General features: G+C 70.7%; 89 protein-coding genes, 2 tRNA genes and 10 pseudogenes. 47 read left to right on the top strand and 54 right to left on the bottom strand.

What is annotated here, in order from left to right:
* Positions 1-43: 43 nt before the first annotated feature.
* From ACNNMR_RS14745 to ACNNMR_RS14695, 11 genes and pseudogenes are all read left to right on the top strand, one after another.
* Positions 44-589, top strand: coding sequence for a DUF7178 family protein (locus tag ACNNMR_RS14745; RefSeq protein ID WP_420000367.1), 546 nt, complete (start codon positions 44-46; stop codon positions 587-589).
* A gap of 105 nt (positions 590-694) precedes the next feature.
* Positions 695-767 (top strand) — tRNA-Ile (locus ACNNMR_RS14740).
* 24 nt (positions 768-791) lie between these two features.
* A complete protein-coding gene (locus ACNNMR_RS14735) occupies positions 792-1199 on the top strand; it encodes a hypothetical protein (RefSeq protein WP_419995049.1) in 408 nt (135 codons plus the stop codon).
* Positions 1200-1449: 250 nt separating this feature from the next.
* Positions 1450-1890 (top strand): hypothetical protein, encoded by a 441-nt coding sequence (locus ACNNMR_RS14730; protein ID WP_419995048.1) that lies wholly within the window; start codon positions 1450-1452, stop codon positions 1888-1890.
* A complete protein-coding gene (locus ACNNMR_RS14725) occupies positions 1884-2237 on the top strand; it encodes a hypothetical protein (RefSeq protein WP_419995047.1) in 354 nt (117 codons plus the stop codon). The genes ACNNMR_RS14730 and ACNNMR_RS14725 overlap by 7 nt, the downstream gene beginning before the upstream one ends.
* 90 nt (positions 2238-2327) lie before the next feature.
* A complete protein-coding gene (locus ACNNMR_RS14720) occupies positions 2328-3458 on the top strand; it encodes a DUF932 domain-containing protein (RefSeq protein WP_419995046.1) in 1131 nt (376 codons plus the stop codon).
* A gap of 200 nt (positions 3459-3658) precedes the next feature.
* Positions 3659-4414: a transposase family protein gene (locus ACNNMR_RS14715; protein WP_419995016.1), complete on the top strand. Its 756-nt coding sequence runs from the start codon at positions 3659-3661 to the stop codon at positions 4412-4414.
* Between the two features lie 50 nt (positions 4415-4464).
* Positions 4465-5175 (top strand): annotated as a pseudogene (locus ACNNMR_RS14710) (IS5 family transposase); the annotation flags it as partial.
* Positions 5176-5195: 20 nt separating this feature from the next.
* Positions 5196-5858, top strand: a complete 663-nt coding sequence (locus ACNNMR_RS14705; RefSeq protein WP_419995045.1) for an SEC-C domain-containing protein — start codon at positions 5196-5198, stop codon at positions 5856-5858.
* A gap of 74 nt (positions 5859-5932) precedes the next feature.
* Positions 5933-7051: pseudogene (locus ACNNMR_RS14700) on the top strand (transposase).
* Positions 6958-7827: a trypsin-like serine peptidase gene (locus ACNNMR_RS14695; RefSeq protein ID WP_419995044.1), complete on the top strand. Its 870-nt coding sequence runs from the start codon at positions 6958-6960 to the stop codon at positions 7825-7827. The pseudogene ACNNMR_RS14700 and the gene ACNNMR_RS14695 overlap by 94 nt, the downstream one beginning before the upstream one ends.
* Positions 7828-9132: 1305 nt before the next feature.
* Here the strand turns inward: ACNNMR_RS14695 and ACNNMR_RS14690 are convergent.
* Both ACNNMR_RS14690 and ACNNMR_RS14685 read right to left on the bottom strand, forming a co-directional pair.
* Complete coding sequence (locus tag ACNNMR_RS14690) at positions 9133-9975, bottom strand: PrsW family glutamic-type intramembrane protease (RefSeq protein WP_419995043.1); 843 nt, start codon at positions 9973-9975, stop codon at positions 9133-9135.
* 136 nt (positions 9976-10111) lie between these two features.
* Positions 10112-10252: pseudogene (locus tag ACNNMR_RS14685) on the bottom strand (IS630 family transposase); the annotation flags it as partial.
* Between the two features lie 744 nt (positions 10253-10996).
* On the opposite strand from ACNNMR_RS14685, the gene ACNNMR_RS14680 reads away from it, so the two are divergent.
* The gene (locus ACNNMR_RS14680) at positions 10997-11731 is read left to right on the top strand and encodes a hypothetical protein (RefSeq protein WP_419995042.1); all 735 of its coding nucleotides are present in this window, start codon (positions 10997-10999) and stop codon (positions 11729-11731) included.
* Positions 11732-11931: 200 nt separating this feature from the next.
* On the opposite strand, the gene ACNNMR_RS14675 is transcribed toward ACNNMR_RS14680, so the two are convergent.
* Complete coding sequence (locus ACNNMR_RS14675) at positions 11932-18150, bottom strand: DNRLRE domain-containing protein (RefSeq protein WP_419995041.1); 6219 nt, start codon at positions 18148-18150, stop codon at positions 11932-11934.
* A gap of 376 nt (positions 18151-18526) precedes the next feature.
* Here ACNNMR_RS14675 and ACNNMR_RS14670 point away from each other — a divergent pair.
* Positions 18527-18876, top strand: a pseudogene (locus ACNNMR_RS14670) (IS21 family transposase); the annotation flags it as partial.
* A 94-nt stretch (positions 18877-18970) separates the two neighbouring features.
* Here the strand turns inward: ACNNMR_RS14670 and ACNNMR_RS14665 are convergent.
* Complete coding sequence (locus ACNNMR_RS14665; RefSeq protein ID WP_419995040.1) at positions 18971-19537, bottom strand: DUF6262 family protein; 567 nt, start codon at positions 19535-19537, stop codon at positions 18971-18973.
* Complete coding sequence (locus tag ACNNMR_RS14660) at positions 19534-19980, bottom strand: hypothetical protein (RefSeq protein WP_419995039.1); 447 nt, start codon at positions 19978-19980, stop codon at positions 19534-19536. Before ACNNMR_RS14660 ends, ACNNMR_RS14665 begins: the two co-directional genes overlap by 4 nt.
* A gap of 104 nt (positions 19981-20084) precedes the next feature.
* Here ACNNMR_RS14660 and ACNNMR_RS14655 point away from each other — a divergent pair, with 104 nt between their 5' ends.
* On the top strand, positions 20085-20417 hold the full coding sequence (locus ACNNMR_RS14655; RefSeq protein ID WP_420000366.1) for a transposase family protein: 333 nt from the start codon (positions 20085-20087) through the stop codon (positions 20415-20417).
* 228 nt (positions 20418-20645) lie between these two features.
* Here ACNNMR_RS14655 and ACNNMR_RS14650 read toward each other — a convergent pair whose 3' ends face one another.
* Together ACNNMR_RS14650 and ACNNMR_RS14645 are read right to left on the bottom strand one after the other, a co-directional pair.
* The gene (locus tag ACNNMR_RS14650) at positions 20646-21344 is read right to left on the bottom strand and encodes a class F sortase (protein ID WP_420000365.1); all 699 of its coding nucleotides are present in this window, start codon (positions 21342-21344) and stop codon (positions 20646-20648) included.
* Between the two features lie 190 nt (positions 21345-21534).
* Positions 21535-22011, bottom strand: coding sequence for a hypothetical protein (locus ACNNMR_RS14645; RefSeq protein WP_419995038.1), 477 nt, complete (start codon positions 22009-22011; stop codon positions 21535-21537).
* 460 nt (positions 22012-22471) lie between these two features.
* Here ACNNMR_RS14645 and ACNNMR_RS14640 point away from each other — a divergent pair, with 460 nt between their 5' ends.
* Both ACNNMR_RS14640 and ACNNMR_RS14635 read left to right on the top strand, forming a co-directional pair.
* Complete coding sequence (locus tag ACNNMR_RS14640) at positions 22472-22915, top strand: hypothetical protein (protein WP_419995037.1); 444 nt, start codon at positions 22472-22474, stop codon at positions 22913-22915.
* Between the two features lie 77 nt (positions 22916-22992).
* Positions 22993-23676, top strand: coding sequence for a class F sortase (locus tag ACNNMR_RS14635; RefSeq protein ID WP_419995036.1), 684 nt, complete (start codon positions 22993-22995; stop codon positions 23674-23676).
* Positions 23677-23993: 317 nt separating this feature from the next.
* Here the strand turns inward: ACNNMR_RS14635 and ACNNMR_RS14630 are convergent, their stop codons facing one another.
* Positions 23994-24296, bottom strand: coding sequence for a helix-turn-helix domain-containing protein (locus ACNNMR_RS14630; protein ID WP_419995035.1), 303 nt, complete (start codon positions 24294-24296; stop codon positions 23994-23996).
* A gap of 95 nt (positions 24297-24391) precedes the next feature.
* Here ACNNMR_RS14630 and ACNNMR_RS14625 point away from each other — a divergent pair.
* Positions 24392-24541, top strand: a pseudogene (locus tag ACNNMR_RS14625) (IS30 family transposase); the annotation flags it as partial.
* A gap of 250 nt (positions 24542-24791) precedes the next feature.
* The gene (locus ACNNMR_RS14620) at positions 24792-25733 is read left to right on the top strand and encodes a polysaccharide deacetylase family protein (RefSeq protein WP_419995034.1); all 942 of its coding nucleotides are present in this window, start codon (positions 24792-24794) and stop codon (positions 25731-25733) included.
* Between the two features lie 322 nt (positions 25734-26055).
* Here ACNNMR_RS14620 and ACNNMR_RS14615 read toward each other — a convergent pair whose 3' ends face one another.
* Both ACNNMR_RS14615 and ACNNMR_RS14610 read right to left on the bottom strand, forming a co-directional pair.
* The gene (locus ACNNMR_RS14615) at positions 26056-27195 is read right to left on the bottom strand and encodes an IS701 family transposase (RefSeq protein WP_419995033.1); all 1140 of its coding nucleotides are present in this window, start codon (positions 27193-27195) and stop codon (positions 26056-26058) included.
* A gap of 198 nt (positions 27196-27393) precedes the next feature.
* On the bottom strand, positions 27394-28515 hold the full coding sequence (locus ACNNMR_RS14610) for a hypothetical protein (protein WP_419995032.1): 1122 nt from the start codon (positions 28513-28515) through the stop codon (positions 27394-27396).
* 588 nt (positions 28516-29103) lie between these two features.
* On the opposite strand from ACNNMR_RS14610, the gene ACNNMR_RS14605 reads away from it, so the two are divergent.
* The gene (locus ACNNMR_RS14605; RefSeq protein WP_419995031.1) at positions 29104-30372 is read left to right on the top strand and encodes an SH3 domain-containing protein; all 1269 of its coding nucleotides are present in this window, start codon (positions 29104-29106) and stop codon (positions 30370-30372) included.
* 149 nt (positions 30373-30521) lie between these two features.
* On the opposite strand, the gene ACNNMR_RS14600 is transcribed toward ACNNMR_RS14605, so the two are convergent.
* On the bottom strand, positions 30522-31757 hold the full coding sequence (locus tag ACNNMR_RS14600) for an FUSC family protein (RefSeq protein ID WP_419995030.1): 1236 nt from the start codon (positions 31755-31757) through the stop codon (positions 30522-30524).
* Positions 31758-32189: 432 nt separating this feature from the next.
* Positions 32190-32417: a hypothetical protein gene (locus ACNNMR_RS14595; RefSeq protein WP_419995029.1), complete on the bottom strand. Its 228-nt coding sequence runs from the start codon at positions 32415-32417 to the stop codon at positions 32190-32192.
* A 77-nt stretch (positions 32418-32494) separates the two neighbouring features.
* On the opposite strand from ACNNMR_RS14595, the pseudogene ACNNMR_RS14590 reads away from it, so the two are divergent.
* Positions 32495-33872 (top strand): annotated as a pseudogene (locus ACNNMR_RS14590) (IS1380 family transposase).
* A 174-nt stretch (positions 33873-34046) separates the two neighbouring features.
* Positions 34047-35585, top strand: a complete 1539-nt coding sequence (locus tag ACNNMR_RS14585) for an ISL3 family transposase (RefSeq protein WP_419995028.1) — start codon at positions 34047-34049, stop codon at positions 35583-35585.
* A 161-nt stretch (positions 35586-35746) separates the two neighbouring features.
* On the opposite strand, the pseudogene ACNNMR_RS14580 reads toward ACNNMR_RS14585, so the two are convergent.
* From ACNNMR_RS14580 to ACNNMR_RS14565, 4 genes and pseudogenes are all read right to left on the bottom strand, one after another.
* Positions 35747-36712 (bottom strand): annotated as a pseudogene (locus ACNNMR_RS14580) (IS1380 family transposase); the annotation flags it as partial.
* 37 nt (positions 36713-36749) lie between these two features.
* Positions 36750-37292 (bottom strand): plasmid pRiA4b ORF-3 family protein, encoded by a 543-nt coding sequence (locus ACNNMR_RS14575; RefSeq protein ID WP_419995027.1) that lies wholly within the window; start codon positions 37290-37292, stop codon positions 36750-36752.
* Entirely contained in the window at positions 37282-38358 is a 1077-nt protein-coding gene (locus ACNNMR_RS14570; RefSeq protein ID WP_419995026.1) for an IS630 family transposase, read from the bottom strand. Before ACNNMR_RS14570 ends, ACNNMR_RS14575 begins: the two co-directional genes overlap by 11 nt.
* Complete coding sequence (locus ACNNMR_RS14565) at positions 38268-38759, bottom strand: hypothetical protein (protein WP_419995025.1); 492 nt, start codon at positions 38757-38759, stop codon at positions 38268-38270. Before ACNNMR_RS14565 ends, ACNNMR_RS14570 begins: the two co-directional genes overlap by 91 nt.
* 526 nt (positions 38760-39285) lie before the next feature.
* Between ACNNMR_RS14565 and ACNNMR_RS14560 the strand changes: the two genes are divergently transcribed.
* The gene (locus ACNNMR_RS14560) at positions 39286-40431 is read left to right on the top strand and encodes a hypothetical protein (protein ID WP_419995024.1); all 1146 of its coding nucleotides are present in this window, start codon (positions 39286-39288) and stop codon (positions 40429-40431) included.
* A 467-nt stretch (positions 40432-40898) separates the two neighbouring features.
* On the opposite strand, the pseudogene ACNNMR_RS14555 reads toward ACNNMR_RS14560, so the two are convergent.
* A pseudogene (locus ACNNMR_RS14555) lies at positions 40899-42274 on the bottom strand (IS1380 family transposase).
* Positions 42275-42460: 186 nt separating this feature from the next.
* On the opposite strand from ACNNMR_RS14555, the gene ACNNMR_RS14550 reads away from it, so the two are divergent.
* Positions 42461-43273: a uracil-DNA glycosylase family protein gene (locus ACNNMR_RS14550; RefSeq protein WP_419995023.1), complete on the top strand. Its 813-nt coding sequence runs from the start codon at positions 42461-42463 to the stop codon at positions 43271-43273.
* Positions 43274-43296: 23 nt separating this feature from the next.
* Here the strand turns inward: ACNNMR_RS14550 and ACNNMR_RS14545 are convergent, their stop codons facing one another.
* The 5 genes and pseudogenes from ACNNMR_RS14545 to ACNNMR_RS14525 all read right to left on the bottom strand — a co-directional run.
* Positions 43297-43620 carry an SH3 domain-containing protein gene (locus tag ACNNMR_RS14545; RefSeq protein ID WP_419995022.1) on the bottom strand — a complete coding sequence of 108 codons (324 nt, stop codon included), beginning with the start codon at positions 43618-43620 and terminating at the stop codon, positions 43297-43299.
* Positions 43621-43870: 250 nt separating this feature from the next.
* Positions 43871-44014, bottom strand: a complete 144-nt coding sequence (locus tag ACNNMR_RS14540; protein ID WP_419995021.1) for a hypothetical protein — start codon at positions 44012-44014, stop codon at positions 43871-43873.
* 404 nt (positions 44015-44418) lie between these two features.
* A pseudogene (locus ACNNMR_RS14535) lies at positions 44419-44870 on the bottom strand (hypothetical protein); the annotation flags it as partial.
* Positions 44871-44895: 25 nt separating this feature from the next.
* Complete coding sequence (locus ACNNMR_RS14530; RefSeq protein WP_419995020.1) at positions 44896-45396, bottom strand: NUDIX domain-containing protein; 501 nt, start codon at positions 45394-45396, stop codon at positions 44896-44898.
* A gap of 33 nt (positions 45397-45429) precedes the next feature.
* A pseudogene (locus ACNNMR_RS14525) lies at positions 45430-45951 on the bottom strand (tetratricopeptide repeat protein); the annotation flags it as partial.
* A gap of 216 nt (positions 45952-46167) precedes the next feature.
* On the opposite strand from ACNNMR_RS14525, the gene ACNNMR_RS14520 reads away from it, so the two are divergent.
* The 4 genes from ACNNMR_RS14520 to ACNNMR_RS14505 all read left to right on the top strand — a co-directional run bounded on the left by ACNNMR_RS14520 (position 46168) and on the right by ACNNMR_RS14505 (position 48530).
* Positions 46168-46398: a hypothetical protein gene (locus tag ACNNMR_RS14520; RefSeq protein ID WP_419995019.1), complete on the top strand. Its 231-nt coding sequence runs from the start codon at positions 46168-46170 to the stop codon at positions 46396-46398.
* Positions 46399-46407: 9 nt separating this feature from the next.
* A complete protein-coding gene (locus tag ACNNMR_RS14515) occupies positions 46408-46899 on the top strand; it encodes a hypothetical protein (protein ID WP_419995018.1) in 492 nt (163 codons plus the stop codon).
* 162 nt (positions 46900-47061) lie between these two features.
* A complete protein-coding gene (locus tag ACNNMR_RS14510) occupies positions 47062-48006 on the top strand; it encodes a transposase family protein (RefSeq protein ID WP_420000364.1) in 945 nt (314 codons plus the stop codon).
* Positions 48007-48011: 5 nt separating this feature from the next.
* Positions 48012-48530 (top strand): hypothetical protein, encoded by a 519-nt coding sequence (locus tag ACNNMR_RS14505; protein WP_419995017.1) that lies wholly within the window; start codon positions 48012-48014, stop codon positions 48528-48530.
* On the opposite strand, the gene ACNNMR_RS14500 is transcribed toward ACNNMR_RS14505, so the two are convergent.
* The 9 genes from ACNNMR_RS14500 to ACNNMR_RS14460 all read right to left on the bottom strand — a co-directional run bounded on the left by ACNNMR_RS14500 (position 48522) and on the right by ACNNMR_RS14460 (position 59309).
* On the bottom strand, positions 48522-49277 hold the full coding sequence (locus ACNNMR_RS14500; RefSeq protein WP_419995016.1) for a transposase family protein: 756 nt from the start codon (positions 49275-49277) through the stop codon (positions 48522-48524). The two genes, ACNNMR_RS14505 and ACNNMR_RS14500, sit on opposite strands and share 9 nt — an antisense overlap.
* A 184-nt stretch (positions 49278-49461) precedes the next feature.
* Positions 49462-50412, bottom strand: coding sequence for an NlpC/P60 family protein (locus tag ACNNMR_RS14495; protein WP_419995015.1), 951 nt, complete (start codon positions 50410-50412; stop codon positions 49462-49464).
* The gene (locus ACNNMR_RS14490; RefSeq protein WP_419995014.1) at positions 50397-51431 is read right to left on the bottom strand and encodes a replication-relaxation family protein; all 1035 of its coding nucleotides are present in this window, start codon (positions 51429-51431) and stop codon (positions 50397-50399) included. Before ACNNMR_RS14490 ends, ACNNMR_RS14495 begins: the two co-directional genes overlap by 16 nt.
* The gene (locus ACNNMR_RS14485; protein ID WP_419995013.1) at positions 51431-53977 is read right to left on the bottom strand and encodes a type IV secretory system conjugative DNA transfer family protein; all 2547 of its coding nucleotides are present in this window, start codon (positions 53975-53977) and stop codon (positions 51431-51433) included. The genes ACNNMR_RS14490 and ACNNMR_RS14485 overlap by 1 nt, the downstream gene beginning before the upstream one ends.
* Before the next feature lie 51 nt (positions 53978-54028).
* The gene (locus ACNNMR_RS14480) at positions 54029-55858 is read right to left on the bottom strand and encodes a VirB4 family type IV secretion system protein (protein WP_419995012.1); all 1830 of its coding nucleotides are present in this window, start codon (positions 55856-55858) and stop codon (positions 54029-54031) included.
* Between the two features lie 50 nt (positions 55859-55908).
* Positions 55909-57000, bottom strand: a complete 1092-nt coding sequence (locus tag ACNNMR_RS14475) for a PrgI family protein (protein ID WP_419995011.1) — start codon at positions 56998-57000, stop codon at positions 55909-55911.
* Between the two features lie 66 nt (positions 57001-57066).
* Complete coding sequence (locus ACNNMR_RS14470; protein WP_419995010.1) at positions 57067-58074, bottom strand: hypothetical protein; 1008 nt, start codon at positions 58072-58074, stop codon at positions 57067-57069.
* Complete coding sequence (locus ACNNMR_RS14465) at positions 58074-58370, bottom strand: pilin (protein ID WP_419995009.1); 297 nt, start codon at positions 58368-58370, stop codon at positions 58074-58076. Before ACNNMR_RS14465 ends, ACNNMR_RS14470 begins: the two co-directional genes overlap by 1 nt.
* A gap of 186 nt (positions 58371-58556) precedes the next feature.
* A complete protein-coding gene (locus tag ACNNMR_RS14460) occupies positions 58557-59309 on the bottom strand; it encodes a hypothetical protein (RefSeq protein ID WP_419995008.1) in 753 nt (250 codons plus the stop codon).
* A gap of 421 nt (positions 59310-59730) precedes the next feature.
* On the opposite strand from ACNNMR_RS14460, the gene ACNNMR_RS14455 reads away from it, so the two are divergent.
* Positions 59731-60432, top strand: coding sequence for a hypothetical protein (locus ACNNMR_RS14455; RefSeq protein WP_419995007.1), 702 nt, complete (start codon positions 59731-59733; stop codon positions 60430-60432).
* 145 nt (positions 60433-60577) lie between these two features.
* On the top strand, positions 60578-62506 hold the full coding sequence (locus tag ACNNMR_RS14450) for a recombinase family protein (RefSeq protein ID WP_420000363.1): 1929 nt from the start codon (positions 60578-60580) through the stop codon (positions 62504-62506).
* Here ACNNMR_RS14450 and ACNNMR_RS14445 read toward each other — a convergent pair.
* Positions 62465-62540: transfer RNA gene (locus tag ACNNMR_RS14445), tRNA-Arg, on the bottom strand. The two genes, ACNNMR_RS14450 and ACNNMR_RS14445, sit on opposite strands and share 42 nt — an antisense overlap.
* A 397-nt stretch (positions 62541-62937) precedes the next feature.
* Between ACNNMR_RS14445 and ACNNMR_RS14440 the strand changes: the two genes are divergently transcribed.
* From ACNNMR_RS14440 to ACNNMR_RS14410, 7 genes are all read left to right on the top strand, one after another.
* The gene (locus tag ACNNMR_RS14440; protein ID WP_419995006.1) at positions 62938-64629 is read left to right on the top strand and encodes a dynamin family protein; all 1692 of its coding nucleotides are present in this window, start codon (positions 62938-62940) and stop codon (positions 64627-64629) included.
* Between the two features lie 274 nt (positions 64630-64903).
* On the top strand, positions 64904-67009 hold the full coding sequence (locus tag ACNNMR_RS14435) for a GTPase (protein WP_420000362.1): 2106 nt from the start codon (positions 64904-64906) through the stop codon (positions 67007-67009).
* A 127-nt stretch (positions 67010-67136) separates the two neighbouring features.
* Positions 67137-67733 carry a single-stranded DNA-binding protein gene (locus ACNNMR_RS14430; RefSeq protein ID WP_419995005.1) on the top strand — a complete coding sequence of 199 codons (597 nt, stop codon included), beginning with the start codon at positions 67137-67139 and terminating at the stop codon, positions 67731-67733.
* 287 nt (positions 67734-68020) lie between these two features.
* Positions 68021-69463 carry a Cys-Gln thioester bond-forming surface protein gene (locus ACNNMR_RS14425; RefSeq protein ID WP_419995004.1) on the top strand — a complete coding sequence of 481 codons (1443 nt, stop codon included), beginning with the start codon at positions 68021-68023 and terminating at the stop codon, positions 69461-69463.
* Between the two features lie 256 nt (positions 69464-69719).
* Positions 69720-71384 (top strand): energy-dependent translational throttle protein EttA, encoded by a 1665-nt coding sequence (gene ettA / locus ACNNMR_RS14420; protein WP_419995003.1) that lies wholly within the window; start codon positions 69720-69722, stop codon positions 71382-71384.
* Between the two features lie 7 nt (positions 71385-71391).
* Positions 71392-71805: an acyl-CoA thioesterase gene (locus tag ACNNMR_RS14415; RefSeq protein WP_419995002.1), complete on the top strand. Its 414-nt coding sequence runs from the start codon at positions 71392-71394 to the stop codon at positions 71803-71805.
* Positions 71802-72506, top strand: a complete 705-nt coding sequence (locus ACNNMR_RS14410) for a hypothetical protein (protein WP_419995001.1) — start codon at positions 71802-71804, stop codon at positions 72504-72506. Before ACNNMR_RS14415 ends, ACNNMR_RS14410 begins: the two co-directional genes overlap by 4 nt.
* 116 nt (positions 72507-72622) lie before the next feature.
* On the opposite strand, the gene ACNNMR_RS14405 is transcribed toward ACNNMR_RS14410, so the two are convergent.
* Genes ACNNMR_RS14405 through ACNNMR_RS14380 form a run of 6 tightly spaced genes read right to left on the bottom strand, consistent with a single transcriptional unit; the run spans position 72623 to position 82161 of the window.
* Positions 72623-73588, bottom strand: coding sequence for an ABC transporter ATP-binding protein (locus ACNNMR_RS14405; protein WP_419995000.1), 966 nt, complete (start codon positions 73586-73588; stop codon positions 72623-72625).
* A gap of 48 nt (positions 73589-73636) precedes the next feature.
* Entirely contained in the window at positions 73637-76525 is a 2889-nt protein-coding gene (locus tag ACNNMR_RS14400) for a hypothetical protein (RefSeq protein WP_419994999.1), read from the bottom strand.
* A gap of 2 nt (positions 76526-76527) precedes the next feature.
* Positions 76528-79875 carry an FtsX-like permease family protein gene (locus ACNNMR_RS14395; protein WP_419994998.1) on the bottom strand — a complete coding sequence of 1116 codons (3348 nt, stop codon included), beginning with the start codon at positions 79873-79875 and terminating at the stop codon, positions 76528-76530.
* 29 nt (positions 79876-79904) lie between these two features.
* Positions 79905-80318, bottom strand: a complete 414-nt coding sequence (locus tag ACNNMR_RS14390) for a globin (RefSeq protein ID WP_419994997.1) — start codon at positions 80316-80318, stop codon at positions 79905-79907.
* Positions 80319-80350: 32 nt separating this feature from the next.
* Complete coding sequence (locus ACNNMR_RS14385; RefSeq protein WP_419994996.1) at positions 80351-81439, bottom strand: ABC transporter permease; 1089 nt, start codon at positions 81437-81439, stop codon at positions 80351-80353.
* Positions 81436-82161, bottom strand: a complete 726-nt coding sequence (locus ACNNMR_RS14380; protein WP_419994995.1) for an ABC transporter ATP-binding protein — start codon at positions 82159-82161, stop codon at positions 81436-81438. The genes ACNNMR_RS14385 and ACNNMR_RS14380 overlap by 4 nt, the downstream gene beginning before the upstream one ends.
* A 97-nt stretch (positions 82162-82258) precedes the next feature.
* Between ACNNMR_RS14380 and ACNNMR_RS14375 the strand changes: the two genes are divergently transcribed.
* Positions 82259-83227 carry a methyltransferase domain-containing protein gene (locus ACNNMR_RS14375; RefSeq protein WP_419994994.1) on the top strand — a complete coding sequence of 323 codons (969 nt, stop codon included), beginning with the start codon at positions 82259-82261 and terminating at the stop codon, positions 83225-83227.
* Positions 83228-83368: 141 nt separating this feature from the next.
* On the opposite strand, the gene ACNNMR_RS14370 is transcribed toward ACNNMR_RS14375, so the two are convergent.
* The 8 genes from ACNNMR_RS14370 to ACNNMR_RS14335 form a co-directional block, all read right to left on the bottom strand.
* Positions 83369-84547, bottom strand: coding sequence for an FHA domain-containing protein (locus ACNNMR_RS14370; protein WP_419994993.1), 1179 nt, complete (start codon positions 84545-84547; stop codon positions 83369-83371).
* Positions 84548-84594: 47 nt separating this feature from the next.
* Positions 84595-85953 (bottom strand): vWA domain-containing protein, encoded by a 1359-nt coding sequence (locus tag ACNNMR_RS14365; protein WP_419994992.1) that lies wholly within the window; start codon positions 85951-85953, stop codon positions 84595-84597.
* Positions 85954-86013: 60 nt separating this feature from the next.
* A complete protein-coding gene (locus ACNNMR_RS14360) occupies positions 86014-87744 on the bottom strand; it encodes a PP2C family serine/threonine-protein phosphatase (protein ID WP_419994991.1) in 1731 nt (576 codons plus the stop codon).
* 13 nt (positions 87745-87757) lie between these two features.
* Positions 87758-90370 (bottom strand): tetratricopeptide repeat protein, encoded by a 2613-nt coding sequence (locus ACNNMR_RS14355; RefSeq protein ID WP_419994990.1) that lies wholly within the window; start codon positions 90368-90370, stop codon positions 87758-87760.
* 2 nt (positions 90371-90372) lie between these two features.
* On the bottom strand, positions 90373-91692 hold the full coding sequence (locus tag ACNNMR_RS14350) for a hypothetical protein (protein WP_419994989.1): 1320 nt from the start codon (positions 91690-91692) through the stop codon (positions 90373-90375).
* Positions 91693-91740: 48 nt separating this feature from the next.
* Positions 91741-92727 (bottom strand): glutamate ABC transporter substrate-binding protein, encoded by a 987-nt coding sequence (locus tag ACNNMR_RS14345; protein ID WP_419994988.1) that lies wholly within the window; start codon positions 92725-92727, stop codon positions 91741-91743.
* Between the two features lie 26 nt (positions 92728-92753).
* Positions 92754-94256 carry a hypothetical protein gene (locus ACNNMR_RS14340; RefSeq protein ID WP_419994987.1) on the bottom strand — a complete coding sequence of 501 codons (1503 nt, stop codon included), beginning with the start codon at positions 94254-94256 and terminating at the stop codon, positions 92754-92756.
* 178 nt (positions 94257-94434) lie between these two features.
* Complete coding sequence (locus tag ACNNMR_RS14335; RefSeq protein ID WP_419994986.1) at positions 94435-94812, bottom strand: ArsR/SmtB family transcription factor; 378 nt, start codon at positions 94810-94812, stop codon at positions 94435-94437.
* A 135-nt stretch (positions 94813-94947) separates the two neighbouring features.
* Between ACNNMR_RS14335 and ACNNMR_RS14330 the strand changes: the two genes are divergently transcribed.
* From ACNNMR_RS14330 to ACNNMR_RS14295, 8 genes are all read left to right on the top strand, one after another.
* A complete protein-coding gene (locus tag ACNNMR_RS14330; RefSeq protein WP_419994985.1) occupies positions 94948-96222 on the top strand; it encodes an MFS transporter in 1275 nt (424 codons plus the stop codon).
* 54 nt (positions 96223-96276) lie between these two features.
* Positions 96277-96975, top strand: coding sequence for a class I SAM-dependent DNA methyltransferase (locus tag ACNNMR_RS14325; protein WP_419994984.1), 699 nt, complete (start codon positions 96277-96279; stop codon positions 96973-96975).
* Between the two features lie 146 nt (positions 96976-97121).
* Positions 97122-98408 (top strand): ROK family transcriptional regulator, encoded by a 1287-nt coding sequence (locus tag ACNNMR_RS14320; protein WP_419994983.1) that lies wholly within the window; start codon positions 97122-97124, stop codon positions 98406-98408.
* Positions 98409-98503: 95 nt separating this feature from the next.
* Positions 98504-99835: an ABC transporter substrate-binding protein gene (locus ACNNMR_RS14315; RefSeq protein WP_419994982.1), complete on the top strand. Its 1332-nt coding sequence runs from the start codon at positions 98504-98506 to the stop codon at positions 99833-99835.
* Between the two features lie 2 nt (positions 99836-99837).
* On the top strand, positions 99838-100779 hold the full coding sequence (locus ACNNMR_RS14310) for a carbohydrate ABC transporter permease (RefSeq protein WP_419994981.1): 942 nt from the start codon (positions 99838-99840) through the stop codon (positions 100777-100779).
* Between the two features lie 6 nt (positions 100780-100785).
* Positions 100786-101682, top strand: a complete 897-nt coding sequence (locus tag ACNNMR_RS14305) for a carbohydrate ABC transporter permease (protein WP_419994980.1) — start codon at positions 100786-100788, stop codon at positions 101680-101682.
* A complete protein-coding gene (locus ACNNMR_RS14300) occupies positions 101679-102941 on the top strand; it encodes a 6-phospho-beta-glucosidase (protein ID WP_419994979.1) in 1263 nt (420 codons plus the stop codon). The genes ACNNMR_RS14305 and ACNNMR_RS14300 overlap by 4 nt, the downstream gene beginning before the upstream one ends.
* On the top strand, positions 102938-103939 hold the full coding sequence (locus tag ACNNMR_RS14295; RefSeq protein ID WP_420000361.1) for an N-acetylglucosamine kinase: 1002 nt from the start codon (positions 102938-102940) through the stop codon (positions 103937-103939). The genes ACNNMR_RS14300 and ACNNMR_RS14295 overlap by 4 nt, the downstream gene beginning before the upstream one ends.
* A gap of 34 nt (positions 103940-103973) precedes the next feature.
* Here the strand turns inward: ACNNMR_RS14295 and ACNNMR_RS14290 are convergent, their stop codons facing one another.
* From ACNNMR_RS14290 to ACNNMR_RS14275, 4 genes are all read right to left on the bottom strand, one after another.
* Positions 103974-104669, bottom strand: coding sequence for a DinB family protein (locus tag ACNNMR_RS14290; RefSeq protein ID WP_419994978.1), 696 nt, complete (start codon positions 104667-104669; stop codon positions 103974-103976).
* Between the two features lie 89 nt (positions 104670-104758).
* Positions 104759-105202 carry a nitroreductase family deazaflavin-dependent oxidoreductase gene (locus tag ACNNMR_RS14285; protein WP_419994977.1) on the bottom strand — a complete coding sequence of 148 codons (444 nt, stop codon included), beginning with the start codon at positions 105200-105202 and terminating at the stop codon, positions 104759-104761.
* A gap of 11 nt (positions 105203-105213) precedes the next feature.
* Entirely contained in the window at positions 105214-106008 is a 795-nt protein-coding gene (locus tag ACNNMR_RS14280) for an SDR family oxidoreductase (protein ID WP_419994976.1), read from the bottom strand.
* A gap of 88 nt (positions 106009-106096) precedes the next feature.
* A complete protein-coding gene (locus ACNNMR_RS14275) occupies positions 106097-107146 on the bottom strand; it encodes a mechanosensitive ion channel family protein (protein ID WP_419994975.1) in 1050 nt (349 codons plus the stop codon).
* A gap of 257 nt (positions 107147-107403) precedes the next feature.
* Between ACNNMR_RS14275 and ACNNMR_RS14270 the strand changes: the two genes are divergently transcribed.
* Positions 107404-107940, top strand: a complete 537-nt coding sequence (locus tag ACNNMR_RS14270) for an HNH endonuclease (RefSeq protein WP_419994974.1) — start codon at positions 107404-107406, stop codon at positions 107938-107940.
* 93 nt (positions 107941-108033) lie between these two features.
* On the opposite strand, the gene ACNNMR_RS14265 is transcribed toward ACNNMR_RS14270, so the two are convergent.
* The 4 genes from ACNNMR_RS14265 to ACNNMR_RS14250 all read right to left on the bottom strand — a co-directional run bounded on the left by ACNNMR_RS14265 (position 108034) and on the right by ACNNMR_RS14250 (position 114737).
* The gene (locus ACNNMR_RS14265; protein WP_419994973.1) at positions 108034-109404 is read right to left on the bottom strand and encodes an FtsX-like permease family protein; all 1371 of its coding nucleotides are present in this window, start codon (positions 109402-109404) and stop codon (positions 108034-108036) included.
* The gene (locus ACNNMR_RS14260) at positions 109401-110135 is read right to left on the bottom strand and encodes an ABC transporter ATP-binding protein (RefSeq protein ID WP_419994972.1); all 735 of its coding nucleotides are present in this window, start codon (positions 110133-110135) and stop codon (positions 109401-109403) included. The genes ACNNMR_RS14265 and ACNNMR_RS14260 overlap by 4 nt, the downstream gene beginning before the upstream one ends.
* Entirely contained in the window at positions 110132-110671 is a 540-nt protein-coding gene (locus tag ACNNMR_RS14255; protein WP_419994971.1) for a PadR family transcriptional regulator, read from the bottom strand. The genes ACNNMR_RS14260 and ACNNMR_RS14255 overlap by 4 nt, the downstream gene beginning before the upstream one ends.
* 88 nt (positions 110672-110759) lie before the next feature.
* Complete coding sequence (locus ACNNMR_RS14250; protein ID WP_419994970.1) at positions 110760-114737, bottom strand: beta-N-acetylglucosaminidase domain-containing protein; 3978 nt, start codon at positions 114735-114737, stop codon at positions 110760-110762.
* Between the two features lie 323 nt (positions 114738-115060).
* Between ACNNMR_RS14250 and ACNNMR_RS14245 the strand changes: the two genes are divergently transcribed.
* Entirely contained in the window at positions 115061-115297 is a 237-nt protein-coding gene (locus tag ACNNMR_RS14245) for a hypothetical protein (RefSeq protein ID WP_419994969.1), read from the top strand.
* The last annotated feature ends 46 nt before the right edge of the window (positions 115298-115343 follow it).

Here is a 115343-nt window from a genome sequence, read left to right as displayed (position 1 = left end):
TCTTCCGTTGCCTGTCAGAGGGGTGACGCGTGCAGACATCGAAATGATGGTGACCCGCATCATCGATGTGTGGAGTCGCGCCACATGCGATCTCCGTCAGCAGGGGCGCCAGTGGTACCCCCATGCAAACAAACTGGCTGCGGACCTGACCCACGGTGATGTCAGACGGGGAGCTGGCGTGATCGCCGCGCTGTCTCCCCAATGCCCATGGTCACGCAATGTCCAACTGGCCCGTGCCGCCTGCGCAGGCCAGAAGATCAGCAGCACTCGTGATCGTGCCTCCAAGGCCCAACGGATCCTTGCGGGCGAAGATCCGCATGAGGTCCTGCCGACAGGGATCAAGACGTGGCACTTCTTCCGGTGCATCGCGGATCCCGCCGACGACCGGTCGGTCGTAGTCGATCGACACGCGCACGACATAGCAATGGGTGCGCGCTACGGCAACGCTTCCCGCGGACTGGAATACCAGCCCAGGTACGACGCATTCGTTGCCGCCTACCGCTGCGCGGCACAGCGACTCGGCGTCCGCCCGTCCGTGCTCCAAGCGACGACCTGGCTCGTCTGGACGGAGCACGGATCTTCCCAATGAGCGCCGCGCCTAGTGGGCGTGACGACGTCTCCGCAGACGATCAAGACACGTGACCCGAGCCAGTCCTGGCCCACCGACTCACTTCTTGATCGTCTGCGGCCCTCCGCCTCCGTAGCTCAGTGGTTAGAGCACCGGCCTTATAAACCGGCGGCCGCGGGTTCGAATCCCGCCGGAGGCACTCCCGATCAAGGAGTTGAGGACCATGCAGCCTGCGAGCGCAGTCGAACTGGTCGAGCAAATGATCTACAAGCCCGGCTGGGAGTTCCACGCCCGTGAGTTCACGGATCGCTTCGAAGGCGCGATCTGCGTGGAGGTGCGCTACCCCACGTACAACAGCAACCGGGATGAGGCTGAGCGGGGCTACCAGACACCGATCACGGGCCAGTCTGCCTTCCCACTGGTGGTCGCCGACGGCACCATCGAAGACCTGTGCGGCACCATGCTCGATCTGATCTTGAAGATCGAGGAGCACGAGGCGCGGGAATTCCTGCGCCTCCGGCCCACCGACTGGGCTCCCTTCCACCCCCATCGCGTGGAGGGAATGCGGCGCTGGCTGACGCGTCGCCAGGCGCCCGACTTCAGCGGCGACCTGCTGTTCGGCATCGCATGAGGTGATCACGCGCCGTCCCTCTCGGTCCCAACTGGGCACCGCTCGTGCTTCTTCGGCGCCGGATCCGTTGCTCTTCACCTTCGGATCCGGCGCCTCTTGTACTGACGATCTACGTACGGAGCAACGCTATGTCCATTTCTCACCGCGCGGCTTTGCCTTCTGCCGGCCTGCTGCCCGGCAGCTTCCCCGGTGCGTTCGATCGGTATCTGGGGCCGACTGCTGCGTGCCCGTATCGGGATGGCGATCACTGATGGGCACGCGCGAGTACTTCCAGTTAGGGGCGTTCCTGTGGGACGTCACCCGAGCACACGAACTCGCCCGTGACCACCGCGTCGTATGGATCGACGCCCGACCGTGGTTCACCTGGCTGAACGATATCCAACTGAACGAGCAGCAGATTGGGCGAGCCGATCTCTCCCGCCCCCTGCTCGCAGTACGCCTCCGCGAGGTGCACGGCGGAACGGCGATCATCGATGGCTGGCACCGGGTCGCACGCTCCCAACGCGACGGCGTCAACGAGCTGCCTCTGGTGCTGCTCGACGAGGACGAGGAATACGAGGTCCGCGTCTTCGGCGGATCCAAGCATCCACCTCAGCGGGGTCCCTCCAGCGGACACCCGCCGCCCTCATCCGACGACACGCAGCCGTACGACCCCGGCCTGCCCGACCCCAGGAGGGCGCAATCGTGCTGAACTCCTCCTCCGCTACCTCAGCGATCTGCAACTTCTGCCTCTCCCAGCCCGCTGACTGGCTCTTCGTCAGCGCCTTCGGCTTCCTGCGCGTCCTCAAGACGGACGACGGAACCCCGCTGCTCCAGTCCGACGACGGCCGGTGGGCGGCCTGCCTGGAGTGCGCCCCGCTGATCGAGGACGGGAATGTTCCCGCCCTCACCGAGCGGGTGGTGGACGCCGTGATCACGCGCACCGGCCTGGTGCTGAGTATCAGGGACCGGGGCGCACTCGCCTCCCAGTACCAGCAGCACTTCTCCTCACTGCTAGCGCTCCCCATGACCCGACAACCGCTCCCCGGCCGCGCGTAGTGCGGCCGCCCGTCCCGGGCGCGCCCTCCGCTCGCCCGGGACGGGCCGATCCATGAATTCATCCCCTTCCACCTGTGAGGAGGACGACTGATGTCCAAGGAGACCTTGGAATGGCTGAACGCCAACACGCTGATCGGCTTCACCGAGCAGCGCGGAACGGCCTGGCACTACCGGGCCAGCCTGCAGGGACCCACACCCAACCACTACCCGGGCGCCATCCCCATCGAAGATGTCCGCCGGCGCCTGTTCGGCTGGCAGGCCACCCCCAGCCCGGTCTACGTCGAAGACCCCACCACCGGCGGGCTAGCACCGGCGCCGGGACGCACCGCCTATCTGCGCAGCGACACCGGTCACGTGATGGGCATCTTCGGCGACGGCTACCAGCCGCATGCCTACGAGGAGTGGCTGCTCGGCACCATCGGGCAGCTGCTGGACGACGAATTGTCCATCGGATCCGCCGGGCTGCTGCGCGGCGGAGCGGTCGCCTGGGTCTCCGTCGAAGTGCCGGAGACCATCACGACCCCGGAAGGAGTCGCCTTCCGCCCGCACCTATTCGGGGCTACGAGCTTCGACGGCTCCTTAGCGACCACGTACAAGCGGGCAGTCACCAACATCGTCTGCGACAACACCATGAGCGCCGGACTGGCCGAGGCCGGCCAGCAAATCAAGATCAAGCACTCCCGGCACTCCCAGCTGCGGCTGGCCGAAGCGCGTGAAGCCCTGCACATCGTCTACGAGGTCGCCGACGACTTCGCGGCCGAAGTGCAACGCCTCTGCCGGACCACGGTGACCGATCGGCAATGGACCGCCTTCCTGGACGCACACACACCGCGCCCCGCGGAACCCGGCCGCTCCCGCACGCTGGCCGAACGAAAGCGAGAAGTGCTGACGCGCCTGTGGAGTCACGACTCCCGCGTCGCGCCGTGGCAGAACACCGCCTACGGCGTCGTCCAGGCGGTCAACACCTACACCCACCACGAGCAGTCGGTCCGCGGTGCTGAGCGTGCCGAGCGCAACATGCTCCGGGCGGTCACCGGAGGCGTGGACGACCTGGACCACTCGACCCTGAACACGCTCGACTCCGTCCTCACCGGCGCTGCGCATGCCCCCGGCGTGAGTGCCGGGCCTGCGGTGAGCACCGCTACGAGCTCGGCTGCCGTGTCTGAGGGTCGGAGTAGAGCTGGTAGATCGCTTCTGCTGCCGCCGCCACACGATGGTTGATGTCCCCATGTGCCGGGGTCCTCCTCGATTTCCTCCAGGATGCTTTCCAGGGCCTTATGGGCCGGGTTTACGTGCGCTCGGGCAGTGAGCCCTTTCCAACCTGACGGCGTGGCCTGGCGGTTGGCGGGCTGTACGAACCGGCGAAGCTCCTGGTAGACGGGTTCACGACCAAGATCACCCGTGCCGACCAGGAGCTTCGTGTGCTTGTCTATCCATCGGCGATCGATCTGTCCAGTGCCCACCTGCGCCGCCTCGCGGGGCATCTCACGGTTCGCCGCCGCGAGATCGGCACCCGGTGGCGCCGTGTCACGCCGGGCCGTCAGGCTCTGCTGGTCCTGGCCCATCTGCGGTGCGGCGACACCTATGCCCAGCTCGCCGCCGGGTTCGGCATCGGGATCGCGACGGTCTACCGCTACGTCCGCGAGGCGATAGAGGTCCTGGCCGCGCTGGCTCCCAGCCTGGCCGAGGCGATGCGGACCGCGAGCCGCCTGGCCTTCGTGATCCTCGACGGGACGCTGCTGCCGATCGACCGGATCGCCGCCGACACCCCGTACTACTCCGGCAAACACAAGCGGCACGGCATGAACGTCCAGGTCCTCACCGATCCCTTCGGGCGGCTGCTGTGGGCCTCGCCCGCGCTGCCCGGCTCAACCCATGACCTGACCGCCGCCCGCACCCACGGCATCGTCGACGCGCTCGCCGAAGCCGGCCTCAAGTGCTGGGCCGACAAGGCGTACCAGGGCGCCGGCGGACCCGTCCGGGTGCCGTTTCGTGGCCGTCGCCTCAAGCGGTGGCAGCGTCAGCACAACAGCACACACGCCAAGATCCGCTGCCTCGGCGAGCAGGCCATGGCCACCCTCAAGGGCTGGCGCCTCCTGCGGAAGCTCCGGTGCAGCACGAACCGCATCACCAACTTCGTGAAGGCCATCCTCGTCCTTCACCACGCGTCAGTGTGAGGTTGGAAAAGGCTCCGTGTCTCGGCGGTGAGTTGGACGTTCGTCGGGGCATGGGGTCGTCGCCGTGGATTGTGTCGGATGAGCTTTGGGCGCGGATCGAGCCGCTGCTGCCGAAGCGGGAGCGCCGGTATCGCTACCCGGGGCGGAGGTCGGTGCCGGACCGGCGGGTGCTGTGCGGGATCTTGTTCGTGCTGTTCAACGACATCCCCTGGGAGCGCCTGCCGAAGGAGTTGGGCTTCGGCTCCGGGATGACCTGCTGGCGCCGGCTGCGGGACTGGAATGACGCCGGAGTGTGGCAGCAACTGCACGAGGTGCTGCTCGCGGAGCTCAACGCTGCCGCACGGCTGGACGTCACGGGCGGTGGTCGATGGCAGCCACATCCGGGCCATAAAAGGGGGAGCCACACCGGCCCGTCACCGGTCGACCGAGGCCGGACCGGATCCAAGCACCACCTGATCACCGACGGATACGGCACCCCGCTGGCGGTCATCCTCACCGGCGGCAACCGCAACGACGTCACCCAACTGCTGCCGCTACTGGATGCCATCCCGCCCGTCCGCGGCCGCGTCGGCCATCCCCGCCGCAAGCCGGACTCGCTGTTTGCCGACCGCGGCTACGACCACGACATCTACCGCGACCGGCTGCGCGATCGGAGCATCGTGCCGGCCATCGCCCGCCGCGGCACCCGGCATGGCAGCGGACTCGGCGTCTACCGCTGGGTGGTGGAGCGGAGTTTCGCCTGGCTGCACGGCTTCCGCCGCTGATGGGACCGGCGACGGCCATGAGCCTCGCCGCCGTCGAGGATCATCACGACCCCGGTGGCATCGAGATGCTCGTCATCGGCCGCCACCGAGTACGCCGCCTGCTCAAGCAGCCCCACGACGACGCCGACAACCTGGCTGACGAACTGCACAGCGACCGCCCCAGCCTGCTGAGCGGCCACGACACCCTCGACGACTTGCACGACCCGGCCCGCCACCAGTTGGCCGTGGGCGAAGACCCCGCCGCTCCCCAGGCCGAGATCGAACGGCTCGCAGGCGAGATCGACGCCCGCCGCCAAGCGGCATCACGGCCCCGCATGACCTGCGCGTTGTTCTGGCCCGAAGCCGAGTTCGCCCAACTGATCTCCCGCTGGCCCGCCGCAGCGGATGCCTACGGCACCGACCATCGCGACCACACCCGGCGCGTCGAGGGGATGCTGTCGAAGCTAGCCGACGACGGCGCGGTCCATCTCGGCGTCGCCCACGGCACGATGGCCGACATCGACGCCTACCTCAGCGGCGAGGACGCCTCCCCCGAGGACCGCAGCACCCGCGCCGCCTACGCAGCCGACCTCGCCGCCCGCGGCCAAGCCCACCCCTGGCCACCGCCCCGCAACAGCCCCTGCTGGTGCGGATCAGGCCGTAAATACAAGAAGTGCTGCGGCAACCCCGCCACCAGCTGACCCGCACCCAGCACCACAAAGATCCACTTCTCGACCTTCACGAAACTCGCGACAGAGCCAGAGAGCAGTGTCCATTGACATTCGTCATCGGCGTCGACACCATCCCAGGACTCACACCTACGCCGTGTGTCAACGGCGCCAACGGTGAGCACGTGGGCACGGAAGCATTCCCCAGCACCCACGCTGGTAGGGCTCGTGCAATCGGCTGGGCCGGACGCCGCACCGGCGGGGACCTCGGTGCTCTGTGGTGTCAACGGCTGTGGGTCGTCGAGGGCGTGGGCAGCTACGGGGCCCAGATCGCCCGCCAGACGGCACACGCCGGCTACCGCGTGGTCGAAGCCGCCAGAATGGGCCGCTCGGGCCGCCACGGTACGGTTGGCATATCCGACCCGATCGATGCCCGGCGCATCGCTACGGCTGTGCTTTCGCTCCCCGAGGAACAGCTGCGCACCCCGCGGATGGACAAGGGAATCCGGGCGGCAGACCACATCCTCCTCACCACCCGGAACGAGCTCACCGGCGAGCGGACCAGAGCCGTGAACGCCTTCGTGTGCATCACCGTCCTCGGCATCGGGGTCTGCTGCACGCCTACTCGGCGCCAAGCAGAGGCAATCGCCCGCTGGCGCGCCCCTGCGAGGAAGACCTTGCCGCCACCACGACCCGCACCGAAGCCGTCCGCCTCGCCAAGAGGATCCACACCCTTGACACCGAAATCACGGACAACACGAACCGGATAGGCGAGCTCGTCGACGCCAGCCCGGCCGCCGACCTCCCCCAGGAAACCGGGATCGGCCACGTCACCGCCGCCACCGTCCTGGTAACCTGGTCCCACCCAGGACGGTTCGCGACGAGGCCGCGTTCGCCGCCCTCGCCGGAGTGAGCCCCATCCCCGCCTCCTCTCCTCCGGCGACACCACCCGCCACCGGCTCAACCGCGGCGGCGACAGGCGTCTCAATCGTGCCCTGAACGTCATCGCAACGGTCCGAATGGTTCATCACCCCCAAACCGCGCCTACGCCGACCGGCGACGCACCGAAGGCAAGAAGTCGGCGGGAGGTGCCGCGATGGCGGATCCAGCCGCTCCCGCGTACCGTGAGATCATGCGAGCGCGACACCTCGTACCCTGCGCCTTCGCTCTGGCCCTCGCGGCCGGGCCGCCCGCAGGGTCGGCAGCCGCCGCTTCGGACGGCGTGACCCAGTTCTCCTTCAGCAGGGCGGACCGCAGCGACGCTCTGGCCTACTGGACACCGCAACGGATTGCCAAGGCCGATGCCGCGGCGGACGAAGGCCCGACCCCGCGCGGCCAACACGCCTGGAAGGGGCCGAAGATGAAGGCGATCGGCCGTCTCTTCTTCGTCAACGACAAGGGGGAGGACACCTGGTGCACCGCCACCTCCGTGCCCGCCCACAATCACTCCGTGGCACTGACCGCCGCACACTGCGCACAGGTCCCCGCCTCTCCCGGCAACCACCACATCTCCATGATCTTCGTTCCCGGCTACCATCAGAGCGCTCGCCCTTACGGGACCTATGCCGTTCGCGCCGTGGCCATGCCACGCTCCTGGGAGCAGGACGCGAAGACGGACGTCGCCGCGCTGGTACTTGATCCGCACCAGGGCCGCCGTCTCGCGGACGCGGTCGGCACGCAGAGGGTCGCCTTCCCCGGCAAACCCGCGGGCCGCGTAACAGTGTTCGGCTACCCGGACTCCCGCCCGCAACGCGGCGAGGGACTTCTGGCCTGCAGCGCCGTCGCGAAGGCCGGCCCCGAGCGTACCCAGTCCGCCGCCTGCGGAGTCGCCGGCGGCGCGAGTGGTGGACCCTGGCTGGCGCACTTCGACGCCCGGACCGGCAAGGGCACAGTGGCCGGGCTGACCAGTTTCGGTGACGCGGCCAAGAACAGCAGCAGCACCTCGGCGGAGCTCCTCGGGCCGCTGGCCAAGAGGGTGTACGAGCGTGCACAAGGACTGTGAAGCGAGCGCAAAGGCCGCCCGCCCATATCCCGTCGAAGCGCATGCCACCCACGATGCTCACACCTTGGCGTCCACCGCCGTGCCCGCACCGTTGCCGGCGCCGGTCAACTTCACACTCTGGGCGACCAGCCGGGGCAGATCGCACCGCTGGGCGAGCCGGACGGCCGGCACCAGCCCGCATGTGCGATGAGATCCGGATCATCGACCACGGCGAACACCGCCGCCGGGCTATGGGAGGATTTCACTTACGAGATGCCCTCTTACTCGGGTCTGACGGAAGCGTAGGAACTCCCATCATCCCAGCTCAGCGGGGTCACCTGTCGTGTTTCGCTATCCACAACCCGGCCGTCACACGGTGGATCGAGGTTGAGAGCAAGCTACTCGGAATATCGGGCTTTCCATTACTACGGTGCGTATCGTCTACGAACCGAGCCAGCCATCTCCTAAGACGCAATAGGCGCCCTCGCGGTGGCCACCGCCACCCTGAGCCCGTGAACACGCGCCCATCTTCCCACCGTCGCCGCGTCTCACTTGAGCCAGAACCGCCCGACAGCATCATCCAACTCCGACGCCCCTACCGCCATCGCGTCGGCTGCTTGCAGCGCGAAATCTCTCATCTCGGCGCACCCCACGCACTCGTCATCACCGTGAAACGGCCTGTCCAGCCAGTACATCCCACCGGGCAAAACGTTTCTGTCCAGGGCCGAACGCCCTGCTTCGAAGCTAGTCATACAACAGCCAACGACGCCACGGCCGTCACGTCACCACGGCGTCAACCACGGAGGCGCCGCCGCCCCACCCTCGCGCAGCGAGTCGCACACCCGAGCGACGTCAAATCGCATCAGACCGACATCGCCACAACCTCAACGTTCGAATTCTGACCGGAGGGCATGTCACGTGCCACTCGATGCTCCCTGGGCAGGCGCCGGTCGGTGTCGAGCCGGCGATCTGCTGCGGCTATGCGGAAGTCCGGTTCTCGCCGCGGTGCTTGCCCCGACACATGCCACCGCCCTACCCACGCGCTGCCGGGTGATGACAGCTTTGGTCTTCACGCCGCTGCCGAGGACGTGGACCCGGGCGCCACCGTGACCTACCGCATCGTCGTGCGCGATACCGGCACGACACGCAAGAGCAAGTACACCCCTGGTCCGACGACGTCGCCGATGCGATGGAGTCGGAGATACACAGCCTGGTGAAATCCTGACCTGGCTACCGACCAGGAAGCCACCCCAAGGCGCTCCCGGCGGACAGCGCGGTGGGCCAGCATCGGCATGTCACCGCTCCAGGGCTGACCGGGTCGAGCTACTACCGCATGCTCCGGGGCTCCGTGGTGGAGGCGGTGATATCGCTGCCCAGGGTGAGGCCGCGGGTGCCGAGCCGGAACAGGACGTAGCTGGCGACGGCGACGGCCAGGTAGCCCAGCAGCAGGATCGGCCTTTCGGCTTCGTAGACCAGCAGGCCGTCGTTGGCCGAGTGCAGCAGGGCGACCAGCACATACCCCCCGACAACGGATGGGGCGAGGGTGACCTTGCCCCGCTTCTGCCATCTGGTGAACGCCAGTGCGCACAGCAGGCCGGTCCAGGCCAGGTGACCGAACGGTTCGGTCAGGCCCCGCCCGATCAGGGTGAGCTCGGCGGAGGTGATGCCGTCGGCGAGTTCCGACTGGAGTCCGTAGTCCATCGACTCCAACACGGCGAAGCCCAGGGCGGTGGCGAAGCCCAGGGCAACGCCGGAGCGCACGGCCAGGTATCTGCCGGCGAGTGCGATCGCGAGTACCGGCACGAATTTAGCGAGCTCCTCGATGAAGCCGACCAGGAAGATTCTGGGGCCATCCGTGCTCTGGATGAATTCCTCGTCGAGAAATCCGCCGAGAGCCAGTGATGCTCCGCCGCCGAAGAGGAATGTGCCCAACAGGGCGGCGGGTGGGACGCTCGTGGCGAAGCCGGTCCTCGTATGAGTGGCCATGGCGAACGCCAACGGCGCCGCCGCAGCGCCGTAGAACAGAGCGGCGGGCACCACCGCCTCGTTGTCGGTGGTCAGCATGATGACGGCCATCAACACCGCCAGCGCCGTCATTGACAGCCACACCAGGAACCACGGCCGCTTGAAGAACCGAATGCGGTAACCGAATCCCTTACGCATCGCCATGACGGCGGTGTTCCCGGACCCGGGCATGCGGCAAACGGCTCGTTCGTCCGACCGGGTGAGCATGCCTCATCCTGGCTTCTGAGTATCTGAACGGAAGATCCCGATCACCGGTGCTAGAGATCTGTAACGGCTGAGGTTACGGCGGGGTGAAGTCCAGGCCGGTCTTGGCGAGGAAGCCCTCGATGAGGCCGGTGCGGTACTGCATCCGTTTGAGGGTGACCATCGCGTTCAGCTGGTCGATGCCGTGCTTGGCGAGGTTCGCGAGGGGCCGTTTGAGGTCCGCTCTTTACCGACTGGGTTGGCGTACGCATCGGCTCTTGCCAGGAAAGCCACGTCGCGCACGCGTCCGTTGCGGCGCGACGTCCGACCCCGCAACGTCGAGGGCGAGGCGCCACAGGAAGTCGTCGGGCTTAATCGGCGACCTGGACCGCTTCGGGAGCGCCGGTGCTGGCGCCGTCGCCGACACGCCTTCGACACGCGCGTCCATAGCCCGATTGCCGGGGTCGTTCCGCTAAGTTGTCTGGGTATGTTCCGATGTGCACAGCAAAGTGGGCACGTGTCGTGGCTCGGCAGGGGTCGACGATGACGGGTCCCGAGGCTCGTAGCGAGTGGCAGCATTCATCTATCCCGCCGTCGGGGCAAGGCCCGCGTAATGGATATGGGGTTGCCTCCCTCCTGCTGGGAGTCCTTAGTTGCGGTATTACTGCCAGCCCTGCCTATTTCTTCACCGGGCCAGTCGGCATGTTGCTTGGAATCCTTGCGGTTGCGCTGGGAGGTTATGGGTTCCGGCTCGGAATTCGCCGGCAAGCGAACAAGACCCTGGCTACTTGTGGCGTCGCGCTGGGGTTGCTCGCGGTTATCCTGTACGCGTCCAGATCCGGGATGCTTTCCTAACTCCACAGCGCCCGGCGCACAGCCCTACGAGCGGCCCCCTTGCCGCAGGGATCATTCAGCACGGGATATGCCGTGCGGCCGTCGCGCCCAGCGCCCAGGACCGCTCGACCCGACGAATGGGGGCGATGTGGATAAGCCCCACACCTTCCGGCGGTTCGCGGACGTGGCAGCAGCGGCCGCTACAGCACAGCCCTGTCGGCTAAGCAGGCCCGAAGCAGACCCGCGTTTTCATCCGTGGTGGCAGATCCGCTCGCTGATCGCCTCGTCCAGGCTGCTGCTGTTCATCGTGGCCGCCGCCTTGCTGGCCGCCGCCTTCCTGGCGGGGCAACGTCCATTTGCGGACGCGGAGGTAACGAGCCGCGGCAGCATCGACGCCGGCATCGGCGGCATCGCCGTGCTGATCGCTCTCTACGTTGCCCGGCACGTCGGACCTGCCCGGAGCCTTCACCGTGCGGCCATCGCGCCGTTGCGTGACGAGGTGCGCTATGTGCTGCTGTCGGACCCGCAGCGCCGGTACGCTCCTGCGCTGGTCCTGTTTCCCTTCTCCGGCGGTCCTGATGCGGTCGCCCTCGGTGTCATTCCGCTCCAGCGCCCCGTGCACGGCGGTCTCGGTCGCATCGCACCGGGGCTGCAGCGATGGACGAAACGGAGCTGCGATGGCCTGCCTGCACCGATCGGCACCGCCCAGTTGCATGGCGGCCCTCCGGCATCTCCGCTTGTCGTGCCCTGGATCGACGGGCAGCCGCTGTGGCCCGCCGGACCGATGATCACCCCTCGTCCCGGGCGCCCGCATGCACTGGCGTACTACCTCGACCGGCTGCTACTCGGCTCCCGCTCCTCAGGCGCCAAACGAACCACCTGACTCGAGCACCCCGGTGTGGAGGCGCCCGGCCCGCGGCATTCGGCGTGCATCCGGTGCATGGACGGCCGCCTGCGCCAGCTCCGGCCCGCTGCCGACCCTCCGCGCGGCCGTGCCGGTACGGGAAATCAAGTCGCGGGTTCGGCCGCTGCCCAGGTGAGCCGCGACGTGGCCTGCGTGGAGTTCCGCGTTGTGGCATCCCCCTATCCAGTCCAGTGATCCTTCCGGAAGGGTGAGGTGATCGTCTGGCAGCCGGTGCGGAAGCCGAGGATGTCATGGCACAAGGTCACCCGGTAGCGGTCTTGGTCGGCATGCTTCCAGCTCTCCTGGAGGCGGGTTTCCTTCTTCCCATTGTGGTAGCGGGTCTGGACGTTATAGGTGGTCCGCCTCTGCCAGCTCAGCTTCTCGACAGAGATGCCGTGCAGGTAATGGGAGATGATCCCGTTGACCCAGGACTGTACCCACTTCGGCGCGCTGTGCAGCATCGAGTTGTGCCATGCACCCGTCTTCGTCGTGGTCTTGATGGTCTTCCATTTCGTGGTTCGCCGGGAGGCGGTGGACTTTTGGTGCGCCTGGGTGATGCGGCTGGTGTGCGTGGTGTGTTTGCCGGTGGTCACGCGTTGGCCGACGGTCCTGCTGGTGTGGTGCGTTACGGAGGCGTGGGTGGTGGTGCGGCCGGAGCTGTGGGTCGCCTGTCGGCTGGAGCGTTGTGGGGCCAGTCCGGTCAGGTCCGATGCGTTGACGGGGTCTTGGTTGCTGTAGTCGTAGGCGTTTGCGGAGCCTCCGGAGAGGGGGTCTGGTTGCAGGAACCGCCCGAGGTCCGGGTCGTAGAGGCGGGCGCCCATGAGGAGGTTCCCGGTGGGCGTGTCGGCGGAGCGCTGGTGTGCGCCGAGCCAGCCGTACCGGCCCTGTGGCTGCTTTGTCCAGGGGGCTCCGAACTCGTCGAAGGCGCGCACGGTGGCATGCCCGTCGGCGTCGAGGCTGACGGTGGTGTCGCCGTGGAGGTCCGGCAGCTGCAGCTGGGTAGTGGTGCCGTTCGAGGTGGCGATCAGGTTTCCGGCGAGGTCGCGGATGTAGCGGGTGATGGCTCCGGTGGTCTTGTTCTCTGTCCAGGCCGGAGCATCGGTGTCACCGTCGAAGTGGTCGATGCCGATGGTGCCGGCGCCGTAGGTGTCGCCCTGCTTGGGTTCCGTGCTGGTGCTGCGGCGGCGTCCGGCGGGATCGAGTTGCCACTGGGTGCGCTGGGTGTTGGTCTGCTGGAGGCGCAGCGATCCGCCGGCGTAGTAGCCGTTGGTGACGTTGCCGGGCTGGTGTGTGATGTCGCCGAATTCGTCGTAGGTGTAGGCGGTGTCGCTGAGGCGGTCGGCGCTGTCGTAGCTGTGTTTGACCGTGGTGGGCGTGCCGCCTCCGCACTTGTCGTGCGGAGAGGTGCTGATGGCCTTGGTCTGGCGATTGCTGTTGCCGTCGTAGGTGTAGTCGTGCGCCGTGCAGACGGATTCTGCCGTGCCTGCGTGGCTGACGGTGCGAGTGAGGCGGCCGATAGTGTCGTACTCCGCACCCTGCCAGCCGGTTGCGGTGCTGAATCGCCCCACCGACTGGCCGTGGGCGCCGGGGAGAGTGCCTTCGGAGGTGACGGCCTGCTCGCCGCGTGAGTAGGTGCGACTGGTGGTGACGCCGGCCGGATCGAAGGTGTCGTGGGTGGAGACGCCGCCGGGCAGTGTCTGTTCGGTCAGGGCGCCGTCTTCGTCGTAGCGGCCGGTGATGGTGCCGACCTTGCTCTCGGCGAGCGACGTGGGGAGACCGCGCGGTTCCTTGTCGGTGTCGTAGGTGTAGGTGGTGGTCGAGGGCGCCCCGTCGGTGACCTTGGTGGGGCGGTCGAGGCGATCGTACTCGGTGGTGGCGGTGTTGCCGTCGCTGTCGGTGTAGGACACGACGCGGCCGAGGGTGTCGTAGGTGGTGTGCAGCGTCTTGTCCTCCGATGTGACGCCTGTGGCTCGGCCGGTGGTGGGGTCGTAGGTGTATTTCCGGGCTCCCAGGGGTTGGCCGATGCTGGAGGTGAGTGAGGCGGTTTGGATGCGGCCAGCCGGGTCGTAGTCGATGCTGGTGGTGCGGGTGGCGCCGTTGGCCGTCTCGGTGGTTTTGACCGTCATGCCGTAGCGGTCGTATTCGGTGCGCTGGTCGGGCAGCTGCCGGTTGTCGCCCGTATCCGCGGGTGCGGCGTGGTAGCTGCGGCAGGGCAGGTCGGCCCATTCGGGGCGGCCGCCGCACCGGCCGGAGCCGGTGGCGGTGTAGTAATCGGTGAGGACGGTTCCGGCGGTGCTGCCACCGGACTTCGGCAGGGTCGACTGGATCGGCTGGCCGGTCTCGTCGTAGCTAACCGTGTGGGTGATCGCCAGGCCCTTGGGGTCCTCGACGGTCTTGGTCACCAGGCCGGTTGCCCAGTCATAGCCGGTGCCGGTGGTGCGGGTCTCGGCCATCTGCTCGGGGTGGCCGGGCAGCTCCAGACCTTCGGACTGAGTGGTCGGCAGATCCTTCACCGTCGCCTCGACGGGCCGGCCCTCATCGAAGGTGCGGTGGGTCCAGTCCCGGGCTACAACTTGCTTGCTGCCCTGTGCGGCGACGTTGTTGTCAACGTCCTTGAAGTCGTGCTGCAGGGTGACCGCGTGGCGGGGTCCGCGGGTGTCCAGTTCGCGCAGGCCATCGGCGCTGTAGTGGCTGACGGTGGAGAGTTCGTCGGCCCGCTCCGCGGTGGTGGTGGACTGGGGATCCAGGCCCAGCTGCTTCAGCTGGTCGCGGTCGTTGTCGGTGGTGGCGAGCGCCAGCTTGCGGTTGCCGGCGGTCAGGGTGCGTACCAGGTTGCCGAAGCGGTCGTACTCGGCCGTGGTGATCGGGCCGCCGGGCTCGCGGGCGTTGACCTGCCGTCCGGAGGCGTCGATGTAGGCGATCGTGGCGCGCTTGTAGTCGTCCTTGCCCAGCTTGGTGCCGTCGTTGGAGGACGGTACGGCGTCAGGCGGGAAGATCGCGGTGGCGTCGGTGGGGGTGTCGTCCTGCCCCCAGGCGGCCACATCCGCCGAGGCCATCTGCGCCGGGGCGCCGGAACCTGACACCGGCACCTCGTAGGCCACGGAGGTGGTGGCGACCCCGTCGGTGTCGGACTTGGACCCGGATTTGAGTGCAGGACGCGAGACCTTCAGCAACATGCCATCCCCCGCGGGCGGGGCGTCGGTGGCCTTGCCGTAGGTCATTGTCCAGGGCTGCTCCCCGGGCGGTGTGATCTTGGTGACGCGGTGCGCGGCGTCGTAGGCGTAGGTGGTCTTCAGCCCGGGGCTGGTGCGTGGATCCGCGGCGCTGATCAGCTGCTTGTCGTGGTCGTAGGTGTAGGTGGTCTCCACCGTCGACGTGCTCTGGCTGTCGCCGGGTTTGGTGGCCCACAGCCGGATCTGGCTGACCTGGCCGAGCGCTTCCGTGTAGACGTACTCCAGCACCCGGCACCCGCGCGTCTGCGGTGACTTGGCGCAGACGGCAGCGTCGACTGCCGAGGTGGGGGCCACCAGGTACTTCGGCCGGGCCAGCGTCTGGCCGTTCCATGTGGTCGGCTCGTAGACCAGCCGAGTGGTGGAGTGCTTCGTCGGCAGCGCGCTCGAGGTCATGACCCAGGTGGGGGCCTTCGGATCGACCTTGGTGAACGTGCTCTTGGTGCCGTCAGTGTCGGTGAGGGTAAAGCCATCCGTCTCGCTGCCGGTCAGGGTCAGGTCCTCGGCGCCGACCTCGGGACGCCAGCCGTGGCTGGTGCGGGTGAAGTCGATGCCGTCGCCGTCGGCGAACATCACCTCGACCGACGACTTCGAGGTCTTGCGGACAGCGACATAGGCGGCGCCGGTCGCGTCCGCGGTGCCGCCGGCCGTCCAGCCAGGGCCGAAGACCTGCGCGAGGCCGAGCTCGGCGGCGGTGGTGTGGCTCCGGGAGATCGCAGTGCGCTGCACCGTCACCCCCCACTCCGACGCATCCGTATGGGTCATCGAGAAGGCGCCGGTGAGCAGGTTGACGTTGCCCGGGCCGACGCTCGGCTGCGGGGCAAAGCCGGCGTCGCGGTCGAAGACCATGCGGTGCGCGTCGGTATCGACGCTCTTGCCGCCGGTGAAGTGCGCCCGCACGCTCAGCGACCCGTCATCATCCACGGTGTCGGCAACGGTCCAGATCAGCGCCTGGGGTTTGCCGTCGTTGACTGGCACCGGCCAGGTGACCGCCTTGTTGTCGGCGGTGCGTACGTCCTTGGCGGGAATGGTCGTCCAGTCGTCGGTGGCAGCGCGCCGGTACTGATACGTCACGCCGGTGTGCGCGGGCTTGCCCTCCGCGGCGAGAACCACCCGGCGGGCGGAGCGCGCCCCCGAGGCTGGGCGGGTCAGGGCCGCGCCGGGCCCGGCGTAGAAGGGATACTCGACCGTCGGGGTGGGCTTGCCGGCCCGGTTCAAACCGCGCACGTACAGCGTGTGCTTGCCGGCCGAAACGGTGATCGGCACATGGGCAGTCACCTTCGGGCGGACGGTGTATTCGGTCCAGGAACCGTCGTCGATGCGGTAGGCGATGGTGTAGGTGTCGGAGTTGACGTTGAAGCTGCCGCCGTACTGGCCGTGATCGTCGCGTTTGCCGCCCCAGGCGCTCTTCGGGAAGTCGTGCGAGGACACGTGCGGGGTGGGAGCGGCGACGTTGTAGGTGGTGAAGCTGTAGTAGCCGGACCATCCCGACCAGTTGTGCCCGTCGTAAGCCCGCATGCGGAAGCGGTAGGTATGCCCGGTCTTGAGTGTGTCCTTGGGGACACTCCAACGGGCTTGCTGCCCGGAGGGCACCCCATCCTGCTCGTGCGTGGTGATCACGTGCGTGTGGCCGTGGCTGCCGGGCTCGGACACCTCGAAGGCCACCTTGGTCAGGGTGCCGGTGCCGGAGGTAACGGTGCCGGACAGCTCCGGGGTCAGGGTGGAGACGTACCGCTTGCCGACGGTGTCGTGGCCAGGGCTGGCGGACAAGTGGGTGGGCGGCTCCAGGCTCGGCGTCATGTTCACCGCCAGGGTCGGCGGGTGGTCGCCCTCGGCGGAGGAGAACCGTTTCCAGGTGTACTTGTCGCGCTCGTCCGTCGCCCGCAGCCCGATCCCGGCGGTCGCCGGTCCGTGGCCGGACCACTGCTTGACCAGCTCGGGGATCTTGATGCTGGTCCAGTCGGCCGGGCATCCCGTATCGCCGGAGACGGTGCTGCCCTTGGTCTCCATGCTGGTGGTGATCTTCTTGTTCCAGCGCGGCTGATGGGTCCACCGGGTGTGGTGGTCAGGCGCGCCGGTGTCCCAGATCTCCCATGCGCGCTTGCTGCACGACCAGGACCGGTAGTTGTACAGCTTCAACGTAGCGTCCGTAGTCTCCTTGCCGCGCAGGCTGGAGGTGTTGAAGGCGAGGAATGAGCGGGCGGCCTGGCCGGTGCCGTTGTTGCCGAGCTTGAGTTCCTTGTCGTTGGCCCGGTCGGAGGTGTAGCCCTGCTCCACGAACGTGTCCAGCGACGGGCGCAGGCTGATGCCCGGGTCGATGGTCACCGGGAACTTCGTGTCCCGATCGCGAACGTAGTCCTCATCCAGCCGGTAGCTGACGGTAGCGCGGTCGCCGTCGGCGGATACCTGCGAGTCGATGTCGAGCTTCGCAGTGTCGGTGGGGTCTTGCGAGTTCGGCTGCAGCTCGGCGTCCCACCCCGTTGGATGCTCCACCATCCCCAGCGTCTTGCCCTTGGCGGTGAGCAGCTGGCCGCCATCGCCCCGGTCTTTCAACTTCAGTCCGTCCACGTGCAGGGCGAGCTTCACCGTGCCCAGACTCTCCGCAGCCTTCTCGCTGCGGACGATCAGATAGTCCTCAAAACCAGTGCGGGTGGTCTCCACCACCAGATCCACCCCCGGTTTCACCGAACGGTAGGTGGCCTTCGTTCCCTTAAGACGTGGCTGCGGCAACGTTCCCGGCCACGTCAGCCGCACCTGCCGCTTGCCGTCTTTAAGCGACGCCAGCTCGCTATTGCCCTTGGTGTCCCTACCCGACAGCGCAAGGCCGCGCGGGTGCGCGGCCGGCCCGATCGACCCGTCAGCCTGTTTGGCCAAGGTCAGGTCGACATCCGTCCAGACGCCCTTGTGCCGGAAGCGCACCGGCCCGGTGGCCTGCTCCAGGCGCAGGTGGCCGTCCGGATACGCCCACATCGTCGCCGTCTCGGTCCGCTCGGACAGCACCTCGATACGGCGCTTCTGCAGCCGCGCCGTCAGCAACGCCGACGCCTCGTCCCGCGCAGTCGCCGGTCCCTTGGGGGCTTTCCGCGCCACCGAGGCCACCTGGGGCTTGTCCACGGTCACCGCGCCAGCGCCGCCGGCCACAAGAGCCGTATCGGCGGCCAGCAGCATCGCGCACACCATGGCCGCACCGGCCAGGCGCCGCTGCACCCAGTCGTACGGACGCCGCTTAACTCGGAACGCGGATGAGGGCATGGCAAAGCACTCCCAGCAGCACGAGTGAGCACATGAATGCTCCGGACATAAGAGCGGGATAAACAAACCCGGATCAATAGTTGCCCGTTGAAGCGACTACTGGAAAGGGCGCAGGGGCAGAGAATTCTTCACACCGGCGCATATCGGTACGCTTATACAACAAGCCGAATTCACTTCGGTGTTGGCCGTGCGGTGCACGACCGGGATCTCGGCCTCACATAGCATGAGCGTCAGTTGCGAAGAATCCGGCGATATCTACCGGAGTGGCACTAATAGATGCACATAGGTCGAGGAGGCCGCCTTCCTCGCACTCGGCCCGGCGCCGCATCCTGGCTCATCGAGGCCGTCCAGGCCGGCGTCCGGCGGATCACGGCGAAGACGGCCGAGGCCGTCTCACTGTCCAAGCTCTACGTCGAGGCCGAGGTCGACCGGGCCCTGGGCACCGCCGCGGTCACCGGCCGGTTCGCCGAGGCGGACCTGCTTTCCATCGTCGACTACCAGGCCACCCGCACCCAGACCGAACCCGTCCGCCGCAGCGAAACCCATACCCTGCAGCCCGGCACCTCCGCCTGGTCCGCACTCGGCCAGACCACCACCCCCGCCGCCTCCGTTTCCGAGTACGACGAAAGCGAGCCCGCCTGATGGCCGCCCCTCTTCGCACCGTACCCGGCTCGGGCGGCGACTCCCTAAAGCGGTGTGCGCCACAGTGACGCGCACCTGGTCCCTGCGGCGATCGCTATGCCTGGCCGTGCGGCTGCAGGTCCAGAAGCTGGGCTTCAAGATCGGCAGTTCGTTTGTCGGCGAAGCGCGGATTCGAGCGTGCGCCTTCCAGCCGCTCCTGGAGCGCTTGGTGATCGCGGGTGAGCCGGCGGACACGCTGCTTGAGGTTGGTGTTCTCGGTGACCAGGGCCTGGACGGACTCGCCGGGCACCATGCGGTCGAAGTCACGCAGGCGTCCCATCAACTCTCCGATGCGCTGCCGCTGGGTAAAGATCTCCTTCTGCGCCTGCGTGAGGGCCGTCTCGGCGTTGAGGGCCCGTTCCCGCCAGGTCGCTTCGATGTGTTCGTGCGTCTGCTGGGTGTGCTGATCGTGGCGGCTTTGGCTGTGCGCGATGGCGGCCTGGGCGCGGGCCCGGGCCTGGCTGTTCTCGTACAGGAAGGTCGCCGAGACACCGGCGCGGGCGGCGATGCCCCGCACGGTCAGTCGCCCGCGTTCCCGGCGGAGCTGGCTGATGGCCACATCGATACGGTCGAGCTTGGCTTCCGTCTGCCGCCGTCGGGCGGCGAGGGCGGCCGCCGTCATCGCTCGTCCTCCTCTCCCGTGTCGTCGACGTCGTCGGCCTGGGCGAGTTCCTGGGCACGGAACGCGGTGCTCCACACCCGCCCGAAGTAGTCCTGGGGCCGGCGCAGGTCCACGGCGAGGGCCTCGTCGAGCAGGCCGACGGCGGCGAGCGCCTTCTCCAGGCCGTCGATGGCGCGTGCGGTGGGCTCGAAGACCTGGTGGAGGTAGTCGGCGGTGGCGGTGTCCGGGGCGCGTTCCGCGAGCATGCGCCACTGCTCCCGCTTGCGGTGCCAGTAGACGAGGTCCGCGCCCGACAGCACGAAGTTGTCGCAGCTGTGGCAGTTCAGCTTCCAGGGACAGGCTTCGCCGTCGACCACCGGCTGGTAGGTGCAGAAGCCGCCCTCAGCCGGGGTGGAGCGGCGGGTCAGGTCGATCGCCAGAGCCTCGGCGACCTCACGGGACATCGGCTCGCTGCCGGAGAGCAGGATGCCGGGCTCGGGCGTTCCCGGGCCGGCGACCCAGATGGCATTCAGCGCGTCCTCCAGCCGCGGGTCGTTGTGGGCCAGGCATCCTCAAAGCGGTCACCGACGCCGACATCGAGACCACCGCCGACTCCGGCTACCAAGGCGCCGGCGGATGCGTCCGCACTCCGATCAAGCGACCGGCGGGAAAGGGCCACAACGGCTGGGGGAAGCAAGCGAACACCGCCCTGGCCAAGGTGCGCGCACCCGTGGAACGCGGCTTCGCCGCGCTCAAACGCTGGCGCGTACTCGACTGCGTCCGCATCAGCCCCAATCGGATCACCACGCTGCTGAACACGCTATTCGTCATCCAGCAGAAGCAGGCGTCACTCGCAGGGACGTGGATGAGATCTGCTCACTATGTCAAACCGGTCCGCTGACAACGCAACAGCGCGGTCCGGCGCCGGTCCGGGCGACTGTGCGCGCGGCGGTGCGGTCCGTGCCGGAACCGTGTCGAGGTGCCGGACTCACGAGCCGTACTTCTACGGACTGCACAAGTCCGGTCACAGACCGGCAAGAGCCGGGTCCCGGTCACGAGTACGCCGGAATCATCCAAGGGTCCGGATCGCCCTCGCAGCCAGGTCGGGGGCGAAATGCCCGGGACACGCCTACTTTCCCATCGACGACGCGCGCTGGGCCGGGACGTGGCCGCCGCCGGGCGTCGGTGGCCTGGGTGTCGACCTGAGCAGCGGGGCTGGAGTGTGTGGGGCGCTGCCGGGTGTGATCACTTTGGTCAGGTGGGCGTAGGCGATGGTGTTGGCGGAGTAGCCGCTGGTCTTGCTGTAGCTGCCGCCGCAGGTGATCAGGCGGAGTTCGGGGCGCTTGGCTTGTCCGTACACGCGCTTGGCCGGGAAGTCTTTCCGGTCGTGCTGCTCGACGGCGTGGACGGTGAAGACCGCAGTGCGACCGTCGGCGCGGGTGATGCGGACGGTGTTGCCCTTGTGCAGGGAGCCGAGGCTGTAGAAGACCGCGGGTCCCTTGCCGGTGTCGAGGTGGCCGGTGATCAGAGCGGTTCCTTTGCTTCCGGGGGTGATCCCGTCGCGGTACCAGCCGGCCAGGTTCGGCTTGTCACCGGGCGGCGTCGCCAGGGCGCCCGGTGCCCGCTGTCCAAGAGCCATCAGGGGGGCGTTCACGCTGATGGCAGGGATGATGATGCGCTTGGGCGCCGAGTGCGCCAGGGGGCGCACCGTCGGCGTGGGCGGGCGTAGCACATCTGCCGGCGCAGGGGTGGCGAAGGCAGGTAATGCCTCGTGTGCCGAGGGCCGGGGAGGCGCGGGCGGCGCGCTTTGACTGCTATCGGTCACCATCCAGCCGCCCGCAGCCAGCACCGTGGTCACCAGGACCCATCCCCTGAGTCGCGCGCGGGCGGTGCGGCCGGCCGGTAAGCGAAGCATGGGGATGAGCTCCTTACGTATCGAGGTGTCGCGGTGCTCCGGCCACCGTTGACCGGCGGCCGGAGCCGCGTCAGGCACGCGCGGCGTGGCGCAGTACGGGCGGTCAGCGCGCCAGGCCGGTGCCGCGCCGGCGCAGGAGGGCGGCTGCGCCCAGGCCGCTGGCTGCAACGAGCGTGATGCCACCGGCGAGCTGGACAGGGGTGTCGTCCTGGCCGCCGCCGAGGCCGGCGTGTACCGGCTTGTGAATGCCGCAGGCGTCGGCGACGTTCTTGGCGGCCGACTGAACGTCTTTCTCAAAACCCTTGATCTCAGCGGGCGTTGCTCCGCTTCCCTTGGCGAGCTTGAGGTCGTCCTTGGCGTCGTCCAGCACCATCTTTGCATCTGAGCAGGCAGGATTGTCGCCGGTCGGCACGGCCGAGGCGGCCTGAGCCATTGCTACCGGCAAGCCGAGCACTGCGCCGGCACAGGCAGCGGTCGCAAGGATACGAACAGAACGCATGAATGCCTCCATCATTGTGCGGCTACGGCGCAGGTACGCCGAAAAGAAGCGGTCGAGAAAACCACACACAGATAGGCTCATATGATTTATCGCTGAGCTTGTGCAGGCGCACTGTCCCGTCCCCGAAATTCGTTCAAATGGCGGAACCGGCCGGAGCCACCCCGACGTGCATCGATCTCTGCATCTCGTCTCGGTTCGCGATGAGCAGTTGATACGCCGCGCCCATCGCGCCATATGACTCCACTGCCTGGGGCTCATGTCGGCATTTTCGAGCATCTCCCTCGTCTCCTCGAGAGCACGCAGAGCCCGCTACGCCAGCCATTCAGCCGAATCTGCTCTCGGATCCCTCGTGTGGCGGTACAGCGCGGCGTTCACCAGGCGGCTCGCTGCAGCCTGCCGGGTCCGATTGAGCTTGATGGGCTGGGGAATGCTCTGCCCGGCATGCGGCCGCCGGCGGAGGCGGGTGTGCTCGTAGGGATGGTGGCGGCTTTCCATCGGTGCGGCACATCGGTGCCGCGGCCGCCGCCCGGAGGTATCCCTGATGAGATCGCTGAAGATAGCCACCGGCAGCTTCCTGGCGTCCACTGTTCTGCTGTTTGCTGCCCCGCTGGCTGCGGCCGCCGACAGCGAGTGTGACCCCGCCACCGCGGCGGCCATGCAGGCGCAGTCGGACTACCGGGCGGCGCTGGCCGACTACCAGCAGACCGTCGACAACGGTGGACATCCCGGTCAGGCCGAGCGCGACAACGTCGACCAGCTCAAGCACAAGGCCGACGCCGCCGCCTCCCACGCCCAACGCGTCTGCGGCGATCAGCCCACGGATCCCAGCGGCCAGAAGCCGAGCGGCCCGATGAACACCGGCGCCGGCTCCACCAGCCAGACCACAGACGCCACCACCTCCTACACCGTCCTCGGCGGCGGGGCCGCCGCCCTCGGTGCCACAGCACTCTGGATGCGCCGCCGCGCGGCACGCGCCGACAACTGACCCTTCCGCCCCACGGCCGGTACGCGCGATCAGGGCACTGATGCGCGCACCGGGGCCCCTCGCCTCAGGATGCCGCTATGAACGTCGCGCAACGCCGCCCTCACCCGGCGTCGCGGCGCGGCCAGCCGGCCCGTGGTCTCTCCTCGCTCACGCTCACGAGTGTGGCGCTGGTGCTGTTCTCGTTCGCCATGACCGAACAAGCCACGCCCGGCCCACCGCCGCAGCCCGATTCCGGACAGGCTTTCCAGCCGGGCCAGACACCCTCGACCCCCGCCGGACCCACTCTGCCCTCTGCCACCCCCACCCGGCTGAAGATCCCCACCATCGGCGTCAATGCCCCGCTGACCGGTTTGAGCCTGGAGAACGGCGGGCGATTGGCCGCACCACCCGAGGATGAGAGGAATCTCGTCGGCTGGTACGAAGACGGCATCACCCCCGGCTCCCGGGGCACCGCCATCGCCGCTGGGCACGTCGACATCCCCAGCGGGCCCGCCGTCTTCTACAACCTGGGCACACTCAACAAGGGCATGTACATCGACATCGACCGCGCCGATCACCGCACCGCGCGTTTCATCATCGACGCGATCGAGGTCTATCCCACCGACACCTTCCCCAGCACCAAGGTCTACGCCGACCGTCACCGCGCCGAACTACGCCTGATCACCTGCGGCGGCGGCTACGACACCACACACCACCGCTACCGCGGCAACGTCGTCGTCTACGCCCACCTGACTACCCAACCAACTGCCTTGCCGCACTGAACTCAGACCGCTCCACCCGACTCGCTCTCCATAGGCGCAGGGGCGGGGGCAAAGGTCACAACTCTACTGAGCATTAGTCCGTGTTGTCGTCGGGGTTGGTGGCCAGGCCGGTGCCGGTGAGGCAGTCGGTGATGGTGGTGGGCTGGTACTGGATCTGGCGCAGACCCCGGCGGACCGGAGTGACGAGATGGTCATAGTCGGTGAAGGCGATATATGCCAGGCTTGTGCGGCGGCCGACAGGTGGCCTCTGCTGCCGCCGTTTACCCCGATGACCGGGGTAGCACCTTTGCGGGACCAGGTGCGGGCGGTATGCGGCGTCAGCGAGAACCCGGCCTCGTCGGCGAAGACGGTCCAGGCCCCGAGCGCCGCCGCCCTCGTTCCACGGCCGGCCATGTCTCCTTCACCCACGTGGCGACCGCCTCGTCGTCGCGCTGAGTCGCCCGCCGGGATGGCACTTGCGGGGACCAGCCGTGGCGGTGCAGCAGCAGGCAGTCCCCCGGCCCGGTGTAGCTCTTGTGGAACATCCGCCCGATCAGGGTCTGGATTCGCGCCAGGGTCCACCGCTCGTCCGGCCAGCCGCGCACCCGCGCACCCAGCTCCAACGCCGCCTCCAGCTCCATCCCGCGCTCGTGGACGACCGAGCGGGACTGCTGCCGGGCCGCCGGCCTGGCGGAGGACTCAGCAAGTTTACCGGGCTCTGGTGGCGTAGCGGAAGGCGCAGCAGGCGGCGAAGCGCCCGAAGATCGCGAAGCTTGAGGGCAACGATGGGTTGCGTGAGTACGTGCAGGAACGGCTCGCTGGGAGCGTCCGCCGACCGGACGGCACGTCGACAGTAGTAGGCCTGAGCCGCCGGCATGGAAGGCGCTGAACAAGCCGCATCAGCAGGCCAGGCGGTTGGGCTGCGAGCCTCGTGATATTCACTCCTGTGGCTCCCCGCCGCAATGCTGTCCGGCCGGGCACGGGGCTTTCAATACCAGTGTGCAGGCCATCCGGATCGGTTGTGGATATCCCGCGTCGATCAACGGATCAATACCGTGAGCGGCGTACTTCCGGGGCGATGCGTCGCCGCTGAGCATGCATCTCCGCATACGAATCCAGCAGGTACCCGCCCGTCCTTGAGTGCACGCCAGGGCCTGCATGTCGTGACCGAGTCCCGCAACCGCTTTATGGGATATTTTGAATTAATGGAAGATGCGCGGGGGCTGGCCCTCCAGCCGGAAAATGATTCGTCACCGCAGCGGTTCACCAGCCGGCGCACGTTCCTGGGCGCCTCGCTCACGGTCGGTCTGGCCGGGGCCTTTCACCTCCTCGACGCCCACGACGCACACAGTCGCCGTACGCCGCGGCATGACACAGGAAGCGATGACGCCAAGGCCGCTGTCGGAGGACGCGTGGCCGTCGGCCGCCGCGGAGTTACCGTCAGGAACCTCGCACCGCTGGGAGCGCCGTGGATGCCGGTTGCGGTGCGCCGCCGAGCGCATAAGGCGCTGCGCGTGCAAGGCCGCAAGCTGGCCTTGACCTTCGACGACGGCCCGAACCACGAATTCACCCCCGAAGTGCTGAAGGTCCTGCGTCGCCATGACGTGCGCGCCACGTTCTTCGTCATCGGAGAAAACACCGCAAGTAGCCCGGACCTGCTCCGCGCGATCGTCGACGACGGTCATGTAATCGGCAACCACACCTGGTCTCACCCACGACTCGACTGGACTTCCTACCGCATCGGCTGCCGGGAACTAGAACGCACCAGCGAACTCATCGACAAGGTGCTCGGGTGGCCGCCGCGGTTGGCGCGGGCACCGTATGCGATGTGGACCCCGGCGACGCTTAAGAAGTGTGCCGCGCTGGGCATGGTGCCGTGGGAGTGGACTATCGACTCCATGGACTACAACACACCCGGCACCCGCAACATCATCGACAGCGTGCTGCTTTGTGCGCACCCCGGGGCGATTGTGCTCGCGCACGACGGTGGCGGAGACCGCAGCCAGACGGTGGCCGCGCTGGAGTACTACCTGCCACGGCTGCTCGACCGCGGATACACGATGGTCCAGCCGACCTGACTGCTGCCTCGACTCTCCAGCACCCCCCTCTGCACTGGCGTTGCGCATCCCTTCGACCGCCACGAAGACCTGCGGCGCGGCCTATCAGTGCGATGGTTCGTTGCGCTGTCCGGGATCGGAATCGGAGTAGTTGATGCCGTCGCCTAGTACTGCAGCCGCAGTTACGGGGGTCGGTGGTCGCGGCGACGGTAGTGGCTGAGGCGGGCTCGGTGTTGGTGGCGTCGGCGCCAGCGTGACCAGTGCAGGATGTGTCCGGCCTCGTGGCCGACGGTGTGGACGATCTTGGCCAGGAGGCGGCGGATTTCGTTCACGCTCAGTCTGATCAGGTCGCGGCTTGCTCCCCCTTTTCACCGCTGTCGGCCCGTAGGGCGGCCAGATGAGCGGCGGCTGCCATGGCCAGGGTGATGTGCCGATACCAGACTCGGTAGTGGCGGACCTGGTAGTGATCCAGGCCGGCCTCGTTCTTCGCGGCCTGGAAGCATTCCTCGCTCGCCCATCGGGCGCCTGCGGCCCGCACGATCTCCGCGTGCGTCGTCTCCAGCGGTGCGTGCACCAGGTAATACGCCCGCTCGCCGGTGGTGGGGTTGCGGCGGATCAGCAGTGAGACGGCGAAGCCGTCGGCCGCCTCGCGGTCCGGCAAGGGAACAACCGCCCAGGCGTACTCGCGCAGCCCGTGGGCGCCGTCGCCGGCCGAGCGCATCTCCCAGACCCGCTCGGGCAGGATCGCCACCAGGGTGCGGGCATTCTGCCCGCGCGGCCCCAGCCGGTGCCGGTAGCTGATGGCCAGCACATACGCCAGACGCCGGCTGGTCAGCCATGATCGCAGGGCCGGATTTTCGCCGTAGACCTCATCCCCGGCCACCCACCGAAACGGCACCTTCGCCTGCACCGCCCGCTCAAGCATCGCCATCGCCAGGGCGGGCTTGGTGGCGAACGCAACGTCCTGGTCGATCCGCGCATCCGCCCGCCGTGCGGGATCCTCCGTCCAGGAGGTCGGCAGATGCAACTCGCGGTCGATCAATGCCCGCCCGGCGGCCGAGGCGTAGGCGAGGAACACCCCCAGCTGACAGTTGTCGATCTTCCCGGTGGTGCCGGTGTACTGCCGCTGCACCCCCGCGGACCGGAGCCCCTTCTTGACGAACCCGGTCTCATCCACGATCAACACACCGTCGTCCGCGGCGAGATGCTCCAGCACCAGGGACCGGGCCTCGTCACGGACCGCGTCCTCGTCCCAGTCGGCCTGGTTCAGCAATCGCTGCATGCCATCGGGACACCGCTCACCGGCCTGCTCGGCCAACGTCCAGCCGTTCTTGCGCTCCAGCGCCGCCAGCAGCCCCCGCAGATACTCACCGGCCCGGCCACGCGGCTCCGACCTGCCGAAATACGGACCGATCCGGTCCTGCAGAACTTGCAGACCCGCCGCCCAGCCCCGCACCTCGTCAACCGTGACATCCCCACCCATGCCCAGCTCAACGAGGAGCCCGACCACCGGTCACAGCAACTGTGGCTGGAGTACTAGGCGTGGGCCACATCCGCGGGCCGGCGTTCGATGCACAGTAGTCGGGCTGCATCGCGGTGTCGTAGCAGAGGAGCCGCTCGACGTGGGGCCGGGACCAAACCACTGGTCCCGGCCCCACGCCTGGCGGTGGTGTTTCTCCGTTTAGTTGCTAACGGTGGCGGTCTTCTCGATGTCCATGTCCGCCGTGCCGACCTTCTGCTTCTTGTTGGGGTCCTTCGGCGTCTTGCACCTCGGGTTCGTGGTGCCGGGCGGGCAGTTCGAGTCCGTGGTCGACGTCTGCACGCCGTTGGACAGCACCCCGTTGCCGCCCTTGTTGCTGACCTGCAGCCCGTAGATGAACTCGACAGTGCCACCAGCCGGGATGTCACCGTCCCAGGTCAGCTTTGTGCCAGCGGGCTTGGGGTCGACGACTGTGCCCTTCTTCTGGAACGGCGGGCTGAGGAGGTTGGCGTCGTCGAGGACGTCCTTGAGCTCGTCTTCCCAGTGATACTTGGTCTTGGCCGCCTGCGTCGTGTTCTTCAGCGTGACCTTGTAGTACAGCTTGTCGCCGGGCTTGAGCGTCGCTCCGTCCGGGAGCGGCACGGTGGCCTTATCGTCCTTCCACGCGGTCTTCTCCACGTCCACGTCGGGCGTGACGACGGTGATCTTCTTGCTCGGGTCCGTGGTGCCGCACTTCTTGTCCGTGCTGCCGGGAGGGCAGTTGGTGTTGATCGCGGTGACCGTGTTCGGCATCTTGCCGTCCGCGCTGGGCGGGCCCGGGTACGGGTCCTTGATGCGGACCTGGTAGGTGAAGGTATAGACCTTGTTGGCTGGGACGGTGCCCTTCCACGAGATCTTCCTGCCCGCGGGATCGTAAGTGGGCAGGGGAGTTACGTCTGTGGCGCCGTCTTTGGCGGTGATTTGTCCGACCCAGTTGGCGTCGTCCAAGACGTCCTTAAGGTCGTCCGTCCACTCGTTCGGCTGGGCGGTCCCGCTCTTGTTCGTCACCTTGACTGTGTACTTGATGAGCTGGCCGGGCTTGACCTGCTGCGGTGCCGGCTGCGCCAGCGCCAGGGAGGAGTGGCCGGTGGCCGTGTCCGTGGCCACCGACACCTGCGAGGTGGTCCGATGACTGGCCTGCGAGTCCGCCGTGGCTCCCGCGGCGCCGGCCAGCTGGGTGGCAGCTGCCAGCATCGCGAGGGCGACGAGGGATGAGGGGCGCACAACTGAGCGCTTCCGGGGTGTCCAGGCGGTCAGCGTTGCTGCGGATCGTGTGGTGCTCATGGGCTTTGGTGGTCCTTTCCCGGCAGTCGGTGCCTGGCGACTGCGGTGAATTCGCGGATCTGCCCCCAGAGATAGGGCACGCCTGGGCGGTCGCTGGTATGGACATCGCACGATGCTTGAATGATCACTCATTCGCTTTACGGAACCCACTCCTGCGGCCGTATCCACGGGGTGCGCAGCCTGCCAGGCGAGAGTCGCAGGCCCCCGTCCTGGTTCGCCCATCCTTCCCTCCGGTGACTGCTGCCGAGACGTCAATGCGCGCCAGAAACCGCGACCGCCCAGCGGGCTGGGCGCTGGCAGCGGGGGCGTCATGCCGAAGATCCACGAGCCACATCTGCCACGGTTTCGAAAGGTCGCACGCGGTGAGGGTGAACTGTTCGACTTCTTGCCGTTGTTGGGCTTGTCCTACGGATGCTCCAGAAGGGCGGTTTTGCTGATCCCCCTGAAATTACGGGGCGTTGACGGCTCTGGCTGACTGTGGGCGTGCCATATTCCGGATGTGTGTTTTGCGGACCCCGAGCCGCCCGCATATTGCCGGTGCCTGGACGTAAAGGAACCCCTGCCATGCTAATCGCAAGAATTCCCCACGTGTCCACGGCGACTTCCGCACTCGCGGTCTCCCGCACCATCCGGGCACTGCCGTTGGCGCTGGTGCTCACCGCGCTGCCGCAGATGCACGCCGCCGCACTTCCGTCAGACATGTTGGGCGACGGCGTTCCGACGCGCTCCGCGGCCCAGGTGAAGTCCGTGCCGCCGGGCGGCACGGCGACCTACCGGATTGTGGTACGGAACACCGGCACTGCTCCCCAGACCGGCTACACCTGGTCCGACGACCTGACCGAGGTGTCCAAAGGGGCCGACGTCCTTCCCAACTCCCTCACCGCTGCGTCCGACAAGGGCGGCAACCCCAAGCCGCCGCGGCTCAACGGCCAGACACTGACCTGGACCGGGGATGTGCAGCCCGGCGAGACGATCACCTTCACCTACCAGGCCCGCATCAAGGACCCCTACCCCGCGGCCGCCGGATCGCAGCTGAACAACACCGTCGAGGGGCCCGATTCCAACTGTGCGACGGGCTCCGGTGCCGCGCGCTGCCATGAAGCGATCGCCATCGCGCCCCCGCAGGCGGATGCGAAGATCACCCTCGATGGGCCGGCGACCGCGGACGCGGGATCCACGCAGACCTGGACCGCCGTTGCGGTCAACAAGGGGCCCTCCCGGGCCGAGGCCGTGACGGTACGGGTGGACACGCCGGACGGCGTGACCCCCACCCGGGTCGAAAGCGAACCCGACGTACCGTGCACCATCCAGGACGGGCACGCAGACTGCACCGTGGGCACCCTGGAACGCGACACCACTACCCGTGCGGTGCCCGGCGGGAAGGTCACCGTCCGCGTGACCGGCACGATCGCCAAGAGCGTCAAGGATGGCACCGACCTGACGACCGCCGCCGACCTGGCCGAGACGACCACCGACCCCACCATGGCCGACCACCACGCCACGGTGCACACCAAGGTCCGCAACAAACCGGCCACTCCCGCACCGCCGCACCACCACGAGAACGGCAAGGTCGTCTCCCACACCACCTTGAACGTCCGCGGCAAGCCCAGCACGCACTCGCCGATCATCGACAAGCTTCCCCCCGGCAAGCTGATCGACATTGAGTGCAAGGCGTACGGCCAGAACATCGGCGGCAACCGCATCTGGTACAAGCTCAAGGGCAGGCCCGGCTGGGTGCCCGCCCGGTACGTCAAGAACCTCAAGCCGATCCCGTTCTGCCCCAACCCCAACCCCCTCCCGCAACACAAGCCCCACCACAAGCCGCATCACCAGAAGCCTCATGGACACGGCCACTAGCAGCCAGGACGGCTGTGTGGACTCGTCCGACCGTGTTTCGGGAAGACGCTGACGAGCGCGCTCCCGCCCCGCGTGAACTTGTACTGTCGCAGCACACTCCGCGGGCTGGATGAGTGAGTGCATCGATCACCTGCAGGTGATCGATGCACTCACCTCCGGCCACCCGAGCTGTGGGGCGCAGCCCCGGCCCATTCGGCATCATGGTCCGCCGAGACAATCCCAGAATGTGACCGGAACCCAGCCCCTCGGAGTAGGTGCCGGTCTGCTCCCCACGTCGCTTGGTTCGATGCCGCTGTGGTGTCCGCGGGCTGTGCCCCGGGATGCGGTTCCTGCCATACGGTCTCGCCGGCCAAGCCGTTCAGTATCCGCTCGAGCAGCATGAGGAGCCGCCCCTCGGGGGAGCGCGGGCTCAGCCCGCGGCGGCGCCGTTCCAAGGTGTGCACCAGGCGTTCCCATGAGCGGTGGGTGGCCGTCAGGTGGGGATGCGGCAGCCCGTTACTGCTCCCGGCTATGCACACTGCGGCCGACTCAAGCAGTCGAGCGAACCGGTGCCGGAATTCAGGAGAAGGCGCTCGGTCTGCGACCGCCGAGGACGACGTGGGTCGGGGATTGATGCTGTCCAGGAGCTTGATGAGCACGCCGGTGTCGTCGGCCACCTGCTGCAAGGTCGCGAGGATCTGCCGGTCGGCGGGCTCGCTGGGGTGGCGCCGCAGCAGCAGCCGGCGCAGGTTCAGGCGCAGGCTCTCGTGTGCCGCGTCTACGCTGGCTTGGGCAGCGCTGACGGCCTGCGCCAGCGCCGCACGCCAGTCGTCACCGAGCGCCTCCGGCGGCCATGTACCGTCCGCAGCCGTGCTGGCGGCAGCTCGCAGAATCCGGGCGAGTTCAGCGCGCAGCCGCTCCACGGCCGCCTCGGCGGTTTTCACGTGCACCGGCGGGAAGACCAGCAGGTTGAATACCACGCCTACGGCGACGCCGATGCCGACAGCCGTCAGGTGCGAGGTGAAGTCGGCGTCGAGGTGCTTGCGGCCGATGAGGAAGACCATGACGGCGGTAGCTGGCACATGGATGCCTCGATGGCCGAGCCAGCTGGCCCCGCCGGCCAGCGAGGACGCAAGCGTGACGATTGCCAGACCGGCCCATGCTGACGGGACAGTCAGGACCACGGGTACGGCGATGAGCACGCCGAGGGCGCTTCCGGCGGCGTACTGCACTCCGGCTGTGCAGGAGCGGTAGGCGGTGGGCTGGATGGTCAGCAGCGCGGCGACCGCGGCCGGGTACGGATGATGCTGGCCCAACAGCCACCGGCACAGCATCCACGTCAGCACCGCGACGGTTGCGGCCCGCAGGGCGACGCGGCAGCGGATGGCCGCGGGAGTGTGGACCACTTCACCCAGGCGGTCCGTGACCCGTGACAGTCAAGCTGGGCCGGAGATGCGGGCGAGGATTCGTGCAGTATGCATGGGACCGCCTCGACTTCATCGATTTATTCGCTTCTAGGGAAATTTAGTCATTTTCGAGGGAAATAGTCATACTACTCAGCGGTGCCGGGGGCGGCAAATCGTCGGTTATGCAGATGCGTGCTGGGCAACAAGTGATCGTCCGCGTACAAGTGAACGTGGCCCTGGCGAGATTTCCGTGAGGCTGCGGTGTGCGTTCCCGGATCCACCGGCTTGATTCCGGAGTGATCGTTTTGGGTTTGTCCTGGCGGTCGGCGGAGTGATTCGTCAGTTCAGGCAGGGAGTATCCGCTGGTCTGTCCAGCTCTTCCACGTGTTCTGGCGGTCTCGGGCCCTTGCGGGCAGGGCGGTTTGGGGATCTTCAGGCGGTGGGTGGTGGCGCGTGCACCAGGTCGAAGAGTTGGGTGAAGTCGTCGGTCCAGGGCCAGCGTTCGGGCAGCTGGAGGGTGAGGCGCCGGGCCGAACGGGCGAGGCGGGCCGGGACCTTGATCAGGTGGTCGCGGATGGTGGCGGTGGTGGCTGTGGCGTGGAAGGCGGACGCTAGCCTCGCGCTTTCATGTCGCGGCCTGTCCGGCTGGTGATCACACATGCAGAAAGTGCCCCTGACCAGCAAGAATGAGGATTGTCGAGGTCCTTGTTCCTGCCACCGTCGGAGGCACTTCCCAGGTGAAGAAGCGTATCGGGTCTTATCCGCGTGTCCGTGTTGAGGGCGGGGGTCGGTCGGTGGTGTCCCAGGCGGGCGGGGTGCTGTTGGTGGAGACGGTCCGCAAGACCGGCCTCGATCAGGCGGTTTCGGCGGCGCTGGCGCCGTGGCGGCGTCCGCGGGCGGTGCACGATCCGGGCAAGATCCTGCTGGATGTGGCTGTCGCGGTGGCGCTGGGCGGGGACTGCCTGGCCGATGTCGGCATGCTGCGGGCAGAGCCGGGAGTGTTCGGCCCCGTCGCCTCCGACCCGACGGTCTCCCGCCTGATCGACACCCTCGCCGCGGCCGGTCCGAAGCCCCTGACGGCGATACGGGCGGCTCGATCCGAGGTGCGCGAGCGGGTCTGGCGCCTGGCCAAAAAAGGCGGCCCCGGATGCTGGCGGGCAGGTGATCGTGGACATCGACGGGGTGCTGGTGCTGGCCCACTCCGACAAGCAAGAGGCCGCCGCGACCTGGAAGAAGACCTTCGGCCATCACCCGCTGATGGCGTTCGTCGACCACGGCGCCGATGGCTCAGGCGAGCCGGTCGCGGGCCTGCTGCGGCCCGGCAACGCCGGCTCCAACACCGCGAGCGATCACATCACCACCGCCCAACTGGCCCTGACCCAGCTGCCCAAACGCTATCGCCGCGGGCGCCGGACCCTGATCCGCACCGACTCCGGCGGCGGCACCCACGAGTTCGTCGCCTGGCTCGCCCAGCGCGGCCGCTGGCTGTCGTACTCCGTCGGCATGACCATCACCGACGCCATCCACCAGGCGGTCCTGGCCGTCCCGGCCCCGGCCTGGACCCCGGCCATCGAACCCGGCGGCGAGGTCCGTGACGGAGCCTGGGTCGCCGAGATCGGCGGCGACTGCCTCACCGGATGGCCGCAGGGCATGCGGCTGATCGTCCGCAAGGAACGGCCGCACCCCGGCGCCCAGCTGAGGATCACGGACGCCGACGGACTACGACTGACCTGCTTCGCCACCAACACCACCGGCACCCCGATCGCCGAGCTGGAGCTGCGTCACCGCCAGCGGGCCCGCGCCGAGGACCGTATCCGCGCCGCCCGCGCCACCGGCCTGCGCAACCTGCCCCTGCACAAGGTCACCCAGAACCAGATCTGGCTGGAGATAATCCAGCTCGCGTTGGAACTACTGGCCTGGATGCCGCTGCTCGCCCTGACCGGCACGGCCCGCCGCTGGGAGCCCCGCCGCCTGCGGCTGCGGCTGTTCTCCGCCGCCGCCCAACTGATCACCACCGGACGCCGCCGACACCTCAGATTCGCCCGCCACTGGCCCTGGACCGACGTGATCACAGCCGCGACCGAGCGACTCGACGCCCTCCCGAACCCTGGCTGACCAGCAACTACGCCCCGTCTCTACGTGACAGCGGCCATGGGAAGCGGTTCTGATCCACTTCTTGTGGTCCGGTGACGGAGCGTCACACGTAGCTGGCAGGATGGGTGTTCGTGTGATTTCAGTCTGTTGACGGTCTTCTCTCATCTCGCGCCGGTGGTGGTCGAGGAGGTCCTGGTGACCGACGACGCGGTGGCCCTCACGGCGCGGACGGTGACGAGGGAGGCGGCCTGCCCTGGGTGCGGTGTGGTCTCCGGCCGCGTTCACGGCGGCTACCGACGGCGCTTGGCGGACCTCGCGGCGGCTGGGCGGAAGGTCGTGATCGACCTGGCGGTGCGACGTTTCCGCTGTCCGGTCACTGAGTGCGGCCGCCGTACGTTCGTCGAGCAAGTGGACGGTCTCACCGAGCGGTTCGCGCGCCGTACCCCGCCTTTGCGCCGGGCCCTGGAGAAGATAGCCCTGGCGCTGGCAGGACGGCCGGCGGCCCGCCTCGCTGGCCACCTGTCGATCTCGGCCAGTGCGAACTCCCTGCTCAGGCTGGTGCGTAGACTGCCGGATAAGCGGGCTGCTGCGGCACCGCGGGTACTCGGTGTGGACGATTTTGCCCTGAAGAAAGGGCATGTCTACGGGACGATCATCTTGAACATGGAGACGGGCGAGCGCGTGGACGTGCTGCCCGACCGCACCGCGGAGACGCTCACCGCGTGGCTGCGTGAGCATCCAGGCGCCGAGTTCGTGTGCAGGGACCGGGCGAATGCGTATGCCGAGGCCGCACGCACCGCCTGCCCCGACGCGGTGCAGGTCGCAGACAGATTTCACCCCTGGATGAATCTGTGCGAGGCCGTCGAGAAGTGCGTCGTCGAGCACCGCAAGTGCCTGGCAGAGCCCGCCGGCGCGATGGTGCCGGAGGCGTCGGCCCTGCCGGAGATCGACGCGGCAGCGAGTACGCCACCGGCCGCGAAGGAGGGGCTACGCGTGATCAAGCGGCGCGAGCGGCACGCGGCTGTGCACGCCCTGTACGACAAGGGCGTACAGATCCAGGTGATAGCCGAAACGCTCGGTCTGGACCGCAAGACGGTACGCCGCTACGCACACGCCGCCACCTCCGAAGAGGCCGCCCTCGGTACTGGATCGCGAACCTACGGCCAGATCCACGCCTACACGCCGTACCTGTACCGGCGCTGGAACGAGGGCTGCACGGACGCGGCGCGACTGCACGCGGAGATCGCAGAGCGTGGCTTCCGCGGCAGCAAGCGGACCGTCCGCCGCCACCTGCAAGAGATCCGGGCCGGCGGGAAACCCGCACCGGACAAGCCCAAAGAGCTGACCGTACGGAAGGCGACCTGGCTGCTCACCAGCCGCCCCGACAAGATCAACGAGAGCAGTACCGTCAAGCTCAAGCATCTCCTCGCCCGCTGTCCCGAGCTGGAAGCGGTCGCCGAGTGCGTACGTGCCTTCGCCGAGATGATGACCGAGCGCCACGGCGAACAGCTCGGCCCGTGGTTGACCAGTGCGGAAGCCACCGGTCTGAAGCCCTTGCGCAGCCTGGCCCGCGGCCTACGGCAGGACTTCGACGCCGTCACCGCTGGCCTCACCCTGGAATGGAGCTCCGGCAGAGTCGAGGGCAACGTCAATAGGGTGAAGCGAATCAAAAGGGACGGGTACGGGCGGGCCGGATTCGACTTGCTGCGGCGTCAGGTACTCCTCGCGGACTGACTGCCGTGACGCTCCGTCACCGGATCACAAGAAGTGGATCAGAACCCGACTACACAGCCATTGACACTACGAGCCAACACCAACCCGGAGCCGTGGAAACCGGCGACCACCCGACGCGTCAGCCGGGTCGTTCGTATGCCCAAAAGCACAAATCTCCGCTCTCAACGAGCAAAGAGAGGCCAGCAGCAAACTGCCGACCCCTCACGCAAGATCGAGGCTAGGGCGCCGGCGGCGCGGGTCAGATTGTGTGTGAGTGCGGCCAGTGTGAGCCAGGCGGCGTTCGCCTGGAAGTGCCCGGAGGGGTCGTGGGCGAACGGGCCGTTCTTCAGGTCCGCGATCACCTGTTCCACGACTGCGTGCCGCCGGTGATCATGTTCGGCGTCGGTCAGGGAGAGCGGGGAGTCGGTGAACGCGGCGTGGTAGCGCCAGGTGTCGAACAGGCTGCCCTGCCCCTCGGGCACCGATCCCGGGTTGTGGCGCTTGACGCGGCGCACGATCAGACTGGCGGTGACCTGCTGCTTCTTCGGTTTCGACGTGAAGGCGGTGTAGGTGGTCTCGGCTATCTCGGCGTCCGAGATCCAGCACTGGCTTTCGTCGTCCCAGATCGCCTTCGGGTATTTGATCGCCTTCCAGGCGTCCTCGTCGATGCCGGCGATCGCCGTCTTGGTCGAGGCGTTCATCCGCACGGTGATCGAGAAGGCGGCGCCCAGGGCCCGGCAGGCGCCCACGACGTCGGCGCCGTAGAACGCGGAGTCGGCCCGCACCACCAGCAGCCCGCTCGCGCCGCACGCCTGCGCGGTGCGGATCGACTCGGTGACGAACGCGGCCGCACCCCGGGCGGAGTTGGACGGCCCCTTGCGCAGGCGGGTCGCGGCGATCACCGGGGCGGAAAGGGAAAAGGGCGAGACGATTCCGATCAGTGCGTTCAGCCCCTTGACCTTGCTGTATCCGTAACCGGCTCCCTGTTTGGCGTAACCGTACGTTTGGCGGATGGTGTCGTCGATGTCCACGTAGGCGACCTCGCCGGCGCCGGGCAGCAGCCCGGTGTGCGCGGCCAGTTCGGGCATCAACCGGCGGGCTACCGCGTGCAGTTGCTTCACGTGTCCGTGGCTGAAGGAGCGCAAGAAGCTGCCTAGTGCTGCGCCGCGGAAGTTCCGCCGATGGCTATCGGGCGGTCAGGAGCTTGTTGATGTCCTCGATGTTGAACTGGGTGGGGTCGAAGGCGCCGCCGACCCATTCCAGGAGTTCGTCGTGCTCTTCGTGTCCGGGGTCGGTGATGGCCTCGAGGAAGTTGGCGTAGCCCCACGGGCCGCCGCAGTCCTCGGGCGGGCAGGCCCGGCGGCCGGTCAGGCAGCGCGGATAGGCGGTGCCCGGCTCCTTGGGCAGGACCTTCTCCACCTCGATGCGGTGCCCCCAGTCGTCGCCGAAGTCGTAGGTGTAGCTGATTCTGTCCCCGGCGGCGGGTGCGACCGCGGAGAGCGGGACCTTGCGTTCATCCCGGTGGCCGAGCTCGCTGTCGCGGCGCCCGTAATCGCCGGCGGGGGTCTCGAAGACGTGCATGTGGTAGTTCTCCCAGCCCATCGCGATCTGGATGACCAGGTGCAGGCGGTCGAGGGTGAGGTAGGCCGGGACTTGCAGCCGTCGCCAGATCGGCGGGCGGATGTCGGCCAGGGTGACCTTGATCTGCAGGATGGAGTCAGCGGGCATGGCACGGTTCCTTCGCAGCGGCGGCGCTCTCATCCCCAGTCTGGCGGGGCCGGGCCTCGTAGTTCCAACGGAACGGGCGAGCGGTCTCGTTATGGATAACGGCAAGGTCGGTGACCTTCTCCAGCAGGTCGTCGCGGGAGGAGAAGTCCCCGTGGCGCAGGACGGCGCGGGCCAGGAGCGAGAAGAAGATCTCCACCTGGTTGAGCCAGGAGGCGTGCTTGGGCGTGTAGTGCGCCACGATCCGCGGGTGTTTCGCCAGCCAGGCCCGGGTGGCCTTGGAGGTGTGCGAGGAGCCGTTGTCCAGGACCAGATGGATCGTCAGCCCGGCTGGGACGCATCTGTCCAGCCGGGTCAGGAACCGGATGAAGTGCGCGGAGTCGTTGCGCGGCAGCTCCTCCACGACGACCTGCCCGGTGTGCACATCAAGTGCGGCGGTAACCGAGACGGTGCCGTGCCGGACGTACTCGAACTCCCGCCGGCGCACCCGCCCGCGGCCGGGCGGCCGGTCGGGATGCCTGCGGGAGCGGGCGGCCATCGCGGTCTTCTCGTCCACCGACACCACCACCGAGTCCGCCGGACGGTGGCGGTAGAGGGCGCACACCTCGGCCGCCTTGGCGAAGAACTGCGGGTCGGCGGGCCGGGTCAGCCAGCCCCGAACTCGGTGCGGCTTGACCTGGAGCGCGGCTAGGATCCGCCCGACCTGGGAGGCGGAGATGCCCGTGTCCGCCAGATGATCGGCAATCGGCCGGTGCGACCAGCCGTCAAAGGGGTGAGGCGGCGCGGCCGTGGCCGCCGCCACGATCCGCAGCCGCACTTGTGGCCCGTACACGGGCGGCCGACCCGAGCGGGGCCGATCCTCCAGCCCGGCCAGCCCCTCTCGGGCAAACCGGCCACGCCACCGCACCACCGTGGAGACATCCACCCGCACGATCTCCGCTATCCGCCAGGCCGGGCACCCTCCGGCGGCCAGCAGGACTATGCGAGCCCGACGGGCATCACGCTGCGAGGTGGTGTCCGCCCGTACGCGCGCCTCCAGCACACAACGATCATCAAGATCAAGCACCATGCACGGTCAACGAGCCGATGGCCATCGGCGAAACTTCCGCGGCGCAGCACTAGCGTGGACGGCGCCCGCACCCCGGCGAACAGCCGCGGCAGCCCGCCGTGCCGCAGCCGGTCCATGTCATCGATGCTGTCCGCCCCGGCGGCCATGCCGCCGACCAGCGACATCACCTTCGCCGCGGGGAAAGCCCCGGTGCCGTCCTTCGAGGCCGGTAGCCGGACGTGCGCGTCGATGAGTGCGGGCAGGCCGCACCGCTCGGCCAGCCGGACCACCGGCGCCAGCCCGCCGTAGGCGACCAGATTCGGGTCATCAAACCGTGCAGAGACCGCCGCTGCGGCATGGGAAGATTGCATCTCGGAAGTGCCCTCGTGGTTGTGCGTGATGGAAGCCTGAAGAACTCCCATCATCGCAGGTCACAGGGCACTTCCTCATTTCCGAAGAAGATGTCCACAGTCGTCAAGCCGGTGGATCCGGGCTCAGTAGTGCCAAGATCATAGATCGGGCTTCAGGGGCGCTACGAAACAGGGCACAGGTCACATACAGCTACTCCATATACACCAACCTGGGAAGCCTCCCGCGCTCACCCTGCTTATGGTCGGAATTCCTGATCAAAGCGGCGTGAGGAAGAGCATGCAAGCAGTGCAGCACCGGGGAAAGTGTGCGCGGGCGTGGGCGGCAGGGACAGCGGCAGTTCTGGCCGTCGGTCCGCTGGCCGTTCCGGGATGGGACGGGCAGGCCCACGCGGCTCAGAGCGGCGAGGAGCGGCAGCGGGCCTATTCGGCGTCGGGCAACTCGCAGACGTCGGCGGGCAAGGGAGAAGGCGGGCCGCGAAGCCCGGCACGTCCGAGGGGGATGGCTCAGGGGGATCTGGACTTCCCAGTCGTGGAATCGTTCAGGCAGGTAGGGAAGACAGACCTCAACATCTGGAAAATGAACGGCATCGGCAACGCTGCCCTTGTGGGAGGGTATCTTCACCTGACGGCAGGAGACAAAGGCAGGCAGGCTGGCTCAATCGGATCGACGCGGAGCTTCTCCTCGAAACTGGGAATTGTCGCCGAATTCGAGTACTCCTTCTTCTACGGAAAGACGTATGACGGCAAGTATGGGGACGGCATGTCGATGTACCTCTTCGATGGTAAGGAGCAGCCATCAGTCGGCGCGCCTGGAAGGACCCTCGGATACTCGTGCGCCCGGGAGGCTAATAAGACGTGCGCGCAGGGCAGCGATCCGGGCGTCCGCGGCGGGTACGTCGGCATCGGGTTCGACACCTTTGGAAATTTCTCCGGCCCGGAAGCCGGTGACGGGCCAGCTCCTGGCGCCAAGAAGAATACCGTGACGTTGCGCGGCGCCGGGAGCGAAAAGAATGGATTTCCTTTCCTGGCAAGAGCCGAAGTCGACGAATCGCTGCTGCGCGCCCCCGGGCGTCAGTTTCACCGGGCGCGAGTGTCGATTATCGATCAGAAATTGAGTCTGGAGATCATCGACTCACAAGGCAAGACCCACCAGGTCTTGACGAAAGTCGATCTGAAGAAACAGGGAGCGACACCCGACTCCCTGAAGATCGGATTTTCAGCCAGCACGGGAGCCGCCACGGAGGACCACGCCTTGCGCGACCTGAAGGTGACGCTGCCGGTGGACTTGACCATTGACAAGACAGGGTCGGCTCCGGCGGCTCCGGGGCAGCTGGTGTCTTACAGAATCAGCGTTGACAACAAGAAGGGGGTGAACCCCACTGAGCTGGCGCACGTCACCGACACCGTGCCATCCGACCTGACCGACGTCACCTTCACCTGCCAGGCGCAGACAGGCGGCAACTGCCTGTCAGGGTCTTCTGGTAGCGCACCAAACAATAAAATCAATGCCCCGGTCAAGCTCGACAAGGGCGGCGCAGTCGTCATCACCGTGACGGGAAGGGTCAAGTCGGACGCAATCGTCGGCCACACCATCGAGAACACCGCCGAGGTCACGCCGGAAAAGGAATCCGACATTAACCTTGCGGACAACACGAGCACCTCGAGGGTCCAGGTCAAGCAGGCGGAGTTGGAGCTGGAGAAGAACGCCACTGTCGCGCCATAACAGGGCAACGACACGACCGAATCCTCCCCAAATGGAAGGCCGTCCCACGCACAGGGTCGGCCTTCCATTTGGGAGAGACCCGCCATGGCGATCCGGAGTGGAAACCGTCAGAGGGGCGGGGCGTGAACCACCCCTCGACGAACTGGGGAAGGTTGCAATCGGCGCCGAACCCGATCTCGACAGGGTTCACGGGAGGCATGGCGCGTCATTCCTATGCCATATCGACGCGGCAATCCGACCGCCCTTTACGCGGCCCGAAGGTCGAGGTATTCGAGCATAGCCCAGCCCGAGACTAGCCTCGATCTTGCATGAGAGGTCGGCAGCTTGCTGCCGACCTCTTCTCGTTCGTCGGGGGTGAGGTTTTCTGCTGGCAGGCAGGCGGATGACCCGGCTGACGCGTCGGGTGAGCGCCGGTTTCCACGGTTCCGGGTTGGGGCGGGCTCGTAGGAACTGGTCTTTTCCGCTGGTCAGCCGGGGTTCGGGAGCGCGTCGAGGCGTTTGACGGCGTGGGTGATCACGTCGGTCCAGGGCCAGTGGCGGGCAAATCTGAGGTGTCGTCGGCGGGCGGTGGTGACCAGCTGGGCGGCGGCGGAGAACAGGCGGAGCCGCAGACGCCGGGGCTCCCAACGGCGGGCTTGGCCGGTCAGCGCGAGCAGAGGTATCCAGGCCAGCAGCTCCAGCGCAAGCTGAACGATCTCCAGCCAGATCCGGTTCTGCGCGACCTCGTGCAGCGGCAGGTTGCGCAGGCCGGTGGTGCGGGCGGCGCGGATGCGATCCTCGGCTCTTGCTCGCTGACGGTGACGTAGCTCCAGTTCGGCGATCGGGGTGCCGGTGGTGTTGGTGGCGAAGCAGGTCAGTCGTAGTCCGTCGGCGTCCGTGATCCTCAACTGGGCGCCGGGGTGCGGGCGTTCCTTGCGGACGATCAGTCGCATGCCCGTCGGCCAGCCGGTGAGGCAGTCGCCGCCGATCTCGGCAACCCAGGCGCCGTCACGGACCTCGCCGCCGGGTTCGATGGCCGGGGTCCAGGCCGAGGACGGCACGGCCAGGACCGCTTCGTGGATGGCGTCGGTGATGGCCATGCCGACCGAGTACGACAGCCAGCGGCCGCGCTGGGCGAGCCAGGCCACGAACTCGTGGGTGCCGCCGCCGGAGTCGGTGCGGATCAGGGTCCGGCGCCCGCGGCGATAGCGTTTGGGCAGCTGGGTCAGGGCCAGTTGGGCGGTGGTGATGTGATCGCTCGCGGTGTTGGAGCCGGCGTTGCCGGGCCGCAGCAGGGCCGCGACCGGCTCCCCCGAATCAGGGCTGCCATGGTCGACGAACGCCATCAACGGATGATGGCCATACGTCTTCTTCCAGGTCGCGGCGGCATCCTGCTTGTCGGAGTGGGCGAGCACCAGCACCCCGTCGATATCCACAATCACCTGCCCGCCAACGTCCGGGGCGGAGTCGGCGGCCAACGACCAGACCCGCGTCCGGACCTCGGACCGGGCCGTGCGGATCGCCGTCAAAGCCCGGTTCCCGCCGGCGGCGAGGGTATCGATGAGGCGGGAGACGGTCGGGTCGGAGGCGACGGGGCCGAACACTCCCGGCTCCGCCCGCAGCATCCCGACATCGGCCAGGCAGTCCCCACCCAGCGCCACCGCGAGCGCGGCATCGAGGAGGATCTTGCCCGGATCGTGCACCGCCCGCGGCTTGCGCCACGGCGCCAGCACCGCGGATATCGCCTGATCCAGGCCGGCCTTGCGGACGTCTCCACCAGCAGCACGCCGCCTGCCTGGGACACCACAGCCCGGCCCCCACCCTCGACACGGACAGACGGGTACGACCCGATACGCTTCTTCACCTGAGGAGTGCTTCTCTCTGACGACGATCAGGACCCTAGACAAGTCCCATCGTCCCAGTTCAGAAGCACTCTTCTGCATTCAGGGGCCCCTCCAGAAGCCACCCGCCATGAAAGCGCGAGGTTAACCCGCCACCGCGCTCCGACTAACGTCGACGGCCTTCACGACTTCGAATGGACAGCCAGGTCATGCACGGCAGTGACGCCCTCATCCACGAGTGCCAGATCGGCTCCGGCGCCGACGACGTGATCTCGAAGGACTGGTGCATCGCCAGGTTCGCCGACGTGCTGCGCAACCTTCCGCCCAGCATCGGCGAGGCCGCCGCCACCGGCGCGGAGCTGCTGCTGTATGACGAGGTCATCCGCGGCAAGCGCCTGCAGATCTACTACACGCCCTTCGACCGCCTGAACCCGAGGGCGAAGGTCCTCCTGGTCGGCATCACTCCCGGCGCCCAGCAGCAGACCCTGGCCGTGCAGGAGGCCGCCCGCGCCCTCCGATACGGCGCTTCGCCCGATGCCGCAGTGCGCCTGGCCAAGGCGACGGCGAGCTTCGCCGGGCCGATGCGGAAGAACGCCGTGGCCATGCTCGACGACATCGGCCTGGCCCGCGCCCTCGGCAACGACTCGACGTCCAGCCTGTTCACGCCCGACTGCGACCTGGTCGCCAGCACCTCGGCGATCTGCCGCGCGGTCTTCGTGAACGGGGAGAACTACACCGGCACCGGCCCCAAGATCGGCTCGGCTCCAGTGCTGCGGGCCTTCGCGGAGCAGGTGCTGGCGGCGGAGCTCGCGGCCACCCCTGACGCTCTGATCGTTCCCTTCGGGAAGGCCGCGTCCGCGGCTGTGGAGCTCGCCTTGCGCGCGGGGGGACTGTCGGCGGAGCGCTGCCTGCTCGGGTTCCCGCACCCCTCCGGCGCCAACGGCACCCGCAAGAAGACGTTCGCTCGGGAACGCGACCGGCTGCGCGACACGGTGGAACGATGGGCCGCCAGTCGGTGGTGAGCCGACATGACAGTCTGCGCGGGTCATACGACGCAGTAGTCCGTGCGAGAGGCCTGCCGCACATCGTTGGCGGCGACGTAGCCGCGACCGTTCGCCAGCCAGTACCAGCGGCCGCCGTCGGCGCCGGGGCGCCAGCAGGACAGCTTCACGCTCGTCCCGGCGGGCACCGTGTCCAGGATCTTGGCTTCGGTGTCGGCGGCGGCCCGGATCTTGACCGGCTGGGTGGTGGCAGCGATCGGGATGCGGGCGGCGCCGGTGCGGGTGGTCTGCTCGATGGCGGTGGCGGCGGTGGTCAGCAGGACGGCGGTGGCCACGATGGTGATGGTGGCGGTCTTCTTCGAGAGCACGGTATCCAAGGTGCTGCCGGTCGGCCGATGCATGCGGCAGGCATACCGTCTGATCACTCGATGAGCGTACCTGTCATGAGGGGCGCCGCGGGGTGTTAGTTGCGCTCCCAGTAGGCCGACCCGCCGGGTTCCGGTTTCGGTGGCGGCGTCGGCGGCCCGGGGACCTCAGCCACAGCACGACCATGATCGCCGTACATATGGCGACGATCAGGCCGACGCCAATCGCGGTCCTCAACCCGGCGTGCATCGCTCAGGCGCCACCGGCGATAATCATGAGGCCGAGGCCGCCAATGACCGTGAGGATCAGGACGGCCACGAGGCCTATCAAGATCCACACTTGTGCCCGGGATACGCTCCTGCCGCCGCAGTTCTGGTCGTGCTCGCTGGTGCTCATGGGCCCGCACCCTGCCCATCCGGGCGGACATCAGGCAAGGGGAGGCGAGGACCTGTGAGGTTTTCCGCGCTCGGACCTCGGCTTGCTGTCTGCCGCTCGTGCCCGCCGTGCGGTCGAGGTTTCGAGGCACCGCCGCTTCGAGTGAAGCGAGCAGCTTGGCCGTGCTGCGTCCGATGGGCAGCTCGTTGCACCCGTCATGGACGAGATAGCGGAATCGGTCTTCACCTCGGGAGCGCCGTCGAACGCGATGCTGACCGGGATGTAAAGGCTGGGCCGCGAGTCGCCCGTATACACCGGTCTGGTGCGCGAGTGGCGCGAGAGGGCTGGAGGCCCCGGCGATCTCGGGGCGGGCTGATGTGAGTCATCCAGCTAGGAAGTGATCGCCGCCGAGTGCCGCACCAGCCGCGGGCGGCGCCGAGCGGCAAGACCACGGCCACGGGCATTCCGGCATCACGGGCGTGGATGACGGTGTCGGCGATGCCACCGCCCTTTCCAGACGGCGGTGTCCCGTGCCATACGGCCACGAGCCGGTCGGCGCGCTGCAGGAGGGTGTTGTTCGCGGCTTCGTAGGCGGCCCGGTTCGCTGCCTCGTGCTCCATGACCAGCGTCTCGGTCGCGACGGCGGCGACTTTGTCGAAGGTGGCCGCGTGGTCGGCCTGACCTTCGCCTGCCGGTAATCGGCCGCGGGGAGCACCACTGCGAGCTTGCCGCTGGCCGCCAGGATGGCTTCGGCGAACACGGTGTCCGCGCCCGTGGCGATGCACGCGATACCGGTCAGATCCTCGGGCTCATATGGGGCGAGGAGGTCACGCAGGGCGGCGTGGACGAGCGGCACGGTGTGCTCGGTGAGGTCCATGTGCCCGGTCACCGCGCGATCACGGTCACGGACTGAATCCGTCCAGGGAGATCTGCGGGCCGCCGTCGAGGTGGCGGTGCAGGGCGGAGGCGGTGGTGTTCACGAACTCGGCCGGGATGCTGTCGACATCGACCCAGGCGACCTGGGCGTGCTTGCCCGGTTCGCGGTTCTCGGGCTCGCCGGTCCAGTGGTGGGCGGCGAAAACGACGGTCAGGAACCCGTTCGGGGATTCGACGCCGGAGGCGCCGTGAATGACATGCGCCACGGACAGGTGCTCGGGCTTAACGATCACGCCGGTTTCCTCGACCAGCTCGCGTACGGCGGTGCTGGTGATGGGCTCGCCGGGGTCGGCCTTGCCGACGGGCAGGTCCCACTGGCCTTGGGTGAACTTGGCGTTCGGGCCGCGCTGGAGCAGCAGCACTTGGTCCGTGGCCTTGTTGTGGATGACGGCGGCGACCAGCAGCGTCATGGATTCGGTGGCGGGCTTAAGTGCGCGGGGTTGGGCGTCGGTGTCGGTCTGGGCCACAGCTTTCCCTTCATCGGCAGGGTGGAAGGCATGCTAGGCGAGTGCTTCGCAGGCGTGGCGGGCGAGATCGGCGGCGCCGGGGACCTTGCGGCGTTGGTAGATGGCCAGGGTGGGTCGGATCGAGGTGATGGCCTTGCGGGTGCGGTCGGAGGTCATGCCCTCCATCAGCTCCAGGGCGGTGCCCCATGCGGCGATGGCTTCGTCGGCGCGGGCCTGGGCTGCGAGGCTGTCGCCGAGGTCGGCGCGTTTGTACTTGACGGGGTCCCAGCGGGTGAGGGCGTCGCGGTGCTGCTGTTCGGTGCCGACGTGGTCGGCGAGGTCGGTCAGGGTGCGGGCGGTGTGGCTGGCCACGGTGCCGGCGGCGGGGCCGGAGACGAGGGAGTAGCTGGGCTGGGGTCCGTCGTCGCGTAACAGGGCGTCCTCGGCGGCCAGCAGGGCGCGGGCGGCGGCTGCCTTTTCCTCGGTGGCGGCGAAGGCGCGGGCGTGGGTGATGTGCAGCAGGGCTTCGGTCTGGCCGTCGATGTGGCCCAGGCCGCGACTTAGGGCTGCTTCGGCGCCGGCACCGTCCCTCCCCGCTCCGGAGGCTGTAAACCGCGTATACCGCTTTGCCTGCCCTTCACCGTACCCACTGTGCGTGGTGTCGGGTTCACTGTTTGGCAGGCCGCCCGGTGCGACACCGACCGGTCGCAGATTCTGGCCCCCGCGAGGCCGGCTCCGACGGTCAGGGGCCTCCCGATGCGGGAGACTTCAAGGTGCTTGGAGGTGGCTTCCTTGGAGATCGACCTGAGTCAGGCGCGGCGGACGGTAGCGGAGCTGTCCGAGATGCTCGAGGCGCTCGACGGCACCGAAGTTGACGACGCCCCGACGCGTGCCGCCCGCCGGCAGCATGCCCGGATCACTCGAGAGCTCTTGTATCTGTCCCACCTGGGGGCTCGCGCCTCCACCGAGATCATGGGCACCTACCACGATTTCAAGTTCCGCCATGATCCGGTTGGGGAGTGACCCGCCGGGATGAACCAGGAAACCGAGGTGCTTCTGCTTGACGTCGTCGAGCGTCTGCAGCGCGCGATCCTGGCCAGGGACTGCCCGGCGGTGGTGGCGCTGCAGGGCGAGGAGACATTGGTGATGTCGGAATACGACTATCTCCGCGACGCCGATACAGGCTCCGCCTTCGAGCGGCGCGCAGCCGGTGAAGGTCGCAGGATTGCGGCCACCCGTTTCGTGTTCGCCTTGCCGCAGGTGTGGTTGCCCGATGACGAGGGAGTCCAAGCCCGTGCCGTAGCCAATCTGCCTCTGCGTGAAGGCGAGGACGAGGTCGTGAGCTGGATGAGTTACGCCGTTGACGATGGTGTGGACTACGGCTTCGTGCCGTACGTGCGGCAAGGGGATGGTCGCCCGGACTTCGGGCGACCCACGATGCTCACCACTCCACTCCAGCCCGGCGATGCGACGCCGGGCCGGGAACTATTGCGGATCGTGCTTGAAGGCAGGGAGCTCACCTGAACTCAGGCGGGAAGGTATCCATCGCGTACGGCGTGTCTACATGACTCAGTCGTCGGAAGCGGGGTCTGGCTCAGATTCCGTGGAGGGCCCACGACGAGTGATTGGTGGCTAACGACCTCGTGCATGGTTGGGGGTGGCGCGTCGAGACCTTGATCGGTGATCATGGTCTGTGTGGTGGGGAACCGGGCACGCGCAGCGATCATCGGTAGCCAGCGGATCACCGGGCTGACGCCCGAGGTGATCGCCGAACTCGTCGCTGACATCGGTCCGTTGTGGCACGAGCGTCACCAGGCGGCACTCGTCGCACGCCCGCGGCGCAGGGCCGTCGGCGCCGGCGCGAAACACAAGTTGGTCTTCCTCGACCGGCTGCTGGCCACGCTGGTGAATCTCCGGCACGGCACCACCCATGACGTGCTGGCCTGCTGGTTCGGCGTCGACCGCTCCACCATTACGCGCGCGGTCGGTGAAGTACGGCCGCTGCTGGCCGAGAGGGGTTGCACGATCGCACCCGGTCAACGGCTGCGGACGCTTGCCGAGGTTATCGACTACCTCGGCGCCGAAGGGCGCACCGGAATCATCGACGGAACCGAGATCCGGGTGCGCCGCCCGGCCGCCGGACGCGAGGACCGGGAGAAGTTCATCTCCGGGAAGAACAAGCAGAACGCCGTGAAGGCGATGGTCGTCACGGACGCCGCAGGACGGCTGCTGTTCTGCAGCCCGACCGAGCCGGCCAGCTGCGCGGACATCACCCATGCCCGGAAGCTCGGCCTGGTCAAGCTCCTGGCCGACGGTTCCATGGTGGAGATCCTGGCCGACGCCGGCTACCAGGGCCTGGGCGCCCAGACCGGTGGACGCGTGGTGACGCCGCCGCACCGCAAGTTCAAGAAGAATCCGCCCGAGTGGTACGAGAAGATGCACGAGCGGCAGCGCAAAGCACACTCCTCACGTCGCATCCGAGTCGAGCACGGTATCGGCCACCTGAAGAACTGGCGATCTCTCGCCCGCCACCACGGCCGCCGCGAGCACATGAGCGACATCATCCAAGCCGTCGCAGGGCTCCTCTCCCACCAGCAGGCGGCCACGACGCCGAGCGGTACGCGAATGTGAAGAGAATGGCCAGCCCGCGGCCCTCGACGCGCCACCCCAACCATGCACGAGGTCGTAAGGACGGCAGCAAGATCCGTACCCGCACCGACAACGTCGCAGATCTGAAGCGCACCTATGACTACGATTCCGCGGGACGGCTGACATTCACCAAGGAGACCAAGGGCTCCACGACCAACGCGAGTTGGCTGTACTGCTACGACAAGGCCGGCAACCTCACCTCGCAGGGCACCGCGGCCGGCTGCCCGGGCGGCACTACCTACACCATCAATGACGCCTCCCAGATCACCGGCAAGAACGGCTCCACGGAGGGCTGGTCGTACGACAAAGCAGGCAACGAAACCGCTGCCGCACCCACCCCGGAAACGGCCCGCACCAGCGAGCAGTGGAACGACTTCTCGCAGCAGACCACGGTCACCCAGGGCGGCCAGGAATTCAAGGCCCGCTACGCCTTCACCGACCAATCCGAGCGCATCGAGTTTGGCAACACCACCTTCCACCATGAGCCTTTTCCAACCTCACACTGACGCGTGGTGAAGGACGAGGATGGCCTTCACGAAGTTGGTGATGCGGTTCGTGCTGCACCGGAGCTTCCGCAGGAGGCGCCAGCCCTTGAGGGTGGCCATGGCCTGCTCGCCGAGGCAGCGGATCTTGGCGTGTGTGCTGTTGTGCTGACGCTGCCACCGCTTGAGGCGACGGCCACGAAACGGCACCCGGACGGGTCCGCCGGCGCCCTGGTACGCCTTGTCGGCCCAGCACTTGAGGCCGGCTTCGGCGAGCGCGTCGACGATGCCGTGGGTGCGGGCGGCGGTCAGGTCATGGGTTGAGCCGGGCAGCGCGGGCGAGGCCCACAGCAGCCGCCCGAAGGGATCGGTGAGGACCTGGACGTTCATGCCGTGCCGCTTGTGTTTGCCGGAGTAGTACGGGGTGTCGGCGGCGATCCGGTCGATCGGCAGCAGCGTCCCGTCGAGGATCACGAAGGCCAGGCGGCTCGCGGTCCGCATCGCCTCGGCCAGGCTGGGAGCCAGCGCGGCCAGGACCTCTATCGCCTCGCGGACGTAGCGGTAGACCGTCGCGATCCCGATGCCGAACCCGGCGGCGAGCTGGGCATAGGTGTCGCCGCACCGCAGATGGGCCAGGACCAGCAGAGCCTGACGGCCCGGCGTGACACGGCGCCACCGGGTGCCGATCTCGCGGCGGCGAACCGTGAGATGCCCCGCGAGGCGGCGCAGGTGGGCACTGGACAGATCGATCGCCGATGGATAGACAAGCACACGAAGCTCCTGGTCGGCACGGGTGATCTTGGTCGTGAACCCGTCTACCAGGAGCTTCGCCGGTTCGTACAGCCCGCCAACCGCCAGGCCACGCCGTCAGGTTGGAAAGGGCTCAAGATACCGTCGACTGCATGACCTCGACGCAGGCCTGCGCTCCCACCGTCAGGCGGCAGCAGTTGCGTCGCTATCGGGATGTCGCAAGGTCAGCTGGTCGGGTCGCGCCGGCGAAGTCTGCGCCCGTGAACAGGATGGGTCCGATGCGGACCTTCGTGCCGGGTTTCGGTGCCTCGATCAGTTGTCCGCGACCGATGACGAGGCCCACATGGTGGATGGTCCCGCCTGGACTGCCGTAGAAGGCAAGATCGCCCGGTCGTAATTGCTCGCCTCGCGGGACGCGCGGGCCAGTGCGGAATTGTGCGTCCGCGGTGCGCGGCAGTTTGACGCCGGCTGCCGCGTAGGCGGCCTTGGTCAGGCCGGAGCAGTCCCAGCCGCCCTCGTGCGGGCCGTCGCCGCCGAAGACGTAACGGTCGCCGAGCTGCTTCTGGGCGAACTCGATCGCCGTGAGGGTGACGGTGGAGGCGGCGGTGTCGCCTCCGCTGATCTTCCCGCTTCTGTAGGCGCTAGCTTGGGCTAGGACATTTGTTACGTAAGTGGTGGAGTGGTTGTAGGCGTAGATGCCTTTTTGGAGGTTCTTTCCGTCTCGGGCTCCGGAGTCGCAGAGGTAGGCGGCCGCGGAGAAGATGGCGTCCTCGGGGTCGTACGGTGTCGCTGTCTGGGCACCGCCCGGCGGCGGGTGTTTGGCGATGACGCTGCGGAATGTGGCAGGCAGAAATTGCATGGGGCCTCGGGCGTTTGCCGGGTTGGCTCCGCTGTGTACGCCGGGCAGCGTTGAGCGGCCGTGGTTGCTCTCGACCTTGCCTATTGCGGCGAGGACGGACCAGTCCAGGCCCGGGCAGGTGGGGGCGGCCTTTCGGTAAAGCAGGAGGTAGTCGCCCGGTATGTCGCGGAGCGCAGCCTTGCTCGGAGTGGTGCCCGGGCCTCCTGCCAGGGCGAGCAGCGGGCCGCTGGCGGCTGCGGCGATGAGGGTGAGGCAGAGGAGCAGGCCGCCAAGGGCCAGCGCTATGCCCTTGAACATGGGGTTTCACCTTCCCCAGGTGATGTCGCTGGTGGTGGCATGGGGTGGGGTGGGGGTGAGCCGTTGACGGAGGCGCTTGGCGTCGTGGCGGTGTCCGGCCTGAGCGGCCGCAGTTCGGGCCAGGCTGCCGGGAGGTCGGCGAGGCGGTAGCGGTGGCTGCCTGCGGGTGACTCCAGGGGTAACCAGCGGCGTGTGGTGGGGTCAGGCCGGTCTGTCTTCGGGGGATAGCCGGCGTTCGTGGTCGCGATCGGCACCTGCTGGGGGTTCGCCACGCGGGCGCGGGCGGTGAGCAGCGCGCGACGCGTAGCACCTTCACGGCGGGCGGTAGGTAGCCAGAAGAGGATCGGCGTGGCGATACGGGTAGTGGCCGCCAGCGCCGCGTAGCCGGGAACCTTGTCCGCGACCTTCGCGGGGGCTTCGGTGCCGGTGTCGTGTTCCAGGAACCACTCGACTTCGCGGTCGCCCTCGCGCCAGCGACCGTAGCCGTCGGGGCGGGCCAGGTCGCCGAAGTAGCGTCGGCAGCGGGACTCGGACCACCAGGCCGTCAGCTCGCCGGTGGTCGCGGGGTGGCGGGCTCGTGCCACCAGGGCCGTGAAGAGGGAGTTGCTGCCTACGAGGTGGGTGAGCTGCAGCGACTGCGCAATGGCCAGGGCCTCGTCCTGGCGGAAGCGGACGGTGCCGGCATCCGGTGGGAGCAGGCGGGCGCCGGCGATGTCGAGTACGTAGTGCATGGGTGCGGTGCCGCTCGTGACGAAGGGTTGGAAACGCTCCACCACGCGGCTCTTGTAGAGCTCCAGCAGGCGGAGGTTCGCGGCTCGGTGGGAGACGAAGGCCAGCTGGGCGATCTGGTGGGAGGTCAGTACCCGGTGCTCGTAGAGCATGTGGGCCAGCCAGCGGTCTCGTGGGGTGAGGCGGGCGGCCAGGCGGGCCAGGCTCACTGCGGAGAGCACGGTGCGCTCGGTGGGGCGCGGGGGCCGGTGGCCGCGCAGGGCGCGCTGGGGTGGGGGATAGGTAGTCATCACTTGTCTCCTGTGTGGGCGGGTGGGGTTCTGCGGGGGTCGGTGGTGCGGTGCAGAGGCAGGCGCTTGGTCAGCGTGATGCCGTGACGTGGGCCGGCGTGGCGGCGGGCCGCGGTGCGGATGAGCCGGGCGCGGCCGGGGGCCGGGGGTGGGAGCTTCTGCGTGCGTGCGGTGAAGGCTGGTGCCTCGGCGCCGTGGAGGACTGGACGCACGGCGATGTGGAAGGCGCCGAGGTGCGAGAGGTCGTGCTCGTCCAGGCAGGGCGCGGTGTGGCGGGCCAGGTGGTGGGCGTCTTCGGGGGAGGAGTTGAAGAAGATTTTGGTGCGGGCATTGGTGCTGATGCCCTCTTCGAGTTCTTTGGGCAGCTGGCGCAGGTATTGGTGGGCCAGGGTCATCGACAAGCGGTAGCCGCGGGCCTCGGCGAGCATGTCCTCCAGCGCGTACGGGAGGTGCAGGAAGTTGTGCGCCTCGTCGAGGTAGAGCGCGCAGTCGGGGCGTTTGTCCTGGGGGAGGCGGGCGCGGCGGGTGGCTGCCTGCCAGGTACGGGCGACGACGATGGAGCCGACGAGCGCGGAGGTTTCGGCGCCGAGGGTGTCCTTGGCGATGCGCACCAGGCAGATGCCGCCGCCCAGGACGTGGTCCATGTCGACGGTGGACGGGCCGCCGGCGAGGGCGTCGCGGACGAAGGGGCGCAGCAGCAGGCCGCGTAGCTTGTTCATGAGTGGGGCGGTGACGTGTGCGCGGCCTGCGGTGGAGAGGTCGTCGTACCAGGTCCAGAAGCCGCGGAGGATGTCGTCGTGGATATGCGTGATCGCGGAGTGCCGGTATGCCTGGTTGGTGAAGAGGTGGGGGAGGTCGCTGAGGGTGGGGGTGCCGGGTTGGGCGTGCAGGGTGAGGAGGCCGGAGCGCAGGATGTCGTCGGTGCGCGGGCCCCAGGAGGCGGCGTAGATGCGGGAGAAGATCGATACGAGGTGATCGACGGCGCGGGGGCCGTCGGTGCCCTCGAGCGGGTTGAGGATGGGGGGCGGGTGCCGGTCGTCGGCGTCGAAGAGCACGACGCGAGGGGCCAGTTGCTCCGGTAGCCGCATCAGCAGGTCGGTGATCAGGTCGCCTTTGGGGTCGACGGCTACGACGCCGCGGCCGGCTTCCGCGTCGGCGAGGATCATGGTGCCCAGGAGTTCGGACTTGCCGGAGCCGGTGGCGCCGAGGATGTGCAGGTGCTGGCGGGCGTCGGGGACGTGCAGGCCGACGTGGCGGGTGCGGCCGGTGTCGGTCTGACCGATGGGGCGGATCGCCGGGCCGCGGCCAGGGAGGCCGGGCGGGGGTGGGACGGCCTTGGCGCTGGCGCGCTGCAGGCCGGCGACGGTGTGGTCCCAGGGCAGGTGGGCGAGGGCGGCCAGTTCCGGGATGGACAGCAGGTCGCCGCGGTCGAGGCGGCGGTCGGCCAGGCGGGGCAGGGGGCGGCGGATCCGGCGGCGGCGGTAGTAGTTGTGCTCGGTGTAGGCGGAGAAGGCCGAGGCGATGGCGTGGGCCCGGCCGCGCAGGCGGTCCTCGGCGTGCTGGCGGGTGGACTTGTCGCTGTCGTCGGCGGGGGCCAGGACGGCGTAGCGGATGCGGGTTTCGTATTGCGCGCCGCGCTGTTTGAGCACGATCGCACGGTCTTGCGCTGCCGTCTCGATGGCGGCCTGCCGGTCACCCGGGACCGCGGCCGGTGAGCGTCGAGGTGCTCGTATGCGGCCGGGGGTGACGACATCGAGGAGACGATGGACGAGGCGGGCGGGACGTCCGGCCCGTAGCCGGCGGGCGGCTCGGCGGGCGGCGGCGATGCGGTGGCCCGTGATCGGGCGGGCCAGGATCTGCACGACGGCCTGCTCGCCGCCCGTGAGACCGACGGGTGCGCCGAGCAGCGCACGGATCGGATCGGTGGGGAAGTCGGCGCGGATGGGCAGTGCCTCACTGCGCGCCAGCCGTAATTCGCCTGCGGCGGCGTACAGGTGATCGCCTTCGCCGGTGCCGGGTGGGAGCGGGGCGGTGGCGGGCCTGGTACGGGTGTGGGCCCCGGGCCAGGCGGCCTCGAGCGCCCGCTCGACCAGGCCCGGCGGGATGCCGCCGGGGACCCACAAACCGATCCGGACGCCATCGGAGTCGAAGCGATACTCCCAGGTCAGATGCGGCTGCCCCCACAACCATCGTCGCCAGGCCGGACGCAGCAGCCCGACCAGGTTGGCCCAGAGCGCGGCCGCGCCTTCTGGTTCGACGGCAGGCGGGGGGAGAATCGCGACCATCCGCGCCTCACACGCCAGGTCTCGCGCACGTTGCCGGCGCCGGTACTCGCGCAGGAGATACCCTGCGGCCGCCGCGGCGGCAGCGGCCGAGCCCATGGCCGCACCCCATGCGGACAGCCAGGCTTGGAGGTGCCCCAGAACGGCGCTTATAGCGCCGGCCGGATCGCGTAGATAGTCGCGCAGCAGTGAATCAGCCTGCATGGTGGACCCCCGTCGGTCCGCGACCGCGACGGCATCGTGGGACAGCGGAATCGGCAGCATGACCGGGACCTCCTCCTGTGGCTGCAGGTATGGGCCTGGAAATGGCACGGCTCACGGGACGCCGACGTCGACGCGGCCGTTGGGGGACTCGACGAGATCGTCGTGCCCGGGGAGATCGAGTACGTCCACGAAGCCCGCGTCGCTCGCCTGCTCCTGCGCGGTGGCGTACGCGGCGAGCTGAGCCGGGTCGCTCGTAACCAGGAAATCCTCGCTCGGCGAGGCGATCACCTCGAAAGCGGTGCGGTGGGTGCCAGTGGACAGCAGGCCCTGCCCCCTGTCCGCGGCCAGCAGGAACTGGCGCTCGCCCGTGGAGAGATGGAAGGTACGGGCGATCTCATCGATGGCCTGCGGTGCCTGGCGCAGCAGGATCTGGGTGGCGGAGTTCGCGACGATCGCCTTGCCCAGGTCCGTCGCCAGGACGTCCGCCGCATCCTGGGTGGCGACGGTCAGCCCCGCCCAGTGCTTGCGGCCCGCCTTGGCCATGCGGAAGAGGAAGTCGGCCCCGGCCGGCTGCTGCATCAGCAGCCACGCCTCGTCGACCATGACCAGGCGGGGACGGCGTACGGCGGGATTGGAAACCCGCCGCCACACCGCGTCCAGCGCCAGCAGGGTGCCGACGGGCTTGAGCTCGTCGGGAAGATCGCGGAGGGAGAAGGCGACCAGGTGACCTTCCGGTCGTGTGGACGTCGGGCCGTCGAAGAGCCCTTTGAACGCGCCGCGGACGTACGGGTGAAGCCGTGCGGCCAGTTCCTTGGCGGCAGGCTGCCGGGTATTGGAGAGCACGGTCATGAGATCGCCGAGGAGCGGGGCGGGGCGGTTCCAGGTGCGGGCGTCGGCAGTGATCCCGGCCTTCTGGTATGTGGCCGTGACGGCCTGGTCGAGGGCGACCCGCTGCGCCGGGTCGAGCGGGCCGCCGAGCAGGACGGCGAGCACGGTGTGGCAGAACAACGAGCGGCGCACCAGGGCATCGCGGGGAGCGGTGCGCCGCCCGTCGGCTTGGAGCTGGATGGGCAGGTCGAGCGGGTTGAGGCGTACACCCTCCGCGCCGAGGTGCACGTAGGCGCCGCCGACGGCACGGGTCAGGCGGGCGTACTCGTCCTCCGGGTCGATCACATGGATCTCGACGCCGCGGTACAGCGAGCGCAGCAGCTCCAGCTTGACCAGGTAGGACTTGCCGGCACCGGAGCGGCCGAGGATGACCGCGTTGTGGTTGTCCAGGGCGAAGCGGTCCCAGTGCACCAGGCCTTGGGAGCCGACGTTGTAGCCGTACAGCACGCCCGACGGGGCGGCGAGCGAGGCCGGATCGGCGGGCGGCAGGTCGGGGCTGGTGAAGGGGAATGCCGCGGAGAGCGCGCTGGTGTCGAAGGTGCGCCGCATCCGGATCAGATCGAGCCCGAGGGGCAGGCAGGTCAGCCAGCCCTGCAGGCTGCGGTACGTGGTCGGCTTGGCGTCCAGCAGCAGGCTGGCGGCCAGGGCACGCACCGCGGCGACCTCGTCCGTCAGGGCCTGCTCGCTGCCGGTGCGCACGGTCAGGTAGAGGCCGAGCCGGTAGAGCTTGCCCTCGCCGCGGGCGATGCGGGCGCTCAGCTCGTAGGCGTCTTCGGTCGCGGCCTCGACGTACGGATCCAGCAGCCGGCCCTTGTCCTGCGCCTGCCGCCGCCCGGATTCCAGCTTCGACAGCTGCCGCTTGAGCCGGCCGGCGGCGGTGACCGGGTCGATCGGCTCCACGTGCAGCGCCACATCGACGCGGCCGGGGTAGGTCAGCAGTGGCTGCAGCCACCCCGGGTGGACCTCGCGCGGATAGCCGGTGATCGCGAAGGCGGCGATCCACTCCCCGCCGACCTCGATGCTGCGGGCGTCCACCTTCAAGGCGTCGGGCATGATGGACAGGGAGCCTTGGCGGCGGGTATCGGGAGATGTGCGCCGGCGGTTCATGGGATCCGCTCCGCTCGCAGGTCGTCGATGCCGTCGTCGGCCGAAACCGCGGTGGTGATCACCTCATCGGCCGTGGCGAGCGCGCTGGAGGGCCGGATGAGGCTGCCGGGGGAGCAGGCGGAGGCGAGGACACCCGTGGTCCGGCCCGCGTCCAGCACGGTGACCTCGATCCCGGCCGGATTCAGTAACTCCCGGGCCTCCGCGGCCCGTCGGACCAGCCGCGATCCCGCGGCACGACGCGCCGCCGAGTCATCAGCGTCCTTCGGCCGCATGCTCCGGCTCCGGGCGGCCAGCAGCGCGAGAGGCGAGGCGCCGCCGAGCCCGTCGGTCGGCCCGCCGGGGGCCAGCGGTTCACGCAGGACGAGCAGCACCTGGCGGCGCAGCAGCACACGGTCGCGGCCCAGCTGCTCCACGAAGTCCGCATGCTCGCGGGCGGCGGCCTCAAGCGCCGGATGCGGCAGCCCAGGAGCCCGGGACCGCAGCTCACCGACCTGCCCGGAGAGGTCCAGTCGCTCGGTGCGCGTGACCACCTGCACGGGCGCGGTCAGCGAATGCAGGTACCGGCCGAAGGTGGCGACCAGAGCCTCCTGTTCCGCCGGTGTCCGCAAGGCGAAGTTGACGGTGGAGCACACCGCCACCAGGGCGACCCCGTCCTGGCCCAGGTCGACCAGCCCGGACTCCGACACCCCCGCCACCGGCGACTGCCCGGCCGCCGGCAGCATGTCCTTCGCCGCGTTGCCCGCAGCGCCGGAGGCGGCACCCCGGATCCACTGCGGTGGGGGCAATACGCCCTCCGCGGCTGCCACCTGGATACGCGGGGACAGGTGATGCCGTACGGCGGCCAAGGCCAGCTGATCCAGCGGCAGGCCGTCCCGTTCCCCCAGGGCCAGGGCCGCCGCTGTGATGGCGAGCGGCACCGCGACGACGGCGTACACCGCGAGCGGGACGATGGGACGGGACGCCTGCCAGCCCAGATAGAGGACCATCCCGGTCACGGACAGGATCAGCACCTGGCGGGCGGTCAGCCCGAGGAACAGGGTGTCCGGGCGGTCGACGTTCGAGGGTATGCGGATCTGCTGACTGCTCACCAGAGCTCATCCTCTCGGCGTGGCACGCGCTCCCATGGCACGCGCTCCCGTGGCACGTTGAGCCGCCTACCGGCCGCGCAGCACATGCAGCACCCGGCCGAAGACATAAGCACGAGCCACCCCACCGGCCATCGAACGACGCCGGCTGACCCGGACCGACTGCAGAATCCAGAACGGGATCCGCAGCAGGATGTACACGAGCCCCAACGCAACGATCAGATTCACGAGCCCGCTGTTGCCGACGCCGAACCACTGGAAGGTGTCCGGGGTCAGGAACAGCCGGATCGCCGTGATCAGCGCGAGAGCCTGCGCGACCTGGATGGCCAGCAGCCCGCCGAACACGCGCCACCACCAGCGGGCCACAGCCTCGGTCTGCGGCAGCGCGTAACACATCAAGGCCAGCGGCGCTCCGGCAACCATGATGACGGTCAGAGCCACCCGCACCACATAGGTGACCAGCAGCACCAGCAGCATGATCACCAGGACCAGCCCGATCAGCGCCATGAAGAGGTTGTTGACCAGAGCGCCGGACACCATATTCCGTAAGGCCGCCGCGGCCGTCCCCTCGTCCACGCCGCCGCCGAGGACCGCGGCGGAGAGGGCATTGGCCAGTGCGATGGCCTGCCCGGCCAGCGGCAGCGACAGCGCCGAGGCCAGGAACCCGAGCACCACCCGCGGCCCGATCTCCTTGATCGAATAGCGGGTCTGGACCGACTCGTGTGCCATCACCACCACGCCGCCGACCGCGACCAAAATGCCGTAGCTCGCCAGCATGATCTGCCACGAGCTGTCCCACAGCTCCCCGATCCGCGGCAGCTGATCCGGGGTTGGCGTCGCGAACAGGCTGTGCCCCAGCAGATCCAGCAGCGGATTGAGCGCGGACGAGACGAGCTTTTCGAAGAAGGCGCCGATCGCCTTCCCGATGGCGTCGGTGAGCCAGTCGACGGGGTTGGGCGTGGGCGGCGGCTGCTGATCTTCCGCCGCCTGCGCCTCGGCCGTCATCAGCACGCCCGGAAGGAGCGCGGCGAGGAGGACGACCGTCAGTCGCTTCTGGGCCAGGGCTCGGGCGTCCATCAGGCACCCACGATTCCCTTGAGGACCTCCACGACCAGCGGCGCCAGCGCGGCCAGCCCGTATCCCCACCCAGCGCTCCTGAAAGCCGTCTTGGCCTTCTCCACCTCGCCCGGATCGCCGCCCGCCATCACGTAGCGGACACCGCCGACGGTCAGGAACACCGTGGCCAGGCCGGCCAGAATCCCCATGATCCAGTTACGGATGTTGTCCAGCACCTCGTCCACGGATTTGGCCAGGGCGAGCAGCTGCCCGCCATCCGACGGTGGTGCGGCGGCAACCAGAGAGCAGATCGCCACGATCACCCCTGCCGCCGACCACCATCGCCACGAGCGCCAGCGAGTACGAGACGCCGGAACCGACACCATGGGCCCTACCTCCCGTCGCGGGGCGTATCAGCCGGGAGCGCGGAGCCTCCCTACTTACAAAGGCCGGAATCTGGTGCCGCGTTGGACAGATGCTCTTGCGGAAGTTTCGGACCCGGCTCAGGCAGCACCCTGCAGCTCGTAGATCACGTCATCGATTTCGAGATCCTGGCGACGATCACTGAGGTGCGCGGCCAGCCGGAACTCGGCCCGACGGCGCAGCTTGTACGCCGCCGCGACGCCCATCCCATGGGCTTCGGCCCACACCACGATCGGGACCTGCTCCAGCCGAGTGGACCCGATCAGGTCCGCTTCAGTCCGGGTCAGGACCGACGCCCGGACTGCCTCTGCCAACACAAAGTCCGGGTGACCGGCCGCCGGTCGCGGCGGCGCCGACCGAAAGTCCGCCGGCACCGGCTGCGGAGCATCCAGCGCCTCCTCCAGCGCGGCATGCCCGGCCCGGTACGCCGCCCAGCGCAGCCGCAGCAGAATCCGCGGCCTGCGGACGTCGACGGTCTGCAGCGCCCGCAGAAAGCCCGCCAGCACCTCCGCCTGCACATCGAACGGATCCCCGGGATAGTGCGTCGTCAGCCACCACATCGGCCCGATCAGCGCCGGTGCCGCCATCGCCGCACAGGCCACCGTCCACGCCCCGCCGTCCGCCCGGGCCCGACCCACCAGGTGGGCCCACGCGGCATCGCGGGTCGGCTGCGGGCAGCTGTGGGCGAGCAGTAGCCTTCGGACCTCGGCCACGGTCAACTGGCGGTCCGGGAGTCCGGCGAAGGCACGCCCGTCCAGGACGAGGGGGTGCGGGCCGACGGACAGCCAGCGGAAGGTCGCGCGCAGGGTGTCCAGGGGCTGGGGCTGCGTCACCGAAAGGCGCCCCTGAGGCAGTCTGAATTCTTCGTCTGTATCCATGAGTCGGTCCTCGCTTCGGACGGAGAGGAGGGTCCGTCCCAGCGAGACACAACCCCGGCAAGCGCAGGACAGCGGCGGACTATGGGCCTCATGCGCGTGTAGACAACGGGCGCCCAAGTGGTCGTTGTGCGGTTGCGCCAGACCGCTTACCTCCGGCTTGCCTGAGCGCGGAAGCCGTGCGGCGTCAGCTCGCAGAGCGCCGGTGACCAGCAGTTTTAGTGCCCGCTTAGCCGTGGAGTAGTCGCTGCGTCCGCTCCGCGTGCCGCGTACGAGCCCCGCGACCGCGGACATTCGGCGATCGTGTTCTGTCCAAAAGGGCCTGAGAATTCGGCCTTTGTTAGTGACAAGGTTCCACACTCTCGAAGGGATAGCCCCCATGTCCCAGGACGGAATGGGCGACGCCGCAGCTGCTCCTGCCGGACTGCCGGCACGGCGCCGTCCTCAGCGCCGGACAGACCGCGGCCGACTCGCGGAGACTGCCCGCCAAGTCGTCGTGGAGCACAGTCGAAGCGACGATCACCTCCTGCTGCTCACCGGGCTGGCGTCGAGCATCCCTGCGGACGACGACGTTCTTCGCCTGCAGACGCTCGCCGGGTCCCTTGCCGGACTCGTTCAGTCCGTAGAAGTACGGCTCGTGAGTCCGGTACCTCGACACGCAACCGACACAGACTCGGCACCGCCGCCGGCCCAGTCACCCGGTCCGTCGCCGGACCGCGCCGTGGCGTCGGCCGCGGAACGATTCGACGTGGTGATCGCCCTCGTTGGCACGGCAGCGAGCGGCTGGGTCGAGCGCATCCCGTGGGGCGACCTGGTGGCCCCGTTCGGCCTCACGGCCTTCCTGCTGTTTGACGAAGCGGAGGGTGCTGGTGTCGGTGAACTCGAAGACCGCCTGGCAGCCTTCGCCCGGCGGTCCGATCTGGTCCCCCTCGGCCGCAGCGCCCTTCGCCAGGATCACGGCACGACGGTCGTGCTGCTGTACATGGCTCCACTCTCCATGCCGACCGACTCTGAGGAATCGAGAAAGCCGCAGCCCGTCCGCCGGACTGAGCCCTATCGGGAGGCCGGTGGTGGAGAATGAATGAAAGCGCTGACGGCAGTAGTCCTCCGGGTCCATGTGCTGCGCCCCATGAGGCCGACATGGACTTCAAGATCCGTGTTCTCGTGGGCGAAGACGGACGGCAGCTGCGGCTGCGGCAAGCGCAGATCATTCGTGAGGTGGTGGCATGGGTGGCCCTGACGCGATCAGAGTCTGGCTCCAGGAACAGCACCCCACAGGACGGGGGCGGATCGGCTCCTCCACCGAGAGGCGTCCGTCCGAGCTGACACGGATCGCATGGATCGGCCGGACTTCTACCTCGGACCTCCAGGACCCGACGATCTCCCTGCCCCGCCAGCTGGCCACATGCCGGAAGGCTCTTCCCGCGAATGTCTCGATCACGCTGCACTTCTACGACGTGGAATCGGGGCGAAAAGAGCAGGCCGAGCGTGGCCAGGGCGCGGCCCACGAAGAACTCAGCATCCCCATCCATCGCGACGGCGGCTTCAGCGAGCTCCTCTCCGAAGCCCGCCGACCGGATCGCCGCTTTGACGCCGTCATCTGCGACTCGATCGACCGCATCTCCCGGTACACCCGCATCGGTACGGAAGTCGAGCACCAGTTGGAGGAAGCGGGGATCCCCCTGCTGGCGGCAGATGAGCCGCTCTTTCTCCACAGCAACCGCCGGGCATCAATGACCCCGACCCAGGTGCTGACTCGTCGCATGAAGCAGGGCGTTGCCGAGTGGTACGTCCTGGAGCTGCTGGAGAAGTCCTGGGCCGGGTGGGAGGCGCATACCGAGCAGGGCTACAACGTTGGTAAGCCGTGTTACGGATATCGGGCGCAGCGGGTATTGCACCCTGTGCCGGCGAGGCGCGCCAAGGGAGCGAAGAAGACCCGTCTGGAACCTGATCCCGTGCAAGGTCCAGTGGTCAGCGTCATGTTCCGCTGGCGCGCCACGGAGAGGCTCGGCTATCAAGCGGTCGCCGACCGACTCAATGGCGACCTGACGAGTTACCCACCCCCCGAACCCATCCGTACGGACACCGCAGTAGGACGCTGGACCAGCTCCAACGTCCGGGACGTGCTCACCAACCCGAAGTACACCGGTCACATGGTCTGGAACCGCCGAGCCCGCAAAGGCAAGGGACGCAACCGTCCCAACCCGGTCGAGCAGTGGGTGTGGTCCACCGATCCGGTCCACGAACCACTCATCGACCTCGAGACCTTCGTCCAGGCCCAACGCGTCACCGAGCACCGGGCACGTTCACGAGGGGCGGCAGGACAGAATCGACACCCTCAAGCCAAGCGCACGTACCGCCTGCGCAGCTTTCTCTTCTGCGCGCAGTGCGGACGCCGCCTGTACGGAAAGACCAGCAAGGGAGAGGCCTACTACGTCTGCTCCCCGAACCGCAGCTATCGACCGCAGGGACATCCGCCGAGCATCTGGGTCGGCGAGGACGGGCTCGTCGCCGGACTGAACCAGTTCCTCGCGAAGCAGGTGTTCGGCGGCTACCGGGAGGAGCTGCTGTCGTCCAGCCGTGGTGAGCTGGATGCGGCCGAGCAGCAGGAGCGCGTCGAGCGGCGCAGGGCCCTGCGCCGTGCTGTGGCGGACACCGAAGCTCGGCGTCGGCGACTCGTCCGGCACCTTGAACTGGTTGACGATCTTGAGGGTGGGCTGTTGCGAGAGGTCCATCTCCGCCATGCCGAGCTGAGAGCAGAGCAGGAGGAGCTGACGCGCCGGCTGGGGCTGCTGGACGGGGAAGCTCGGCGCGCCCTGAACCCTGGCCTCCTGCAGCGGCTCCCTGTCGGAGCGGTCGACCTGACCGGCATGACGGACCAGATGTCGCGGGCACTCTTTGAAGCGCTCCGGCTGGAGATCCGCTACGACCGGGTGACAGACCGAGCCACTTGCACGGTGACACTCACCGCCGACACCATCGAAGACGTGGCTGTGGCCGCAGCCAACACCGTGGTCGTCCCCTTCCGGCAGAGGCCGTCGACCAGGGACGACGAGGAGAAGGAGGGCGACAGGTCCGCAATGCGCGACAAGCGCCCCAGCCATCCTTCTGTGTGGCGCCCACGGCAGGACTCGAACCTGCGGCCAAGTGCTTAGAAGGCACCTGCTCTATCCACTGAGCTACGTGGGCCGGTATGTGGCGGTACTGCGGTGTGGCCGGGCTCGCTCGGCGGATCCGTGACCTTGCCGGGGACAAGGATAGGGGGCCGGGCGGGTCGACCTGGGTGCTTCACGTCCGCAACACGTTGTGGAGGTTCGGTGAAGCGTCCTGATAATCGCAGGCGGGTGCGATTTCTGCAGCGATTTTCGCGGAGCGTGGCGGGGGTGTTGTGCACTCGTTATGGGTGGGGTGGGTGCGGTCGGGCGGTGGGGGGTGTGGTCGGCGGGGTTGGTGGGCCTGTCATGCCATGTCCGGTCCGGTCCAGCGCGGCGTGCCCCGGGTGTGTGAAGGCCCGGCACCTGCAGTCGTACACGGCATACCGTCCAATATCCGACGAAAATTCTACAGAATAGGGCATTCTTCACATGTGGTGTCCTCGGAGGTTAGGCCAGAGCTGATCGACGCGCTCACCGGCGTGCGCGAGCGCGTTGCCGGTGTGCGGTTTCCGTTGCCGCTTTCCGGGGCGGCTCGTGCCCGCAGAGGGCAGGCCGAGCTGGTTGCGCAGCTTGACGACTATTTGGTGCCCCGGCTGCGTAGTCCGGAAGCGCCGTTGCTCGCCGTGGTCGGCGGATCGACCGGGGCCGGGAAGTCCACCCTCGTGAACTCCCTGGTCGGCAGGCGGGTGAGCGAGTCAGGGGTGCTGCGGCCGACCACCAGGACGCCGGTGCTGGTCTGCCATCCGGGCGACGCGCACTGGTTCGCGGACGACCGGGTGCTGCCGGGGCTGACGCGGGTGCGGCCCGTACCGCGGGCGGAGGGCGCCGACGGTGACGACGGCGACAGCGACCACGGGCCTGCGGAGCTCGGGGAATTCGGCGAGACCTCCGAAGACGGCGAAGGCTTGCTCTGCCTCGACAGCGACGCCACCCTCCCCCGCGGCCTCGCCCTGCTCGACGCCCCCGACATCGATTCCGTCGTACGGCACAACCGCGAGCTCGCCGCCGAGCTCGTCTGCGCCGCCGACGTCTGGGTGCTCGTCACGTCCGCCACCCGGTACGCCGACGCGCTGCCGTGGAATCTGCTGCGCAGCGCCAAGGAGTACGGGGTCACCCTCGTCACCGTCCTCGACCGCGTGCCGCACCAGGTGGCGCACGAGATCTCCCGGCAGTACGCGGGGCTGCTGCACCGCGCCGGGCTCGGGGACGTACCGCGCTTCACCATCCCCGAGCTGCCCGAGTCGGCCGGCGGCGGGAGCGGGCTGCTGCCCGCCACTGCCGTACGTGACCTGCGGGAATGGCTCGCGCACCGGGCGCAGTACCGGGAGCTGCGGGCCACCGTCGCGGCCCGTACCGCCGCCGGCGCCCTCGCCTCCGTCAAGCCGCGGCTGGCCGAGCTCGCCGCCGCCAGCGCCGGGCAGCACGCCGCCGCGCTGCGGATGGTGCAGCGGGTGCAGGGGGCGTACGACCAGGCGCTGGAGCGCGTGCACCAGCAGCTCGGCGCGGGGGTGGGGCTCGCGGGCGATGCGCTCGCGCTGTGGGAGACCAGGGGGAGCGGGCCGGCGGGGGCCGGCGGGACGTCGGGGGAGTTCCTCGACGCGCTCGACGCCGGGCTCACCTCGCTGCTGCACTGCGCGGTCGCCGCCGCCGACGAACGCGCCGCCGCCGAGCTGCGCCGCGACCCGGCCACCAAGGCGTACGCGGACCGGCCCGCCGAGGCTGAGGAGCCGGTGGAGCGGATCGGCGTGACCGTGCGGCGCTGGCGGCGCGAACTGGAGGAACTCGCCGAGGAGGAACTCCGGGCCGCCGAACGCGCCGCCGACACCGAGCCGCAGGACGCGGCCGCGCTGCTCGCCGTGGTGCTGCTCGGCGGCGACGCGCGGGCCCGGCCCGCCGCCAGGATCCTCGGCCGGATGCTCGGGCTGGCGGGGGCGCGGGCCTATTACGACAAGGGCGGGCAGCTGCTCTTCGGATACGTCGACCGGATTGTGCTGGGCGAGCGGGAGCGCAGGCTCGCGCCGCTGGACGACCTCGACGCCGGGCCAGGCGAGCAGGCCGAGCTGATCGCAGCGCTTTCCGTACTGCAGAAGGAGAGGTGTGCCGGTGACCGCGGAACAGCGTGAGCTGCACGAGGCGGAGGTCCACGAAGCTTCGGCTGAGGATGGCGCCGAGCCGGGTGGGTCGGGCGAGTCGGGTGGGGCCAACGGGATGTGGGACGACGGGCTGATCGCGCGGCGGTCGGCGGGATACCCGCAGCGTGGGCGTGGGCCCGGGGGCGACGAGCCCGATCCGTGGGCGGCGGCGCAGGCGTGGGCGGAGGTGCTGGAGCCGGGGGCGGTGGATCCGGGGCGGGGTGGAGCAGTGGGCGGTGGGGCCGCGAGTGTGGGGCGGGCGCGGATGCCGGGGGAGCGGATTCCGGGGGTGGTGGGGAGTGGTGGTGTGCGTACGGAAGAGGCGCCGGCAGGCGGCGGTGAGGTGCCGGCCGAGGGGGGCCTGGGCGGCCTGGTCGGTCCGGCGGGTCCGGCGGGTCCGGCTGGTACGGACGGCCTGGTCGGCCCGGACGCCCCCGGTTCTTGGGGCGCAGAGGAGGTGTCCCCGGCGCGCGTCGCCGATGGCGCGCCGCGCCACGGCGTCGGACCGTTGCGCGGGCGGCTGGACGCGCTGCGCGAGCTCGTCGGGCTCTCCCGTACGCGCCTGGACACCCGCACGCTCGCCGAGGCGGGCCGGGTCCTCGACGAGGCCGCGGACCGGCAGAAGCTGTCGCTCGAACACACCGTGGTCGCCATCGCGGGCGCCACCGGCAGCGGCAAGTCCTCCCTCTTCAACGCCCTCGCCGGCGCCACCCTCTCCGAGACCGGCACCCGCCGCCCCACCACGGGCGCGCCGAGCGCCTGCGCCTGGCGCGGGCAGGGCGATGACGCGCCGCTGCAGTTGCTCGAGCGCCTTGGCATGCCTCCACGCGCCGCCCGCCCGCAGCGAGACGACCTGGGGCTGCGCGGCCTGGTGCTGGTGGACCTGCCGGACTTCGACTCGATGCTCGCGGACCACCGGGCGCAGGTGGAGCGGGTGCTGGGGCGGGTGGACGCGGTGATCTGGGTGGTCGACCCGGAGAAGTACGCGGACGCCGTGCTGCACGACCGCTATCTGAAGCCGCTCGCCGGCTACGCCGAGGTCACCTTCGTCGTACTGAACCAGATCGACCGGCTCCCCGACAGCGCCACCGACCAGGTCCTCGACGACCTGCGGCGGCTGCTCGACGACGACGGCATGGCCCTCGGCGAGCACGGCGAGCCGGGCTCCTGCGTCCTCGGCCTGTCGGCCGCGACGGGCGAGGGCGTTGGCGAGCTGCGGTCGGAGCTGGCTTCCTTTATTACGGAACGGGGCGCCGCCGCGCGCCGGCTGACCGCGGATGTGGACGGCGCGGTGGCGCGGCTGCGCGAGGTGTACGTAGGGGAGGGGCAGGCAGCGGGGCTGAGCGGGGCGGCGCGGGAGGACTTCGAGGACCGGCTGGCGGAGGCGGTGGGTGCGCGGGCCGCGGGGCAGGCGGCGGAGCGCGAGTGGCTGCGGGAGGCGCAGGATGCGTGCGACTCGTGCTGGACGCAGCTGGGGCGCTGGTACCGGGAGCGGTGGGGGCGGGAGGCGGACGCGGAGGAGCCTTCGGCTGAGGGTTGGGGAAAGGTGCTGCGGAAGCTGCCGGGGCAGCAGGTGCCCGCGATGGTCGATGCCGTCGAGGCGGGGGCCGGGGCGCTGAAGGCGCGGGCCGGGGGCTGGTCGGAGGGCGGCGGACGGTCGGCGAGCGGCGCACGGTCGGGGAGTGGGCGGGCGGGAGCCGGCTGGGCCGCGGCCGCGCGTACGGGGGGCGGGGCGGCGGAGGCCGGGTCTGTACCTGCTGTGGCGTCTCGCCCTGTGGTGGAGCAGGCCGTGCGGACGGTGGCCGCGGAGGCGGGGGCCGGGTTGCCGGGGCCTTGGGCGCAGGCGGTGCAGGAGGCGGCGGTACGGGGGTCGGAGGGGCTGGCTGAGGCGCTGGAGGACGCGGTTCGGGAGGTGGATGCGGTCGTGACGCCGGATGCTGCCGGGAAGGCGGGCGGGGGCGGGAAGGCGAGCGGGGGCGGGAAGGAAGACGCCGCCGGGACCGGCAGGATGCCGCGCCCGCGCTGGTGGTCGGTGATCGGCGCGACGCAGAACGCGCTCTTCATGCTGCAGATGCTGTGCGTGCTGTGGCTGTTCGCGTCCCTGGTCGGGGCGGCGCACCTGGAGTGGCCGATGCTGGTGGGCTTCGCCCTGGTGTGTGCGGGGGGCGGGCCGCTGCTGTCGGTGCTGTGCCGGCTGGCGGCGCGGGCACCGGCGCGGCGTTACGGGCAGGAGGCCGAGCGACGGCTGCGCGGGGCGACGGCGAAGTGCGGCCGGGCGCGGGTGCTGGAGCCGATCGCGGCGGAGCTGCTGCGTTATCGGGAGGTGCGGGAGCAGTACGTGGTGGCGGCGGGCGGGGCGGAGCAGCTCTGAGGGCGAGGGTGACGGAGTTGTCCACAACCCCCGGGTAATCCACAGGGGGTCGTACGGAGCTGCCCGCGCTCGCGAATATGAACGCGCAGCGCAAGCACCAACCACGACAACCCGGGGGAGGCCCTCCATGAACGAGACCATCGTGACGGTGACCGGCCGCGTGGCCACACCAGTCGAATTCCGCAGGACCCAGTCAGGCGTGCCCGCCGCCCGCTTCCGCATCGCCGCCACCGAGCGGCGGTACGACCAGGAGCGCGGCGGCTGGGGCGACGGCCACACCAACTGGTACACGGTCTGGACGTGGCGCCAGCTGGCCGGAAACGTAACGGGCTCGGTCGCCGTCGGCGAACCCGTGGTGGTGCAGGGCAAGTTGCGCCTCCGCGAGTGGGAGTACGAGGGCAAGCGCCACACGGAGGCCCGCATCGACGCGGTCACGGTCGGGCATGACCTGAGCCAGGGCACGGCGGCTTTCCACCGGACGGCGCGGGCGCGGCCGGAGGGGGCGGAGCAGGAGACTCGGTCGGTTGGGTCGGCGGAGGCGAAGCCGGATGGCGAGGCGGAGACGGAAGCCACCGCAGCCGACGAGGGCATCGCCTCAACGGGCGAGGACACAGCGCCCGGGCACACAGCGGCCGAGGACACCGACAGAGCCACCGAGGACACCCGTGCGGCCGACGAGGACGCTGCCGCCGAGCTGAAGACGCCAGTGACAGCGGCGGCTTGAGGAAGAAGGGGCCAGACCCCGCCCCCGAGCCAGCACGTTCACGCCCAGGCTCACGTCTACGTCCCGGCTCACATTCACGGCATAGGCGCCCTTTCCACCACCCCACCGATAACGATTCAGTTCGGATCGACCTTTCAGGAGGTGCATTTGGAACCAGTGCGACGCGGGTTTTCCTAGGATGCCGAGATCTTTACGGGGTCCCGTGTGAGCACGGTCAGCGTCGGCCGGCCTCCCTCCGCGCGCAGCCCGAGCGCGCGGCCGCCGGCGCCAGAGGGGATACACGCTCGATGATCTCTGTACGAAGGGCGGCCGCCGCAGTGCTCGGCGCCGGCCTGCTGGTGACCGGCGCGATATCCGCGGCAGCGCCCGCATCCGCGGTAGGGCCCGCATCCCCTGCCGGACCCGCCGCGGCGCAGGACGGCCCGCCCCCCGCCCCGCAGGGCGGCGCCAGCGCCACGCTCGGCGAGCTCAGCACGTACGGCAAGGCCGTGGTGCGCGCCGCCGACGGCACGACCAAGGAGGTCGGTGCCGGGCTCTTCGAGATGGCCGTCGACCGCGGCGGCTCGCTCCAGACGTACTGCGTCGACCTCGGGACGCCCGCCCAGCCGCAGACCAAGTACCAGGAAGTTCCCTGGAGCGCGTCCTCGCTCCAGAACAACCGGAGCGCCGGAAAGATCCGCTGGATCCTGGAGCACTCCTACCCGCAGGTCAACGACCTCGACGCGCTGGCCGCGCAGGCGGGTGCGGGCAAGCTCACCGAGCGGACGGCCGCGGCCGGCACCCAGGTCGCCATCTGGCGGCTGTCGGACAAGGCGGACGTCCGGGCCAAGGACCGTACGGCGGAGAAGCTCGCCGACTACCTCACCGCCCGCGCCCGGCACGCCGGCGGCGAGCCGAAGGCCTCGCTGAGCCTGAGCCCGGCCGCTGTCTCCGGCCGCCCGGGCGAGCAGGCAGGACCCGTCACCGTGCACACCAACGCGGGCGGGGTGAACATCGCACCCGCCCCGGCCGGCGCCGCCTCGGGCGTGAAGGTGGTCGACGCGGACGGCAAGCAGGTGACGAGCGCGGCGGACGGCACGAAGGTGTGGTTCGACGTGCCGGAGGGCGCGGAGGACGGGGTGAGTGCGCTGACCGCGCAGGCGTCCACGAAGGTACCGGTCGGCCGCGCCTTCACCGGCGTCGGCGCCGGGGCGAAGAGCCAGACGCAGATCCTGGCCGGGTCCTCGACCGCCACCGTCAGCGCCACGGCCACCGCCACATGGGCGGCCGAGGGGCCGTCCACGGCCGTGACGGCGAAGAAGAACTGCGCGGAGGGCGGCGTCGACATCACGGCGACGAACCGCGGCGACGAGGACTTCGCCCTCAAGGTCGCGGGCCAGCAGCACACGGTGGCCGCCGGCGACTCCAGGACGATCACCGTCCCGGTGGCGGAGGACCAGGCGTACCGGATCACGGTCACCGGCACCGACGGCTTCGAGAAGACCTTCACCGGCGTCCTGGACTGCGCCACGGAGCCGTCGTCCGACGGCGGCATCACCGCACAGACCGGCCCCGCGACAACGGGTGGCGCCCCCGTCGACCCCACCCCCGGCTCCGGCGACCTCGCCGAAACCGGCAGCAGCAACGCGACCCCGATCATCGCCGGGGTGGCGATAGGCCTGGTGGTCGTGGGTGGCGCCCTGGTCCTCCTGCTCCGCAGGCGCGCCAGCGCGGACGACGCCGAGAGCTGACCCCGGGAGAGCCTGAGTCGATCCATCCCTCCGGGAGGAGGGCAGAGTGGAGCGACGCAGCCGAAAAAGTCTTAGCGAAGCGGGCTTTTTCGGTTGTGTCGCGGAACTCTGCCCGGCCCACCCACCAAACAAGCCCGTCCGGCGCTTGAGGACATCCGTGGCGAAGCCACAGGATTCAAAGCCCGTTTTCGCGCCAGCGACCTAGTGCGGCAAGATGGGTGCATCTGCCCACCCATCGATTGCCGGACGGTTTCTCTTGGCTGAGTACATCTACACCATGCGCAAGGCGCGCAAGGCGCACGGCGACAAGGTGATCCTTGACGACGTCACCCTCGCCTTCCTGCCCGGCGCGAAGATCGGTGTCGTGGGGCCGAACGGCGCCGGTAAGTCGACGGTGCTCAAGATCATGGCCGGGCTCGAGCAGCCCTCCAACGGCGATGCCTTCCTCTCCCCGGGCTACAGCGTCGGCATCCTCATGCAGGAGCCGACCCTCAACGAGGACAAGACCGTCCTGGAGAACGTCCAGGAGGGCGCCGCCGAGACCATCGAGCAGCTCCGCCGCTTCAACGAGATCGCCGAGCAGATGGCCACGGACTACTCCGACGAGCTGCTCGAGGAGATGGGCAAGCTCCAGGAGAAGCTCGACCACAAGAACGCCTGGGACATCGACTCCCAGCTCGAGCAGGCCATGGACGCCCTCGGCTGCCCGCCCGGCGACTGGCCCGTCACCAACCTCTCCGGCGGTGAGAAGCGCCGCGTCGCGCTCTGCAAGCTCCTCCTCGAGGCCCCGGACCTGCTCCTCCTCGACGAGCCCACCAACCACCTCGACGCCGAGTCCGTGCAGTGGCTGGAGCAGCACCTCGCCCAGTACGAGGGCACCGTCGTGGCCATCACCCACGACCGGTACTTCCTCGACAACGTCGCCGGCTGGATCATGGAGCTCGACCGCGGCCGCGCCATCGGCTACGAGGGCAACTACTCCACGTACCTGGAGACCAAGGCCTCCCGTCTGAAGGTCGAGGGCCAGAAGGACGCCAAGCGGCAGAAGCGCCTCAAGGAAGAGCTCGAGTGGGTGCGCTCCAACGCCAAGGGCCGGCAGGCCAAGTCCAAGGCCCGCCTCGCCAAGTACGAGGAGATGGCCGCCGAGGCCGAGAAGATGCGGAAGCTGGACTTCGAGGAGATCCAGATCCCGCCGGGCCCGCGCCTGGGCAATATCGTCGTCGAGGTCAAGAACCTCTCCAAGGGCTTCGGCGACAAGCTGCTCATCGACGACCTGAGCTTCACCCTGCCCCGTAACGGCATCGTCGGCGTCATCGGCCCGAACGGCGCCGGCAAGACGACGCTCTTCAAGATGATCCAGGGCTTCGAGAAGCCGGACTCCGGCGAGATCAAGGTCGGCGAGACCGTGAAGATCTCGTACGTCGACCAGAGCCGCGGCAACATCGACCCGAAGAAGACCCTCTGGGCGGTCGTCTCCGACGAGCTGGACTACATCAACGTCGGCCAGGTCGAGATGCCCAGCCGTGCGTACGTCTCCGCCTTCGGCTTCAAGGGCCCCGACCAGCAGAAGCCGGCCGGCGTCCTCTCCGGCGGCGAGCGCAACCGCCTCAACCTCGCGCTCACCCTCAAGCAGGGCGGCAACCTGCTCCTCCTCGACGAGCCGACCAACGACCTCGACGTCGAAACCCTGTCGAGCCTCGAGAACGCGCTACTCGACTTCCCGGGCGCGGCCGTGGTCGTCTCCCACGACCGGTGGTTCCTCGACCGCGTGGCGACGCACATCCTCGCGTACGAGGGCGAGTCCAAGTGGTTCTGGTTCGAGGGCAACTTCGAGTCGTACGAGAAGAACAAGATCGAGCGCCTCGGCCCCGACGCCGCCCGCCCGCACCGCGCCACGTACAAGAAGCTGACGCGGGGCTGATCACCAAGTGGCCAGGCACGTCTACCGCTGCCCGCTGCGCTGGGCGGACATGGATGTCTACGGACACGTCAACAACGTGGTCTTCCTCCGCTATCTGGAGGAGGCCCGGGTGGACTTCATGTTCCGCCTGGCGCCCGGCGAGGGGCGGGAGTCCTTCAAGGGCGGCACGGTGGTCGTGCGGCACGAGATCGACTACAAGAAGCAGCTCGTCCACCGGCACGAGCCGGTCGAGATAGAACTGTGGATCACCAAGATCCGGGCGGCCTCGGCCACGATCGCGTACGAGGTGCGGGACGGCGACGAGGTCTACGTCCGCGCGCAGACGGTGATCGCGCCGTTCGACTTCGAGAACGGGCGGCCGCGGCGGATCACGGACGAGGAGCGGGCGTTCCTCGAGAAGTATCTGGAGCCGGCGGCATGAGTACGGGCCCGCGGCTGCGGTTCGCGGACGCCAGGGAGGCGGCGGGCGTCGCCGCCTTCCTCGGCCGGCTGCTGCGCTACGACCGGGCGGCGGCGGTGCGGCTGCAGGGCGCGGGTGGCGCGCTGGCGGTCTTCGGGAAGGCGCCGGCGCTGGATGTGGTGGTGGTGCGCACGGCGTCGGCGGACGTCGCATCCGCATCCGGATCCGCATCCGGATCCGGCGACAGCCTCGACAGCACTGTCTCTGCAGGCCAGTTGGCCGACGCCATCGACGGCGGCACTCCCGCCGCAGACGGCGGCCTCGACGTCCCGGTCCCCGACGCCGTCACCGGCCCGCCCTGGGCCGGCCTCCTCCCGCCCCGCACCGGCTGGCAGCCGCTGCCCGGGCTGCCGGAGCCCGACGACCTGCGCGGGGCCGTCGCCGCCGGGGTGAAGGAGTTCAAGGCAAGGGTCGAGGCGCTCCCGGAGGACAAGCGCACCCGCTCCGAGCTCGACCGCATCGGCGCCGAGATCTGGGGCCGCCGCCTCGGCGGCACGGAGCTGCCGCTGCGGGCGGCGCACGCCGCGCATGTCTTCGGGCTGCTGCGCGGCCCCGCGACCCTGGTCGCCGCCGGCAACTGGCTCCGCCTGCGCACCCCGTACGGCTCGATCGCCCTGCGCCGCGGGGGCGGGCTGCCGGGACTCGGGGTCACTCCGCGCTGACCGCGGGCTGTCTCGCTCGTGTCGGCGGCGTCGCCTGTGCAGGGCGATGTCAGTGGGCGGCGATAGCCTGAAAGGGGCGTGGCCCCCGGGAGGGAGGGGACTGTGCGGGGGCTGTTCTACGGCGCCTTGTCGTCCGGCCAGACCCCGATGTGATCCTCCTCCAGCTCCAGCATCACCCGCTCCCGAATCCCCAGCGCCTCCACATAGCTCTCCGGCAGCTGCAGCCGCCCCGCCCGGTCCACCATCGCGTACTCCCGGGCCACCAGCGACTCCTGCCCCGAGGCGTCGACCTCCGTCCGACGCAGCACTTCCGACGCCGTCCGCCCGTCGCGGATAGCGACCGTGCGGCGGACCTCGGTCGCCACCGCCTGGTCGTGAGTGACGATCACGATGGTCGTGCCGAGCTCCTCGTTCACCGTACGGAAGGCCTCGAAGATCTGCTCCGCCGTCGCCGAGTCCAGCTCGCCGGTGGGCTCGTCCGCGAACAGCACCGACGGGTTGTTCGCCAGCGCCACCGCGATCGCCACCCGCTGCTGCTCGCCGCCGGACAGCTGCGCGGGGCGGCGGTGGTGGGCGTCGGCAAGGCCCAGCATCCGCAGCAGCTCCCCGGCCCGGGCCGCGCCTTCCCGCCGCCGCCCGCGCCCGCGCAACTGCAATGGCAGCGCCACGTTCTGGGCCGCGGTGAGATATGGCAGCAGATTGCGCGACGTCTGCTGCCACACGAACCCGACCACCTCGCGCCGGTAGCGCAGCCGCTGCCCCGCGTCCATCCCGAGCAGGTCGTAGCCCGCCACCTTCGCGGCGCCCGCGGACGGGACGTCGAGGCCGGCCAGGATGTTCAGCAGCGTCGACTTGCCGCTGCCGGAGGCGCCCACCACCGCCATCAACTCGCCCTCCCCGACGAGCAGATCGAGCCCCTGCAGCGCCTGCACCTCCACCCCATCGGCGGAGAAGATCCGCACCAGCCGGTCGCAGGCGATCAGCGCGTCGTGCCCGTACGCGGGCCGGGTGCGGTGCGCCAGCGCGCGCGCCTCCAGGTCGGAGAGGCTGGTGCCGTTCCGGTGGCCTTCGGCGGCGGTCATACGGGGTCTCCTGCCCTGGCTTTCATACGGGGTCTCCTGCCCTGCCGCTCATACGGAATCTCCCGCCCTCAGTTCGTTGGCCTCCCCCCGGCGCCCCGTCCACCACGCCTGCGCCACCACCGCGCCGAGCGCCAGCAGCAGCATCGCCGCGGCCGGCGCCGTCAGCGACACGGTGTCCGGCGCCAGCCGGGCCCGCCCCAGCGCGTCGGCAGTCGGCCCGGTGTGGAAGGACAGCGCAAGCGAGCTCAGGTCGATGCCCGGCGCCAGCAGCCGGATCGCCGCCGAGCCGACCAGCACGCCGCCGGCGGCGGCCAGCAGCGCGGTCGGCAGCGACTCGAGGACCAGCAGCCGGCGGGCCTGCCGCGGCGCGAGGCCCAGGGTGCGCAGCCGGGCCAGCAGGGCGGTGCGCTCCGGCGCGGCCGCGAGCAGGCCGAGGACGATGGCGATCAGGGCGTAGCCGGCGCCGGCGGCCACCGCCGCCAGGTACAGGCGCTCGGCGCCCGACTGCATCGGGGAGTCGGTCAGCCCGGCCCGTATCTCGGCGCGTACGGTGGTGCCGATCTCCTGGCCGCCGGTGGTGCGCAGGCTCCCGGGGAGATCGGCCGTGGCGGGGTCATGGCGGGTCGCGGCGCGCAGCGCGGCGGTGTCGATGCCGGTGCCGTCGGCGCGGGCGGCGGTGAGCAGCAGCGTGTCGGGCTGCCGCCCGGCGTCCGGCTGCGCTTTCGCCAGCGCGCGGTCGGCGACGACGACGTAACGGCCGTCGGGGCGCGCCGGGGTGGCCGCGGCCGTGGCCACGGCCCGTACCCGAAGGTCACCCTCGTGCGTGTCGACGGTCAGCGTGCCGCCGCTGCCCGCGGCCGCGGCGAGCCCGGGTGAGACGAGGGCAGGCAGCGGTCCGTCCGGGCCCGTGTCGCGGGCCGCCCGCTCCGCCCATCGCCCGGTCTCGGCGCCGCCGAGGCCCATCCGTTCGGCCAGCCGGGCGTAGGCCGCCGGTGGTACGGCGAGCAGCGCGGTCCGCTTCGCCGCGGACCTGGCGGCCCCGGCGTCGACGGCGGCGTCGGCCTCGGTCCTGACCGGCACGGCGGCGGCGACGCCGCGCAGCTTGCCCACCCGGTCCACGAGCGCGTCCGGGAGCGATCCCGCGGTGCTGATACGGGCGTCCGCGCCGACGCCGAGCAGCGCCGCCCGGTCCCGCGCGGCGTCCACGCCCGCCGTCACCGAGCCGCCGAAGGCCGCCGTGGACAGCGCGACGATCAGCGCCAGCAGCGGCAGCGCCGCGGCCGCCCCGGACCGCCCGGCCCGCGCGACCGACAGGAAGGCGACCGGGCCGCGCAGCCGCGCCGCCGGGCGGGCGGCCAGCCGCAGCGGCAGCGGATACAGCCGTACGAAGACCAGCGCCGCGATCACCGCGACCAGCACCGGCGCGGCGCTGACGAGCAGGTCCACGCCCCCGGGGGACGCCGCCGTGCCGCGCCGCCGCAGCGCCAGAACGGCGCCCAACGCCACCACCAGCACCGTCCCTTCCGCCACCAGCCGCCGCGTCGGAGGCGTTCCCGCGGCGGCCGGGCCGTCCTCGCGGGCCGCAGGCCGCCGAGCCTTGCGCAGCGCGCCGCCGTCGCCGAACACGGCCCGTACCGGCAGCGCCAGCGTCGCCGTCAAAGCCACCGCGCCCGCCGCCGCCACCGCGGGCCACAGCCTGGCCTCCGTGGAGCCGGTCCCGCCGGTCACGGCCACCGCGGCCGCGCCGCCCAGCACCGCCGCCGGCAGCGCCACCACGCCGCTCTCCAGCGTCAGCCGCCAGGCGATGCCGCGCAGCGAGCCGCCGCGGGCGCGGAGCAGGGCGAGTTCGGTGCGGCGGCGGGCGGCGGCGAGGCCGCCGGCGAGCAGCAGCACAGCGGCCGCGACCGCGGCGATGCCGGTGCCGGCGACGGCCACCACCGGGGCGATGGCGGCGCGCAGGCCTTCGGCGGCGTCGATCTCTTCCCGTACGGGGGCGTCGACCGTCACCCCCTCGTTGATCCGGGACTGCAGCCGCACCAGGCCGGGGCCCGAGTCCAGCGACGCCAACTGCGTGCGGGCCGCGGGCACTTCGGGCGCGGTCAGCCCGCCGGGGTCGAGGGGCAGCTGCCAGTACGTCTCCGGCGAGGTGCCGGACAGATACGGCAGCGCGGGCCCAGCCGAGGGGGCCAGCAGCAGGGCGCCCGCCCAGTACGGCTCGGGGACGCTGGCCTCCGTGTACCGCACGCCCGGTTTGAGCAGCAGCGGCTGCACCGACCACCAGTCGCCGCGCGGCTGCTGCGCCCGGAGCACGCCGGTGATCTCCACCTCCAGGGGCCGGGCCCCGGGGGGCAGGTGCACGACCGAACCGACGCGCAGGTGCAGCCTCTTGGCGGTGGCCTCGGTGACCGCCGCCTCCAGCCGGCGCACTCCGCCCCAGCCTTCAGCCGGGGATGCCGCCTCGTCCATCCCGGCCGGCGCGCGCGGCAGCCGCCCTTCCAGCACCCGGCCGCGGTCGGCGAGGCCGGCCTGCGCGGTGAGGCTCAGCCGCGGGCGGCCGCCGGCCAGGGCGGGCAGGTACGTGTCCGTGGCGGGGATCGGTTCGGTGCGCGCCCCGTACGAGGCCTGCCCGCCGTCCGCGCGCAGCGGCGGCCGCAGCCGGTCGCGGAAGTCCCGGTGGTCCGCCGCGATCCGCTCGGGCGAGAAGAGCCGCTCCAGCTGCTTCCCCTGCAGCTGCAGGTCCTCCGCCCGTACGGTCGCGGCGATCGTCCGCCGGGCGGGCTCCGCATGCTCGATCCGGTGCCGCAGCCCGCGTGTTTCGTACGTGTCGACGCTCCGCGGCAGCGCGGCCGCGAGGAACGCCGTCACCAGCACCAGCACCCCGAACGCCAGCGCCGTCCACGGCGCCGTGCGCAGCCGGATCCGCACCCACGAGCCCACCGTCACTCACCCCCGCCGCGCAGTTCGGCCGCCGGGTCGCTGCGGCGCAGCGCCAGCGCGACGACGATCAGCAGCGGCACCGCCATCACCCCGGCGAGCAGCAGCGCCACCTGCCCGGCGGGGAGTTGCACCGCGAGCTCCGGCACCGGCTTGGTGGCCTGTGCGGTCAGCGAGATCAACGGCAGCACGCTCCTGGTCAGTACGGCGCCCAGCACGACTCCGACGGTCAGGGCGAGCGCCAGCAGCACGCCCTGCTCGGCGGCGATCATCCGGGCCAGCTGCCGCCGCGGCGCGCCGAGCGCCCGCAGCACCGCCAGCTCCGCGGCCCGCTCGCGCAGCGAACCGGCCACGCTCACCGCGAAGCCCAGCGCCGCCAGCGCGGCCGCCACCACCGCCACCGCGGTCAGCGCCGTCTGCCGGCCGGCGCCGAGCGGATCGTCGCGCAGCTCCCGCGCCACCGCCGCGCGCTCGATCACCCGCTCCGGGTCGACGTCGCCCCTGGCGCGCAACTCGCCGGCCAGCGCGGCGGCGTTGCCCGGCCGCGCGGCCAGCCACCACTCGCCGGGCTCCACGGGGGTGAGGCCCTTCGCGGCCAGCGCCGAGTTCAGCGCCCGGAAGTCGACCAGCAGCGCCCCGCCGTCCGGCTCGCCCGCGCCGCCGTCGGGGCCGGTGGTGGGCAGCGCCCGCAGCGTCTCGACGATCTTCACCTTCACGCTGCCGCCGCCCACCGGCACCGACACCACGGAACCCGGCTTCGCCCCGGCCGAGTCGAGGAACCCGCCGGTCGCCGCGGCCCGCGGCATGCTCGCCGGGGGCGGCGCGGCGACCAGCCCGGCGTCGAGCGGCGGCGGCGTGCCGTACCAGCCGCGGCTCGCCGGCTGGGAGCCGGTGTCGTACGTGACGGTCAGCGCGTCGCCGCCGCCGGCCGGCTTCCCGGCCTTCGGCAGCGCGGAGTGCGGCTCGGCCTCGTCGATGTCGGCCGCGGCCTGCCCGCGCCACCGCCCCGCGTCCGGCAGCCGCACCGGCGCGCTCTGCTCGCCCCCGGCCGCGACGGTACGGACCTCGGCCAGCGTCAGCCGGTGCTGTTCGGCCTTGCCCGGCACCGACATGACCAGCCGCAGCCCGGTCAGCCGCAGCGGCCCTTTCACCCGCCCCTCGGGCGCACCGACGGCGGCGCCGATGTCGGCGGTGAGGGTGCGGGTGCTGCCGTCGGCGGTCACCTGGCCGAGGTCGGCGACGAGCGCGGAGCCGGCCGCGTCCGCGAAGGTGGCCCGCGCCTGGGCGGTGCGCTCGGCGCCCCCGTGCTTGCCGCCGTCCAGGCGTACCCTCAGCCGCACCTTGTCCGGCGTGCCGGGGAGCTTCGCCCCGGCCGACTGCGGCTTGCTGGGCGCCAGTTCGCGCAGCACGCCGTCCGCGGGCCGGTCGGCCAGGTCGCCGCGCAGCCGCAGCATGCCGCCGCCCGCCGCGGTGTCGAGGGCGAGCACGGTGGCGGAGCGGGTTTCGGCGAGGCTGATGTCGAGCCGGGCGGCGGGCGCCGCCGCGCGCAGGTGCGGGAGTCCGGCGAGCGCGCCGCCCTGGCCGAGCGGCGGCAGCTGCATGCCGCTGACCCGTACGTCCGCGCCCGCCCGGAAGTCGGCCTGGTCGGCCTGCGACCGCTCCCAGGACGCCGCCTGTCCGATCGCCAGCATCCCCATCGCCACCGCGAGTACGAGCAGCAGCACCGGGCCCGCGCCGCGCATCGGCCGCCGGCTCAGCTGCCAGCCGGCCAGCGCCGCGGGCAGCCCGCGCCCTGCCGCCGCCCGCCGCTCCGCCAGCCGCGCCACCGGCGGCAGCAGCCGCAGCGTCACGACGGTGCCGGCGAGCAGCGCCAGCGCGGGCGCCGCGACCAGCACCGGATCGACGCCGAAGGCGCCGTCGGGGGAGGCGCCGGAGCCGTCGGGGGAGGCGCTGCCCAGCACCCCCGCCCCGTCGGAGGTCTGCCGGTCCAGCTGCCAGTACGCCACCCCCGCGATCACCAGCAGCCCGATGTCCGCGCCCGCCTTGACCACCCCGGGCACCGCGGGCAGCCGCCGCACCTTGCTCTGCTTTCTTCCCGTACGGGCCAGCGTCGGCGCCACCACCGCGAGCGCGCACCCGGCCGCCGCCGCCACCCCGACCAGCCAGGTGCCGCCGGTGACCCGGGTGTCCAGGTCCAGCCCGAGCCGGGCCAGCGCGCCGTGCCCGCTGAGCGCCCCGGTGAGCGGCCCGGCGAGCAGCGGCGCCGCGACGGCGGCGGGCAGCGCCAGCAGCGCCGCCTCGCCCGCGGCGAGCGCGGTGATCCGCCACCGGGAGCCGCCGCGGGCCCGTAGCAGATCCGTCTCGCCGTCCCTCGCGGCGGCCAGCAGCCGGGCGACGAGCAGCAGCGCGTAGCCGGCGAGCAGCACCAGCTGCAGCGCCACGATGAGGATCGAGGACCGGTTGACCAGCAGCGCCCGGTCGGCGTCCGCGAGCACGTCGGGCAGCTGCGACTGGGCCGTAACGCCGCTGCCGCCGAGCCCGTCCAGCTTCGGGATGTCCTTGACGGCGGCCTGCATCGCCGCGCTCAGCTCCCCGGTGCGGCCGCCGGTGACGGCGGCGAAGTCGCCGGTGGCAAGCCAGGCGGCGGACGCCTGCGGCACCCGACCCGAGGCGAACGAGCCGGGGTCGGCCAGCAGCGGCCCGTAGGTGGTGAAGTCGACGGTCTGCAGGCCCCGCCCGCCCAACTCGTCGAGCTGCCAGTACGGATCGCCGCGGTCCTTGGGCCGCCAGACGCCCGCGAGGCGGACGGTCAGCGGCGGCTTGCCGGGCATCCGCGCGGCCAGCTTCAGCCTGTCACCCGGCGCCAGCTTCAGCGCGGCCGCGGCCGCCTCCGGCAGCGCCACGGACACGGACTTCGCGTCCCTGCCCGCCGCGGTCGGCCAGCGGCCCCTGGCCAGCTCGACCCGGGAGCGGTCGAGGGCGGCGAAGTGGGTGAGATCGGGCCGGCCCTGCTTGCGGGCGGCCGCGGGGCGGGTGGTGGCGGGCAGCGCGTACGGGTCCGAGCGGGTCAAGGTCCGGATGCGGGTGGGCAGTCCGTCGTACGCGCGGCGGGCGGCGTCCCGCACGGCCGCCGTGGCCCCCGGCTGCCCGTCCGCCGTCACATCGGCTTTCACGACGAGCGCGGCGCGGGCGGCCGAGCCGCGGGTGAGGGTCTGGCGCAGCCCGGCGTCGCCGACCGTGGCGGTGAAGGCGGTGAGCGTGGCGAGCACGGCCGTGGTCAGCACCACCGCGAGCAGCGCGGCGGCAAGCAGCAGCCGGTGCTCGCGTATTCGATGGAGAAGCAACCCGGCCACGCACCGGATCCTTACAGATCAGTCCGGGTTCAACCAGGTGTATTAAGCATTGATCCGGCGGCGTACACCAGATAGTCCCAGAGCTGCTGCTCATGCTCCGGCGCGAGGGCGAGGTCGTCCACCGCCGCCCGCATGTGCTTCAGCCAGGCGTCGTGCGCGGCCCGGTCGACCTGGAACGGCGCATGCCGCATCCGCAGCCGCGGGTGCCCGCGCGCGTCGCTGTACGTGCGGGGCCCGCCCCAGTACTGCATCAGGAAGAGCGTGAGCCGCTCCTCGGCCGGGCCCAGGTCTTCCTCCGGGTACATCGGCCGCAGCAGCGGGTCCTCGGCCACGCCCTGGTAGAACCGGTGCACCAGGCGGCGGAAGGTCTCCTCGCCGCCGACCTGCTCGTAGAAGGTCTGCGTCTGCAGTTCGCCGCGTCGGATCTCTTTCATCGCTTCCATGTTCTCATTCCGGGGGACGGAGGACTTTGGTCCTACGCCGCATCCCACCGGAAGATGCGCGCCGCGATGGCCGTGAGCACCACCGCGAAGAGCAGCAGCCCGCCCATCACCGGCAGCGCGTCGCCCCAGCCGCCACCCCTGCTCAGCACCGCCTCCATCGCCGTGACCAGGTGCTTCAGCGGGAAGACCGTGGAGATGGTACGTACCCACCCCGGCGCCTGATCGAGCGGGAAGAAGGAGCCGGACAGGAAGGCCATCGGCAGGATGATGATCTGGGCCAGCCCGTTCGCCGCCTCCTCGGACTTCGCCCACGCCCCGACGACCAGCCCGATCGACATGAAGGCCAGGCTGCCGCACGCGACCAGCGGCAGCGCCAGCCACCAATTGCCGGTCAGCCGCAGCCCGTAGAACGGCAGCGTGGCCACCGCCAGGAAGATCGCCATCTGGGCGAGGGCCAGCGCGAGGGTGACGCCGATCCGGGCCGCGATCACCGGCGCCGGGCTGATGGGGGCCAGCCAGAGGCGGCGCAGGATGCGTTTCTTGCGCCAGGCGACGAGCGTGATGGCGGTGCCGAAGACGCCGCCCATGGCGACGGCCCAGCCGAGCAGTCCCGGGGTGAAGAACTGGATCGCCTTCAGCGACTTGTCCTCGACCGTGCCGGAGGCGACCCGGTAGGCGGGCGGCTTGCCGGTGGCGGCGATGTTCACCTGCTGCACCACGGAGTTGACGATGCTCTGCACCGAGCCGGCCTTCGCGGGGTCGGCCTGCGAGTAGCGCAGCTCGATCTCCTTGCCGCGCTGCCAGATGACGGCGTCCTGATCGCCCTTGCGTACGTCTTCCAGGGCCTGGTCGCGGTCGCCGGACTTCTTGATCTTCAGTACGTCGTCCAGCTCGTCGGGGAGGCGCTCAAAGGCCTGCACCTTGCCGATCTGAACGAGGTTGACCTTCGGCGTCTCCGAGTTCTTGAACAGGGCGCCGAAGAGCGCCAGGAACATCAGCGGGAAGGCGAGCATGAAGAAGACGGCGGCCCGGTCGCGCAACAGCCCGAGCGACATGGCGCGGGAGAGGCTGCCGAAGGCCTGCCGGGAGGGGCGTCTCGGCTTGGTTCCTGTGGTGCTCACTCGCGGTACTCCCGCCCCGTCAGCTGCAGGAAGACGTCCTCCAGCGAATCCACCCCCAGCTCCGCGACCAGCTCGCTCGGCGGCCCGGTGCGCAGCACCTTGCCCGCGTCCATCACCGCGACGCGGTCGCAGAGTTCCTCGGCCTCGTCCATGTAGTGCGTGGTGAGGACGACGGTGCGGCCCTCGGAGTTGATGCCGCGGAGCAGGTCCCACAGATTGCGCCTGGCCTGCGGGTCGAGCCCGGTGGTCGGCTCGTCGAGGAAGACCAGCTCCGGATCGTGCACCAGCGCGCAGGCGATGGACAGCCGCTGCGCCTGGCCGCCGGAGAGCTTGTCCTCGCGGGTGCCGGCCTTCTCGGTCAGGCCGACGGTCTCCAGCATGGCGTCGGCGCGCTCGGGCCCGATGCCGTACAGCGAAGCGAAGGTGTGGATCTGCTCGCGGGCGGTGAGCTTCTCGAAGAACGCCGACGCCTGCAGCTGCACGCCGATGCGCTTGAGCAGCTCCGGATTGCGCGGCCAGGAACTGAGCCCGAGCAGCTCGGCGCTGCCCTCGTCGGGCCGCCGCAGCCCTTCCAGGATCTCCAGCGTGGTCGTCTTGCCCGCACCATTCGGCCCGAGGATCCCGAAGAACTCACCGCGCTCGACCGTGAGCCCCACCCCGTCGACGGCGCGCACATCCCCGTACCGCTTACGCAGGCCCTTGGCCTGGATCGCAGCAGTCATGGCCCGGACCCTATCCCGGCGGTGTACGGGCCCGGGAGAGGTCGCGCGGAATCCGTCGGCGCAGGACAGTAGGGGGGTGGACGGAGCGGGTGGAGGCGTGGGAGCGGACCCGTTCGCGGCGGAGGGCGCCGCGGCGCGCGGCGCGCTGGTGCGCGCGATCGAGGAGTCGGGGGCGCTGACGGATCCGGCGTGGCGGGCGGCCTTCGCGGCGGTACCGCGGCATGCGTTCGTCCCGTACTACTACGTGGGCACGGGGCGCGGCTACGAGCGGCTGTGGCGCGGCGACCCCGATGCGGCGGGGCGGCTGCGCTGGCTGGCGGGCTGCTACGCGGACGCGCCGCTGGCGACGCGGGTACGGGACGGCGAACTGCTGTCCTCCAGCAGCCAGCCGTCGCTGATGGCGATGATGCTGCAGGCGCTGGAGGTGACGGGCGTCGAGTCGGTGCTGGAGATCGGCGCGGGTACGGGCTACAACGCGGCGCTGCTGTGCCATCGGCTGGGGGCGGACCGGGTCACGACGGTGGATCTTGATCCGGACATCACGGAGGCGGCCCGGTCCCACCTGGCGGTGGCGGGTTACCGGCCGGCGGTGGTGACGGGCGACGGGGGGCGGGGCTGCGCGGCTCGGGCTCCGTACGACCGGGTGCTGGCGACGTGTGCGGTGTCCTCGGTGCCGTGGGCGTGGCTGGAGCAATGCCGCCCGGGGGCGGTGGTGCTGGCGCCGTTGGCTACGGGGTTGGTGCGCTTGCGGGTGCCCGCGTCCGGCGAGGGCTCCGCCTTCGCGGAGGGCCGCTTCCTGCCGACGCCGGCGTACTTCGTGCCGCTGCGCGGCGGGCCGGCGCGGCCGGAGGTGTCGACGGCGGGGGCGCCGCGGAGGGCCGTCCGCGACGAGGGTTTCCGCTTCCTGCTGACACTGACGGCGGGTCGCCTCTCCCCGGCGGACGCGTACGCACTGTGGGAGGACACGGGCCGCCCGCCCCGCGAACGCTACGGCGTGACGGCGGCTGAGGGACGCCAGTGGGCGTGGCTGGACGACCCGGACGGCCGCTTTCGCTGGGAGATATAGCAACCCACCCGCCCGCCCGTTCCTGTCAGCGACAGGAACGGGCGGGCGGGTGGGAAAGATCCAAGCCACAGCCCGGCAGGCGGCCGCCCCGCAGCAGCGCTACCCGCCCGGGCGCTGCGGCCATGCGGTCCCGGCCGGAGGTCAGCCGCGCTGCAAGCGGATGGTGGTCCAGGCGCCTACGTGGACCCGGTCGCCCTCCTGGAGGGGGACGGGGACGAAGGGCTGGATGGGGTCGGCGGCGCCGTTGACTGTGGTGCCGTTGGTGGAGTTCTGGTCGACGACCGACCAGGTGCCGTCCGGCTGTTCCACGAGGACCGCGTGCTGGTGGGAGACGCCCGGGTCCTCCGGGGGGCGGGCCAGGTCGATGTCCGGGGACTCGCCCGTGGACTGGCGGCGGCGGCCGATCGTGATCTGCGGGCCGGTGAGCGTGATCTTCTGCTCCGGGGAGTACGCGGGCAGGTTGAGGCCCGACGCCTCGGGACCGCTGCGCGACATCATCGCCGTGAAGTACTCGCGGTCCGGCGTCACCACCGCCACCCAGCCGGCAGCGGACGGCGACAGCGGGGCCTCCGGCCCCTGCGCACCCGGCTCGGACCCACTCGGCGGCGAGATGAAGAAGTCACCGCTGCTGCCATTGGCCCGCGGGTCACCGCCACCCGGCGGCGGCGATGACGGGGCGGGGGCCGGAGCGGGGGCCGCGGGCTGTCCCGGGTAGCCGTAACCACCCGTGCCGGGGGCCGGGGGAGGCGGAGGCGGCCCGTCGGGCGCGCCGATACCAGGACCCGCGCCCGGAACAGGCGGCGGCGGAGGCGGCGGCCCCACCGCGCCTCCCGGCCCCGCAGGGCCCGCAGCCCCAGGCCCCGCCGGATCCATCGACAACGGCTCCGCCGCCCGGTTCACCTGCGACGGCCGCGACGGCCGGTACTCCTCGCGAGCCGGCGGCCGGGTCCCGCGCGAGAAGCCCGCCGGCTGCGCCGGGGGCACGTACGAGGTCGCCGAATGCGTCAGGAAGTTGTACCGGCACTCCTCGCAGAACGGAGCCTGCGCCTCCCGAGGCGTATTGCACTGCGGGCACAGCTCGGCCTGCTGCGTCGGATCACCGGGGTACGACGGGTCGGCGCCCGGCGGAGGCGGCGGACCGGGCTGCGCGGGATAGCCATAGCCGCCCACGCCGGGTGGCGGTGGGGGCGGAGGGACCGAGGGGCCGCCTGGCGCACCCGGGGCCGCCGGGGCTGCTGAGCCAGGTGGTGCCATGCGGATACCGCATACCTCGCACCAGTCATCGGCCGCCGACTGGTGCCCGTTCGGGCAGGTGGCCATCCGTGCTCCCCCTCACTCCTCTTGCAACCCGCGGCACTGCCGTGCCGCTACTTCTTCACGCGCACCGTCTTGGTGGACCGCGTCTCCAGCGTCATCTCGTCGGCCTCAGCGACCTTAGCCTTCAATCGAACAGTACCGCTGGCCGCATCTTCAACATCCACGACCTTCGCCAGCAGTTTGGCGGTGGCCTCATTGCCCGACGCGCTTGCCAACTGTACGGCCCGGCCCAGCTTGGCTGTAGCTCCGTCCACATCGCCGGCCTTCCGGTCCTCGAGCCCCTGCTGGATGACCTGCGCCAGCTCGGCCTGCCCGGTGTAGTGGGCGACCTGCGGATTGATCCGGGTGGACGCCGCCATGTCGTCCGTCCACACCGCGCGGATCAGGCCCTGCGAGAGCGTGACCGGGGTGCCGCCGTCCGGCTGCGGGAGGATCAAGGAGACCCGGGCCGCGAGCATCTCCTGGCCGACGCCCGCCGAGGGGACCTCGACGCATACGTGATAGTCGCGGGACTCGTCGCCCCACGACCCCGTCGGGTAGTCGCCGGCCCGCGGCCCCGCCTCCGTACGCCGCGATGTCAGCTCCTCCACCGTCGGCGCCACCTGCTTGACGAACTTGATCTCCGAGCCCTGCGGGGTCCAGAGGCGCAGCGCGACGTCCGCGACCTCCTTGCCCATCGCCTGCTCCATCATCTGCGTGAAGTCCGCGGCCAGCGCCGACGGGTCGGCGACGATGTCGGCGGTGCCGAGCAGCGCGGAGGCGATGCCCGTCACCTCCTTGACCTCCCAGTCCGTACCCACGCCGCGGGCGTCGCAAGTGAAGCGCCCGGCGCAGGCGTTGAGGGTGTCGCGGAGGTCCTCGGGCGACTCGTGCTCGTTGCGGCCGTCGGTGAGCAGGATGCCGTGCCGTATCGACACATCCGCGGTCGCGAGCAGCTTGTCGGCGAGCTTCAGCCAGGTGCCGATCGCGGTGCCGCCGCCGGCGCTGAGCTTGCGCAGCGCCTCCTTGGCCTGGGTACGGGTCTGGGGCCCGGCCGTCGCGAGTCTGCCGCCGCCGGGGAAGACCTCCTTGGCGATGTGGGTGCCGCCGACCACCGCGAAGGACACGCCGTCCTTGATCGTGTCGATGGCGGCCGCGGTCGCGTCGCGGGCGTTGCGCATCTTGGTCGGCGGATAGTCCATGGAGCCGGAGCAGTCCACCATGATCACGACGGCGGCGTCGGAGCCGGGGCCGGTGAAAGCCGCGCGCGCCGGGTCGGCTGCCGGGAGCGGGATGCCGCCGGTGGTGCCTCCGCCGGTGGAGGTGACCGTGATGATTGCGTTCACCTCGCGGCCGCCCTCGTGGAGGTACTCGTTCTGGTAGACCTCCACCGAGAACTCAGGCGCGTTGGACTTGGAGAAGTTGGCCATCTGTTCCGCTCCCCGGAGTTTCTCAATGGAACTTTGTAGACATGCTGACTCGGTCGGGCCTCATGCCATGTCAGGAATCCTTGCCCGGACGTCGGCTGAGGGGAACGGCAGCACTGCGACCGTTACGTTGTCGTGGCCCCCTCCGTCAAGGGCGTGACCGACGAGCACCTGCGCCGAATGCAGCGGCCTGGTGCGGGCGTCGGCGGGTACGGCGGCGGCCATGTCGGCGGCCGCCTCCGCGTAATTCCACAGCCCGTCGGTGCACACCAGCACCACGCCGGGACCCTCCGGCTTGAACGACGCGGTGTGCGGGTCGATTTCGTGGGCGTCGGCGCCCAGCCACCCGGTGATGGCGTGCGCCCTGGCGTCCGCGTACGCATCGGCCTCGCTCATCAGCCCCGCCGCCACCATCTGCGCGGCCCAGGAGTCGTCCTCGGTGAGCCGGGCGGGCGGCGCGGTGCGGTCGTCGGGGATCCAGTACGCGCGTGAGTCGCCGATCCAGCCGACGGTCAGGATGCTGTTGGCGATGACGCCGCTGACGATGGTGCAGGCGGGGGCGTTCTGGTGGGCGCCCGCGATGCCGCCGGTGTCGGCGGCGAGCGCGGAGACGGCGTGGGCGGCGGCGACGAGGGCCTCGTGCATGGCCTGTTGCGGGTGCATGCCCAGCGGCAGGCTGTCGCCCAGCGCCCGCTTCGCCGCGATGCTGGCGGCCTCGGAGGCCTCGTCGGGGCGGGACGCGGAGGAGACGCCGTCGCAGACGACCGCGACGACGGCGCTGCCGCCGTCCGGGAGCGGGGTGGTGGACAGCGCGAAGGCGTCCTCGTTGCGGTGGTGGCGCAGGCCGCGGTCGCTGACGGCGGCCACGGGGGTGCCTGCGGCGCCGTCGAGTTCGCGCTCGATGTGGTCGCGCTCGCGGGGCTGGGCATGCCCGCAGTTCTCGCAGTAGCCGTCCGCGTCGATGGTGCCGGTGCGGCAGGCGACGCAGTGCTTGACCTCGAGGGTCTCGGCCTCCGCCGCGGCGGGTTCCGGGGTACCGAGCGCGGCCCGGGGGTCGCCGCCCTGCGCCGTCGCGGCGCGCGGGTCGTCCCCCTGCGGCGGCTGGGCCGGGGCGTCGCCGCGGGAGGCGTCGTCCCCGGCGCCGGTCGCGGGCTCCAGCGGCTCCGCGAGCCGGTAGTGATCGGGATCGGACTCGGGGGCGGCCAGGTGGAAGCCGTCCGACTCCGGGGCGCCGAGGGTGAAGTCGGCGAGGGTCTCGGGGTGATCGGGCACGATGGGCGCTCCGCTCCCGGAGCCCGCGGCGCGGTCGTCGTACCGCACCGGCGGCTGCGCGGACGGGGGCGGCGCGAGCGGCGGAGGCGGGGTGGCCCCGGCGGCCCGGGGGTCGGCGTCGCCGCCGACGGCGTCGCGAGCCCCGGCGGTACGGCCGCCGGCATCGCCCGCACTCGCCGCGTGCGGGCGGCGGTCCGCGTCCCTGCGGGCGCCCTCGCCCGCCGGCTCGGCGGGACCGTCGCCGCCGGCGTCGGGATGCCCGGCCACGCCCTCCACCTCATCGCGGAACCACCCCGGCGGCAGCCCGGGATCGCTCGCCGGCGGCCCGCTGGGCTCGGCTCCGTTCGCGCTCGCCGCGCCGCGCCCGGCCGCCGCCGGGTCCGCGGCCGGCGGCGCCGCTGCCGGCTCCTCCGCGGCAGCGAGATCGCGGCCGCACGCGCCGCAGAAGAGGTCGCCGGGATCCAGTGGCTCCGCACAGTTCGGGCACGCCGACAGTTCGGGCAGGCGGGGGGTCTGCGCCATCAGTCGTTACCTCTCAGACCCAGGTCCGGGGACGGAAGCGGTTGGCCCGCTCGACCAGTTCGATCCTCTCCTCGCCCCGCTGCGCCAGCCGCGCCAGCATGCGGTACGAGCGTTCCAGGCCGAGTCGCAGGCCCTCCTCGTCCAGGCTGCTCCCGAGGAGTACGTGCCGTGGCGCAGGCGCGCCGGGCCGGCCCGGCTGCTGCCCGGGCGGAGCGGCCCCCGCGCGCCCCGAGATGACCCAGTCGAGCGCGGAGCCGAGCACTTCGGTGGAGAGCTTCTCGCGGTTCAGCGCGTCGAGGCCGAAGTCCAGCAGCCGCTCGACCTGCTGCGACGACGCCTCCAGGTCGGCGAGCAGCGCCTCCTGCGGGGCGCGTTCGCGCAGCCGGGACCGTACGGCCGCGACCCGGGCCGCGGTGTAGTGGATCGACGCCTCCGGGATGGACTCCAGCGCCCGCACCGCGCCGGAGCGGTCGGCGGCGGCCAGCCGGACCCGGGCGAGGCCGAACGCGGCGGAGACATAGGCCTGGTCGGTGGCCCACACCAGGCGGTAGTACTCGGCGGCGTTGTCCAGCTGGCCGAGCACCTCCGCGCAGATGGCGAGGGCCAGCTTCGGGGCCGGCTCGCCGGGGAAGGCGTCGTAGACCGCGTCGAAGGACAGCGCGGCGGTCTGCTGGTCGCCGGTGATCAGGGCGAGCAGCCCGCGGTACCAGACGATCCGCCAGTCGTCGGGGTGCGACTGGTCCAGCTCGGCCAGCGCATGACCCGCCGCCTGCACCTCGCCGAGCTCCAACTGGGCCCGTACCCGCCGCAGCTGCACCTCGATGGACTCGCTCGGCGCATTGGCGAGCGCGGCGCTGAGCTCCGCCGGGGCGGAGGCCATCAGGCCCGCGAGGAAGCCCGCGTTGGGGTCGGACGGGCTGACCCGCGGCACCGGCAGCGCCAGCGACGCGGCCCGCGCGTCCAGCGGGCGGGTGGCGGCGATCCGGGCGGCCACCGCGACCTGCGTGGCGCCGGGGCCCGCCGGCGGCAGCGCGGCCTGCTCGGGGCCGCCGGTCAGCTGCGCCGGTACGGCCCCGGGCGGCAGGGCCGGCGCGCCGTTGGACTGCCCGGACTTGCCGTACGTCCGCGCGCCCAGCCGCGAACCGGCCTCGACGTCCTCCGCGAACAGCTGGTTGTCGACCACCCGCAGCTCGGCGCCGAACAGCGTGGACAGCGTCGGCCGCGGCCGCCCGGTCTGCAGCGCCACGACCTCCCGCAGCACGCCCGTCAGCTGCTCCGACATCTCCTCCGCGGAGGCGAAGCGGCGCGCCGGGTCCGGGTCGGTGGCCCGTACCAGGAAGCGGTAGAAGGATTCGTAGCGGCTGAAGACGTCGATCGAGTCGGGGTCGGGGAGGCTGTCGACGAAGACGTTCGTGTAGCCCTGGAAGTCGAAGGTCAGGACCGCGAGCGTGCGCGCGACCGTGTACAGGTCGGAGGCGATCGACGGGCCCAGCTCGGCGACCTCGGGGGCCTGGTAGCCGACGGTGCCGTAGATCGCCGAATCGTCGTCGTCCATGCGCCGGACCGCGCCCATGTCGATGAGCTTGAGCTGGTCGGCCTGCTGGATGGCGTTGTCGACCTTGAAGTCGCAGTAGAGCAGGTTGCGGCTGTGCAGATGGCCGAGCGCGTCCAGCGCCTCCAGGCCGTACGCGCAGGCCACCTCGACCGGCAGCGGGTCGCGCTTGCCGTCGGCGGTGCGCCGCTCGTTGGCGATCTCCTTCATCGACTTGCCGCCGACGTACTCCATGACGATGTAGCCGTCGAGGGAGCCGGTCCGCTGGTCGAGGTGCTCGACGAAGTTGTAGATGCGGACGATGTTGGAGTGCTCGATCTCGGCGAGGAAGCGGCGCTCGGACACCGCGGCCGCGAGGGCGTCCTCGTCTCCCGTATCGAGAAGGCCCTTGAGGACCACCCAGCGGTCGGAGACCGCCCGGTCCACGGCGAGATAGATCCAGCCGAGGCCGCCGTGCGCCAGGCAGCCCGCCACCTCGTACTGGCCGTGCACCACATCGCCCGCCTGCAGCTTCGGCACGAAGGAATACGGCTGGCCGCACTTGGTGCAGAAACCTTCAGTCCTGCCGGGACGGCTGCCCCGCGCCCGGCCGACCGGGGCCCCGCAGTCGCCCTTGGAGCAGTACCGCTTGCGCTCCGGCACCTCCGGATTCTCCAGCACCGCGTCCCGCGGGTTGGGCCGCGGGACCTCCGGCACGGACACCAGTCCGGCGCCGAGCTTGCCGCGCCCGGACGACGCCGCGGTCGTACGGGAGGAGCGCACCGACACCGAACGGCCGGTGGCCGCGGACCCGGTGAGCGACCGCGACAGCCGCCCGGACACCGAGCGGCGGGAGGACCGGGAGCTGCGCGAGGAGCGGGACGAGGAGCTCGACCGCGACGACGAACTGCTGGAGCTGCTCGACGAGCCGCGCTTGGCGTGGCCCGTGATGCCGGTCGGCGAGGAGCCGATCAGCGCGTCGGGCGACACCACGGGCGCGAGCCCGCACGTGTCGCAGTACAGCTCGCCGCCGCCGACGTCCTCATAGTGGCCGTCGCAGCCAGGACGCTGGCACTTCTTCTGCTCTTCCGTCACCTTCACATCCCCCTGGGCTTGTCCATCGGCCCGTTAAGACTCTCCAGCGCCGCCTGCTGATAGCGCAGCACCGCCTGCTCCGCCGCGACCAGGTCGCACGGCGCAGACCACAGCATCCTGCGCGCCTTCTCGTACCGCTCGTGCAGCAGCGGATCCTCGGCCAGGCCGTGCCTGGCCACCTTCGCCTTGTACGCGTCCAGCCTGCCGCGCAGCTCCGCCCGTACGGCCAGCGGCGCGGTGACCGCGGACAGCTCCTCGCGGGCCCGGGTCAGCTCGTCCTCGGCCCGCTGCTCAAGGGACTCCAGCAGCGGCGAGAGGCGGTGCCACTGCGCGCTTCTGCGGTACTCGGCGGCGGTGGCCAGCTGCTCCTGCAGCGCGGTCGGCGGGCCCGATACGGCGGGCACGTCGGACGCCAGTATTTTCGCCAGCACCTCGACGCGCGCCTGCCGGGCCTCGGTGAGGGTGCGGTCGGCGCGGGAGAGGACGTCGCGCAGCTCGATCAGCCGCTGCTCGGCGTCCTGCCGGACGTGCAGCACGGCCTCGATCTCCCGGCGTACGTCCTCCAGCGCCCGGGCCGCGGAGTCGTAGCGCGCGGTGTCGGGCCGGCCGCCGCCGGGCGCGGAGCTGGCCGAGCCGCGGGTCCAGAAGGCCAGCGGATCGCTCACCACCTGCGCCCTCAGATCGGCGAGTTCGTTGGTGATCCGCTCCAGGTCGTCGCCCGCGGGGTGCTCCCGGGGCCGTACGCCCACGGAGTGCGCCAGCTGGCGGGTGCGCTGCAGCTCGGCGCCGAGCAGGTCGATGCGGGCGGGCAGCGCGGACCACACCGAGTCGGCGGTCGCGATCACGTCGAGGGTCTCGGCGTAGTAGGAGTTCATCCGGTCCACGAGCTCGTCCAGGCTGAGCCGCTCGGAGAGCTTCGCGGGGGCCGCGGTGAGGGAGGCGGGCGCGTCCGGGTTCGCCGCGGAGACGGCGCCTGCGGCGATGGTGATGCCGTCGCCGCGCAGCAGGTCGGTGAGCTCGGCGAGTTCGGCCGAGCCGGGGGAGCGGCGGCGGGCGCGGATCTCGCGGGCCGCGGTGAGGGTGTCCGTATACGCGTCGAAATACGCCCAGAGCAGCGCGATCCGCTGCTCGGCCGCGGCCCAGCGCTCCTTGGTGACCCCGGTGAGCTCGGCGCCCTCCAGCAGCCGGCGGCCGGCGTGGTCCTGCAGGGCGAGCAACGAGGTCTCGATGGCCTCGTGCTCGTCGCCGAGCCGGGCCAGCGCGCGGTCCACCTCCTCCCGGCCCAGCACGGGTCCGGCGGCCGCCGGGTCCGAAGCCCCCATTACTCCCCTTTCACCTTCTTCGTGCTCATCCCGCTGTCAATCCTGCTGCTAATCCCGGTATTTGGGCTCCGGCGCGGCCTTGACGCCCGGCAGGTCGGCCTCCAGCCACTTGCGGTACGCCTTCATCCAGTCGCTGTTCTTCCCGCCGTCGCGATAGTCGGCGAGCACCTTGTTGATCCGCTTGACGAGGTCATCGCTGCCCTTCTTCACCGCCACACCGTACGGCTCATCGGTGAACCGCTCGCCCACCAGCTTCATCGACGGGTCCTGCGCGGCCTGCCCGGCCGCGAGCGCGTTGTCGGTGACCACCGCGTCGGCCTGGCCGAGCTGGACCCGCACCAGGCAGTCGAGCTGGTTGTCGACCGTGAGCACCTTGGCGCCCTTGACGTCCTTGCGCAGCGACTCCTCGCCGGTGGACCCGGCGGCGGTGCAGACGGTCTTGCCGTCCAGGTCGTCCTTGCCCTTGATACCCGAGCCCTCGGGCGCCATCACCTGCTGGCCGCCGCGGAAGTACTCGGAGGAGAAGTCGACGTCCTTCAGCCGGTCGCAGTTGATCGTCATCGTACGGACGACGACGTCGACCTTGTTCTGCTCCAGGGCCGGGATGCGCTGGTTGGTGGGGATTGCCCGGAAGATGATGGCGTTCTCGTCGCCCAGGATCTGCTTGGCGATGGCCCGCGCGAGGTCGATGTCGAAGCCCTGCAGGCTGCCGGTGGAGGCGTTGCGGTAGCCCCAGCGGTAGCTGTTCTGGTCGACGCCGGCGATCAGCCTGCCGCGCTCCTTGATCCGCTTGACCGCGTCGCCGTTGGCGCCGCCGTCCGGCTTCAGGCTGGCCTCGGCGGCCTTGCCGTCGTCGCACTCCTCGGTGGCCGCGGCGGGGGCGGCGTGCGTGGCCTGCTGCGGCGACCGCTTGCTGCCGTGGTCCGGCGCCTGGTGCAGCGCGGCGGGCAGCAGGGCCGCGGTGGCCGCGACGGCGACCGCCATGCCGGCGACGCCGCCCCAGCCGCGTACCCGCTTCTTGGGCTGCTTGTCCATCGGTCCCATCGGTTCCACGCCCCCCATCACCGGTACTCCGAGAGCCGGCGCCCGATGCCCAGCAGCGCGCCGAGGGCGCCGAGCAGGCCCAGGACCACCGCGCCCCACTGCAGGCCGGTGAACGCGCCGCGGCCGTCCTCCGCCGCCGAGCTGAACTCCGCCTGCTCGTGCGCGAGCGCCTTCGCCAGCCAGGCGTCGACCTTGTCGAAGGCCTCGCCGGAGGAGTTCTTGCTGTCGAAGTCCTCGCCGGTCGCATCCTTTTTGCCGATGGTCCGCTCGACCGCGAGGTCGTAGTCACCGGCGTCGTCGGCGGAGCGGGCGACCTTGTGCCGCTGCTGCCACTCGCGGGTCCACTCGCCGGCCTTGTCCACCGGCGCCTCGCCGGTTTCGTTGTCCGCGAGCTGGAACGCCTCGTGCAGCTTGCTGCCGCTCGCCGGTCCGCCCTTCTCCCCCTTGCCCATCAGGTTGACCATGCTCGCCTGATAGCGCTTCTCGTACGCGTCCTCACCCGACTTCGCGTCCACGACGGCGCCGCGCGATACGGACGTCAGCGACTCGTCGGCGCGGGCCCGCAGCGAGTCGATCCGGGCCTCGTTGAGCACCTGCAGCGACTGCGCGCCATGCTCGTCCGAGTCGGTGAGGCCGCTGCGCGCGAACGCGTGCCCGGCGACCAGCCACAGCAGCACCACCGTGGTGGCGGCGGTGGCGATCAGCAGGCCCTGGTTGAAGACCCGGTTGGTACGGCGGTAGTTGCGGCGCTGCGCCCAGCCGAGGCCGCCGAGCGCCACGACGCCGGCGGCGAGGGCCAGGTACGGCCAGCTCTTCGCGGCGTCGTAGTCGTCGTTCAGCTGGCCGGTCTCGGTCTCGTACAGCTCCCTGGCGGCCGGCAGCAGGGTCTCGGACATCTGCTTGTTGGCGTACCGGAGATAGGCGCCGCCGAGGGGGAGGCCCTGGCGGTTGTTGGCACGGGCCTGCTCGATCAGGCCGGTGTAGCGGGGGAGGGTGTGGCTGAGGGTGGAGAGCTGCTTCTGGGCGGCGGCCGAACCCTCGGTGTTGGCCGCGGCCTTCACCAGCAGCTTCGACGCGCGGTCGATGTCCTTCTCGTACCGCTTGGTGACCTCGTTCGGCCACTGGCCGCCGGAGAGGAAGCCGGCCGCGGCGGTGGTGTCGGCGTCGGCGAGGGAGCGGTAGATGGACGCGGCGTCCGCGCTCAGCGGCTGGCTGCGCTCGACGACGGAGTCGGCCGCGGAGGACCGGTCGGCCACCTGCCAGGCGGTGATCGCGGCGAACGCGACGACCAGCACGGCCAGCACCGCCCCGATGATCCTGAGCCGCCCCGGCTCGGTGGTCGCGGACGTGCGCATCCGGTCCATGCCCTCGGCGAACGCCGTACGGCGCGCGGGCTGGTGGCCGGGCTGCTGAGGGATCTGCCCCGACATGGTCGGCGGCGACTGCCCGATGGCCGCGAATCCTGCCACGGTCAACTGATCCGGCGGCGCCGCGCTGCCGGCGGACGGCGGGTGTGACACGAGACCTCCCCCTGGGTCACTTGCTGCTCGCCCGCTGGGGGGCGAGATGGTGCATCGGAAGCAGTATGGCTGCCCCGGGCACCGGTGGCACAGGCATTGCCGGGATCTTGTTCGGATTGCGACCGAACAGGTTGTTGCTCTTCATCACGCGTGTGACGCGTGCTCGGTTCCGTACCCCTCAGGCAGCCGGCTTCCACTCCGCGACCAGCGCCAACAGCCCCGGGAAGCGGGCCTCGATGTCTTCGGTACGCAGCTGATTACCGCGGGTGAGACCGAACTGACGCTGGCGGATGAGCCCGGCGTCGCGGAGCGCCCGGAAGTGGTGCGTAAGGGACGACTTGGGCCGGTCGAGCCCGAACCAGCCGCAGGGGTGATCGATGCGCTCCGCTTCGAGGAGGAGCTTGCGGACGATGCGGAGGCGGAGGGGGTCGCTGAGGGCGGCCATGACGGTCTCGAGGCGGAGGTCGTCGGGGGCGGGCTCGGGGAGGGGGGTGGGGAGGTCGTCGGTCTCGAGCTCGGCGAAGGTGCGGTACGCCGTGGGGGCGCTTCGGGGCATCGGCGGGGCTCCTTGCTGCTGGTCGAGGCTTGTACGAGTTGCATCGTACTACGGGGTGCTGTACGACTTCTCTCGTACTGCTTGTGCGAGTTTTCTCGTACAAGGGAATCGTGTCGATCCTGCCTGGGGGCGCCCATGTCCACCGCTGTTCATGCCCGTGACGAAGTCGCCGTGCCATCGGCACCAGCCTCCCGCCGCTGGATGTGGCTCGCCGCCTGGCCCGTCGTCGCCGCGCTGGCGCTCTCCAACGAGCCCGCGCCGCTGTATGTGCTGTGGCAGGGGCGGCTCGGCTTCTCGGCGGCGACGCTGACGCTGATCTACGCCGGGTACATCGCGGGGTTGCTGGTGACCTTGACCTTCGCCGGGTCGCTGGCGGACCGGTACGGGCGGCGGCCGGTGCTGCTGCCGGGGCTGGCGTTGGGAGTGGTGGGGGCGGGGTTGTTCGCGGTCGCGGATTCGGTGGCGGTGCTGGGGGTGGCGCGGGTGCTGAGCGGGATCTCGGTCGGGGCATTCCTCGCGGCCGGGATGGCGGCGGTCGCGGATCTGGCGCCGGAGGGGGAGAAGAAGCTGGGCGGGTTGGTGGCGTCGGCGTCGATGGTGGGGGGTGCGGCGCTGGGGCCGCTGTTGACGGGGGTGCTGTCGGAGGTGGTGGCGGGGCCGACGGTGACGGTGTTTTTGGTTCAGGTGGGGTTGCTGGTGGTGGCGCTGCCGGTGGTGCTGCGGATGCCGCTGCCGCGGAGGGTGCGGGGCGCCGGGGTGGGGGATTCGGGTGGCTCGGGTTCGGGTGCCCCGGGCGCAGGGCGCGGGCGGGTCCTGCGTCTTCCCTCCGCCCCGCGGGCCAACCGCCGGGCCCTGCTGCTCAGCCTCGCTGTCTTCGCTCCGGCCATCGCGGCCACCGGCTTTGTGCTGAGCCTCGGGCCTTCGCTGCTCGCCGAGCTGCTGCACACGGACAACCGAGCGGTGGCGGGCGGCACCATCTTCCTGCTCTTCGCGGCGGCTACGGGGATCCAGTTCGCGGTGCGGGGGCTGCGGGTGCGGGTGCTGTTCCGGCTGGGGGCGGGGCTGACGGTGGCCGGGATGGCGGCGCTGATCGCGGCGGTGGCGGTGACGTCCGTACCGCTGCTGCTGGAGTCGGCGGTGCTGGCCGGCCTCGGCCAGGGCGCCTCGCAGCTGGGCGGGCTGTCGACGCTGGCGGCGGAGGTCCCGTCGGGTCGGCTGGCGGAGGCGAATGCGGCCCTGACGGCGGGTGGTTACCTCCTGGCCGGGGTGCTGCCGGTGGCGGCCGGTTACCTGAGCGATGCGGTGGGCCTGACGGCGGGCACGACGGCCTTCGGCGTGGCGGTGGGGGTGCTGGCGACTGCGGGGGCAATCGCCGCGACGGGGCGGCGGCGTGCGGGGCGGCGGGGCTGAAGGGCCGGCGCCCGGGGCGTCCGCTGTCAGTGGTGGCGCCTAGGGTCCGCGTTCATGGACGCCATCTCTGACCCCCACTTCCTGCACGCCACACGCGCCGGTTACGACGCCATCGCCGAGGACTACGTCGACTTCGCCCGAGGCGCGCTGGAGGCCAAGCCCATCGAGCGGGCGGTGCTCGCGGCCTTCGCGGACTTCGTACGGGACGGGGGTGGGGGTCGGGTGGCGGAGATCGGGTGTGGGACCGGGCGGGTGACCGACCATCTGCGGGGTCTCGGGCTCGATATCCACGGGGTGGATCTCTCGCCCGGCATGCTGGCGGTGGCTCGGCGCACGTACCCCGGGCTGCGGTTCGAGGAGGGCTCGATGCTCGATCTCCGGTACGGGGATGGGGAGCTGGCCGGGCTCGCGGCCTGGTATTCCACCATTCACGTGCCGGATGCGGAACTGCCCGTCGCCCTCGCCGAGTTCGCGAGGGTGCTGCAGCCGGGTGGGCATGCGGTGCTGGGCTTTCAGGTGGGGGATGAGCCGCTGGAGTTGCGGGAGGCGCTCGGGCATGAGGTCGAGTTGGTCTTCCATCGGCGCCGACCGGAGGTCATGGCCGAATTGCTGGCGGCGGCGGGGCTGCCGGTCCGGGCGCGAGTGCTGAAGGAGCGGGATGTGGACGGCCCGTTCCCGGAGCGGGCGCCGCAGGCGTTCCTGATCGCGCGCAAGCCGCTCGCGAGCGGTGGAGCCGCGCGGCAGGAGGATTAGGAAAGTTTCCTAACAGTCGTTGTCCCCAGGGGATTGACGCTCCCCCGGGGACCGCCGTACCTTCGCTGGCCATCGGATAGGAAACTTTCCTAACAGTTGCCCTCGGCCGCACAACCCGCCGGGGCGAGGCGAAGGCGGGCAGCGCCATGACCGACCACAGCAAGGCCGGCTCCACCTCCTCCGCCGGCACCCCCCGCCTCCTCCGCGCCATGAACGACCGCGCCGCCCTCGACCTCCTCATCGAGCACGGCCCCCTCACCCGCACCCGCCTCGGCCACCTCACCGGCCTCTCCAAACCCACCGCCTCCCAACTCCTCGCCCGCCTCGAGGCCGCCGGCCTCGTCCGCGCCACCGGCACCAGCACCGGCGGCCGCCCCGGCCCCAACGCCCAGCTCTACGGCGTCAATCCGGCCGCTGCCCACGTCGTCGGCCTCGACGTCACCGCCGCCCGCGTGCACGCCGCCGTCGCCGACCTCACCGGCCGCACCGTCGGCACCCACGAGCTCACCGTCCCCGCCCCGAAGTCCCGCGCCGCCACCCGCACCGGGACCGACACCGCCAACGCCCCCGACGGCAACGCCGTCCACCTCGTCACCCAAGCCATCGACGGCGCCGCCAAAGCCGCCGGCCTCACCCGCGCCGACCTCCACCGCGCCGTCCTCGGCACCCCGGGCGCCTTCGACCCCGCCACCGGCCGCCTCCGTTACGCGCCGCACCTCCTCGGCTGGCACGCCCCCACCCTCCTCGAAGAGCTGGCCGCCGCCCTCCCCATGCCCGTCGAGCACGACAACGACGTCAACCTCGCCGCTGTCGCCGAGCAGCGCCGTGGCGCCGCCCGCGACCACGGCGACTTCGTCCTGCTCTGGAATCAAGAAGGCATCGGCGCCGCCCTGGTCCTCGGCGGCCGCCTCCACCGCGGCTTCACAGGCGGCGCCGGCGAGGTCGCCTTCCTCCCCGTCCCGGGCCACCCGCTCATGCGCAATGTCGCCCGCGCCAACTCCGGCGGCTTCCAGGAGGTCGCCGGCGCCCAGGCCGTCGTCCCCCTCGCCCGCGAGCACGGCCTGCCCGCCCCCGTACTCCGCGGCGCCCGCCCCGCCTACGCCGAGGCCGCCGCGATCCTCGTCGCCAACGCGGCCGTCCGCAACACCGGCCCGTACGCGGCATTCCTGCAGGCCTTCGCCACCCGCCTCGCCACGGGCCTCGCCTCGATCACCGCCGTCCTCGACCCGGAGCTGATCGTGCTCTCCGGCAGCCTGCTGGTGGCGGGCGGCGAACCTCTCCGCACCCTGATCCGCGCCGAGCTCAACGAACTCGCCGCCCCGCACCCGCACATCGCCGTCGGCACCATCACCGAGCACCCGGTCCTCACCGGCGCCCTGGAGACCGCCCTCGCCGCCACCCGCGACGAGGTCTTCGACACCTCAGCTCTGTAACCGCACAGCAGCACGGCACAGCACAGCACCACGGCACAGCACGGCCCGTACCACACCGCACCTGCCCCTCCGTTCCACCGCTCTGGAGGCACAGCATGCGCACCACCCGGCCCGTCACCCTCCTCACCCTGGCCGCAGCCACCGCCCTGCTCGCCTCCGCCTGTACGGGCAGCAGCGGCACCGACGCCAAGGACGACCCGAACAAAGAGGTCACCATCACCTTCTGGCACGGCTGGACCGCCAAGAACGAGGTGAAGGCGATCAACGACAACATCGCCCGCTTCGAGAAAGCCCACCCCAACATCCACGTGAAGGCCGTCGGCAACATCACCGACGACAAGATCAATCAGGCGCTACGGGCCGGCGGCCCCAAGGCCCCGGACGTGGTCTCCTCCTTCACCACCGACAACGTCGGCAAGTTCTGCGCCTCGAACGCCTTCGCCGACCTCAAGCCCTTCCTCGCCAAGTCGAAGATCGACCCGGCGACGACCTTCCCGAAGCCGATGCAGGAGTACACGCAATTCGAGGGCAAGCGCTGCACGCTGCCGCTGCTCGGCGACGCGTACGGGCTCTATTACGACAAGGACGCCTTCAAGAAGGCCGGGATCAAGGCCCCGCCCAAGACCATGAGCGAGTTCAAGAAGGCCGCCGTCAAGCTCACCAAGTCCAAGGGCGACACGTACTCCCAGCTCGGCTTCATGCCGAACTTCCACGGCTACGAGTCCACCCCGATCCACCTCGGCGCCCAGTGGGACCCGCGGTACTTCGACGCCGACGGCAAGTCGAACCTCGCCAAGGACCCGGGGATCGCCGCGATGTTCGACTGGCAGCAGGACATGGTCAAGTCGCTCGGCGGCTACCAGAAGCTGGAGAAGTACCGCAGCACCTTCGGCGACGAGTTCGCCGCCAAGAATCCCTTCCACACCGGCCAGGTCGCCATGGCGATCGACGGCGAATGGCGGCTCGGCATGGCCCGCGAGGCGAACCCCGAGCTGAAGATCGGCGTCGCGCCCATGCCCGTACCCGACGATCAGGCGGACAAGTACGGCCGCGGCTATCTCGCCGGCACCATCGTCGGCATCGCCAACACCAGCCCCAGGAAGAACGCCGCCTGGGAGCTGCTGAAGTTCATGACCACCGACACCAAGGCGGTCGTCGACTTCGCCAACGCCATCCACAACGTGCCCTCCACCATGGCCGCCCTGAAGTCCCCGGACCTCGACGACGACCCGGACTTCCGCACCTTCGTGAAGATCGCCGAGAATCCGGACAGCGTCACCGCCCCCACCACCGCCAACGGCGGCGCCTTCCAGGTCTCGCTGCAGAACTTCGGCTACCGCTACGAGGCGGGCAAGGCCCCCGCCCTCAAGGCCGGCCTCGTCAAGACCGACAAGGAGATCGACGCCGCGATCGAGCAGGCCAAGTAGCCATGAGCACGCTCGCCCTGCGCGCCAAACGCCGCCGGTCCGCGCTGCGGACCGCGGCGTTCCTCTCCCCGTGGCTGATCGGCTTCGGCGTCTTCTTCGCGTATCCGCTGATCTCGACCGTCTATTTCTCCTTCATGAAGTACGACGGCTTCACCGACCCGACCTGGAACGGCGTCACCAACTGGCGCTATGTCTTCGCCGACTACCCGCTCTTCTGGCCGGCGCTGCGCAACACGCTCTGGCTGGTCCTCGTCATGGTCACCACCCGCGTCGTCTTCGGCCTCGGCATCGGCCTGCTGATCACCAAGGTCAAGCTGGCGGGCAATGTCTTCCGCACCCTCTTCTATCTGCCGTACCTGGCCCCGCCGGTGGCCGCCACGATGGCCTTCGCCTTCCTGCTCAACCCGGGTACGGGGCCGGTCAACAACCTTCTCGGCGACCTGGGCCTGCCGCAGCCGGGCTGGTTCAACGACCCGTCCTGGTCCAAGCCCGCCCTCACCCTGCTCGCCCTCTGGGGCATCGGCGACCTCATGGTCATCTTCATGGCGGCGCTGCTCGATGTGCCGCGTGAGCAGTACGAGGCGGCCGAGCTGGATGGGGCGGGCGCGTGGCAGCGGTTCCGGTACGTAACGCTGCCGAACATTACGCCGATCGTCATGTTCGCCGTCGTCACCGGAGTGATCCAGGCGATGCAGTACTACACGCAGCCCTTCGTCGCCGGAAAAGTCGCCAGCGGCGTCATCGGCAACTCCGGCCAGCAATTCGAGCCCGGCTACCCGGAGCAGTCCACCCTCACCCTCCCCCAACTCGTCTACAACCTCGGCTTCCAGCGCTTCGACACCGGCTCCGCCTGCGTGGTGGCGCTGGTGCTGTTCGCCCTCGCGATGGCCGTCACCGCACTGCTGATGCGCCGCCGCGGCGGCCTGATCCGGGCGGAGGACTGACCCCGCATGACCGACACCATCACCGCCCGCCCGCAGGCCGCCCCCGCGCCCCGGACGCGCCCGCCCCGCAGCGCCCGCCGCAAGGCGCTCCTCAACTGGATCGCCGTGCACGCCCTCGCCATCGCCGCCGCCCTCTTCTTCGCTCTCCCCTTCGTCTTCCTGCTCCTCACCGCCGTCATGTCCGACCAGCAGGCCCTCACCCGCGACCTGTGGCCGAACACCTGGCAATGGGGCAACTTCGCCGAGGTCTGGGACTCCCCGGGCTTCCTCACCTGGTGGCGCAACACGCTGCTGTACGCCGGCCTCGGCACCCTGCTCTCCGTACTGTCGTCGCTGCCGGTCGCCTACGCGCTCGCCAAGTTCCGCTTCCGCGGCCGCAATACGGTCCTGATGCTGGTCATCGCCATGATGATGCTGCCGCCCCAGGTGATCGTCATCCCGATGTACCTGTTCTGGGCGAAGCAGCTGCAACTCTCCGGCACCCTCTGGCCGCTGATCATCCCGCTCGGCTTCGGGGACGCCTTCACCATCTTCCTGCTACGGCAGTTCCTGCTGACGATCCCCGACGAATACCTCGACGCCGCCCGCGTCGACGGCTGCGGCGAGCTGCGCACGCTGATCCGCATCGTCGCCCCGATGGCAAAGCCGGGCATCGCGGCCGTCGCGCTCTTCCAGTTCTTCTACTGCTGGAACGACTACTTCGGCCCGCAGATCTACGCCTCCGAGAACCCGGCCGCCTGGACCCTCTCGTACGGCCTGGAGTCCTTCAAAGGCGCGCACCACACCAACTGGAACCTCACGATGGCCGCCACCCTCCTGGTCATGGCGCCGGTCATCGCGGTGTTCTTCTTCGCCCAGAAAGCCTTCGTCGAAGGCATCACGCTGACGGGAGTCAAGGGATGAAGCTCGCAGTGGTCGGCGGCGGTTCCACCTACACGCCGGAGCTCATCGACGGCTTCGCGCGGCTGCGCGGGACGCTGCCGATCGAGGAGCTCGTCCTCATCGACCCGGCGGCGGAGCGGCTGGAGCTGGTGGGCGGGTTGGCGCGGCGGATGTTCGCCAGGCAGGGGCATCCCGGGCGGATCACCACGACCGGCGACCTGGACGCGGGTGTGGCGGACGCCGACGCGGTGCTTCTGCAGCTGCGCGTCGGCGGGCAGGCGGCCCGCGATCAGGACGAGACCTGGCCACTGGCGTGCGGCTGCATCGGGCAGGAGACGACCGGTGCGGGCGGGTTGGCGAAGGCGCTGCGTACGGTGCCGGTGGTGCTGGACATCGCCGAGCGGGTACGGGCCGCGGCGCCGCGCGCCTGGCTGATCGACTTCACCAACCCGGTCGGCATCGTCACGCGTGCGCTGCTGCAGGCCGGGCATCGGGCGGTGGGGCTGTGCAATGTGGCGATCCATCTGCAGCGGAAGTTCGCGGCGATGCTGGACGCGCGCCCGGAGGAGGTGGAGCTGCGGCACGTCGGGCTCAATCACCTCACCTGGGAGCTGGGCGTGCAGCTGCGCGGCGAGGAGGCGCTGCCGCGGCTGCTTGACGGGCACGGTCCGGAGATCGAGGAAGGGCTGCACCTGCCGCCCGGCATCATCGGCCGGCTCGGCGCCATCCCCTCGTACTACCTCGGCTACTACTACCGCCACGACGAGGTGGTGGCCGAGCAGCGCGCCAAGCCGTCGCGGGCGGCGGAGGTGGCGGCTATCGAGAAGCAGTTGCTGGCGATGTACGGGGACTCGTCCCTGGATACGAAGCCTGAGCTGCTGTCGAAGCGGGGCGGGGCCTTCTACTCGGAGGCGGCGGTCGCGCTGGCGGCGTCGCTGCTGGGGGAGGGCGGCGGTCCCGGCGAGGTGCAGTCCGTGAATACGTACAACAACGGCACCCTTCCCTTCCTCCCCGACGACGCTGTCATCGAGACGATGGCGCGGGTGACGGGCGCGGGTGCCGCGCCGCTGCCCGTACCGCCGCTCGATCCGCTGCTGACCGGGCTGATCGCGCATGTCACGGCGTACGAGAACCTGGCGCTGGACGCGGCGATACGCGGCGGTCGTGACCGCGTCTTCGCCGCGCTGCTCGCGCACCCGCTGGTCGGCCAGTACGCGCTGGCCGAGGCGCTCACCGACGCGCTGCTCGCGCACAACAGGGAGCACCTCGCGTGGGCGTGACCGAAGCGCGGCCGCCCGCCGCCGTGCTGGCTATCGACGCGGGCAACAGCAAGACGGACGTGGCGCTCGTCGCCGCCGACGGCACGGTGCTGGGGGAGGCGCGGGGCGGTGGCTTCCAGCCGCCGCGGACGGGGGTGGCGGCGGCGGTGGACTCCCTCGCGGCGACGGTGCGGGAGGCGGCGGCCAACGCGGGGGCCGGGGAAGCGAAGGCCGGGGAAGCCGCCCTCGCCCGGCACGTCTCGGCCTGCCTCGCCAACGCCGATCTGGCCGTCGAAGTCGCCGAGTTGCGGACGGCGCTCGCCGACCGCGGCTGGGGTGGCTCAGTGGCCGTACGCAACGACACCTTCGCCCTCCTCCGCGCCGGCGTGGACGAGCCGCGCGGGGTCGCGGTGGTGTGCGGCTCCGGCATCAACTGCGTCGGTCTGCTCCCGGACGGCCGTACCCACCGCTTTCCCGCCCTGGGGCAGATCTCCGGCGACTGGGGCGGCGGGGGCGGCGTGGCGGCGGAGGCGCTCTGGTACGCGGCGCGGGCGGAGGACGGGCGGGGGGAGCCGACGGCGCTCGCGGAGGCGGTGCCGCGCCACTTCGGGCTGCGTACGTCCCTGGAGTTGATCGAGGCGCTGCACCTGGGCCGGATCCCGAAGCGGCGGGTGCAGGAGCTGTCGCCGGTGCTGTTCGCGGTGGCGGCGGACGGGGACCCGATCGCCCGCGGCGTCGTCGAACGGCTCGCGGACGAGGTGGTGGCGATGGCGCTGGTGGCGCTGACGCGCCTGGACCTGCTGGACGGGCCCACCCCGGTGGTGCTCGGCGGCAGTGTGCTGGCCGCGCGCCATCCGCAGCTGCACGCGGGCATCACCGAGCGGCTCGCGGCGCGGGCGCCGAAGGCGGCGGCGCGGGTGGTCACGGCGCCGCCGGTGCTGGGGGCCGCGCTGCTGGGGCTGGATGCGGTGGCCGCTCCCGCGGCGGTGCAGGCGCGCTTGCGGGCGTATTACGGGTGAGGAGGGGTGCGGTCGGTTGGTTATGCCGCCCGCGTTATGCCGCCCGCGCCCGCCACAGGTCGCGCAGGAGCGCGATCTCGGCCATGTGGTGGATGAACTCGATATTCGACCCTGCCACCGACGAGGCGTACCCGGTCCACGGATCCGAGCTGTACGGATACTGCGAGAAGCCGACCGTATCCAGCTGTTCCTCGGTGACCTGGCCGACGCTCTCCCGCCAGCGGTCGATCACCGGCCAGAAGCGCTCCAGCGTCACCGCGGCCGACGGGCTGAAGTCCACCATCAGCTTCGGGTCCTGTTTGCGCTCGCCGAAGGTCCACTCCCAGGCGCCGGCGAACTGGTAGTGCAGGTGCGCCAGCCGCCACGCGATGGTCGTCACGTGGGTCTCGTCGGGCTCCGGCACCCCGGTGAAGGCGAGGACCTCCTCGACCCGCTCCGTGGTGACGCTCCAGTTGTCGGCGATCTGCGCGATGCTCTGCCCCTCGGCGGCCTCCTCGGCCACCGTGCCGTACTCGCTCGCCGGAATGTCCGCCGCCCCCAGGTCCATCACCCACTCACCGGGCCCGAACGCCCGCGGCGTCGCCGCCTCCGCCCGGCGCCGCAGCGACCAGCAGTCGGGGGCGGGCTCCCAGAGGTACTCCTCGTCGCCGAGCCCGGCCAGCCGGACCCCGGCCGTCTCGCGGGCCTTGTCGAACTGTTCGAGCAGCAGCGTCAGCCGGTCCATTCGCATGGGCCCGGAGCGTAACGGCCGGGCGCGGCACCCGGCGACCGGAATTCCGGGCGCCGGGTGCCTGGCACCGGCTGCCGGGCGCCGCGGCCCTAAGACGCCACGCGTTCCAGCACGACCACCGGGATGACGCGCGCGCTCCGCTCCGCGTAAGTCCGGTATACCGGCGCCAGCTCCGTCATCAGCCCCCACAGCCGCTCCCGCTCCTCGCCCTCGGCGGTGCGGGCCCTGGCGGTGAAGCGGTCCGCGCGGATCTGGACCTGGACCTCGGGGTCGGCCGTCAGGTTCAGATACCACTGCGGATGGGTGTGCGTGATCGCCGAGCCGGAGGCGACCAGGACATAGCGGCCGTCGTCCTCGCCGTAGAAGAGCCCGGTGCGGCGGAGCTTTCCGGTGGCTCTGCCGCGGTGGGTGAGGACGAGGTTGGTGACGCCTCCCTCAAGGTGGCCGCTGGCGCCGTCGGTGGCCAGATAGCGGCGTACGTGCTCCGCCACGGAAGGGTCGGGGCTGTCGGTGGGCCTGGCATCCGTGGACATGGCCTGCCCCCTCACGACGCCGTCGGGGCCGGCAGGCCCTGGGCGAGTCCGCCGTCCACGGCGAGCTCGACGTTCGTGGTGAAGGTCGCCTCCGCCGCCAGGAAGAGGGCGGCCGCCGCGACCTCCTCGGCCGTGCCGTGGCGGCCCAGCGGCGTGATCGCGTCGCCTTCGCGCTCGAAGTCGCGGCGCTGCTCGTCCGTCAGCCCGGGGACGCCCATCGTGGGCGTCTTGATGAAGCCGGGGGCGACCGCGTTCACCCGGATACGGCGCGGCAGCAGCTCGGCCGCGAGTACGTGGGCGAAGGCGCGGACGGCCTCCTTGGAGCCGGAGTAGGCGCTCAGGCCCGCGAACGGGGCGTCGTTGGCGACGGTGGTGAAGACGATGGAGCCGCCGTCCGAGATGAGCGGCTCCAGCGCCTGGACGGTGAAGAAGGCGCCCTTGGTGTTGACCGCGAAGTGCCGGTCCCAGTGCGCCTCGGTGACCTCCCGCAGCGTGCCCAGCTCGGCGAAGCCGTGGTTGACGAAGAGGTGGTCGACGCGGCCGAGCCGCTCCCGGGCGACGTCCGCCAGCGCCGCGATGTCGCCCGCGACGGCGGCATCGGACCGTACGACATGCGCCGCCGCGCCCTTCAGCTCGGCGCGCGCCGCCTCGATGGTCTGCTCGTTGCGACCGGTGAGCACGACCTCGGCGCCCCCGTCGAGGAGCGCCCGGACGATGGCCAGGCCCATGCCGTGCGTGCCGCCGGTGACGACGGCCGTCTTGCCTGCGAAGTTGCCTGCGAAGTTGCCTGCGGACTTCCCGCTCATTGCGCTTGCTCCCTGGTCGGTGGTGCTTGCTTGACCAGGAGCCTGCGGGAGCGCGCTTCAGATCCCCTTCGGGATTCCTCCAGGCCGCCTACTTGCGCGGCGCCGGCGGTGCCAGCGGCGAGGCCGCGACGCCCTGCGGGGACGCCGGGTTCGCCAGCGCCGACGGGGCCGCCATGCCCGCGGTGGGGTCCTCCGCGTCGGCGGCGAGGGGCTCGTACGCCCCGCCGAGGATCCGGATGCCGGCCGCGTCCAGGGCCTTCTTGATACGGCGGCGCAGCTCGCGCTCGATGCCCAGCGCCTTGCCGGACATGGTCTTCGCCGACACCTGCAGCACCATCGAGTCGAGCAGCACCTCGTCCAGGCCGAGCACCTCGACCGGGCCCCACAGCTGCTCGTCCCAGGGGGCCTCCTTGGCCAGCTCCTGGCCGACCGCCTCGATGATCTCCTGCGCCCGGTCGAGGTCCTCGTCGTATCCGAGGCGTACGGAGATCTCCGCCGTCGACCAGCCCTGGCTGAGGTTGCCGATGCGCTTGACCTCGCCGTTGCGGATGTACCAGATGGCGCCGTTCGGGCCGCGCAGCTTCGTCACCCGCAGGCCGACCTCGACGACCGTGCCGGTGGCGACGCCGGCGTCGATCTCGTCGCCGACGCCGTACTGGTCCTCCAGGATCATGAAGACGCCGGAGAGGAAGTCCGTGACCAGGTTGCGCGCGCCGAAGCCGAGCGCGACACCGGCGACACCCGCCGAGGCCAGCAGCGGCGCCAGGCTGATGCCGAAGGCGTCCAGCACCATCAGCGCCGCGGTGCCCATGATCAGGAAGGTGGTGACGCTGCGCAGCACCGAGCCGATGGCCTCGGAGCGCTGTCTGCGTCTCTCGTTGTTGACCAGCAGGCCGCCGAGCGCGGTGTCGTCCATCGCCTCGGCGGTGCGGTTCATGCGCTGTATGAGCCGGGTGAGCAGGCGCCGTACGACCGTGCGCAGCACCGCGGCGATGACGAGGATGAGGAGGATCTTCAGGCCCGAATTGAGCCAGGTCTCCCAGTTCTCCCCGAACCAGTCGGCGGCGCCACTCGCCTTCTCGGCGGCTTCGTCGAGCTTTCTGGCCGGGTCTTTGGGCTCGCTGGCTGACAAGAACACGGGACCGGAACCTTCCATACGGCGAAACCCGGGCCGAACGGGCCCCGGGCATCCCCCCACAGTAGCCAAGCCGCGAGGCGTAACCGTCCGACTATCGGGGGATCATGCGTCTGGTGGGGGTCACATGGGTGCGAGCTGCGTCACGTCGGCTGCTCCGTTTACCTGGCCGTGGTGGCGCGATCAGCGGGTGCCGGGACACACTGTGACCACATCGTCCCGGCGCGAGCCACGCGCCGCCGGCGTAAAGGGAGGCACCCGTGCCGCATGTCCTGGTCCTCAACGCGTCGTACGAGCCGCTCGGCGTCGTACCGCTCCGCCGCGCGCTCGTCCTGGTACTGAACGGCAAGGCCGTCACCCTCGAGGACTCAGGCGCCTACCTGCACAGCGAGACAAGGGTCATAGCGGCGCCCAGCGTCGTCAGACTCAAACGCTTTGTGCGGGTCCCCTACCGGGGGCCCGTGCCGCTCACGAGACGTGCCCTCTTCGCCCGCGACGGCGGCCGGTGCGCGTACTGCGGGGGCGTCGCCACCAGCGTCGACCACGTCATTCCGCGCAGCCGCGGCGGCCAGCACAAGTGGGAGAACGTGGTCGCGGCCTGCCGCCGCTGCAACCATGTGAAGGCCGACCGGCACATCGCGGAGATCGGCTGGCGGCTCCGCCATCAGCCGGCGCCGCCGTCCGGGCTGGCCTGGAGGATCATCGGTACGGGGCATAGGGACCCGCGCTGGCTGCCTTACTTGCAGCCATTCGGCGCGGACGAGGCCTTGGCCCGGATCGACGGCATCTCTGCCTAGATCCGGGTCTTTGCGTTCCCGGGCTTTCTCAGCCGTACGGGCCGGCCCACCCTCCCGCGGTGGGTCGGCCCGTACGGCTGAAGCGGGCCGCGCTCACTCGAAGCGCAGCTCCGCCGGCTGCAGCGTGCGGTGCAGCAGCGGCAGGGTCGAGGCCGTCGCAAGCACCACCGCCGCGAGCACGATCAGCAGCGCCGCCGCAGGGAACAGCAGCGGCAGGCCCTGCCCTCCGACCAGGAGGAGCCCGATCGCCAGTCCGGCCGCCGACGCCACCACCACGGCGGGCACCACCGGCAGCAGCACCTCGAGCAGCACCGCCCGCCGCAGCACCGCCCGCGGCACCCCGGCGGCGTACTGCGCGGCCAGCGCCCGCCGCCGGGTGACCAGCGACTCGGCGCTGCCGACGGCGAGGCCGGCGACGGTGACGGCGAGGCCGATGGCGAAGGCGAGAGCGGCGAGGGCGTAGCCGCCGCGGTAGAAGGACGCGTCCGTCGGCTGGTAGTCGTGGTCGACCGTGGCCAGCACGTCCTGCCACAGCACCGCGAAGGCCGTGGCCAGCACGGTGGCGAAGAGCAGCGTGCCGTGCGTACGGGCGCCGGCCCACGGGTCGAGGCGCAGCCGGTGCGCGGCGATCAGCAGCGCGGGGCGGCCGGTGCCGGCGAAGGCGCGGGCGAGGAGGACGGCGATGGCGCCGGTGCCGAGGACGATCCCTGCGGCGACGAGGCCGGTGAAGGCGGCGAAGAAGGGATAGATCCACCCGTCGGCCTTCTGCCCGGCCATGACCTGCAGCGCCCCGAAGCCGGTGACGATCACCGCCGGCGGCAGCCCGAAGAGCAGCGCCAGCTTCAGGGGCGTCCGCCGCACTGTCCGCCGGCTGATGGCGAGCGGCTCCGCGACCACCCGGCGCAGCGCGAACAGCGTCGCGAGCACCGCGAGCACCGGCATGCAGAGCGCGGCGCCGAGCCACGGCAGCAGCGGCAGCGGGATGTCGGTCGGCCAGGTGATGTCCGGTCCGTAACCGCCCTGCCCGTCCTGCTGTACGGCCTCCGCCCACGCCCACAGGCCGAGCAGCACGACCACCGCGAGCAGCGCCCCCGCCAGACACGCGAGCCCCGCCTCCAGTGCCGCGATCCGCCGCACCTGCCGCGGCGTGCCGCCGGTCAGCCGCAGCGCGGCCAGCCGCCGGTCCCGGTGCGCGGCGCCGATCCGGGCGCACTGGCCGAGGAAGGCGAGCGTGGTGAACAGGAGCAGCAGCAGCGCGGCGATGACGCCGGGGCGCAGCCCGGACTCGCCGAGGAGGGGGCTGGAGTAGTTGTTGTGCTCGCCGCGGATCGCCGCGACCGTCACTGCGGCCAGCGCGAAGGCGGTGGCGACGGCGCTGCCCGCCACCGTCAGCAGCACCCGCAGCCACTCCTGCCGGTCGGACCCGCGCAGCAGCGCCCAGGCCAGGCGCGCCTCGGCCGTCACGACTGCTCCACTTGCCGCAGCGGCGTCCCGAACTGGGACGGCACGGCCGCCCCGTCCCTGAGCAGCACCTCGCGGTCGGCGTACGCGGCGACCCGGGCGTCGTGTGTGACCAGCAGGATCGACGTGCCGGAGTCCTTCGCGGCGTGCACCAGCGCGGCCATCGCCTGCTCGCCGGCGAGCGAGTCGAGCGCGCCGGTCGGCTCGTCGGCGAAGACGACGGACGGCCCGGTCACCAGGGCCCGCGCGAGCGCGACGCGCTGCCCCTGCCCGCCGCTGAGCTGGCCGGGGCGCAGCCCCGCCTGGGCCCGTACGCCGAACCGCTCCAGCCACTCCTCGGCCGTGGCGGCGGCCGCGGCGCGGCGCCGGCCGCCGAGCAGCAGCGGCAGGCAGACGTTGTCGAGTACGGTCAGCTCCGGCACCAGCTGCCCGAACTGGAACACCACCCCGAAGTCCGTCCGCCGCAGCTCCGTGCGGCGCTGCTCGTCGGCCTGGTCGAGGCGCTCGCCCCGGTACGACACGGCGCCCGAGTCCGGGGTGACGATGCCGGCGAGGCAGTGCAGCAGCGTGGACTTGCCGCTGCCGCTGGCGCCGGTCACCGCGAGGATCTCCCCGGCGGCGAGCTCGACGTCCGTCCCGCGGAGGGCCTCGGTGCGGCCGTAGGACTTGGTCAGGTCGCGGGCGGTGACCACCGGGGCTGATGGCGTGGGCGGCTGTGGCTGCGTCGGCGTCATGAGGCGCGTACCTCCTTCTCCAGGGTGCTGAGGCGCTGGGCCGTGGTGGCCATCCAGCGCAGGTCTGCGTCGAGGTGGCTGATGGCGTAATCGGCGGACAGGACGGTGGCGAGCGGGGCGCCCTGCTCCGTCTTGGCGGCGGTCAGCTCGCGCATGCGGGCGAGGTGGGCGGCGCGCTGGGCGTCGAGGTACGCGGCCGGGCCCGTGGCCGAGCCCACCAGGATGGCGATGACGACCTTCGCGAAGATCTCGTTGCTCACGAAGGGTGCGGGCGGCGCGACTTCGCCGAGCCAGCCGGCGAGCTTGGCGCCGCCTTCCCCGGTGATCCGGTACCGGGTCCGCTCGGGCCCCCCGGCCGCCTCGGTCCCGTCCTCCTCGGCGAGCCCGTCCCGGACCAGCCGCTGCAGCGTCGTGTACACCTGCCCGTACGCAAGCGGCCGTGCCTCGGGGAAGCGCTCGTCGTGGCGCCTCTTGAGGTCATAGCCGTGGCTCGGCCCAGTGCTGAGCAGGCCGAGCATGACGTGTGCGGTGCTCATGGGTTCACTATGCACTACGTATATGTACTGCGTGAATAGTGGGAGCGGAATCAGTCAGGCAGCGGGGGGTGATTGGCGTTCCGGCCCGTCAGTCCCGGACTGCGTAGACCTCCAGCGCCCACAGCGAGTAGCCGAAGCGGGTGGCGCGCTGTTCGCCCTGGATACGCACGTAGCGGACGTCGCGCTCGTCCATGCGCACGGATTCCTGTCCGCCCCCGCCGTCCGCCACCCGCGCCGCCGTCCGCCACCGGCGCCCGTCGGTGGACACCTGCACCCGGTAGCCCGACGCGTACGCCTCCTGCCACCGCAGCCTGACCTCGCCCACCCGCGCGGGCCGGTCGAGCTCGACCTGCAGCCACTCGCCGTCCTTGGCCGGGGACGACCAGCGGGTGTCCGCCTTGCCGTCCACGGCCGCCGTGGCGGGGAAGTCGGGGGTCTCGTCGGCCGAGGAAGTGGCGGTACGGCCGCGCGCCAAGTCCTCGCCGCCGGCGGGCGGATACGCCCGTACGGTGACGCTGCCGCGCTGCGTGCCGCCGTGTCCGTCGGAGACCTGGACGGGGAGTTCGTACGTGCCGGGCTTGGTGCCCTTCGGCGCGCTCACCTCGATACGGGCCGTGGCCGTGCCGCCGCGCGGGGCGGTGACGCGGGTGGGGTGCTCGGTCTCGAGGCCGCCGTCGGGCGCTGGCGCGGAGAGCCTCGCGCGGGCCGCCCCCGGGGTTTGCGCGGTGAGTTCGGCCTCGACGGTGACGGGGCCGCCGCCGATGGCGACGTCGGCCTCACCGCGCGGCATGCCGAGCCGCGCCTCGGGCACCTCATCGGACCAGGGCACAACCTCGTACACGACAGGCGCCTTCGCCCCCTCGCCCCACACGAGCCGCACGGCGTTGGCGCGCACACCCTTGGCGTCCAGCTCGGTGAACCCCTTCTCGGCCAGCTTCCCGACCCGCCGCCAGCCGTGCCCCGGCTCGTGCACCTCGACATCGGCGCGGGTGCCGGAGTCGGGCCCGGTGAGGACGGTGACGGCACGGAGTTCCTGCTCGGCGATGGGGACGGTGAGGCTCTGCGCGCCGGAGTGGGCCTCGTCGTCGGGGCGCGGCGCACGGACGGCCCTGGCGGTCGGCGCGCCACCCGGGGGCCCGTCGGCGGCCGCGCGATGAGCCGCGATCGTCGCGCCGGAGGAGGCGTAGCTTTCGGCGCGGCCGCCGGCCCAGTAGGGCGCGGAGGCGTCGGCAGTGGACGAGCCGTCGTCCGCCGCGTAGCGGACGCCGGGGGTGCCCGCCGCCGCGGCGCCGGGCTTCGGGTGCTCGGCTGCTCGACGGAGGGCTTCCGCAGCGCCGGCTGCCGGATCGTGGGGCGCCGAGGCACTGGCCGCTGGGGCGTAGGACGACGGCCTCTCGGCTCCGGCGTGCTGCCCGTGACCGGGCGCATCCGCCCCGGCCGCCGAGCCGCCTGCGCCCGCCGCGCGCCCGCCGTGTGGGCCGCCCTGGTCCGCGCTGCCCTGTGCAGCGCCGCGTCCGGGCGGCACCGTGCCGCCCGACCCGTGCCGCTCGTCCTTACCGGACACCCGCGATCCCGGCGCCTCGGCCGCCTCGTACGCCGTGCCCAGGTCGCCGTCCGCCGCGGCCGAACGCGGGGCGCCCTTGCGGGCGTCGGGGCCGCCGGTCACCTTGCCAGGGGCGCCGCTCGTGCCGGGCTTGCCGTCCTCCGGCGCCGACCGCCGCTGTGCGCCGCCGCGGTCCTCGCTCCGCCCCTTGTCGCCATCACTGGCGCCCCGCGCCACCCCCATCCACACATCCGAAGCCCGCGCCGCCTTGGCCACGAACGGCTCCAGCACGCCCTTCCCCACCGTCCCCCGCCCCCCGGCGAGCTCCGCCCGTACCCGCTCCACATCCGCCCGCGCCCGCCAAGCAGCCGCGCCGTCGTCACGGGCCTGCGCCAGCAGCAGGTCGACCGAGCGCTCGCCCGCCTCGCCGTACCGGGCCAGCTGCGCCAGCCACGGGTGCACCTCGCGCGCCAGCGCGCCGTCCGCGACCGCCGCGAGGTCGCCGCGCGCCGTGCGCATCGCGCGGAACTCCGGCCGCAGCCGCTTCGCCGCGCGCGCCAGTGCCTTGTCGTCGCGCGCGTCGTACGCCCGCCACAACTCCGCGAGCCGCGGCCGCAGATACGCGGACTCCTCGGCGCCCAGCACGGACGAGACCGAGTTCGCGGCGAGCGTCCGCAGCGCGTCCCGCGACTTTCGCGAGCCGCCCGCCAGGTCGTCGACCGCCGCCTTCCACGACGCCTGGGCGTCGTAATCGCGCGGGTTCCAGGCGTAGTCCGCCGCCGTGAAGAGCGGGATGCGGGAGGCTAGCGGCTGCGTCATCGCGTTGCTGAGCACGGCCGCCGAGCGGGCCGCCACCGCCGGGTCGCGGCCCTGGTACGGGCCCAGGAAGACGCGGTCGTCGGCGTAGTCGTTGATGGGGTAGTTGTCCTGCGTGAGCAGCGGGTGCCGGAAGGCCTGCTCGGCGTCGGCGAGTTCGCCGCCGGTGATGGTCCGCGGGACCACGCCGACGCCCGTCCACACCACCTCGACGCGGTCGTGCAGCGCCGCCGCGAGCGCCTTGCGGTACGCGGTCGAGCCCTCCTGGTAGAACTCCGTCGGCAGCAGCGACAGCGGCGCCGCGGACGGGTGCCGGTCGGCGAGGTGCCGGGCGAGCGCGTTCGCCGTACGGGCCTGCGCCTGTGCCGCCGCCCTCGGCCCCTCGCCGAACTCCTCCCGGTCCGCGCCGCAATGCCACTCGCTGTAGCTCACATCCGCCAGCTGCAGCTGGAACGCCCGCACCCCCAGCGCCCACATCGCGTCGACCTTGCGCAGCAGATCGCGCCGGTCGCGCTCGGCGGAGAAGCAGAACTGCTGCCCCGGCTGGATCGCCCACGCGAGGGTGACGTGGTTGGCGCGGGCGCGCTCGGCGAGCTGGCGGAAGTCGGCGCGGCGGTCGGCGGGGTACGGTTCGCGCCAGCGGGCCTGGCGGTACGGGTCGTAGCCGGGGGCGTAGAGGTACCGGTTCTGCTTCGTGCGCCCGAGGAAGTCGAGCTGGGCGAGCCGCTGCGACTGCGTCCACGGCTCCCCGTAAAAGCCCTCGGTCATGCCGCGCACGCCGGTGCCGGGCCAGTCGCGGACGGCGAGCGCGGGCAGCGTACGGCCCGCGTCGCGGCCGTCATCGCCGCCGTCCTGAGCCGCCAACTGTCGCAGCGTCTGGGCGGCGTTGAAGAGCCCGTCCCCGCCGACCCCGGAAAGCGCGACGGTGTCCTGCCCGTCCACCTTGCCCACAGCCAGCCGGTAGCCACCGCCCGGCAGGTCGCCCTGCGCCGCCGCCCCGAGCGCGCGCAGCGCGGTCTCGGCGCCGGACCGCTGGCCCTGCGGGCCTGCGTCGCCGGGGCCGCCGCGGCCGGCGGTGTCGACGTAGACGACGAGGGAGGGGCGGGATGGGCCGGCGGCGTCGTTTCCGGCGCGGGAGTTACCGGTTGCGGCACCGGCCCCACCGCGGGCGTTGTCGGCCACACCGGCCCCGCCGTGCGCACCTGAACCGCCCCGGGCGGTCCCGTTGCCGGTCCGCGGGACGTTGTGCTCCGCCAGCAGCTGCCCCGGTCGCGGGTGCGCCCGCGGCATGCGCGGGTCTGCGTCTCCGGCGTCCGCTCCGGTGTCCGCGCCGTTGCCCGCCGCCGTCAGCGGCGCCCCCGGCGCGACGTCGTACACCTCCCGCGCACCGGCCACGCGCAGTGTCTCGCGGATGACGTCCAGCGCGTAGCGGTCCGCTTCCGGCGGTGCCACGAGGGCCACCCGGCCGCGGACCTCGACGCCGCCCTGCCGAGTGCGCAACTCCTGCGGCCGCGGCCAGATCCGCGGCGTGCCCGCGGACTCCCCGTCAGGGGTCTCCGCCCCGGGGCCGTCCCCCGGCCCTTCCGGCGCCGCCACCGCCGGCGCGGAGCCGAGCATGCCGACGCCGACGACTCCCACACTGAACGACGCGGCGGCGGACCAGACGGCCGCCCGCGCCGCCGTTACTCTGCGCCTGCTCCCGCGCACCGGCCGTAACTCCCCTCACGACGCCGCCAGTAGGCGAAGAGCCCACCACCACGGGCCATGGGGTGTCAACGCGACGGTCCGTTCCGCGAGGTTTGCACCCTGCATACGGGCGACTCCGCCCCGTAGTCACGCCAAGCCCCCGCGCCGCAAAAAAGCCTGCCGGGCCGACCTGAATCCGCCATATCCTCCCTCCCTCCCGACCCCGGGCCGTCAAATCGCCTGCGGATCACGTACTGTGACCTCAAGCACGATTGCGTCTGCGCCGCCCGAAGGCGGGTAAGGACCGACGCATGAAACCTGCCGCCGATCTACGGAGGCCCCTCGTGGGCGCGCACCTTCACAGCCACGACCACGATCACGACCACCTGAAATTCGACGCAGGGGCCGACCCCGACTATGGCCTCACCGGCGCCTGCTCCTGCGCCGAGCTGCCCCTGACCAGCGAGCCGCCCCTGTTCGCGGGCGCGCCGCTGACGAGTGAGCCCCCGCTCGCCGCCGATGACAATCTCATCAGCGAGCCGACACCCCCTATGCACTTCACGCCGACCCCCCAGGTCTGAGAGGCTGCGCAGCGCAACTAGCGCTGCACAGTCCGTCACAACTGAC

The sequence above is a fragment of the Streptomyces boninensis genome, from assembly GCF_048572725.1.
Taxonomy (GTDB): domain Bacteria; phylum Actinomycetota; class Actinomycetes; order Streptomycetales; family Streptomycetaceae; genus Streptomyces; species Streptomyces boninensis.
This window is presented reverse-complemented; position numbering and strand designations above follow the sequence as displayed.

Excerpts from the sequence above, each read along its gene's own strand:
- ACNNMR_RS14745 (WP_420000367.1), top strand. The coding sequence starts at position 44 with ATGATGGTGACCCGCATCATCGATGTGTGGAGTCGCGCCACATGCGAT.
- ACNNMR_RS14735 (WP_419995049.1), top strand. The coding sequence starts at position 792 with ATGCAGCCTGCGAGCGCAGTCGAACTGGTCGAGCAAATGATCTACAAG.
- ACNNMR_RS14730 (WP_419995048.1), top strand. The coding sequence starts at position 1,450 with ATGGGCACGCGCGAGTACTTCCAGTTAGGGGCGTTCCTGTGGGACGTC.
- ACNNMR_RS14720 (WP_419995046.1), top strand. The coding sequence starts at position 2,328 with ATGTCCAAGGAGACCTTGGAATGGCTGAACGCCAACACGCTGATCGGC.
- ACNNMR_RS14705 (WP_419995045.1), top strand. The coding sequence starts at position 5,196 with ATGAGCCTCGCCGCCGTCGAGGATCATCACGACCCCGGTGGCATCGAG.
- ACNNMR_RS14695 (WP_419995044.1), top strand. The coding sequence starts at position 6,958 with ATGCGAGCGCGACACCTCGTACCCTGCGCCTTCGCTCTGGCCCTCGCG.
- ACNNMR_RS14690 (WP_419995043.1), bottom strand. The coding sequence starts at position 9,975 with ATGGCGATGCGTAAGGGATTCGGTTACCGCATTCGGTTCTTCAAGCGG.
- ACNNMR_RS14675 (WP_419995041.1), bottom strand. The coding sequence starts at position 18,150 with ATGCTGCTGGCCGCCGATACGGCTCTTGTGGCCGGCGGCGCTGGCGCG.
- ACNNMR_RS14665 (WP_419995040.1), bottom strand. The coding sequence starts at position 19,537 with ATGACGGCGGCCGCCCTCGCCGCCCGACGGCGGCAGACGGAAGCCAAG.
- ACNNMR_RS14660 (WP_419995039.1), bottom strand. The coding sequence starts at position 19,980 with ATGTCCCGTGAGGTCGCCGAGGCTCTGGCGATCGACCTGACCCGCCGC.
- ACNNMR_RS14650 (WP_420000365.1), bottom strand. The coding sequence starts at position 21,344 with ATGGTGACCGATAGCAGTCAAAGCGCGCCGCCCGCGCCTCCCCGGCCC.
- ACNNMR_RS14645 (WP_419995038.1), bottom strand. The coding sequence starts at position 22,011 with ATGAGCCTATCTGTGTGTGGTTTTCTCGACCGCTTCTTTTCGGCGTAC.
- ACNNMR_RS14640 (WP_419995037.1), top strand. The coding sequence starts at position 22,472 with ATGAGATCGCTGAAGATAGCCACCGGCAGCTTCCTGGCGTCCACTGTT.
- ACNNMR_RS14635 (WP_419995036.1), top strand. The coding sequence starts at position 22,993 with ATGAACGTCGCGCAACGCCGCCCTCACCCGGCGTCGCGGCGCGGCCAG.
- ACNNMR_RS14630 (WP_419995035.1), bottom strand. The coding sequence starts at position 24,296 with ATGGAGCTGGAGGCGGCGTTGGAGCTGGGTGCGCGGGTGCGCGGCTGG.
- ACNNMR_RS14615 (WP_419995033.1), bottom strand. The coding sequence starts at position 27,195 with ATGGGTGGGGATGTCACGGTTGACGAGGTGCGGGGCTGGGCGGCGGGT.
- ACNNMR_RS14610 (WP_419995032.1), bottom strand. The coding sequence starts at position 28,515 with ATGAGCACCACACGATCCGCAGCAACGCTGACCGCCTGGACACCCCGG.
- ACNNMR_RS14595 (WP_419995029.1), bottom strand. The coding sequence starts at position 32,417 with ATGTGTGATCACCAGCCGGACAGGCCGCGACATGAAAGCGCGAGGCTA.
- ACNNMR_RS14575 (WP_419995027.1), bottom strand. The coding sequence starts at position 37,292 with ATGCCCGCTGACTCCATCCTGCAGATCAAGGTCACCCTGGCCGACATC.
- ACNNMR_RS14570 (WP_419995026.1), bottom strand. The coding sequence starts at position 38,358 with ATGGTGCTTGATCTTGATGATCGTTGTGTGCTGGAGGCGCGCGTACGG.
- ACNNMR_RS14565 (WP_419995025.1), bottom strand. The coding sequence starts at position 38,759 with ATGGGAGTTCTTCAGGCTTCCATCACGCACAACCACGAGGGCACTTCC.
- ACNNMR_RS14560 (WP_419995024.1), top strand. The coding sequence starts at position 39,286 with ATGAACGGCATCGGCAACGCTGCCCTTGTGGGAGGGTATCTTCACCTG.
- ACNNMR_RS14550 (WP_419995023.1), top strand. The coding sequence starts at position 42,461 with ATGCACGGCAGTGACGCCCTCATCCACGAGTGCCAGATCGGCTCCGGC.
- ACNNMR_RS14540 (WP_419995021.1), bottom strand. The coding sequence starts at position 44,014 with ATGAGCACCAGCGAGCACGACCAGAACTGCGGCGGCAGGAGCGTATCC.
- ACNNMR_RS14515 (WP_419995018.1), top strand. The coding sequence starts at position 46,408 with ATGAACCAGGAAACCGAGGTGCTTCTGCTTGACGTCGTCGAGCGTCTG.
- ACNNMR_RS14510 (WP_420000364.1), top strand. The coding sequence starts at position 47,062 with ATGGTCTGTGTGGTGGGGAACCGGGCACGCGCAGCGATCATCGGTAGC.
- ACNNMR_RS14505 (WP_419995017.1), top strand. The coding sequence starts at position 48,012 with ATGGCCAGCCCGCGGCCCTCGACGCGCCACCCCAACCATGCACGAGGT.
- ACNNMR_RS14495 (WP_419995015.1), bottom strand. The coding sequence starts at position 50,412 with ATGTTCAAGGGCATAGCGCTGGCCCTTGGCGGCCTGCTCCTCTGCCTC.
- ACNNMR_RS14490 (WP_419995014.1), bottom strand. The coding sequence starts at position 51,431 with ATGACTACCTATCCCCCACCCCAGCGCGCCCTGCGCGGCCACCGGCCC.
- ACNNMR_RS14485 (WP_419995013.1), bottom strand. The coding sequence starts at position 53,977 with ATGCTGCCGATTCCGCTGTCCCACGATGCCGTCGCGGTCGCGGACCGA.
- ACNNMR_RS14480 (WP_419995012.1), bottom strand. The coding sequence starts at position 55,858 with ATGCCCGACGCCTTGAAGGTGGACGCCCGCAGCATCGAGGTCGGCGGG.
- ACNNMR_RS14470 (WP_419995010.1), bottom strand. The coding sequence starts at position 58,074 with ATGGACGCCCGAGCCCTGGCCCAGAAGCGACTGACGGTCGTCCTCCTC.
- ACNNMR_RS14455 (WP_419995007.1), top strand. The coding sequence starts at position 59,731 with ATGTCCCAGGACGGAATGGGCGACGCCGCAGCTGCTCCTGCCGGACTG.
- ACNNMR_RS14450 (WP_420000363.1), top strand. The coding sequence starts at position 60,578 with ATGGGTGGCCCTGACGCGATCAGAGTCTGGCTCCAGGAACAGCACCCC.
- ACNNMR_RS14435 (WP_420000362.1), top strand. The coding sequence starts at position 64,904 with ATGCCGGGGGAGCGGATTCCGGGGGTGGTGGGGAGTGGTGGTGTGCGT.
- ACNNMR_RS14430 (WP_419995005.1), top strand. The coding sequence starts at position 67,137 with ATGAACGAGACCATCGTGACGGTGACCGGCCGCGTGGCCACACCAGTC.
- ACNNMR_RS14425 (WP_419995004.1), top strand. The coding sequence starts at position 68,021 with ATGATCTCTGTACGAAGGGCGGCCGCCGCAGTGCTCGGCGCCGGCCTG.
- ACNNMR_RS14410 (WP_419995001.1), top strand. The coding sequence starts at position 71,802 with ATGAGTACGGGCCCGCGGCTGCGGTTCGCGGACGCCAGGGAGGCGGCG.
- ACNNMR_RS14405 (WP_419995000.1), bottom strand. The coding sequence starts at position 73,588 with ATGACCGCCGCCGAAGGCCACCGGAACGGCACCAGCCTCTCCGACCTG.
- ACNNMR_RS14390 (WP_419994997.1), bottom strand. The coding sequence starts at position 80,318 with ATGGAAGCGATGAAAGAGATCCGACGCGGCGAACTGCAGACGCAGACC.
- ACNNMR_RS14380 (WP_419994995.1), bottom strand. The coding sequence starts at position 82,161 with ATGACTGCTGCGATCCAGGCCAAGGGCCTGCGTAAGCGGTACGGGGAT.
- ACNNMR_RS14370 (WP_419994993.1), bottom strand. The coding sequence starts at position 84,547 with ATGGCCACCTGCCCGAACGGGCACCAGTCGGCGGCCGATGACTGGTGC.
- ACNNMR_RS14365 (WP_419994992.1), bottom strand. The coding sequence starts at position 85,953 with ATGGCCAACTTCTCCAAGTCCAACGCGCCTGAGTTCTCGGTGGAGGTC.
- ACNNMR_RS14360 (WP_419994991.1), bottom strand. The coding sequence starts at position 87,744 with ATGGCGCAGACCCCCCGCCTGCCCGAACTGTCGGCGTGCCCGAACTGT.
- ACNNMR_RS14350 (WP_419994989.1), bottom strand. The coding sequence starts at position 91,692 with ATGGGGGCTTCGGACCCGGCGGCCGCCGGACCCGTGCTGGGCCGGGAG.
- ACNNMR_RS14345 (WP_419994988.1), bottom strand. The coding sequence starts at position 92,727 with ATGGACAAGCAGCCCAAGAAGCGGGTACGCGGCTGGGGCGGCGTCGCC.
- ACNNMR_RS14335 (WP_419994986.1), bottom strand. The coding sequence starts at position 94,812 with ATGCCCCGAAGCGCCCCCACGGCGTACCGCACCTTCGCCGAGCTCGAG.
- ACNNMR_RS14330 (WP_419994985.1), top strand. The coding sequence starts at position 94,948 with ATGTCCACCGCTGTTCATGCCCGTGACGAAGTCGCCGTGCCATCGGCA.
- ACNNMR_RS14325 (WP_419994984.1), top strand. The coding sequence starts at position 96,277 with ATGGACGCCATCTCTGACCCCCACTTCCTGCACGCCACACGCGCCGGT.
- ACNNMR_RS14320 (WP_419994983.1), top strand. The coding sequence starts at position 97,122 with ATGACCGACCACAGCAAGGCCGGCTCCACCTCCTCCGCCGGCACCCCC.
- ACNNMR_RS14315 (WP_419994982.1), top strand. The coding sequence starts at position 98,504 with ATGCGCACCACCCGGCCCGTCACCCTCCTCACCCTGGCCGCAGCCACC.
- ACNNMR_RS14310 (WP_419994981.1), top strand. The coding sequence starts at position 99,838 with ATGAGCACGCTCGCCCTGCGCGCCAAACGCCGCCGGTCCGCGCTGCGG.
- ACNNMR_RS14305 (WP_419994980.1), top strand. The coding sequence starts at position 100,786 with ATGACCGACACCATCACCGCCCGCCCGCAGGCCGCCCCCGCGCCCCGG.
- ACNNMR_RS14300 (WP_419994979.1), top strand. The coding sequence starts at position 101,679 with ATGAAGCTCGCAGTGGTCGGCGGCGGTTCCACCTACACGCCGGAGCTC.
- ACNNMR_RS14290 (WP_419994978.1), bottom strand. The coding sequence starts at position 104,669 with ATGCGAATGGACCGGCTGACGCTGCTGCTCGAACAGTTCGACAAGGCC.
- ACNNMR_RS14285 (WP_419994977.1), bottom strand. The coding sequence starts at position 105,202 with ATGTCCACGGATGCCAGGCCCACCGACAGCCCCGACCCTTCCGTGGCG.
- ACNNMR_RS14280 (WP_419994976.1), bottom strand. The coding sequence starts at position 106,008 with ATGAGCGGGAAGTCCGCAGGCAACTTCGCAGGCAACTTCGCAGGCAAG.
- ACNNMR_RS14260 (WP_419994972.1), bottom strand. The coding sequence starts at position 110,135 with ATGACGCCGACGCAGCCACAGCCGCCCACGCCATCAGCCCCGGTGGTC.
- ACNNMR_RS14255 (WP_419994971.1), bottom strand. The coding sequence starts at position 110,671 with ATGAGCACCGCACACGTCATGCTCGGCCTGCTCAGCACTGGGCCGAGC.